At 72.1% G+C, this 113594-nt stretch carries 104 protein-coding genes and 1 riboswitch (1 of these 105 running past the window's edge); of the genes, 40 read left to right on the top strand and 64 right to left on the bottom strand.

Features of this window, described 5'->3' with window-relative positions; translation table 11 throughout:
* Window positions 1–227 precede the first annotated feature (227 nt).
* Window positions 228–1460 carry an aldehyde dehydrogenase family protein gene (locus M8542_RS38840; RefSeq protein ID WP_257925358.1) on the top strand — a complete coding sequence of 411 codons (1233 nt, stop codon included), beginning with the start codon at window positions 228–230 and terminating at the stop codon, window positions 1458–1460.
* A gap of 4 nt (window positions 1461–1464) precedes the next feature.
* Here the strand turns inward: M8542_RS38840 and M8542_RS38845 are convergent, their stop codons facing one another.
* A complete protein-coding gene (locus M8542_RS38845; protein ID WP_257925359.1) occupies window positions 1465–1716 on the bottom strand; it encodes a hypothetical protein in 252 nt (83 codons plus the stop codon).
* A 54-nt stretch (window positions 1717–1770) separates the two neighbouring features.
* Here M8542_RS38845 and M8542_RS38850 point away from each other — a divergent pair, with 54 nt between their 5' ends.
* Window positions 1771–2862, top strand: coding sequence for a dihydrofolate reductase family protein (locus M8542_RS38850; RefSeq protein WP_257925360.1), 1092 nt, complete (start codon window positions 1771–1773; stop codon window positions 2860–2862).
* A gap of 3 nt (window positions 2863–2865) precedes the next feature.
* On the opposite strand, the gene M8542_RS38855 is transcribed toward M8542_RS38850, so the two are convergent.
* The 4 genes from M8542_RS38855 to M8542_RS38870 all read right to left on the bottom strand — a co-directional run bounded on the left by M8542_RS38855 (window position 2866) and on the right by M8542_RS38870 (window position 7803).
* Complete coding sequence (locus M8542_RS38855; RefSeq protein ID WP_257925361.1) at window positions 2866–4074, bottom strand: chitinase; 1209 nt, start codon at window positions 4072–4074, stop codon at window positions 2866–2868.
* 146 nt (window positions 4075–4220) lie between these two features.
* Window positions 4221–5303 (bottom strand): sensor histidine kinase, encoded by a 1083-nt coding sequence (locus M8542_RS38860; RefSeq protein ID WP_257925362.1) that lies wholly within the window; start codon window positions 5301–5303, stop codon window positions 4221–4223.
* A complete protein-coding gene (locus M8542_RS38865; RefSeq protein ID WP_257925363.1) occupies window positions 5300–5956 on the bottom strand; it encodes a response regulator transcription factor in 657 nt (218 codons plus the stop codon). The genes M8542_RS38860 and M8542_RS38865 overlap by 4 nt, the downstream gene beginning before the upstream one ends.
* Window positions 5957–5991: 35 nt before the next feature.
* Window positions 5992–7803, bottom strand: coding sequence for an ArnT family glycosyltransferase (locus tag M8542_RS38870; RefSeq protein WP_257925364.1), 1812 nt, complete (start codon window positions 7801–7803; stop codon window positions 5992–5994).
* Here M8542_RS38870 and M8542_RS38875 point away from each other — a divergent pair.
* Window positions 7796–8617, top strand: a complete 822-nt coding sequence (locus M8542_RS38875; RefSeq protein WP_257925365.1) for a hypothetical protein — start codon at window positions 7796–7798, stop codon at window positions 8615–8617. The genes M8542_RS38870 and M8542_RS38875 overlap by 8 nt on opposite strands.
* On the opposite strand, the gene cobN is transcribed toward M8542_RS38875, so the two are convergent.
* The 5 genes from cobN to M8542_RS38900 all read right to left on the bottom strand — a co-directional run bounded on the left by cobN (window position 8614) and on the right by M8542_RS38900 (window position 17422).
* Window positions 8614–12177, bottom strand: coding sequence for a cobaltochelatase subunit CobN (gene cobN, locus M8542_RS38880; protein WP_257925366.1), 3564 nt, complete (start codon window positions 12175–12177; stop codon window positions 8614–8616). The two genes, M8542_RS38875 and cobN, sit on opposite strands and share 4 nt — an antisense overlap.
* Before the next feature lie 31 nt (window positions 12178–12208).
* Window positions 12209–12320: riboswitch (cobalamin riboswitch) on the bottom strand.
* A gap of 55 nt (window positions 12321–12375) precedes the next feature.
* Entirely contained in the window at window positions 12376–13383 is a 1008-nt protein-coding gene (locus tag M8542_RS38885; RefSeq protein WP_257925367.1) for an NlpC/P60 family protein, read from the bottom strand.
* A gap of 7 nt (window positions 13384–13390) precedes the next feature.
* The gene (locus M8542_RS38890; protein ID WP_257925368.1) at window positions 13391–13873 is read right to left on the bottom strand and encodes a poly-gamma-glutamate biosynthesis protein PgsC/CapC; all 483 of its coding nucleotides are present in this window, start codon (window positions 13871–13873) and stop codon (window positions 13391–13393) included.
* On the bottom strand, window positions 13873–15051 hold the full coding sequence (gene pgsB / locus M8542_RS38895) for a poly-gamma-glutamate synthase PgsB (protein WP_257925369.1): 1179 nt from the start codon (window positions 15049–15051) through the stop codon (window positions 13873–13875). Before pgsB ends, M8542_RS38890 begins: the two co-directional genes overlap by 1 nt.
* 1 nt (window position 15052) lies before the next feature.
* Window positions 15053–17422 (bottom strand): HAMP domain-containing protein, encoded by a 2370-nt coding sequence (locus tag M8542_RS38900; RefSeq protein WP_257925370.1) that lies wholly within the window; start codon window positions 17420–17422, stop codon window positions 15053–15055.
* Window positions 17423–17616: 194 nt separating this feature from the next.
* Here M8542_RS38900 and M8542_RS38905 point away from each other — a divergent pair, with 194 nt between their 5' ends.
* On the top strand, window positions 17617–18531 hold the full coding sequence (locus M8542_RS38905; RefSeq protein WP_257925371.1) for a hypothetical protein: 915 nt from the start codon (window positions 17617–17619) through the stop codon (window positions 18529–18531).
* Window positions 18532–18657: 126 nt separating this feature from the next.
* Here M8542_RS38905 and M8542_RS38910 read toward each other — a convergent pair whose 3' ends face one another.
* The 3 genes from M8542_RS38910 to M8542_RS38920 are packed head-to-tail and all read right to left on the bottom strand — an operon-like array spanning window position 18658 to window position 20674.
* Complete coding sequence (locus M8542_RS38910) at window positions 18658–18897, bottom strand: helix-turn-helix transcriptional regulator (RefSeq protein ID WP_257925372.1); 240 nt, start codon at window positions 18895–18897, stop codon at window positions 18658–18660.
* A 2-nt stretch (window positions 18898–18899) separates the two neighbouring features.
* Window positions 18900–19751: an ABC transporter permease gene (locus M8542_RS38915; protein ID WP_257925373.1), complete on the bottom strand. Its 852-nt coding sequence runs from the start codon at window positions 19749–19751 to the stop codon at window positions 18900–18902.
* Window positions 19748–20674 carry an ABC transporter ATP-binding protein gene (locus M8542_RS38920; RefSeq protein ID WP_257925374.1) on the bottom strand — a complete coding sequence of 309 codons (927 nt, stop codon included), beginning with the start codon at window positions 20672–20674 and terminating at the stop codon, window positions 19748–19750. Before M8542_RS38920 ends, M8542_RS38915 begins: the two co-directional genes overlap by 4 nt.
* Before the next feature lie 108 nt (window positions 20675–20782).
* Here M8542_RS38920 and M8542_RS38925 point away from each other — a divergent pair, with 108 nt between their 5' ends.
* The 5 genes from M8542_RS38925 to M8542_RS38945 are packed head-to-tail and all read left to right on the top strand — an operon-like array spanning window position 20783 to window position 24983.
* Window positions 20783–21097 carry a DUF6191 domain-containing protein gene (locus M8542_RS38925; protein ID WP_257925375.1) on the top strand — a complete coding sequence of 105 codons (315 nt, stop codon included), beginning with the start codon at window positions 20783–20785 and terminating at the stop codon, window positions 21095–21097.
* Window positions 21098–21101: 4 nt separating this feature from the next.
* Window positions 21102–22175, top strand: a complete 1074-nt coding sequence (locus tag M8542_RS38930; RefSeq protein ID WP_257925376.1) for a ferredoxin-like domain-containing protein — start codon at window positions 21102–21104, stop codon at window positions 22173–22175.
* Window positions 22172–22795, top strand: a complete 624-nt coding sequence (locus tag M8542_RS38935) for a precorrin-8X methylmutase (protein WP_257925377.1) — start codon at window positions 22172–22174, stop codon at window positions 22793–22795. Before M8542_RS38930 ends, M8542_RS38935 begins: the two co-directional genes overlap by 4 nt.
* A complete protein-coding gene (locus tag M8542_RS38940) occupies window positions 22792–24279 on the top strand; it encodes a precorrin-2 C(20)-methyltransferase (RefSeq protein ID WP_257925378.1) in 1488 nt (495 codons plus the stop codon). Before M8542_RS38935 ends, M8542_RS38940 begins: the two co-directional genes overlap by 4 nt.
* Window positions 24258–24983 carry a hypothetical protein gene (locus tag M8542_RS38945; RefSeq protein ID WP_257925379.1) on the top strand — a complete coding sequence of 242 codons (726 nt, stop codon included), beginning with the start codon at window positions 24258–24260 and terminating at the stop codon, window positions 24981–24983. Before M8542_RS38940 ends, M8542_RS38945 begins: the two co-directional genes overlap by 22 nt.
* Here the strand turns inward: M8542_RS38945 and M8542_RS38950 are convergent.
* The 6 genes from M8542_RS38950 to cbiE all read right to left on the bottom strand — a co-directional run bounded on the left by M8542_RS38950 (window position 24980) and on the right by cbiE (window position 32502).
* Window positions 24980–28075: an arabinosyltransferase domain-containing protein gene (locus tag M8542_RS38950; RefSeq protein ID WP_257925380.1), complete on the bottom strand. Its 3096-nt coding sequence runs from the start codon at window positions 28073–28075 to the stop codon at window positions 24980–24982. The two genes, M8542_RS38945 and M8542_RS38950, sit on opposite strands and share 4 nt — an antisense overlap.
* Window positions 28076–28093: 18 nt before the next feature.
* Window positions 28094–28753, bottom strand: a complete 660-nt coding sequence (bluB, locus tag M8542_RS38955; RefSeq protein ID WP_257925381.1) for a 5,6-dimethylbenzimidazole synthase — start codon at window positions 28751–28753, stop codon at window positions 28094–28096.
* Window positions 28750–29469: a cobalt-precorrin-6A reductase gene (locus M8542_RS38960; RefSeq protein WP_257925493.1), complete on the bottom strand. Its 720-nt coding sequence runs from the start codon at window positions 29467–29469 to the stop codon at window positions 28750–28752. The genes bluB and M8542_RS38960 overlap by 4 nt, the downstream gene beginning before the upstream one ends.
* Window positions 29470–29579: 110 nt before the next feature.
* Window positions 29580–30596 (bottom strand): Gfo/Idh/MocA family protein, encoded by a 1017-nt coding sequence (locus M8542_RS38965; RefSeq protein WP_257925382.1) that lies wholly within the window; start codon window positions 30594–30596, stop codon window positions 29580–29582.
* Window positions 30593–31354, bottom strand: a complete 762-nt coding sequence (gene cobM, locus M8542_RS38970) for a precorrin-4 C(11)-methyltransferase (RefSeq protein ID WP_257925383.1) — start codon at window positions 31352–31354, stop codon at window positions 30593–30595. Before cobM ends, M8542_RS38965 begins: the two co-directional genes overlap by 4 nt.
* Window positions 31351–32502 carry a precorrin-6y C5,15-methyltransferase (decarboxylating) subunit CbiE gene (gene cbiE / locus M8542_RS38975; RefSeq protein ID WP_257925384.1) on the bottom strand — a complete coding sequence of 384 codons (1152 nt, stop codon included), beginning with the start codon at window positions 32500–32502 and terminating at the stop codon, window positions 31351–31353. The genes cobM and cbiE overlap by 4 nt, the downstream gene beginning before the upstream one ends.
* Window positions 32503–32569: 67 nt before the next feature.
* On the opposite strand from cbiE, the gene M8542_RS38980 reads away from it, so the two are divergent.
* From M8542_RS38980 to M8542_RS39000, 5 genes are all read left to right on the top strand, one after another.
* A complete protein-coding gene (locus M8542_RS38980; protein ID WP_257925385.1) occupies window positions 32570–34522 on the top strand; it encodes a putative cobaltochelatase in 1953 nt (650 codons plus the stop codon).
* Entirely contained in the window at window positions 34522–35136 is a 615-nt protein-coding gene (gene cobO, locus M8542_RS38985; protein WP_257925386.1) for a cob(I)yrinic acid a,c-diamide adenosyltransferase, read from the top strand. The genes M8542_RS38980 and cobO overlap by 1 nt, the downstream gene beginning before the upstream one ends.
* Entirely contained in the window at window positions 35130–36461 is a 1332-nt protein-coding gene (locus M8542_RS38990; protein ID WP_257925387.1) for a cobyrinic acid a,c-diamide synthase CobB, read from the top strand. The genes cobO and M8542_RS38990 overlap by 7 nt, the downstream gene beginning before the upstream one ends.
* A complete protein-coding gene (gene cobC / locus M8542_RS38995; RefSeq protein ID WP_257925388.1) occupies window positions 36454–37470 on the top strand; it encodes an Rv2231c family histidinol phosphate aminotransferase CobC in 1017 nt (338 codons plus the stop codon). The genes M8542_RS38990 and cobC overlap by 8 nt, the downstream gene beginning before the upstream one ends.
* Window positions 37471–37554: 84 nt before the next feature.
* Entirely contained in the window at window positions 37555–37896 is a 342-nt protein-coding gene (locus M8542_RS39000; protein ID WP_257925389.1) for a VOC family protein, read from the top strand.
* Here the strand turns inward: M8542_RS39000 and M8542_RS50480 are convergent.
* From M8542_RS50480 to M8542_RS39020, 4 genes are all read right to left on the bottom strand, one after another.
* Window positions 37880–38578, bottom strand: a complete 699-nt coding sequence (locus tag M8542_RS50480; protein WP_257925390.1) for a helix-turn-helix transcriptional regulator — start codon at window positions 38576–38578, stop codon at window positions 37880–37882. The two genes, M8542_RS39000 and M8542_RS50480, sit on opposite strands and share 17 nt — an antisense overlap.
* Window positions 38579–38609: 31 nt before the next feature.
* Window positions 38610–39317: an adenosylcobinamide-GDP ribazoletransferase gene (locus M8542_RS39010; RefSeq protein WP_257925494.1), complete on the bottom strand. Its 708-nt coding sequence runs from the start codon at window positions 39315–39317 to the stop codon at window positions 38610–38612.
* 250 nt (window positions 39318–39567) lie between these two features.
* Window positions 39568–40581, bottom strand: a complete 1014-nt coding sequence (cobT, locus tag M8542_RS39015; protein ID WP_257925391.1) for a nicotinate-nucleotide--dimethylbenzimidazole phosphoribosyltransferase — start codon at window positions 40579–40581, stop codon at window positions 39568–39570.
* A gap of 13 nt (window positions 40582–40594) precedes the next feature.
* On the bottom strand, window positions 40595–41227 hold the full coding sequence (locus M8542_RS39020) for a bifunctional adenosylcobinamide kinase/adenosylcobinamide-phosphate guanylyltransferase (protein WP_257925392.1): 633 nt from the start codon (window positions 41225–41227) through the stop codon (window positions 40595–40597).
* 36 nt (window positions 41228–41263) lie between these two features.
* Between M8542_RS39020 and M8542_RS39025 the strand changes: the two genes are divergently transcribed.
* Both M8542_RS39025 and M8542_RS39030 read left to right on the top strand, forming a co-directional pair.
* On the top strand, window positions 41264–42187 hold the full coding sequence (locus M8542_RS39025; protein WP_257925393.1) for a cobalamin biosynthesis protein: 924 nt from the start codon (window positions 41264–41266) through the stop codon (window positions 42185–42187).
* The gene (locus tag M8542_RS39030; RefSeq protein WP_257925394.1) at window positions 42184–43665 is read left to right on the top strand and encodes a cobyric acid synthase; all 1482 of its coding nucleotides are present in this window, start codon (window positions 42184–42186) and stop codon (window positions 43663–43665) included. Before M8542_RS39025 ends, M8542_RS39030 begins: the two co-directional genes overlap by 4 nt.
* Here M8542_RS39030 and M8542_RS39035 read toward each other — a convergent pair.
* The 3 genes from M8542_RS39035 to M8542_RS39045 form a co-directional block, all read right to left on the bottom strand.
* Window positions 43662–44252, bottom strand: coding sequence for a DUF4190 domain-containing protein (locus tag M8542_RS39035; protein ID WP_257925395.1), 591 nt, complete (start codon window positions 44250–44252; stop codon window positions 43662–43664). The two genes, M8542_RS39030 and M8542_RS39035, sit on opposite strands and share 4 nt — an antisense overlap.
* A gap of 69 nt (window positions 44253–44321) precedes the next feature.
* A complete protein-coding gene (locus M8542_RS39040; RefSeq protein ID WP_257925396.1) occupies window positions 44322–45074 on the bottom strand; it encodes a CbtA family protein in 753 nt (250 codons plus the stop codon).
* A 19-nt stretch (window positions 45075–45093) separates the two neighbouring features.
* The gene (locus M8542_RS39045; RefSeq protein WP_257925397.1) at window positions 45094–45303 is read right to left on the bottom strand and encodes a CbtB domain-containing protein; all 210 of its coding nucleotides are present in this window, start codon (window positions 45301–45303) and stop codon (window positions 45094–45096) included.
* 195 nt (window positions 45304–45498) lie between these two features.
* Here M8542_RS39045 and M8542_RS39050 point away from each other — a divergent pair, with 195 nt between their 5' ends.
* Complete coding sequence (locus M8542_RS39050) at window positions 45499–46395, top strand: ROK family protein (protein ID WP_257925495.1); 897 nt, start codon at window positions 45499–45501, stop codon at window positions 46393–46395.
* A gap of 50 nt (window positions 46396–46445) precedes the next feature.
* Here the strand turns inward: M8542_RS39050 and M8542_RS39055 are convergent, their stop codons facing one another.
* Window positions 46446–47843, bottom strand: coding sequence for a Dyp-type peroxidase (locus tag M8542_RS39055; protein ID WP_257925398.1), 1398 nt, complete (start codon window positions 47841–47843; stop codon window positions 46446–46448).
* Window positions 47844–48041: 198 nt separating this feature from the next.
* Here M8542_RS39055 and M8542_RS39060 point away from each other — a divergent pair, with 198 nt between their 5' ends.
* Entirely contained in the window at window positions 48042–48476 is a 435-nt protein-coding gene (locus M8542_RS39060; RefSeq protein WP_257925399.1) for a VOC family protein, read from the top strand.
* A 64-nt stretch (window positions 48477–48540) separates the two neighbouring features.
* On the opposite strand, the gene M8542_RS39065 is transcribed toward M8542_RS39060, so the two are convergent.
* Window positions 48541–49992, bottom strand: a complete 1452-nt coding sequence (locus tag M8542_RS39065) for a glutamate synthase subunit beta (protein ID WP_257925400.1) — start codon at window positions 49990–49992, stop codon at window positions 48541–48543.
* Window positions 49985–54556 (bottom strand): glutamate synthase large subunit, encoded by a 4572-nt coding sequence (gene gltB, locus M8542_RS39070; protein ID WP_257925401.1) that lies wholly within the window; start codon window positions 54554–54556, stop codon window positions 49985–49987. The genes M8542_RS39065 and gltB overlap by 8 nt, the downstream gene beginning before the upstream one ends.
* A 533-nt stretch (window positions 54557–55089) precedes the next feature.
* Between gltB and M8542_RS39075 the strand changes: the two genes are divergently transcribed.
* Window positions 55090–55719, top strand: coding sequence for a YigZ family protein (locus M8542_RS39075; RefSeq protein WP_257925402.1), 630 nt, complete (start codon window positions 55090–55092; stop codon window positions 55717–55719).
* Between the two features lie 391 nt (window positions 55720–56110).
* The gene (locus M8542_RS39080) at window positions 56111–58816 is read left to right on the top strand and encodes a GH92 family glycosyl hydrolase (protein ID WP_257925403.1); all 2706 of its coding nucleotides are present in this window, start codon (window positions 56111–56113) and stop codon (window positions 58814–58816) included.
* On the opposite strand, the gene M8542_RS39085 is transcribed toward M8542_RS39080, so the two are convergent.
* The 3 genes from M8542_RS39085 to M8542_RS39095 all read right to left on the bottom strand — a co-directional run bounded on the left by M8542_RS39085 (window position 58807) and on the right by M8542_RS39095 (window position 60293).
* A complete protein-coding gene (locus M8542_RS39085) occupies window positions 58807–59397 on the bottom strand; it encodes a GNAT family N-acetyltransferase (protein WP_257925404.1) in 591 nt (196 codons plus the stop codon). The two genes, M8542_RS39080 and M8542_RS39085, sit on opposite strands and share 10 nt — an antisense overlap.
* Before the next feature lie 40 nt (window positions 59398–59437).
* Window positions 59438–59695 (bottom strand): hypothetical protein, encoded by a 258-nt coding sequence (locus M8542_RS39090; protein ID WP_257925405.1) that lies wholly within the window; start codon window positions 59693–59695, stop codon window positions 59438–59440.
* A gap of 139 nt (window positions 59696–59834) precedes the next feature.
* On the bottom strand, window positions 59835–60293 hold the full coding sequence (locus M8542_RS39095) for an Lrp/AsnC family transcriptional regulator (protein ID WP_257925406.1): 459 nt from the start codon (window positions 60291–60293) through the stop codon (window positions 59835–59837).
* Window positions 60294–60370: 77 nt separating this feature from the next.
* Here M8542_RS39095 and M8542_RS39100 point away from each other — a divergent pair, with 77 nt between their 5' ends.
* A complete protein-coding gene (locus tag M8542_RS39100) occupies window positions 60371–61432 on the top strand; it encodes a Glu/Leu/Phe/Val dehydrogenase dimerization domain-containing protein (protein ID WP_257925407.1) in 1062 nt (353 codons plus the stop codon).
* On the opposite strand, the gene M8542_RS39105 is transcribed toward M8542_RS39100, so the two are convergent.
* The 8 genes from M8542_RS39105 to M8542_RS39140 all read right to left on the bottom strand — a co-directional run bounded on the left by M8542_RS39105 (window position 61374) and on the right by M8542_RS39140 (window position 68923).
* Window positions 61374–62624, bottom strand: coding sequence for an ABC transporter substrate-binding protein (locus M8542_RS39105; RefSeq protein ID WP_257925408.1), 1251 nt, complete (start codon window positions 62622–62624; stop codon window positions 61374–61376). The two genes, M8542_RS39100 and M8542_RS39105, sit on opposite strands and share 59 nt — an antisense overlap.
* On the bottom strand, window positions 62621–63718 hold the full coding sequence (locus tag M8542_RS39110) for a branched-chain amino acid ABC transporter permease (RefSeq protein WP_372508715.1): 1098 nt from the start codon (window positions 63716–63718) through the stop codon (window positions 62621–62623). The genes M8542_RS39105 and M8542_RS39110 overlap by 4 nt, the downstream gene beginning before the upstream one ends.
* 43 nt (window positions 63719–63761) lie before the next feature.
* Window positions 63762–64640 (bottom strand): branched-chain amino acid ABC transporter permease, encoded by an 879-nt coding sequence (locus M8542_RS39115; RefSeq protein WP_257925410.1) that lies wholly within the window; start codon window positions 64638–64640, stop codon window positions 63762–63764.
* A complete protein-coding gene (locus tag M8542_RS39120; protein ID WP_257925411.1) occupies window positions 64637–65410 on the bottom strand; it encodes an ABC transporter ATP-binding protein in 774 nt (257 codons plus the stop codon). The genes M8542_RS39115 and M8542_RS39120 overlap by 4 nt, the downstream gene beginning before the upstream one ends.
* On the bottom strand, window positions 65407–66216 hold the full coding sequence (locus tag M8542_RS39125; protein WP_257925412.1) for an ABC transporter ATP-binding protein: 810 nt from the start codon (window positions 66214–66216) through the stop codon (window positions 65407–65409). Before M8542_RS39125 ends, M8542_RS39120 begins: the two co-directional genes overlap by 4 nt.
* A gap of 118 nt (window positions 66217–66334) precedes the next feature.
* Window positions 66335–67150 carry a PHP domain-containing protein gene (locus M8542_RS39130; protein ID WP_257925413.1) on the bottom strand — a complete coding sequence of 272 codons (816 nt, stop codon included), beginning with the start codon at window positions 67148–67150 and terminating at the stop codon, window positions 66335–66337.
* Window positions 67151–67163: 13 nt separating this feature from the next.
* Complete coding sequence (locus M8542_RS39135; RefSeq protein WP_257925414.1) at window positions 67164–67787, bottom strand: response regulator; 624 nt, start codon at window positions 67785–67787, stop codon at window positions 67164–67166.
* A complete protein-coding gene (locus M8542_RS39140; RefSeq protein WP_257925415.1) occupies window positions 67784–68923 on the bottom strand; it encodes a GAF domain-containing sensor histidine kinase in 1140 nt (379 codons plus the stop codon). The genes M8542_RS39135 and M8542_RS39140 overlap by 4 nt, the downstream gene beginning before the upstream one ends.
* An 84-nt stretch (window positions 68924–69007) precedes the next feature.
* Here M8542_RS39140 and M8542_RS39145 point away from each other — a divergent pair, with 84 nt between their 5' ends.
* Both M8542_RS39145 and M8542_RS39150 read left to right on the top strand, forming a co-directional pair.
* The gene (locus tag M8542_RS39145) at window positions 69008–71746 is read left to right on the top strand and encodes an FAD-binding and (Fe-S)-binding domain-containing protein (protein WP_257925416.1); all 2739 of its coding nucleotides are present in this window, start codon (window positions 69008–69010) and stop codon (window positions 71744–71746) included.
* Window positions 71747–71851: 105 nt separating this feature from the next.
* Window positions 71852–72319 (top strand): hypothetical protein, encoded by a 468-nt coding sequence (locus tag M8542_RS39150; protein ID WP_257925417.1) that lies wholly within the window; start codon window positions 71852–71854, stop codon window positions 72317–72319.
* Window positions 72320–72341: 22 nt separating this feature from the next.
* Here M8542_RS39150 and M8542_RS39155 read toward each other — a convergent pair whose 3' ends face one another.
* The 4 genes from M8542_RS39155 to M8542_RS39170 are packed head-to-tail and all read right to left on the bottom strand — an operon-like array spanning window position 72342 to window position 75175.
* Window positions 72342–73217: a phosphotransferase family protein gene (locus M8542_RS39155; protein ID WP_257925418.1), complete on the bottom strand. Its 876-nt coding sequence runs from the start codon at window positions 73215–73217 to the stop codon at window positions 72342–72344.
* 31 nt (window positions 73218–73248) lie between these two features.
* Window positions 73249–73446 (bottom strand): ferredoxin, encoded by a 198-nt coding sequence (locus M8542_RS39160; RefSeq protein ID WP_257925496.1) that lies wholly within the window; start codon window positions 73444–73446, stop codon window positions 73249–73251.
* A complete protein-coding gene (locus M8542_RS39165) occupies window positions 73446–74660 on the bottom strand; it encodes a cytochrome P450 (RefSeq protein ID WP_257925419.1) in 1215 nt (404 codons plus the stop codon). The genes M8542_RS39160 and M8542_RS39165 overlap by 1 nt, the downstream gene beginning before the upstream one ends.
* Window positions 74657–75175, bottom strand: a complete 519-nt coding sequence (locus M8542_RS39170) for a PadR family transcriptional regulator (protein ID WP_257925420.1) — start codon at window positions 75173–75175, stop codon at window positions 74657–74659. Before M8542_RS39170 ends, M8542_RS39165 begins: the two co-directional genes overlap by 4 nt.
* A gap of 103 nt (window positions 75176–75278) precedes the next feature.
* On the opposite strand from M8542_RS39170, the gene M8542_RS39175 reads away from it, so the two are divergent.
* Together M8542_RS39175 and M8542_RS39180 are read left to right on the top strand one after the other, a co-directional pair.
* Window positions 75279–76469, top strand: coding sequence for a cytochrome P450 (locus M8542_RS39175; protein WP_257925421.1), 1191 nt, complete (start codon window positions 75279–75281; stop codon window positions 76467–76469).
* Between the two features lie 2 nt (window positions 76470–76471).
* The gene (locus M8542_RS39180; RefSeq protein WP_257925422.1) at window positions 76472–76690 is read left to right on the top strand and encodes a ferredoxin; all 219 of its coding nucleotides are present in this window, start codon (window positions 76472–76474) and stop codon (window positions 76688–76690) included.
* Here the strand turns inward: M8542_RS39180 and mtnA are convergent.
* Window positions 76687–77652: an S-methyl-5-thioribose-1-phosphate isomerase gene (gene mtnA, locus M8542_RS39185; protein ID WP_257925423.1), complete on the bottom strand. Its 966-nt coding sequence runs from the start codon at window positions 77650–77652 to the stop codon at window positions 76687–76689. The genes M8542_RS39180 and mtnA overlap by 4 nt on opposite strands.
* Before the next feature lie 46 nt (window positions 77653–77698).
* Between mtnA and M8542_RS39190 the strand changes: the two genes are divergently transcribed.
* Window positions 77699–78097 (top strand): RidA family protein, encoded by a 399-nt coding sequence (locus M8542_RS39190; RefSeq protein ID WP_257925424.1) that lies wholly within the window; start codon window positions 77699–77701, stop codon window positions 78095–78097.
* Here M8542_RS39190 and M8542_RS39195 read toward each other — a convergent pair whose 3' ends face one another.
* Entirely contained in the window at window positions 78098–78892 is a 795-nt protein-coding gene (locus M8542_RS39195) for a PIG-L family deacetylase (protein WP_257925425.1), read from the bottom strand.
* 39 nt (window positions 78893–78931) lie between these two features.
* On the opposite strand from M8542_RS39195, the gene M8542_RS39200 reads away from it, so the two are divergent.
* Window positions 78932–79390, top strand: a complete 459-nt coding sequence (locus M8542_RS39200; RefSeq protein WP_257925426.1) for a DinB family protein — start codon at window positions 78932–78934, stop codon at window positions 79388–79390.
* Between the two features lie 170 nt (window positions 79391–79560).
* On the opposite strand, the gene M8542_RS39205 is transcribed toward M8542_RS39200, so the two are convergent.
* Both M8542_RS39205 and M8542_RS39210 read right to left on the bottom strand, forming a co-directional pair.
* Window positions 79561–80361: an Fpg/Nei family DNA glycosylase gene (locus tag M8542_RS39205; RefSeq protein ID WP_257925427.1), complete on the bottom strand. Its 801-nt coding sequence runs from the start codon at window positions 80359–80361 to the stop codon at window positions 79561–79563.
* Window positions 80362–80595: 234 nt separating this feature from the next.
* The gene (locus M8542_RS39210; RefSeq protein ID WP_257925428.1) at window positions 80596–81750 is read right to left on the bottom strand and encodes an MFS transporter; all 1155 of its coding nucleotides are present in this window, start codon (window positions 81748–81750) and stop codon (window positions 80596–80598) included.
* 47 nt (window positions 81751–81797) lie between these two features.
* Between M8542_RS39210 and pdxR the strand changes: the two genes are divergently transcribed.
* Window positions 81798–83207, top strand: coding sequence for a MocR-like pyridoxine biosynthesis transcription factor PdxR (pdxR, locus tag M8542_RS39215; protein ID WP_257925429.1), 1410 nt, complete (start codon window positions 81798–81800; stop codon window positions 83205–83207).
* On the opposite strand, the gene M8542_RS39220 is transcribed toward pdxR, so the two are convergent.
* From M8542_RS39220 to M8542_RS39230, 3 genes are read right to left on the bottom strand one after another with little or no spacing between them, the layout of a single operon-like run.
* Window positions 83193–83822, bottom strand: coding sequence for a VOC family protein (locus M8542_RS39220; protein WP_257925430.1), 630 nt, complete (start codon window positions 83820–83822; stop codon window positions 83193–83195). The genes pdxR and M8542_RS39220 overlap by 15 nt on opposite strands.
* Window positions 83823–83879: 57 nt before the next feature.
* Window positions 83880–84263, bottom strand: coding sequence for a hypothetical protein (locus M8542_RS39225; RefSeq protein ID WP_257925431.1), 384 nt, complete (start codon window positions 84261–84263; stop codon window positions 83880–83882).
* A complete protein-coding gene (locus M8542_RS39230; protein WP_257925432.1) occupies window positions 84260–84721 on the bottom strand; it encodes a DUF8821 family protein in 462 nt (153 codons plus the stop codon). The genes M8542_RS39225 and M8542_RS39230 overlap by 4 nt, the downstream gene beginning before the upstream one ends.
* A 67-nt stretch (window positions 84722–84788) precedes the next feature.
* Here M8542_RS39230 and M8542_RS39235 point away from each other — a divergent pair, with 67 nt between their 5' ends.
* Window positions 84789–85544, top strand: coding sequence for an MBL fold metallo-hydrolase (locus M8542_RS39235; protein ID WP_257925433.1), 756 nt, complete (start codon window positions 84789–84791; stop codon window positions 85542–85544).
* A gap of 97 nt (window positions 85545–85641) precedes the next feature.
* Here M8542_RS39235 and M8542_RS39240 read toward each other — a convergent pair whose 3' ends face one another.
* Together M8542_RS39240 and M8542_RS39245 are read right to left on the bottom strand one after the other, a co-directional pair.
* A complete protein-coding gene (locus M8542_RS39240; RefSeq protein ID WP_257925434.1) occupies window positions 85642–86322 on the bottom strand; it encodes a dienelactone hydrolase family protein in 681 nt (226 codons plus the stop codon).
* Entirely contained in the window at window positions 86319–87167 is an 849-nt protein-coding gene (locus tag M8542_RS39245) for an arginase family protein (RefSeq protein ID WP_257925435.1), read from the bottom strand. Before M8542_RS39245 ends, M8542_RS39240 begins: the two co-directional genes overlap by 4 nt.
* A gap of 65 nt (window positions 87168–87232) precedes the next feature.
* On the opposite strand from M8542_RS39245, the gene M8542_RS39250 reads away from it, so the two are divergent.
* Window positions 87233–88585: a TrpB-like pyridoxal phosphate-dependent enzyme gene (locus M8542_RS39250; protein WP_257925436.1), complete on the top strand. Its 1353-nt coding sequence runs from the start codon at window positions 87233–87235 to the stop codon at window positions 88583–88585.
* Between the two features lie 174 nt (window positions 88586–88759).
* Here M8542_RS39250 and M8542_RS39255 read toward each other — a convergent pair whose 3' ends face one another.
* Entirely contained in the window at window positions 88760–90034 is a 1275-nt protein-coding gene (locus M8542_RS39255; RefSeq protein WP_257925437.1) for a diguanylate cyclase, read from the bottom strand.
* A gap of 208 nt (window positions 90035–90242) precedes the next feature.
* On the opposite strand from M8542_RS39255, the gene M8542_RS39260 reads away from it, so the two are divergent.
* The gene (locus M8542_RS39260) at window positions 90243–90500 is read left to right on the top strand and encodes a hypothetical protein (protein WP_257925438.1); all 258 of its coding nucleotides are present in this window, start codon (window positions 90243–90245) and stop codon (window positions 90498–90500) included.
* Window positions 90501–90530: 30 nt separating this feature from the next.
* Here M8542_RS39260 and M8542_RS39265 read toward each other — a convergent pair whose 3' ends face one another.
* The 3 genes from M8542_RS39265 to araD all read right to left on the bottom strand — a co-directional run bounded on the left by M8542_RS39265 (window position 90531) and on the right by araD (window position 95368).
* The gene (locus M8542_RS39265) at window positions 90531–91730 is read right to left on the bottom strand and encodes an MFS transporter (RefSeq protein ID WP_257925439.1); all 1200 of its coding nucleotides are present in this window, start codon (window positions 91728–91730) and stop codon (window positions 90531–90533) included.
* 43 nt (window positions 91731–91773) lie between these two features.
* Window positions 91774–93552: a VanW family protein gene (locus tag M8542_RS39270; protein ID WP_257925440.1), complete on the bottom strand. Its 1779-nt coding sequence runs from the start codon at window positions 93550–93552 to the stop codon at window positions 91774–91776.
* 103 nt (window positions 93553–93655) lie between these two features.
* On the bottom strand, window positions 93656–95368 hold the full coding sequence (gene araD / locus M8542_RS39275; protein ID WP_257925441.1) for an L-arabinonate dehydratase: 1713 nt from the start codon (window positions 95366–95368) through the stop codon (window positions 93656–93658).
* Window positions 95369–95444: 76 nt separating this feature from the next.
* Between araD and M8542_RS39280 the strand changes: the two genes are divergently transcribed.
* From M8542_RS39280 to M8542_RS39290, 3 genes are read left to right on the top strand one after another with little or no spacing between them, the layout of a single operon-like run.
* Window positions 95445–96098: a GntR family transcriptional regulator gene (locus tag M8542_RS39280; protein ID WP_257925442.1), complete on the top strand. Its 654-nt coding sequence runs from the start codon at window positions 95445–95447 to the stop codon at window positions 96096–96098.
* Window positions 96095–96586 carry a metallophosphoesterase family protein gene (locus M8542_RS39285; RefSeq protein WP_257925443.1) on the top strand — a complete coding sequence of 164 codons (492 nt, stop codon included), beginning with the start codon at window positions 96095–96097 and terminating at the stop codon, window positions 96584–96586. Before M8542_RS39280 ends, M8542_RS39285 begins: the two co-directional genes overlap by 4 nt.
* A 9-nt stretch (window positions 96587–96595) precedes the next feature.
* Window positions 96596–97582 carry a PHP domain-containing protein gene (locus M8542_RS39290; protein ID WP_257925444.1) on the top strand — a complete coding sequence of 329 codons (987 nt, stop codon included), beginning with the start codon at window positions 96596–96598 and terminating at the stop codon, window positions 97580–97582.
* On the opposite strand, the gene M8542_RS39295 is transcribed toward M8542_RS39290, so the two are convergent.
* The 3 genes from M8542_RS39295 to M8542_RS39305 form a co-directional block, all read right to left on the bottom strand.
* Window positions 97572–98129: a L,D-transpeptidase family protein gene (locus tag M8542_RS39295; protein WP_257925445.1), complete on the bottom strand. Its 558-nt coding sequence runs from the start codon at window positions 98127–98129 to the stop codon at window positions 97572–97574. The two genes, M8542_RS39290 and M8542_RS39295, sit on opposite strands and share 11 nt — an antisense overlap.
* Window positions 98129–98983, bottom strand: a complete 855-nt coding sequence (locus tag M8542_RS39300; protein ID WP_257925446.1) for a chitosanase — start codon at window positions 98981–98983, stop codon at window positions 98129–98131. The genes M8542_RS39295 and M8542_RS39300 overlap by 1 nt, the downstream gene beginning before the upstream one ends.
* Window positions 98984–99217: 234 nt before the next feature.
* The gene (locus tag M8542_RS39305; protein ID WP_257925447.1) at window positions 99218–99808 is read right to left on the bottom strand and encodes a TetR/AcrR family transcriptional regulator; all 591 of its coding nucleotides are present in this window, start codon (window positions 99806–99808) and stop codon (window positions 99218–99220) included.
* A 67-nt stretch (window positions 99809–99875) separates the two neighbouring features.
* Here M8542_RS39305 and M8542_RS39310 point away from each other — a divergent pair, with 67 nt between their 5' ends.
* Both M8542_RS39310 and M8542_RS39315 read left to right on the top strand, forming a co-directional pair.
* Window positions 99876–101354: a flavin-containing monooxygenase gene (locus M8542_RS39310; RefSeq protein WP_257925448.1), complete on the top strand. Its 1479-nt coding sequence runs from the start codon at window positions 99876–99878 to the stop codon at window positions 101352–101354.
* Complete coding sequence (locus tag M8542_RS39315; protein WP_257925449.1) at window positions 101335–102168, top strand: SDR family oxidoreductase; 834 nt, start codon at window positions 101335–101337, stop codon at window positions 102166–102168. Before M8542_RS39310 ends, M8542_RS39315 begins: the two co-directional genes overlap by 20 nt.
* Here the strand turns inward: M8542_RS39315 and M8542_RS39320 are convergent.
* From M8542_RS39320 to M8542_RS39335, 4 genes are all read right to left on the bottom strand, one after another.
* Window positions 102141–103070 (bottom strand): hypothetical protein, encoded by a 930-nt coding sequence (locus M8542_RS39320; protein WP_257925450.1) that lies wholly within the window; start codon window positions 103068–103070, stop codon window positions 102141–102143. The genes M8542_RS39315 and M8542_RS39320 overlap by 28 nt on opposite strands.
* A gap of 75 nt (window positions 103071–103145) precedes the next feature.
* Window positions 103146–105245 (bottom strand): M4 family metallopeptidase, encoded by a 2100-nt coding sequence (locus tag M8542_RS39325; protein WP_257925451.1) that lies wholly within the window; start codon window positions 105243–105245, stop codon window positions 103146–103148.
* Between the two features lie 122 nt (window positions 105246–105367).
* Window positions 105368–106528, bottom strand: a complete 1161-nt coding sequence (locus M8542_RS39330) for a saccharopine dehydrogenase family protein (RefSeq protein WP_257925452.1) — start codon at window positions 106526–106528, stop codon at window positions 105368–105370.
* A gap of 305 nt (window positions 106529–106833) precedes the next feature.
* A complete protein-coding gene (locus tag M8542_RS39335; RefSeq protein ID WP_257925453.1) occupies window positions 106834–107475 on the bottom strand; it encodes a GOLPH3/VPS74 family protein in 642 nt (213 codons plus the stop codon).
* Between the two features lie 175 nt (window positions 107476–107650).
* Here M8542_RS39335 and M8542_RS39340 point away from each other — a divergent pair, with 175 nt between their 5' ends.
* The 4 genes from M8542_RS39340 to hrpA all read left to right on the top strand — a co-directional run.
* Window positions 107651–109114, top strand: coding sequence for an APC family permease (locus M8542_RS39340; protein ID WP_257925454.1), 1464 nt, complete (start codon window positions 107651–107653; stop codon window positions 109112–109114).
* Window positions 109111–109677, top strand: a complete 567-nt coding sequence (locus M8542_RS39345) for a GNAT family N-acetyltransferase (RefSeq protein ID WP_257925455.1) — start codon at window positions 109111–109113, stop codon at window positions 109675–109677. Before M8542_RS39340 ends, M8542_RS39345 begins: the two co-directional genes overlap by 4 nt.
* Window positions 109678–110007: 330 nt before the next feature.
* Complete coding sequence (locus tag M8542_RS39350) at window positions 110008–111171, top strand: lactate 2-monooxygenase (protein ID WP_257925456.1); 1164 nt, start codon at window positions 110008–110010, stop codon at window positions 111169–111171.
* Window positions 111172–111246: 75 nt separating this feature from the next.
* Window positions 111247–113594, top strand: the 5' portion of a protein-coding gene (gene hrpA, locus M8542_RS39355; protein WP_257925457.1) for an ATP-dependent RNA helicase HrpA. 1537 nt of this gene lie beyond the right edge of the window; only the first 2348 of its 3885 coding nucleotides appear in the window; its start codon is at window positions 111247–111249; the stop codon falls past the right edge of the window.

Genomic DNA, 113594 nt, shown 5'->3' on the forward strand with positions numbered 1-113594 from the left:
TGGAGCCTGGCGCGCGGGCGGCCGTGCCCGCGTGGCCGGGTTCAACGCGCCGGAGCGCCGGTGGCCGAACCCGCACCCCGGCACACGCCGGCCGCGAGGCTGCGGCCGGGCCGGAGCCCTGGGCGCCCGTGCGCAGCCCGGCGTGGCTGCTCCCGGAGCCCGTCGCCGGCGGGGTCGGGCCATGCGGCAAACTGGTCTCTCGCTGGTCGCGTGGAGGGAGACGGACGATGGACGAGGTCGCCAAGGCCGTGGAGGAGTGCGCACGGGCTGCGAAGCTGGCCGCGCCGTCGCTTGCCTCCGCCTCCGCGCAAGCCGTCGATGCCGCGCTCACCGGGATGGCGCAGCGGCTGCTCGCGCACCGCGACGAGATCCTCGAAGCCAACCAGGCCGACGTCGAGCGGGCGAAGGCCGACGGGATGAGCGCCGGGCTGCTCGATCGGCTCACCATCACCCCCGAGCGGCTCACCGGCATGGCCGAACAACTCCAGCTGCTCGCCGGCGCGCCGCACCAGGAACGCTCCGTCGACGTCTCCACGCTGGACGGTGGGCTGAAGCTCGTCGAGCGGCGGCGGCCCGTCGGGGTCATCGGGGCGAACTACGAGGCGCGGCCGAATGTCACCGTCGACGTCGCGTCGCAGCTGGTCAAGTCGCGGAACGGTGGGGTGCTGCGTACCGGCTCCGCCGCGCTCGGGTCGGCGCAGCGGCTGCGTGAGGTCGTCATCGCGCCCGCGCTGACCGAGGCCGGGATCGACGCCGACTGCGTGCAGCTCGTGCCGCGCGTCGAACGGGAGGCGGCGTCCGCGCTGGTTCGGCTGCCGCACCTCGTGCCGCTCGTGATCCTGCGTGGCAGTGGTGACAGCACCCGGGCGCTCGCCACCGAGGCGGCCGTCCACGGCGTGCGCACCCTCGCCCACGCCGACGGAGGTGGCGTCCTCTACGTCGACCGTGGGGCGGACGTCACGAAGGCGCGTGACCTCGTCCACGCCAGCCTCGACCGGCTGGGCGTCTGCAACCGGCTGAACCTGCTGCTCATCCACGAGGGCATCCACGACGACGTCTGGCCCGCCATCTCCGAGGCCCTCGAAGACCGGGGCGTCACGCCGTCGCTGGCGCCGCACGAGCACGCCATCGGCTACGAGTGGGCGCTGGACTCCGACCGCGAGGCGACCGTCACCGTCGCCAAGGTCGGGGCGCTGGCCGACGCCGTCGAGATCGCCAACGAACGGACCTCCGGCCTCGCCGCGGGCATCGCCACCGAGGACGCGGCGGCCGCCGACGCGTTCTTCGACGGCTACACCGGCACCGGGGTCTTCTGGAACGCCCCGACCCGGCTGCTCGACGGCTTCAAGCTGCTCGCCGTCCCGGAAACCGGGATCAACCTCGACAAGGTCCCCGGTCCGCGCGGGCCGGTGACCTACACCGACCTCTACGTCCGCCAGTACGCGGTGCTGCCCGCCTGAACCCTCAGATCCGCGGCGGCACGTTCGCGAGCCGCCGCAGCTGCTGCACCGTCTGCTCGGTGTTGGCCAAGAGCTCGGTGTGCTCCTCGGTTTCGCCGGCGTAGCGGAAGATCGCGGTCGGGCCGTCGCCGATCGCGATCGCCGCGACCAGGCGGCCTTCCGGGTCGCGGGTGAGCCCGGTCGACACCTGTACTTCCCGGCCGACGGTGTCGACCGTGGTGAGGGTCCGTTCGTGGTACCAGCCGCGCGTGCCCATGCCGGATAGACGCCGCGATCGCCGGGCGTGTTACGGCGCGGCATACTGGGCCGGGTGATCACCCGGCCCCACGTGCTGCTCTCCGCGGCGCAGTCGCTCGACGGCTTCCTCGACGACACCTCGCCCGAGCGGCTCGTACTGTCCACAGAGGACGATTTCGCCGTCGTCGACCGGCTGCGGGCCGAGGCCGACGCCATCTTCGTCGGCGCCGGGACCGTGCGGGCGGACAACCCGCGGCTGCTCGTCCGCTCGCCGGAGCTGCGGCGCCGCCGCCTCGAGCGGGGGAAGCCCGAACAGCCGGTCAAGGTCACCGTGACCACCCGTGGCCTCGATCCCGGCGCGCAGTTCTTCACCGTCGGGGACACCGAGAAGATCGTCTACGCGCCGCCGGGAGCGGCGGACGCGCTGGCGGACGTCGCCACCCTCGTCGACGCCGGGAACCCGCCCGACTTCGGGCGCGTCCTCGACGACCTCGGTGCCCGCGGCATCGAGAACCTGCTGGTCGAGGGCGGCGGCGGGATTCACACGCGGTTCCTCACCGAAGGCCTCGCCGACGAGCTGCGGCTGGCGATCGCGCCGTTCTTCGTCGGGCAGCCGGAGGCGCCGCGGTTCGTCGGGCCCGGGCTCTACCCGCGTGCGTTGCGCCTGGCCGGTGTCGAAGAGCTGCAGGGGATGGCGATCCTCCGGTACCGCGCGGCCGACGAGCCGACCGGGCGGGACGTCCGGCGGCTCAAGGAGGCCATCGCGCTGGCCGCCGAGTGCCCGCCGAGCCACACGTTCCGGGTGGGGGCCGTCGTCACCGGCGCCGACGGCGAGGTCATCGCCACCGGGCATTCCGGCGAAGGCGACCCCACGAACCACGCCGAGGAGGCCGCCCTCGCCAAGTGTGCCGGCGACCCGCGCCTCGCGGAGGCGACCATGTACAGCTCGTTGGAACCGTGCAGCCACCGGAGCTCGCACCCCCGCAGCTGCACGCGGCTGATCCTCGACGCCGGCATCCCACGGGTCGTGTTCGCCTGGCGCGAGCCGCCCGTGTTCGTCGACGCGCGGGGCACCGAGCTGCTGCGGGAGGCCGGGCGGCACGTCGTGGAGGTTCCCGCGCTGACCCCGGAGGTCCAGCGCGAGAACACCCACCTCACCTTCTGAACTTCAGCAGGCGCCGTTGTCGGCCCAGACGCCCCATTCGCCGGTGGTGCCGGGCTCTTCGCCCTGCGTCCACCACTTGGCCGTCCACTTGTGGCTGTTGTGCGAGACGACGTTGTCCTTGACGTAGACCTTCGTCCGGTCCCACTCCGCCGCGGTGCAGGAGCCGCCGCCCGGGGTGGTCGGGGTCGTCGTCGGCGGGGTCGGCGTCGTCTGCGGCGGGGTCGCGCCGGCGAAGCGGACGCTGAACTTCGTGAAGTCCCAGTCGTTCTGCGGGACGTTGCTGCAGACGCCGTTGTCCGTCGTGCCGACGCAGGCGCGGTCGCGGTTGACCGACCAGAACGTGAAGCGGCCGAGGCCGTGGCTGGTCGCGTAGTCGTAGACCGTCTGGAAGTCGGCCGTGTAGAACATCTCCGCCGCGTCCGACTTGCCGTTCATGCCGGAGAAGCCTTCGTGCGAGTACGCCGTCGCGCTGTCCCAGCCCAGGTGCGACATGAGCAGGCCGTGCAGCGCTTCCAGCGCCGACACCTGCGACGAGCCGCCGTTGAACCCGCCGTCGAACGGCATGATCGAGAAGTTGCTGGGCGTGAAGCCGATCGACTTCGCCTGGTCGATCAGCTGCGTGCCGAACCAGCCGGTGCCGGCCGCGGTGCCCGGCATCGTCACCGAGACGAACAGGCCCGGGTTGTTGGCCTGCAACGTCTTCGCCGCGCCGAGCTCGTTCGCGATGGCCGCGGTGTTCTCGTACTCGGGCTCTTCGAGGTCGAAGTCGATCGCCTTGAGCGAGTACTTCGTGATGACCTGCTGGTAGGCGGCGGCCGTGGCGGCCACGTTCCCGCAGGTCTGGCCGAGCTTCGTGCCGCCGTAACCGCCGACGGACACCGAGACGTCACCGCCGTTGGCGCGGATCCGGGAGATCACGTTCGCGACGGTGGTGTCCGAGGAGACCGCGTTCGTGCCGTCCCAGGTGGGGCTGCACCCGCCGCCGTTGGGCGCGAGGATGAACGCCAGCTGGAAGGCCTTGAGCCCGGTCGCGTTCATCACGGTGATCGGGTCCGGCGGGTTGTTGCTCACCGGCATCAGGTACGGCGCCGCGGCGTACCAGTTGTTGCTCAACGCAGCCGTGGCCGACGGCGCCCCGAGCACGAGGCTCACGGCGGTGGCGGCGAAAGTGGCGGCGGCGAGCCCGATGGCGGCCAGTCTGCTTCTGCGCATGAGCTGTCCTCCCGGTGGGGATCGAGGGTGGACAAACTATTGGACTAGACCATTGACTAAGTCAAGACGCGGAAGGTCGGAGACTGGCGAACGCCGGGCGAAAAGCGCCGTTATATCCGATATTCGTCCGGATCGAAGCGGGAAAGTCACCCTCGCGGCAGCGACACGACGACCACGAGCCCACCCTCCGGCCGGGCCGTCGCGCTCACCCGGCCGCCGTGCGCGTGCGCCACCGACCGCACGATCGACAACCCCAGCCCGGCCCCCTCGGCCGCCACGCGGGCCCGGCGGTGGAACGGGTCGAACAGGGCCGGGACCTCCGCCGGCGGGATCACCGGGCCGCTGTTGGCCACCGTCAGCTCCACCCGGCCCGGCAGCGACCGGGTCGTCACCCGCACCCAGCCGCCGGGGACGTTGTGCCGGGCGCCGTTCTCCAGCAGGTTGTGCGCCAGCCGTTCCAGCAGCAACGCGTCACCCAGGGCCGTCGCCTCGCCGAGGTCCTCCGCGACACCCGGGGGCACCACGTGCGCGACCACTGCCGCCAGGTCCACCGGACGGCGTTCGGTCAGCGCGTTCTCCGACCGCGCCAGCAGCAGCAACCCGCTGATCAGCTTCTCGTGCCGCGAGTTGATCGACAGCAGCTTGGCGCCCAGCTCGCGGACGTCGTCCGACGCCGTGCGGCGGTGCATCGCCACCTCGACCAGCGACCGGTTGAGCGTCAGCGGCGTGCGCAGCTCGTGCGAGGCGTTGGCGACGAACCGGCGTTGCGAGTCGAAGGACCGGTCGAGGCGCTCGACCATCACGTCGAACGCGTCGGCGAGGTTCTTCACCTCGTCGTCCGGGCCGCGCAGCGCGATCCGCTCGTGGCCGCCCGGGTCCGCGGCCGCGGCGATGCGGCGCGCGGTGTCGGTGACCTGCCGCAACGGCGCGAGCACGCGGCCGGCCACCAGCCAGCCGGCGCCCGCCGCGATCACGGCCACCACGGCCAGCGCGATGCCGCCCTGCGTGAGCAGCGACGTCGCCGCCGCCTCGCGGACCAGACGGGCCTGCTGGTCCAGGGACTCCGGCGACGGCAGCGGCGGCGCGCCCGGCGGCGCGGACCCCATGATCACCGTCACCCGCCGCCCGACCTGCTGCGTGAACAGCAGGTACGTGACGCCCAGCAGCACGACACCCGCCAGCAGGAACAGGCCGCCGTACAACACGGTCAACCGCAGCCGGAGGCTCATCGGAGCCGGTAACCCACCCCGGTGACCGTCTCCACCAGCGGCGGGTCACCGAGCTTGCGGCGCAGCTTGAGGATGGTCAGCCGGACCACGCCGGTGAACGGGTCCGCGTGCTCGTCCCACGCCTTCTCCAGCAGGTGTTCCGCGGACACCGCGGCGCCGTCCGCGCGCAGCAGCTCGGCGAGCACGGCGAACTCCTTTTTGGAGAGCGGGAGGTAGCGCCCGTCGCGGAAGACCTCGTGCCGCGCCGGGTCGAGCGTGACGCCGGAGCGGCCCAGGACCGGCGGCGCGGCCGGCCGGCAGCGCCGCCCCAGAGACTGGATGCGCGCGGCCAGCTCCGGGAACGCGAACGGCTTGGTCAGGTAGTCGTCGGCGCCGAGGGACAGCCCCGCGACGCGGTCGGTGACCTCGACGGCCGCGGTGAGCATGAGCACCCGCGTCGCCGCTCCGGAGGCGATCACGCGGCGGCAGACGTCGTCGCCGTGCACGACCGGCAGGTCCCGGTCGAGCACGACGACGTCGTAGTCGTGCACGGCGATCCGGTCGAGCGCCGCGCCGCCGTCGTGGGCGATGTCGACCGCGTGCGACTCGTCGCGCAGCCACTCGGCGATCGCGTCCGCGAGCATCGGCTCGTCCTCCACCACCAGCACCCGCATGCCCCGATGATCGCCGCGGCCGTGTTTCCTCGCCGTTAGCAGCGGTAGAGCGAGTACGGGCCGGATCCGCCGCCGTAGGCACCGGGGTCGACCACCGTGCAGTGCTGCTCGATCCAGCGCTGTCGCTCGCCCTGGACCGGGCTCCGCGGCGGCCCGGGCTGGGTGCCGGCGCTGCTCAGCACGAACCGCAGCTTGCCCTCGGCGAGCCAGCGGTCGAGCTGCGCGACCGACGGCGCGTTGTCGCGGCCGCCGAAGCCGCCCATGCCGATCACGGTCGCGTCGGAGTCGATGAGGAACGGCGCGACCGTGCCCGCTTCGGCGTTCACGGCGAGGGTGATCTCGGTGCCGTCGCGGCGGGCGTAGTCGAGGATGCGCCGCTGCTCGGCCGACAGCGTGGCGGTGCCGTCGCCACCCGACAGCATGAGCCGGGGCTTGGGGCCACCGGGTGACAACGGCGGCGGCGCGCCCGGCCCGGTGGCCGGCCCGGCGGCGGGCAGCGTCCCGGCGGAGGTGCTCTGCGCGGCGGCGTAGGACCAGACAGCGGGTGTGAGCAGCAGCGGGACGAGCGCGGCGACCAGCGTCCGCCGGTCCGGCACGGCGAGCAGGCCCGCGATCGCGACCACCGCGGTGCCGAGCACCGCCCAGCGCGTCCAGCCGTGGAACGTCGTGTCGCGCGAAGTGACGACGAAGGCCCAAGCCGCGGTCAGCGCGACGACCAGGGGGAGCAGGGTCCGCCGGTGTTCGCGCCACAGCAGCGCCAGACCCGCGGCCGAGATCGCGGCGACGGCGGGCGCCATCGCCGTTGTGTAGTACGGGTGCCAGATGCCGCCGGCGAAGCTGAAGACCACGGTGGTCACCAGCAGCCAGCCGCCCCAGAGCAGCCAGCCCGCGTCGCGCCACCGGCGGCCGATGACGGCCAAGACGACCAGGCAGAGCGGCAGCAGCCAGGAAATCTGGCCGCCGACCAGGTCGTTGAACATCCGGCCGGGCCCGGGATCGCCGCCGAAGGACGACGTGGTCTGCTGCCCGTTGCGCATGATCATCATGCCGCCGCCCTCGCCGTCGCCGGAGAGGCGGCCGAAGCCGTTGTAGCCGAAGACGAGGTCCCACGCGGAGCCGTCTTCGCTGCCGCCCACGTACGGCTTGGCGCCGGGCCACCAGTCGTGGAGCGCGATCCACCAGAACGAGGAGACGACGAGCACGAGGCCCGCGCCGAGGACGTCGAGCAGCCGGCGCTTGAGCGGGCCGGTCGTCCCGGCGAAGTAGGCGACGACGAGGGCGGGCACGATGATCCACGCCTGCAGCATCTTGGTCAGGAAGCCACAGCCGACGAAGAAGGCGCACCACCACAGCCATTTCCGGCCGTCTTCGAGCGCGCGGGTGAGTGCGTACGCGGCGGCGACCAGGAAGAGGACGAGCAGCGTGTCGGGGTTGTTGTCGCGGTTGATGATCACGGTGACGGGCGTGAGCGCCAGGATCGCCGCGGCGAGGAGGGCGACGTGCTCGCCGGCCCACCGGCGGACCGTGCGGTGCAACAGGAACACCGCCGCGACGCCCTCGATGACCTGGGGGAGCAGCAGCGCCCAGCCGTGGTAGCCGAAGACGAGCACCGAAAGCGCTTGCGGCCACAGGGCCATCGGCGGCTTGTCGACCGTGACGACGCCGTAGGGGTCGAAGGAGCCGAAGAGGAAGTCGGTGAGGCTGCCGGTCATCGACTTGACGGCGGCGGCGTAGTAGGTGTTCCCGACCTGGCCGTCGCCGATCTTCCAGGCGTAGAGGACGGCGGCGCCGAGGCAGACGAGGGGAAGCGCCCAGGGACGGGTTTTCGGAGGGGCGGCGGTGATCATGACCGCCACCCAACTCCGGCCCGCGTTTCCCGGGCGTTTCCGCGTTACAGTGGCCAAGGTGACCACGCCCGGCGATCTGCCCCGCACCCCGCTGTCCCGCTTGCTGGAAGAGATCTCGTGGGAAGGCAGGTCGGTCGTCAAGTACCGTGACGGCGGCCGCGGCAAGGAGAACGTGCTCACCGCGGAAGTGCTTACAGCGCTGGACTACCTGCCGCGCGGTAGCTACCTCGGCAATGTTCTCCGCCACGCGCACGGGGCCCCGGGGGCGGTCGCCCGGGCCGCCGAGGAAGCCGAGGACGCCAGCGTCGTCTTCTTACCCGACGAGTACGTGCTCAGCCGCACGGCCCGCGGTAAAGCCGACCTGGTCGTGCAGCCGGACGCGACGATCACCGGTCTGAGCAGCCTGGTCCTCGTCGAGGCGAAAGCCATCCGCGCCGGAACGTTCGGGCCGGAGCAACTGGCGCGCGAGTACTTCGCGGTCACCGCCGCCGCGGGCGAACGCATGCCGTTGTTGCTGCTCATCCTGGGCGCCGCACCTCCGGTCGCCATCCGAGGACGGAGCGGGCGGTTCGGAATCGCCGAGGCGGTGGCTACGAACCTGGAGGCCGTCTACGCCAAGGCAGCTCGGCACCCGTGGCCGCTTGCTGAGCTTCAGGCACGGGTGACGGAGTCCTGCGCATGGCTGACGTGGGCCGAAGTCGCCGACCTCGTCACCGCTGAACACGAGCGAGGCCGGCACTCCGGCACGTTCGCCGCCGGAACCGTTGATCGGCTCGTCGCGACGATCACGCGAGCCGTCCACTGGCACGGCTAGTCCGCCTCGAGGTCACCCTCCAGCGACAGGTACACCTCGCGCATCTTCTCGAGCAGCGAGGGGTCCGGCTCCTCCCACAGCCCCCGGTCCGCCGCCTCGTTCAGCCGCTCGACGATCCCCCGTAGCGCCCACGGATTGGCCTGTCGCAGGAACTCCTGGTTCACCTCGTCCAGCACGTACGACTCGGTCAGCTTCTCGTACATCCAGTCGCCGACCACGCCGGCCGTCGCGTCGAAGCCGAACAGGTAGTCCACTGTGGCCGCCAGCTCGAACGCGCCCTTGTAGCCGTGACGTCGCATCGCCGCCAGCCAACGCGGGTTGACCACCCGCGCCCGGAACACGCGGGCCGTCTCCTCGCCCAGCGTCCGCGTGCGGACCGCGTCCGGGGACGTGCTGTCGCCCACGTAGGACGCCGGCGCCGAGCCGGTCAGCGCGCGGACCGTCGCGATCATCCCGCCGTGGTACTGGAAGTAGTCGTCCGAGTCCGCGATGTCGTGCTCGCGCGTGTCCGTGTTCTTCGCCGCCACCACGATGCGCTTGTACGAACTCTCCATGTCCTCGCGCGCCGGCCGCCCGTCCAGGTCGCGGCCGTAGGCGAAGCCGCCCCAGACCGCGTACACCTCCGCCAGGTCCTTGTCGTCGCGCCAGTTCCCGCTGTCCATCAACGGCAGCAGGCCCGCGCCGTACGCGCCGGGCTTCGAGCCGAAGATCCGGGTCGTCGCGCGGCGGGAGTCGCCGTGGGACGCCAGATCGGCGGCCACGTGCGCGCGGACGAAGTTCTCCGACGACGGTTCGTCCAACCCGGCCACCAGCCGCACCGCGTCGTCCATGAGCGTGATCACGTGCGGGAATGCGTCGCGGAAGAAGCCGCTGATGCGGATCGTCACGTCGATGCGGGGGCGGCCCAGTTCGGCCAGCGGGATCGCCTCGATGCCCGTCACGCGCCGCGAAGCCTCGTCCCACACCGGCTGGACACCCAGCAGCGCCAGGACTTCCGCCGCGTCGTCGCCGGACGTGCGCATCGCCGACGTGCCCCACACCGACAGCCCGACCGAACGCGGCCAGTCGCCGGTGTCCTCGCGGTAGCGCTTGAGCAGCGAGTCCGCCAGCGCCTGCCCGGTCTCCCAGGCGAGCCGGCTCGGGATCGCCTTCGGGTCGACCGTGTAGAAGTTGCGCCCGGTCGGCAGCACGTTGACCAGCCCGCGCAACGGCGACCCGCTCGGCCCGGCCGGGATGTAGCCGCCGTCGAGGGCGTGCAGCACCGCGTCCAGCTCCGCCGACGTGCCCGCCAGCCGCGGGACGATCTCCGTGGCCGCGAACGAAAGCACCCGCGCCACCGCCTCGTCCGGCGCCACCGAAGCCACCGCGGTGGCGTCCCAGCCCCGCATCTCCATCGTCTGGACGAGCTCGCGCGCGGTCTTCTCGATCGCGTCCACTTCGGACATCGGCGCGTCTTCCTTGAGCCCCAGCGCCGAGCGCAGGCCGGGGACCGCGCCCTGCTTGCCGCCCCACATCTGGGTCGCGCGCAGCATCGCCAGCACCAGGTTGACGCGTGCCTCGCCGACCGGCGCCGCGCCCAGGATGTGCAGCCCGTCGCGGATCTGGGCGTCCTTGACCTCGCACAGCCAGCCGTCGATGTGCAGCAGGAAGTCGTCGAACTCCGCGTCGTGCGGGCGTTCGTCGACGCCGAGGTCGTGGTCCAGCTTCGCGGCCTGGATCAACGTCCAGATCTGGGCGCGGATCGCGGGCAGCTTCGCCGGGTCCATCGCGGCGATGTTCGCGTGCTCGTCGAGCAGCTGCTCCAGCCGCGCCATGTCACCGTAGGACTCCGCGCGGGCCATCGGCGGGATCAGGTGGTCGACGATCGTCGCGTGCGCGCGCCGCTTGGCCTGCGCGCCCTCGCCCGGGTCGTTGATGAGGAACGGGTAGACCAGCGGCAGGTTCCCGAGCACCGCGTCGGGCGCGCACGACGCCGAGAGCCCGGCCGTCTTGCCCGGCAGCCATTCCAGCGACCCGTGCTTGCCCAGGTGGACGACCGCGTGCGCGCCGAACTCCTCCTCCAGCCAGCGGTAGGCGGCCAGGTAGTGGTGGCTGGGCGGCAGGTCCGGGTTGTGGTAGATCGCGACCGGGTTCTCGCCGAACCCGCGTGGCGGCTGGATCATGATGATGACGTTGCCGCTCTGCAGTGACGCCAGCACGATGTCGCCGTTGTCGACGTACAGCTCGCCGGGCGCCGGGCCCCAGTGCTCCTCCACCCCCGAACGCAGCTCGGCGGGCAGCTCGGCGAACCACTCGCGATACCGGGCAGCGGGCACCCGGATCGGGTTGCCGGACAGCTGCTCCTCGGTCAGCCACTCCGGGTCCTGACCACCGGCGGCGATGAGCGCGTGGATCAGCGCGTCGCCGTCGGGCTGGTCGGTGCCGGTCGGGTCGACGCCCGGGAACGCGTCGGGCCCCAGGTCGTAACCCAGGCCGCGCATCCGCCGCAGCAGCTCGATTGCCGACGCGGGCGTGTCCAGCCCGACCGCGTTGCCGACGCGAGAGTGTTTCGTCGGGTATGCGGACAGCATCAGCGCGATGCGCCGCTCCGACGTGGGCGTGTGCCGCAGGCGGGCGTGCGCCAGCGCGATGCGAGCCACCCGGGACGCGCGCTCGGCGTCCGGGACGTACCGGGGCAGGCCGTCCTCGTCGAGCTCCTTGAACGAGAACGGCACCGTGATCAGCCGGCCGTCGAACTCCGGCACGGCCATCTGGTTGCCCGCGTCGAGCGGCGAGAGGCCGTCGTCGTTGGCCGCCCACGTCTCGCGGTCGCTGGTCAGGCACAGCGCCTGCAGGATCGGGACGTCGAGCGCGGCCATCTCGGCGACGTCCCAGGCCTCGTCGTCGCCGCCCGCGCCCACCTCGGACGGCCGCGTGCCGCCCGCCGCGAGCACGGTCACCAGCAGGGCGTCCACGGACGCCAGCTCGGCCATCATCGCCGGCTCGCGCGTCCGCAGCGAAGCGCAGTAGATCGGCAACGCGCGCCCGCCCGCGGCTTCGATCTGATCGGCGAGGGTGTGTACGAACTGCGTGTTCCCGGACAGGTGGTGCGCGCGGTAGTACAGGATCCCGATGACCGGGCCGTCACCCCGCGAAGGCCGCTCCAGGACGCCCCACGCGGGTTGTTCGGCGGGCGGCTCGAAGCCGTCACCGGTGAGCAGCAGCGTGTCGGAGAGGAACCGCTGCAGCTGGGTGAGGTTCGCCGGGCCGCCCTGCGCCAGGTAGGCGTGGGCCTCGGCGGCGATGCCGATCGGGACGGTCGAGAGCTTCATCAGCTCGGCGTCGGGCGTCTGCTCCCCGCCGAGGACGACGACGTGCGCGCCCGACGCGCGCAGCGTGTCCAGGCCCTCCTGCCAGGTCCGCGGCGTGCCGAGGATGCGGACGACCACGATGCGCACGCCTTCGAGCAGCCCGGGCAGCTCGGCGACGTCGAGCCGGGCGGGGTTGCCGAGCCGGTACTCACCTTCGGCCGAACGGGCGCTGAGCAGGTCGGTGTCCGAAGTGGACAGCAGCAGGATCACGAGGCTCCTCCTCGGGGTCCGCGCCCCGGGTCGACGGGCGCGCCGGCCGGAGTTCCTGGCTCCCGGAGATCACTCTCCGATGACAGTGGCGGGACCGCCCCGGACTCTCACCGGGTTCCTCCACCTGCCGACGCGTGGGTATCGGTCTCACTCTCCGGTGCGGCCGGGCGCGGCGTCAAGGTGACGTGTGCCCGCTTGTCAGAGCCGCTTGGCCGCGCGGAACGCCTTCGCGTAGGTCCCGGAGCCGTCGATCAGCGACACCCCGCCCGCGTCCCCGAAGGTCGGGCCGTTGGCGACCTTGCGGCTGGAGAGCACGCGGTGGTGGCCGTCGCTGTCGATGCCCAGGTAGATGCCGGTGTGCGAGACCTGCGTGCCGAGCTGCGGCTCCAGGTTGAAGAACAGCACGTCACCCGGCTGGAGGGTGCTGAAGTCGGTCGCCTGCTTCTTCTCGTCGTGGACGACCTCGGTGCCGGGGCCCAGCTCCGACAGCGCCCACGCGCGCCGCGGCAGGCCCGGGCCCTTCGTGTTGGTGCCGAGCAGCGGGTAGCCCGAGCGGTAGCCGTAGACCATCCGGACGAAGCCCGAGCAGTCGAGGGACCGGGCGCGCGCCGGCTCCGCCGCCTCGTGGACGCCGCCCGGGAAGTCCCAGCCGATGCCCAGGTAGTCGTAGAAATCCGACTTCTCGAGGCGGCCCTCCGCGCTGTCCGGGCCGAAGTTGGCGTCACCGCCGATGCGGAGCTTCTTCGCCATCTCGTCGGCCGCGCCGTCGGTGTACTGCAGGGCGATGGCCAGGACGTCCGGATCGGTGTTCCCGACCGCCTTCGGCAGCCAGTCGGTGAACCACTTCTCCTTCTCCGCGCCCGCCTGCCACGGCTGCGGCGCGAGCCGGATCCAGGCGGTCGAGGTGATGCTGACCTTGGTGAACCTCGGCTCGGTGAAGGTGCGGGTCTTCCCGGTCAGCATGACCGCGCGGGAGCCGTCGGTGAACGACGCCAGCTGGGCGCCCGCCGCGTCACGCACCACCGTCCGGGCCGGATTTTCCAGCCGTTCGTAGGTGTACCCGCCGGTGACCGCCGCGCCCGTCGGGGCCGCCGAGGCCGAGATGGCCGTGATCTCCTGCCGGTCCTGCGTCGCGACGTAGACCGCCGCCGTGCCGGACACGGCGATGACCGCGGCGAGGACGCCGATCCGGACCCCTTTGCGCATCGTCACCTCAGACCGTCGGGACCAGGCCGACCAGCACGCCGCTGATCAGCACCGCGTAGCTGGCCAGGCTCACCCCGCCGGTGGCGAGCATCGTGGCCACGGGCTTCTGCCGGACGAGCTGGTAGGCGACCAGCCCGGGCACCACGAACCCGAGGGTCTGGTGCACGAACAGCAGCGGGAAGTCGGCCTGCAGGACCAGCAGCAACGTCGTCTGCAGCACCACGCCGAGCAGCACGACCGCGGCGAAGAGCCGCTTGCCGTAGAGGATCACCATGCGCTGCAGCAGCTTGGTGCCGCCGAAGGTCAGCGCCGTCATCAGGACGATGATCGCCGCGCGGCGGTAGTCCTCGACCATGGTCAGCGCGATCCAGCCCGGCGTGATCATGCCGCCGGGGGAGAGGTTGGTCGTGAGGTAGCAGACCAGCGACAGCAGCAGGCCGATGGCGAGCCCGACGGTGGCGACCTCGGGGGCGAGGGACGTGGTGAGCATCAGGCGACCGGTTCCAGTTTGGCGAGTTCCTCGATGAGCAGTTCCCCTTGCCCGTGGATGTTGCCGATGGCGATGAGCGACGCCTGCCGCCCGACGCCGCCGACGATCCCGCGCAGCAGTTCCCGCGGCGAGCGCGAGCCGCCGAGGTCGACGACCCGGTCGTGCCACTCGCTGGGGATGGCGGCGCGGGCGCTGCGCGTCGGGTCGCCGATGAGCACCACGCGTTCCGGCGCGATCTTGGGGATGAGCGCGCCCATCTGGCCGTTGCGCTCGACGCGGTCCGGACGGCAGTTGATGATCACGTGCAGCGGGTCGGCGATCGCGCCCTGGCGGCGGAGCTGGTCGATGTTCAGCAACGTCGATTCGGGGTCGTTCGCGGCGAAGACGTTCGCGAAGCGCAGGAGCCGGCGCCCGGCGCGGTACCGGTGCACCTGCAGTACGCCCGGGTCCGGCGGCGCGGCCCACATGCCTTCGAGGGCGAGCTGCCGGTTGACGTTGAGCAGGTCCGCCACGGCCAGCGCGATCGCGACGTTCTCCTTGAACGTGATCCAGCTGAACCGGCGCATCTCCTCGTCGGTGACCGACTCCGGGTCGACGGCGATCAGCTCGCAGTCCCGCTTGTCGGCCTCCTCCTGGAGGATGGGCAGCCGGTCCTTCTCCGCGGTCAGGCAGATCCCGCCGACCGGCATCGACCGGGACAGCGAGCGGGCGACGTCGTCGAGCGTCGGGCCCATCTCGGCCAGGTGGTCTTCGCGGACGTTGCAGAGCACGCCGATCGTCGAGCGGATCAGCTTGCTCTGGTTGATCTCCTGCAGGTCGGGCATGACCGCCATGCACTCGATGACCAGCGCGTCCGGCCGGTACGCGGCGGCGCGGCGGACGATGCCGATCTGCTCGACGACGTTGGCGATGCCGAACTTGCGGTACACCGGCTCTTCGCTGCCGTCCGGGTGGATGAACCGGGCCGCGGTGCCGGTGGTCTTCGCCGTCGTCACGAGGCCGCCGCCGCGCAGGGCGCCCGCGCAGAGGCGGGTGATGGAGGACTTGCCGCGGATGCCGTTGACCAGCACGCGCGTCGGGATGCTGTGCAGGTGCTTGTAGTGCTGGCGCTGTTCGGCGATCCCGGCGGCCAGCATCGCCGCCGACGCTGTGAGCAGCACGACGTAGAGGAACGTCACGTCAGACCCCGGCCCCGTCCAGCCAGCTGAGGTAGTCGCTCTTGGCCTTCTCTTCGGGTGTCCGGGCCGGTATCCGCGGCGGTGTCTGCGGCCGCGGCCGGGCCGCGCGCGGCCGGGGTGGCGACTGCGGCTTCGGCTTCGGTTCGGGGGCCGGTTCCGGCTCGTCCACGATCTTCTGCAGCAGCTCGGTCTCGTCGGTCGCCGCGCCGGTGGGGCGCCGGACCTCGCCGAGGCGGTCGCGGCCGTCGGTCAGGGCCTGGCGGCAGATCTCGACGCAGGAGGCGATCGTGCCGATCTCGTCCTGCCGCTGCGGGTAGACGACGGCGCCGGTCTCACCGGCCGCGATCCGGCTCGCCTCTTCGCCGACCCGGCGCAGCGGCCGCACGACCACCAGCAGGTGCCAGGCGAACAGCATCAGCGCGACGACGGCGGTGAGCAGCGCGGCGACCCGCGCGCCCGAGCGGACGGTGTTGTCGGCGACCCCGAGCGACCCGATCGGCTGCTCGGCGACGACGACCCACTTCAGCGCGGCGGCGTTGCCCTTGTCGGCCACCCGCTGGGCCGCGACGAGCGCGCCCGGCGTCGTCTCGCGGGCGTCCTTGCCGGACTGCGCCGCGTCGACGTTCTTGATCAGCGCCGGATCGGTGAGCGCGCTGAACGCGAGGTAGCCCTCGGTGTCGGCGATGGTGCGCTTGCCCTCGTCGACGACCCGGACCCGGCCGCCCGCCGACCCGAGCAGCTCGGCCATCCGCGGCACGTCGTACTCGCCGACCAGGACGTTCTTCGAGTCCGGCAGCGGCGTGAAGGCGTAGACGATGGGCACCCGGCCGCTGGTGTTGTGCTGGCGCAGGCCTTCGCCTTCGGGCAGCTTCACCGGATCGCGCAGCGACTCGCGCCCGGCCAGCAGCCGGACCGCGCCGTCGGCGTCGGCGACGTAGACGCTGCGGAACCGGCTTTCGGTGTCGGCCAGCCGGTCGAGCATGCCGCGCAGCTGGTCGGGCTCCTTGCCCTTGCCGAGCCGGGCGACGGCCTGCAGGTCGGTCAGGCCCTCGGCGAGGCTGCGGCGCAGGGTGTCGGCCGAGCGCGTGACGCGGACGCCGTGCTCGCTGAGCATGGTCGGCGACACGTCGGCGTGCTGCCGCCCGAGCGTCGCGGCGACCGCGCCCGACCAGCCGAGCAGGGCCAGCGCGACCAGGACGATGACCAGCTGGGCGGAGACGAACGGGCGCACCTTCGGCGCGGGCTTGCGGCGACGCAGCTTCGAGCGGTACCGCTCCATCGCCGTCGTCACGCGATTGACCTCGCGGATCCGCGAGGGGCGGACCGGCTTGCCGAGCTCGCCGGCCGCGACGGCGAGCGCGTCGGTCCGCAGCCGCCGGATCGGCGCGACGACCGCGCGCCGCAGCAGCACGAAGCCGGCGACGGCCAGCGCGAGCAGCGCGGCGGCGGGGATCAGGCCGGGCCAGCGCGCCGGCACGGCCTCGACCGGGAAGCGGCTGAACGAGACCACGGACAGGCCCAGGCTGCCGCCGATGCTCGAAGGCGTGACCGGCGCGTAAGAAACCAAAGGAGCGCGCTCGGTGCTGACTCCCCGTGGGCCCTTCTCGCTCACGGCGTCGCCGGTCAAGACGCCGGACTGGCCGGCGGCGGCCGCGGTGGCGGCGCGGGCGAGCAGCTCCTGGGCCGGGCGGTCGGTCGCGGCGATGTCGGCGCCGTGGGTGTGCAGCAGCGCGCCGTCCGCGGTGACCAGCCGGACCTGCTGCTGGCTGTCCTTGTCGAGGTCGCCGGTGGTGCCGCGCAAGGCCGTCGAGACGACGAGCAGCTTGCCGGCGCGTGCCCCGGTGAGCGGGAGCGCGGTCAGCACGAGCGGGGTGTCCCCGGGCCGGGCGACCGGGCGGACGGTGAGGTTCGCGACGGCGACGCCGCGCAGGGTCTCCACCGGCACCGGTTCGCCGCGCGTGGCCAGGACCTTCTGCGCGGCCGGGTCGTAGACGACGACGCCGCGCCAGTCCTCGTACGTCTCGCCGAGGCGGGTGAGCAGCGCCGTGTCGTCGGCGGTGTCGAACACCCCGGAGCCGGCCGCGACCTGCAGGTCACCCGCGGCGGCCGTGGCCGACGTCGCGACGCTCTGCGCCAGGCCGGCGGTGGTGCGCTGCTGGCCGGCGGTCACCTCGTCCGGGACGCGGCCGGCCGCGTCGTTCGCGCGGATCAGCGACAGCGGCCCGGCGGTCGACAGGTAAAGCGCGGTGAAGGCGGCGATGAGCAGCAGCAGAACGAAGGTGGCGGCGGACGCGACGCCGGCGCCGCGGGGGAAGCCCGCCTCCGGAATCTGCGCGCGCAGCCGTGCCGCACGATCTTTTCGCTGGTTCAACCTGGTCCCCCCAGGCCCTTTCCGTCGCGCGATCCCGGAGGATCGCCGGCCAAGATCAGCCGATACTGGAACGCCCACCCGTTCGGGTCACGTGAAGGTATCAATGGAGCGTGAAGTGACGTTACAACTACCCCCATCGAGGGACAAACCGTGGTTAACGGTTGATGCAGAGCGGCATCAGTACACTCCGAGTGGTGATCAGCCGACCGCGGATGTTGCTGAGCGTGGCCGGTGTGGCCGTCGCGCTGGCCTTGGTGCTCACCCTGGTCCTGATCCTCGGTGACGACGGGTCACCGAACCCCGCACCGCCCGCCCCGGAGGCCGGTTTGGATTCCCTGGTAACCGACTTCACATCCGGCCTGTCCGCGGACCAGCCCTACCGTTCACCGAAAGCCGACGAACGTCGTACGGCGGCGGCCGGTTTCGCGGCGATTCTCGATCACCGGGGCACGGCGGACTTCGAAAAGCTCGGTTTTTCGGTGCGCGACGGCGTCGATCCGGCGACCGGGCGGGCGTACACGATCGCCGTCGACAAGCCGGGCAGCGAGCGGGCGTGGGGGATGTACGTGATCGACCGGACGGCGCCGCCGTCGCTGGTGGTCGAGGTCCCGCACCCGGCGTTCGACCTGCGGACCGAGCTGTTCGGCGTCGACCTGTTCCGGAAGGTGCCCGGTGCGGTGCTCCTGATCGCCGGGGCGCACCGGAAGGCCGACGACAGCAAGGCCGACGTCGCGCACGAGGAGGATTCGGTGTTCCACGTCGTGGCGTCCGGGCTGGCCGGTCGCGGACTGGCGCAGGTGCAGCTGCACGGCTTCCACGACCAGAACCTGCCCTCGACGGACATCGTGCTGTCCTCGGGCGCCACGCTCGCCGGCGACGCGGCCCGCCGCGCGGCGGAGCGGCTGACCGCCGACGGCTTCCAGGTGTGCCGGGCCTGGGAGGAGCGCTGCAAGGGCCTCGAAGGCACGACGAACGTCCAGGGCAAGATGGCCGCGACCGACGGCACGGTCTTCCTGCACGTCGAGATGAGCCGCACGGTCCGGGAATCCCCGCAACGCCGGGCGGACGTGGTCCGAGCCCTGACGGAAGCAGACCTCACCAAGCCGTGAGGGAAGGGTCGACTCGCGTGATCGGGGAGTCGACACGCGTGATTGAAGGGTCGACACGACGTGCGAGCCGTGTCGACCCGCCAATCACTTGAGTTGACTCCCCCATCACGCGAGTTGGCGTTCCGATCACGCGGAGCGTTCGGTGTCTCCGAGGCGGGGGAAGGGTTTCGTGGAGAACAAGACCTCCACCGAGACCTCGAAGAACTCCGCGATCCGGAGGGCCAGGTACAGCGACGGGCTGTACTCGCCGCGTTCGAGGTAGCCGATCGTCTGGTAGTGCACGCCCAGGGCCTCCGCCAGCTGGCGCCGGGAGATCGACCGCTCCGCGCGCAGCATCGCGATCCGGTTGTAGACGACCTCACTCATCACTACCCCACACGCTGCATGGCCTTCTCCCGGCGCTGCGCCACCGACGAACCCGCTTCCCGCCGCGCCATGCGGCGCAGCAGCACCGGGGCCAGCGCCAATCCGAGCACGGACCACGCGAGCAGTACCGCGAGGGTCGGCAACGGCCGCCACGACTGGCCGATTTCGACGACCACCGCGCTGTCCGGCAGCAACGCCGAGCGCATGCCGAGGCCCAGCCAGTACATCGGGAACACCTGCGCGATGCCCTGCACCCAGGACGGCAGCGCGGTGACCGGGTAAAAGATCCCCGAAATGGCGCCCAGGCCCATGATCGGCAGCGTGATCAGCGCGATGGACCGCGGGCTGTTGGTGAGCGACCCCAGCGCCGCCCCGAGCGGCAGCGTCGCCACCAGCCCGAGCGCCAGCACCCACAGCAGGTGCACGTACGACCAGGCGCCGTCCGGGGCCAGCGAGTCGAACAGGAACAGGCAGGGGACCAGCACCAGCAGGATGCCGGTGACCTGCGCCAGCGACAGCGCCGTCGTCTTCCCGACCAGGTAGCCGAGCATGCCGTTCGGGGTCGCCTTGGCACGCAGCAGCGTGCCGTCCTCGCGGTCGACGGCCAGGTAGCCGGCCGCGCTGTTCAGCCCGTTGAACACGATCCCGGCGCCGAGCACGCCGGGCACGGTGGCCGCGCCGAGCGAGAACGTGGTGCCGGGCAGGTGCGCGTTGCGCATGAAGAACAGCGTGCCGAGGAAGAGCGCGACGAAGACGAACTGGCCGACGACGTCGTCGCGGTTGGTCCACGTCTGCTTGAACTCGATCCAGCCGCGGGCCACCCCGGCCCGCAGCGCGGCGGTGGGGGCGTTCATCGCGCACCCGCTTCCTGGAGGCCGAGCTCCGTCTCGCCACCGGCTTCGGCGCGGTGGACCAGCGTCATGTAGGTGTCCTCCAGCGACGCGCGCCGGACCTCGAGGTCCGCGACGGCCTCGCCGTGCTGCTTGAACAGGTCGTACACGTACTTCGTCGCTTCGGTCGTCGAGTGGACGAACCGCTGGCCATCGAGCGTCCAGCGGACCTCGGCCTCGCCGGAGATCTGCCGGCTCAGCGCGTCGGCCGAGCCGTCGGCGATGATGCGGCCGCCGTTGAGGATGAGGATCCGGTCGGCCAGCTTCTCGGCCTCGTCGAGGTCGTGCGTGGTCAGCAGGATCGTGGTGGCCAGCTCGTCGGACAGCCGGTGCACGAGGTCGTGGAACTCGCGCCGCGCCTCCGGGTCGAAACCCGCGGTCGGCTCGTCGAGGAAGAGCAGCTCGGGCCGGCCGACGATGCCGATCGCGACGTCGAGCCGCCGCCGCTGGCCGCCCGAAAGGGTCTTGATCTTCTTGTGCGCGTGCTCGGTGAGCCCGACCGCGGCGATCAGCTCGTCGGCGTCCCACGGCCGCACGTGCGACGCCGTCGAATACGGCGCGTAGTACCGGCCGAGGTGCGCGAGCAGCTCGCGCACGCGCCACTTCCCGTGGTCGCGCCACGACTGGAGCACGACCCCCAGCCGCGCCCGCCAGTCTTCGCCGCCGCGCGCCGGGTCGACACCCAGCACGCTGACCTCGCCGGCCGACCGCATCCGGAAGCCCTCGAGGATCTCGATCGTCGTCGTCTTGCCCGCGCCGTTCGGCCCGAGCAGGCAGACGACCTCGCCCCGGTACGCCTCGAACTCGACGCCGTGCAGCACGTCGTTCGCGCCGTAGCGCATCCGCAGCCCGCGTGCGCGGACGACGGGTTCCGCTGGATCTCTCATCACGTCACCCCCATCTGACTGATGCGATCGAATGTAGCACACCTACTACATATGATCAGAGTTCTGCGGCTCCGGGAACTTGACCGGCGGTCACCCGGTTCGCCGGGCATGGGTACTTGGCTGGGGCTGGCTCTGCCGGGCGGCGTCCTGATCCTGCTGGTCGTGGCCGCGGTCGAACTGCGGCCGCGCAAGAGGGGCTCGCGGTTCAAGGCGCGGCTGTCCGCGACCTACCTCGACGAGACGACCGCGTTCCTCTACGGCACCAAGCGGCGTGAGCTGGAACACCGGGAAACGATGTCGATGCTCGTCGAGACCGACGCCGACGGCGCGCCACCCCTGCGTGACGTGGACCTCGAGGCCGGGACCGCCCGGATCCGGCCGCGCTCGGACCCGCCGGAGCCGGAAAACCGCCAGCTACAGTGACCCCATGCCGACCCCAGCGCGTGTGCGAGCCGACGCGTGCCCGGGGGTATTCGCACCCCACGACGCCGCCGACGGCCCGTTGGCCCGGGTGCGGCTGCCCGGCGGCGCGGTTTCCGCGGCGCAGCTGCGCGCGCTCGCCGAGTGCGCCGAGGCGTGCGGCGACGGCGACCTCCACCTCACTTCACGCGGCAACGTCCAGTTGCGTGGTGTCACCCGGCCCGGGCTCGCGGCCCGGCTCACCGACGCGGGCCTGCTGCCGTCGCCGTCGCACGAACGGGTCCGCAACGTCCTCGCGTCGCCGTTGAGCGGCCTGCGCGGCGGGCTCGCCGACGTCCGGGGCCTGGCCGCCGCGCTCGACGTCCGCCTGTGTGCCACGCCGGAGCTGGCTTCGCTGCCGGGCCGCTTCCTCTTCGCCTTCGACGACGGCCGCGGCGACGTCGCCGGGGAAGGCGCCGACGTCTGCTGGCGCGCGCTCGACGCCGACGAAGGGACGTTGCTGCTCGCCGGCGGCGACACCGGACGGCTGGTGGCCCGCGCCGACGCCGTCGCGACGCTGGCCGAGGTCGCGCTCGAGTTCCTGCGCGTGCGCGGATCGGCCTGGCGGGTCGCGGAACTCGACGACCCGGCCTGGCGTGGGGCACCGGTGCGGTGGCTCCCGGCGGAAATCCCGGCGGGGCTCATCGAGCGCGACAGCGGTCTCGCGGCGGCCGTCAAGCCGCGCTTCGGGCAGCTTTCGGCGGTTGAGGCCCGGGCACTGGCCGAGTACGGGCCCGCGCTGGTCACGCCCTGGAAATCCGTCGTGCTCCCGGACGTGCCCGCCGACGTCTTCGCACGGTTGGGGTTCGGTGGGGCCGAACTGGGGACCAGCGCCTGCATCGGCCGGCCCGGCTGTGCGAAGTCGCGCGCCGACGTGCGTGCCGACGCCGTGTTCCGGCCCGGGCTGCGCGCGCACTTTTCGGGCTGTGAACGGCGGTGCGGGAAGCCGTCACAGTCCCATGTGGACGTTGTCGCCGAAGCGGGGGGCTACCGCATCGACGGCCGGTGGGTGCCGCTCGACGAGATGGAAGGGAACCTGTGATCGACTACCTGCGGGACGGTGCCGAGATCTACCGGCACTCGTTCGCCACGATCCGCGAAGAGGCGGACCTGGCGATCCTCCCCGACGACGTGGCGGGCCTGGCGGTCCGGATGATCCACGCCTGCGGCATGGTCGATCTGGTCGACGACCTGCGCTACACGCTCGACGTCGTCGAATCCGGCCGGGCCGCGCTGGAGAACGGCGCGCCGATCCTGTGCGACGCGCGGATGATCGCCAGCGGCGTCACCCGGCGCCGCCTGCCCGCGGACAACGAAGTGCTCTGCACGCTGGCGGACCCCTCGGTGCCTTCGCTGGCCGAACGCATGGGGACCACGCGCTCGGCCGCGGCCCTGGAGCTGTGGCGCGACAAGCTGCCCGGCTCGGTCGTGGCGATCGGCAACGCGCCGACCGCGCTGTTCCGCCTGCTGGAGCTGCTCGACGAAGGCGTCGGCGCGCCCGCGGCGATCATCGGCGTCCCGGTCGGGTTCGTCGGCGCGATCGAGTCCAAAGTGGAGCTCGCGAAGCGGGCGCCCGCGCCGTACCTGGTCGTGCACGGACGGCGCGGCGGCAGCGCCATGGCCGTCGCGGCGATCAACGCCCTCGCGAGCGCCGAAGAATGACCGGCACGCTGTACGGCGTCGGGCTCGGCCCCGGCGACCCGGAACTGATGACGGTCAAGGCCGCGCGGCTGATCTCCGAAGCGTCGGTGATCGCTTACCACTGCGCGCGGCACGGGCGCAGCATCGCGCGCTCGGTCGCCGAGCCCTACCTGCGCGAGGGACAGATCGAGGAGAAGCTCGTCTACCCGGTCACGACCGAGACGACCGACCACCCCGGCGGCTACGAGGGCGCGATCGCCGATTTCTACGAGCTGAGCGCGAAACGGCTCGCCGAGCACCTCGACGCGGGCCGCGACGTCGTCCTGCTCTGCGAGGGCGACCCGTTCTTCTACGGCTCCTACATGTACATGCACGAACGGCTTTCCGGGCGGTTCCCGGCCGTGGTCGTGCCGGGCGTGACGTCGGTGAGCGCGGCGTCGTCGGTGCTCGGCCGGCCGCTGGTGCAGCGCGACGAGGTGCTGACGGTACTCCCGGGCACGCTGCCCGCGCCGGAGCTGGCCCGGCGCCTGGCCGACACCGACTCCGCGGCGGTCCTGAAGCTCGGCCGGACGTTCGGTTCGGTGCGGGAAGCGTTCGCCGAAGCCGGGAAGCTCGAAGACGCCTTGTACGTCGAGCGGGCGACCTGGGGTGAGCAGCGGGTCTCACCACTGGCGGACGTGGACCCTTCGACGGTGCCGTACTTCTCGCTCGCTCTGCTGCCTTCGCCGGCTTACGCGTCCCGGATTTCGCCCGCCCCGCCTTCGGTTCCGGTCACCGTCACCGGTGAGGTCGTGGTGGTCGGGCTCGGTCCGGCGGGTCCGGAGTGGCTGACCCCGGAGGCTTCGGCGGAGCTTTCCGAGGCCGAGCACATCGTGGGATACGGTCCGTACGTCGCGCGGGTGCCGCAGAAGGCGGGCCAGCAGCGGCACGCGTCGGGCAACCGGGTGGAGGCCGAGCGGGCGGTCGAAGCCTTGTCCCTGGCCGCTTCCGGCGCGCGGGTCGCGGTGGTTTCCTCGGGGGATCCGGGGGTGTTCGCGATGGCGTCGGCGGTGCTGGAGCAGGTCGCGGCCGGGCACGGCGCCGGGGTCCGGGTGCGGATCGTGCCGGGCGTGACGGCGGCGCAGGCGGCGGCTTCCCGGGTCGGGGCCCCGCTCGGGCACGACTACTGCGTGCTCTCGCTGTCGGACCGGCTGAAGCCGTGGGAGATCATCGAGAAGCGCCTGAACGCGGCGGCCGAGGCGGATCTGGTGCTGGCGCTGTACAACCCGGCTTCGCGGACTCGCACGACCCAGCTCGCTTCGGCGCGCGACGTGCTGCTGCGGCACCGGACGCCGGAGACGCCGGTGGTGGTGGCCCGCGACGTGGGCGGCCCGGAGGAGGACATCCGCGTCACGACGCTGGGCGACCTCGATCCGTCCACAGTGGACATGCGGTGCCTGCTGATCGTGGGCTCGTCGCGGACCCGGGTGGCGAACGGGGTGGTGTGGACCCCGCGCAGCTACTGACGGCCGAGACGGCCTTGCACCGCCGGGCGGCGCTGGCCGGCACGGCGGCGTCGGCCGCGGGGGTGCCCGGCCGCTTCCGGGCGTGGGAGCACGCGGGACTGCTGGCGGTGCTGGCCACCGATCCCGCGCTCGCATACCTGTCGACGGTCACCGGGGTGACGCCGGAGACGCTGCCCGAAGTAGCCGGTCTGCTGCGTTCGCCCGGCTGGGCCGGCGTCGGCCCGACGGTGGTGGCTCCGGCCGGGCTGCCGGTGCCGGGCCTGGCGCCGGCGGGCGAGCGGTTCCTGGCCGTCCGGCGGCTCGAACCCGCGCCGGCGCCGCCGCCGGACGAGGCCGACGCGGAGGTCTTCCTGCGCGTACTGCTGGCCGGGTTCGAGGTCGGCGGGCCGGTGGCCGCGTACATGACCGCGGAACACCGGCTCCCGATCGTGCGCCGGTTCCTGCTGTCGGAAGGCGGGACGCCGATCGCGGCCGCGGGCCTCACGATCGACCGCGGCGTCGCGATCCTCGGCGCGGCGTCGACGCTCGCCGGGTTCCGTGGCCGGGGAGCGCAGCCGACGCTGCTGCGCCGTCGTCTCGAAGCGGCTGCGGCGGAGGGCGCGACGCTGGCGGTGGCGACGGCCCGCCCCGGCTCACCGAGCGTGGCGAACCTGGAGCGGGCCGGCTTCCACCTCCACCGCCGGATGGCGTGGACGAAGCCTTAGCGCGTCGGGTCCTTGCCGTTCGGCTGGCTCGGACCCGGGCCCGGTGACCACCACCCCGGCACGGTCTTCTCCCCGTGCACGACGGTCGGCGCGATGCCCTCGGTGAACGGCTCGATCTGCAGCAGCTGTCCCCACGACTGGCTCGGCTGGCCGATCAGGTAGCTCGGCACCTCCGGCTCCTCGGCCAGCTCTTCCAGCCACCCGATCGGCCCGCCGTTGGTCGACGACGCCCATTCCGCCTCGTCCGCCAGGCCACCCGCGGTGATGCGGTAGGCCGGGACCTGCGAGATCCCGTCGTGCGACGTCACCGGCTGGACGCACGGGTACACGAACGACGCCGGCCAGTCCACGTACACCGGCTTCGAGCCGATGCGGTCCGTCAACGTCGTGAACGTCGGGACGCGCGGGGCCGACGCCGCGATCCAGCCGTCCTCCGTCAGGTCGTTGTCCACGATGTTGATGCGGACCGCGTTCGTCTCCGGGGGGAGGTCGCGCAGGTTGATGCGGGTGTCGTTCCAGCCGCCCGTGCCCGAGCCCGGCGGGAGCATGAACTGGCTGCGCACCACCTTCACGCCCTCGGGGGTGTTCATGCCGTAGTCGAGGCTGACCGACGTCGGGCGGCGGGCGGCACCCGCGGTCGCCACCACGATCTGGCCGTCCGCCGGCTTCTCCGTCAGCGCGTACCAGTCACTGCGCAGGCGGCCCGCGCGGGTCTCGGAGTCCAGGTAGCTCGACCACATCGGGACGCTCTCCGGCGTGAACCCGTGCGGCGGCTCGGCCAGGGGATCCTTGTCGTCGACCGGACGGGTGTGGAAGCCCGTCTGGACGCGGCCGTTGTCCTGGTCCGGGTTGGGCAGCGGGGAGTTCTCCGGCTCCTTGGGCTTCTCCGCGACCGTCCGCTGCTCGGTCTGCGGGTGCAGGATGCTCGTCGCCGCGTCGCGCTCGACCATCACGTGGTCGGACAGGTTGCAGCTCTTGCCGAACAGGTGCCCGACGTTCGCCGCGCCCAGGCTGTAGCTGCCGGACTGGTTGTGGATCGCCCACGCCATCGTGACGAACTCGCCCGCCGCCACCAGGCCGCAGACCACCACCAGCGACAGCGAACCCAGCCGCAGCGCGCGCAGCCGGCCCTCCTGCACCGGCGGGGGCGCGCCCGGCCGGTGCGCGCGGACGTTCTCGACGAACGCGTAGACCCCGGCGATCGCCGCCGCCACCAGCAGGATCGTGGACAGGCCGATGCCACCGATCGACGGCGCCACGTTCGTCCACTGGACGCCGAGGCGGGAGACGAACCAGTAGGTGTTCGGCCCGGTCGCGGCCAGCGCGGCGACGACCAGCAGCCCGGCGAGGAAGGCCGCGCGGTTGCGTTTGGACCGCAGCACCGTCGAGCCGGTCGCGAGCGCGGTCAGCGCCGCCATCGACGCGCCGACCGCGGCGAACGCGCCGAAGTGGTGCGTCCACTTCGTCGGCGTCAGGGCCAGCAGCAGGAAGAACAACGCCGTCGTGCCGATCAGGCGGCGCGCGGGGCCAAGCGCCGCCCCCTGGATGCGGCCGCGGCGCAGCAGCATCACCAGGCAGGTGGCCGTGCAGAGGCCGACCAGCAGCACCGGGAACCGGCGCGGCGCCGAGCCGTCCGGCAGGTTTTCGAACAGCAGCTGGTAACGCGCGAGCTCCTGGAACCACGACAGGTTCGGGCCGACCTGGGTGCGGATCCGGGTGGCTTCCTGCACGGTCGCGAACGTCTGGTCGGCGAACACCGCCACCAGCACCAGCAGCCCGGCCGCGGCGACCGGCGCGAGCACCGGCAGCCAGCCGCTTTCGCCGGCACGCTGGCGGATCAGCTTGAACAGCGGCCGCGCGGCGACGAGGAACGGCGCCACCGCGATCAGCCCGGTCGGCGTCGCGGCCAGAGTGAACCCGGCCGCGGTCAGGCCCAGGCACAGCGGCAGCAGCCGCCGCGTCACCAGCGTGCGCTCGACCGCGCAGATCGCCAGCAGCGACCCGAGCGCGGCGACCGGCTCCGGCCGGACGCCGTTGTTGTAGGGCATCCACCAGATCAGGAACACCGTCGCGGCGGCCCAGCTGGCCGGGCGGCTGGTGCGGATCTGGGTGCCCAGCCGGGGCATCACCTCGCGGCTGATCAGCAGCCAGCTGAGCACGCCGAGCAGGAACGACGGCAGCCGGATCCACGGCGGCACCGTGCTGACGTGCGTCATCAGCTCGAAGACGTGGTAGAACCAGCCAAACGGCGCCTCCGCGACGCCGAACCAGCGGTGGTAGTTCGTCAGGAACCCGGTCTGCTCGGTGACCCGGGCCATCGTGAGGATGTAGCCGTCGTCCGAGGTCACCGGGCCGATGAAGACCCACGCGCCGAGCGCGAGGATCACCGTGACGTCCCGCAGCGTCAGCCGCCACCAGCCGACCGGCGCCCAGCGCGGGGCCCGTCTCGCGAAGCCGGAGTCCCGCCGCCAGACCGCGATCATGCAGCCGATCAGCGACAGGATGGCGACCACGCCGACGACGATCTTCAGCGCGGTCGGCGACGTCTGGTAGCGCGTGTCCGGCACGACCGAGACGTGCAGGCCGGCGATCGGGTCCTTGCTCGAGTTGATCGAGGAGTAGATGCCGACCACGCGGGGGCGCACGTCGCCGCCGGTGTGGAAGATCGGCGTCCCGGCCACGGCGAGGGTCATCTGCGTCGCGTCGACGTCCAGCTCGACGTCGCACTTTTCGGCGGGTAGCGGCTGCTGCGCGATCTGCTGGCCCTGGCTGGAGGCGAAGAGCACGCCGTTGTCGACGCGCAACTGGAGACCGACACCCTTGCCGGCGTTCGGGTCGGTGCGGCCGTCCGGCACGGTGGCGAAGAGCAGGCCGGGACCGTTCGTGCGGGCGTCGACCGAGCGGATGGCCGCGCACGGCAGCTCGGCGCGCAGGTCCTGGGCCCAGTACCCGGTCAAGGGCGCGTTGACGGAGCGGGTGTCGCTGCCCGTCGGCCAGACGACCTCCGCCGTGTCCTGCACCACCGGCAGGAAGGGGAAAGCCAGCGCGCACAAGGCCGAGAGCAGCCCCAGTGCTACGGCAATCAGACGCATCGGCGCAACGCTAACGGGTCAGCGGTCGGCCGGTGACGCAGGCCCCGGGTCACGCGGGGTGAACCTCCCGTGGTGTAAAGCCGCGGTCAGGGGACGGCGGCTACGCCAGCCGTGCCGCTCCAGGTCGGGTACGGTTTCCAGCCGGCTCACCGGCCCGGCGCACAGCCACGCGACCGGCCGGATCCCGGCCGGGATGTCCAGCAGCTCGGCCAGGAACGGCTCGCGGTAGAAGCTGACCCAGCCGACGCCGAGGCCCTCCGCGGTCGCGGCGAGCCACAGGTTCTGGATCGCCAGGCAGACCGAGTACAGCCCGGCGTCGGCGATGGCGTGCCGGCCCAGCACGTCGGGGGCGCCGCGCGCGGGGTCGTAGGTGACGACGATGCCGAGGCTCGCCTCGAGGATCCCCTCGATCTTGATGTTCGCGAAGGTGCTCGCGCGGTCCTCGGTGAGCTCCCGCGCGAAGACCTCGCGCTCCTCGTGGACGTGCTTCGCGAACTTCTCGCGCGTCGCGTGGTCGTCGACCAGCACGAAGTCCCACGGTTGCGTGAGCCCGACGCTGGGCGCGGCGTGCGCGGCTTCGAGGATCCGCGTCAGCGTCGCCTCGGGGATCGGCTCGCCGGTGAACTCGCCGCGGACGTCGCGGCGCTTGCGGAGGACTTCGTAGAACTCTTCGATCATCGGTTCAGGACCCATTCGACGGCTTCGGTCACGGTCTCGGCGGTCTCCGTGTCCGGCCGCGGCGGCCGCCGGACCAGGAGGACGGGTTTGCCCAGCTCGCGTGCCGCGGTCAGTTTCGCGCTGGTCAGCGTGCCGCCGGAGTCCTTGGTGACCAGGATGTCGACGCGTTCGAGCAGTTCGCGTTCGGCGGCGGTCTCGTACGGCCCGCGGGCGAGGATCAGCTCGTGGTGGCGGGGCAGCGGGGGCTCGGGCGGGTCGACGCAGCGGATGAGGAACCAGAGGTCGTCGAGGTGCGCGAAGGCGGGCAGGCCCTGGCGGCCGCTGGTGAGGAAGACGCGCTCGCCAAGGCCGGGCAGCTGCCGGGCGGCGTCGGCGAGGTCGTCGGCCCAGTGCCAGACGTCTCCCTTGACCGGCTCCCAGCCGGGTCGCGCCAGCCGCAGCAGCGGGATGCCGGTGTGTTCGGCGGCTTTCGCCGCGTTCGCGCCGATGCGTTCGGCGAAGGGGTGCGTCGCGTCGACGACGGCGCGTACGTCGTTCTCGCGCAACCACGCCGCGAGGCCGTCTACGCCGCCGAAGCCGCCTACGCGCACTTCGCCGACGGGGAGCCGGGGGCGTGCGACGCGTCCAGCCAGCGAAGACACAACGCGGACTTCGCGCGCTACGAGCGCTTCGGCGAGCTTCCGCGCTTCGCCGGTCCCGCCGAGAACGAGGATCACCCCGCCCGCCGCTCGCCCCAAGCGCCCCAATGTGGCCTTCGGTGCGTCAGACGCACCGAAGGCCACATTGGGTGCGTCAGACGCAACCAAGGCCACATTGGGGCGCTTGGTCATGACGGGTGTCCGTAGCCGACCGCTTCGCGCCAGCGGTCCAGCGTGCGCATGTTGGCCAGCGTCTCGGCCCAGGTCAGCTCCGGCGCCTGCCGGTCCCCGACGTGCGTGGCGACGTGGTCCGCTTCGCGTGCGAAGACACCCTGGGTCGCTTCGACCTCGATGACCTCCGGCTCGCCCTCGGCCGGGGTCAGGATGATCTCGGAGACGCCCGGCGCGCGCAGCGGGTGGATCCACGCCGGCCGCGGGACGTACAGCTGCCCGCGGGAGCCGAACACGCGGATGCCGTCCTCGCGGGTCAGCCGGATGCCGCAGGAGATCGTCGCCAGGATGTCGCCCGGCAGGCGCAGCAGGCAGGTCGCGTACTCGTCGACGCCGGACGCGCTCAGGCGCGCCATCCCGCTCACTTCGGCCGGCTCGACGACGTCCTGGCCGGTCGCGGCCTGCGCGACCAGGCGCGCGAGCGACGTGCAGTAGCAGCCGACGTCGAGGATCCCGCCGCCGCCGAGCGCGGGGTCGCTCAGCCGCGCGGTCTCCTCCGGGTTGCTGTCGAAGGAGAACGTCGTGTCCACCGCGCGGACCTCGCCGATCGCCCCGCTCGCGATCAGCTCCACCAGCCGGCGCGTCTGCGGGTGCAGCCGGTACATGAACGCCTCCATCAGGAAGACGTCGTTCCGGCGCGCGGCCTCGATCACTTCCCCGGCGTCGGCCGCGGTGAGCGTCAGCGGCTTCTCGCACAGCACGTGCTTGCCCGCTTCGGCGGCGGCGATCGCCCATTCCTTGTGCAGCGCGTGCGGCGTCGCGACGTACACGGCGTCGACGTCCGGGTCGGCGAGGAGGTCTTCGTAGCTGCCGTAGGCCTTCGGGATGTCGAAGCGCGCCGCGAAGTCGCGGGCCCGGTCGGCCTTCCGGGCGCCGACGGCGGCCAGCGTCCCGTGCCTGCTCTCCTCGACGCCGGCGGCGAAGTGGGCGGCGATCGTTCCGGCGGCCAGCAGGCCCCAGCGCAGTTCGGTCACAACGACTCCGGTTGGTTCGCCCGGTCACGGGCACTCGAGTAGAGGAAGCTGTCCGGGAAGCCGGCGGCGGCGAGCACCCGGCCGACGAAGATGGTGGCCGCCCGGGTCATCCCGGCTTCGCGGACCAGGGCGGGAAGTTCACCCAGCACGCCGCGCACGATGGTCTCCCCAGGCTGCGAAGCGAGCGCCACGACGGCGACCGGGCAGTCGGCGCCGTAGTGCGGCGTGAGTTCCTCGGTCACCCGCTCGACGTGGTTGATCGCCAGGTGCAGGGCGAGGGTCGCCCGCGTGGCGGCGAACGCGGCGAGGGTCTCGCCGGGCGGCATCTTCGTGGAGCGCGCCTGGACGCGGGTGATCACCAGGCTCTGCCCGATTTCGGGCACGGTGAGTTCGCGCTGCAGAACGGCGGCCGACGCGGCGAAGGCGGGCACACCGGGAACGACCTCGTAAGCCACGCCGGCCGCGTCGAGCCGCCGGGCCTGCTCGGCGACGGCGCTGTAGAGCGAGGGATCGCCGGAGCACAACCGCACGACCTCGTGCCCGGCTTGGTGGGCCGCGACCAGCTTCGCGACGATCTGTTCGAGGCTGAGGTTCGCGGTGTCGACCAGTTCCGTGCCGGGCGCGCAATGGGCGAGGAGATCCGGCGGGGTCATGCTGCCGGGGTAAAGGCAGACGCCGCAGCGGGCGAGCAGGTCGCGGCCGCGCACGGTGATGAGGTCCGCTGCGCCCGGGCCGGCGCCGACGAAGTGGACGGTCATCGGCTGCTCCACTGCGTCACGGTCCGCGCCGGCGTCCAGCCGGTGAACCCGCCGAGCGGCGCCGCGCGTTCGACGCCGATGCGCACCAGCTCGCCGCCGTGCTCGGCGTACGTGTCGGCCAAGATCGCTTCGGCCTCCAGCGTCACGCCGTGCGCGACGATCCGGGCGCCCGTCGCCAGGCACAGCTCCAGCAGGCCGGGGGTGCTCAGCCCACCGCCGACGAAGATCGCGTCGGGCCGGGGGAGCGTGCCCAGGACGTCGGGGGCCGTGCCCGTCACCACCTCCAGCTCGGGGACGCCCAGGTCGAGCGCGTTGCGGCCGATCCGCTCGGCGCGTTCGGGGTCCTGCTCGATGGCGATGGCCCGGTTGAGCTCGTGCAGCCGCGACCACTCGATCCCGACACTGCCCGCGCCCGCGCCGATGTCCCACAGCAGCTCGCCGGGGCTCGGCGCGAGCCGCGCCAGCGCCGAAACGCGCAGGTCGCGCTTGGTGAGCTGGCCGTCGTGGGAGTAGACGTCGTCCGGGACGCCGATCAGTGGCAACGCCGGCCCGGCGCACTCGAGCGCGAACACCGTCAGCGAGCCGGGTTCGCCCGACCAGCCGTCGGAGATGCGCTCCTCGGGCCCACCCAGGTTCTCCAGCGCGAACAGCTCGCTCTCGCCGTAGCCGCGCACGGTCAGCAGTGACCGCAACGACGCCGCGTCGGCGCCCAGGACCAGCACCCGCCGCCCCGGCGCCAGCACCCGGGCGACCCGGGCCGACGACCGGCCGACGAGCGTGACCACTTCGGTCTCCTCGGCGGACCAGCCCAGCCGCGCCCGGGCCAGTGTCACCGACGAGAGCGCGGGCAGCGCCTCGACCTCGTATCCGTGTGCCACGAGCGTAGTGCCGACCCCCGACAAAAACGGGTCACCGCTGGCCAGGACGCAGACGCGCTGCCCTTCGTGCTCGGCCAGCAGCGCGTCGAGCCCGGGCAGCAACGGCGACGGCCACGGCACCGCCACGACCTCGTCCGGCAGGTAGGCCAGCTGCCGTGGCGCCCCGATCACGACGTCGGCGCCGAGCACCAGAGCTTGGGCTTGTTCGGACAGTCCGGACCACCCGTCAGCCCCGATCCCCACCACCGTCAACCGTGATTTTTCGCGCACGATTTCCCACCCTAAGCGAGGCGGGCGCTGTGCGATGATCGGCCGGTCGCCGAGCTCAGGAGTGCTGTTGAAGCCGTACCCGTTCACCGCCGTCGTCGGGATGCCGGATCTGCGCCTGGCGCTGGTCCTCTCCTCGATCTCGCCCGCCGTCGGCGGGGTGCTGGTGCGCGGCGAGAAGGGCACCGCGAAGTCGACCATGGTCCGCGCGCTCGCGGGCCTGCTGCCGGGCGTCGACGTCGTCGACGGCTGCCGGTTCTCCTGCGATCCCGCGGCGCCCGACCCGGTCTGCCCGGACGGCCCGCACGACTCCGCGCCGAGCCACCGGCGTCCCGCCCGCCTGGTGGAACTGCCGGTCGGCGCGGCCGAGGACCGGGTGGTCGGCTCGCTGAACCTGGAACGCGCGCTGGGTGAGGGCGTCACGGACTACCAGCCGGGCCTGCTGGCCGCCGCGCACCGCGGGCTGCTCTACGTCGACGAGGTCAACCTGCTGCACGACCACCTCGTCGACACCCTGCTCGACGCCGCCGCGATGGGCCGCGCGACCGTCGAGCGCGAGGGCGTCTCGGTGTCGCACGCGGCGCGGTTCGTGCTGATCGGCACCATGAACCCCGAAGAGGGCGAGCTGCGGCCGCAGCTGCTGGACCGGTTCGGGCTGACCGTCGAGGTCGCCTCCAGCCGCGACCCGGAGCTGCGCGTCGAGGTCGTCCGGCGCCGGCTGGCCTACGAGGCCGACCCGGACGGTTTCGCCGCCCAGTACGCCGGCGAAGACGCTCAGCTGGCCTCGGACATCGAAGCCGCGCAACGGCTTCTGCCCGCGGTCAAGCTTCCCGACGACGCCTTGCGCCAGATCGCCGAGATCTGCGCGTCCTTCGAGGTCGACGGCATGCGCGCGGACATCGTCACCGCGCGCACCGCGGTCGCGCACGCCGCTTGGGCCGGCCGCGACGAGGTGACCACCGACGACGTCCGCGTCGCCGCGCGGCTCGCGCTGCCGCACCGGCGCCGGCGGAACCCGTTCGACGCGCCGGGCATTTCGGAAGAGCAGCTGGAGCAGGCGCTTCAGGACGCCCAGCAGCCGGAGCCGGGCCCCGAAGACGACGGTCCCGGCTCGGGCTCGACGCCGGACGAAGCGCCCCAGGAAGTCCCGCAGGGGGACGCGCCGCAGGGTGAGCCGCAGCCGAAGCAAAGCGGCGGGCAGCAGAAGACCGTCGGCTCCGGCGAGACGTTCAAGGCCCGCGTGTTCCGCGTCAAGGGCATGGGTGAAGGCGAGCGTGGCCGTCGTTCCCGCGCGATCACCGACAGCGGGCGGACCATCGGCGTCCAGCCCCCGAGCGTCCGCGACGGGCGCCCGCACCTGGTCGCGACGGTGAAAGCCGCGGCCCCGCACCAGAAAGCCCGCGGCCGGGACGGCGCCGGGCTGAAGCTGCGTGCCGACGACCTGCGGTTCGCGCTGCGCGAAGGCCGCGAAGGCAACCTCGTGCTGTTCTGCGTCGACGCGTCCGGCTCGATGGGGGCGAAGGCGCGGATGCGCGAGGTCAAGTCCGCGGTGCTGTCCCTGCTGCTCGACGCCTACCAGCGGCGGGACAAGGTCGGGCTGGTGACCTTCCGGGGCAACGCCGCGGAACTCGCGCTGCCGCCGACGATCAGCGTCGACGCGGCCGCCTCCCGCCTCGAAGGCCTGCCGACCGGCGGCCGGACACCCCTGGCGGAGGGCCTGCTGGAGGCCGCGCGCGTGCTGCGCGTCGAAGAGATCCGTGACCCGCGACGGCGTCCGCTGCTGGTCGTCGTCACCGACGGGCGCGCCACCAGCGGCCCGGACGCCGTCGCGCGCGCCCAGGCCGCGGCCGGGCTGCTGGCCGGCGTCACCGCCGTCGTCATGGACTGCGAGAGCGGCAAGATGCGCCTCGGCCTGGCCGCCGACCTCGCCGCCCACCTGGGTGCGGAGCACGTCCCGCTGGGTGAGGTGGCCGCCGAGTCGCTGGCCGGCGCGGTGCGCGCCCGGACCGGGAAGGCCGCCTGATGCCCCAGGGAAAGCCTTCGGTCGTGCCGGCGGACGGCCTGACCACGCGCCAGCGCCGCAACCGGCCGCTGCTCGCCGTGCACACCGGCGAGATGAAGGGCAAGTCGACGGCCGCCTTCGGGATGGCGTTGCGGGCCTGGAACCAGGGCTGGTCGATCGGCGTGTTCCAGTTCGTCAAGTCGGCGAAGTGGCGCGTCGGCGAGGAAGCCGCGTTCAAGGCGCTGGGCAAGCTGCACGACGACACCGGCGAGGGCGGGCCCGTCGAGTGGCACAAGATGGGTGAGGGCTGGAGCTGGGCGCGCAAGGCCGGCACCGACGAGGACCACGCCGCGAACGCGCGGGAGGGCTGGGCGGAGATCAAGCGCCGGCTCGCCGCCGAAACGCACGGCTTCTACGTCCTCGACGAGTTCTCCTACCTGCTCAAGTGGGGCTGGCTCGAAGTCGACGACGTCGTGTCCACTTTGGTCTCGCGGCCCGGCCACCAGCACGTCGTCATCACCGGCCGCTACGCGCCGCCGGAGCTGATCGAGGCCGCGGACCTGGTCGCCGAGATGACCAAGGTCAAGCACCCGATGGACGCCGGCCAGAAGGGCCAGCGGGGGATCGAGTGGTAGCGCGGCTGGTCGTCGCCGCGCCCGGCTCCGGGCACGGCAAGACCACCGTCGCCGCCGGGCTGATGGCGGCGCTGCGCGCGGCCGGGCACCGCGTGTCCGGGCACAAGGTCGGCCCCGACTTCATCGACCCGAGCTACCACGCACTGGCCACCGGCCGGCCCGCCCGCAACCTGGACCCGTTCCTGCAGGGCGAAGACCAGCTGATCCCCTTGCTGCGCCACGGTTCCGCCGGGGCGGACATCGCCGTCATCGAAGGCGTGATGGGCCTGTTCGACGGCGCGCTCGGGACCGAGGGCTACGCCTCGACCGCGCACGTCGCCCGGTTGCTGGACGCGCCGGTCGTGCTGGTGGTCGACGCGTCGGCGGCGTCCCGCAGCGTCGCGGCGACCGTCCTCGGGTTCGCCTCCTACGACACGCGGGTGCGGCTGGCCGGGGTCATCCTCAACAAGCTGGGCTCGCAGCGGCACCTCGACGAGATCGCGTCCGCGCTGGAGGCCACCGGCGTCCCGCTGCTGGGTGCGTTGTACCGCAACGAAGAGATCCACGCGCCGAGCCGGCACCTGGGGCTCGTCCCGGCCGCGGAACGGGCGTCGGAGGCGCAGCGCGTGCTGCCCGCGCTCGCTTCGTGGGTGCGCGACGGCGTCGACCTTTCGGCGATCGTTTCCCTCGCCACCGGGGCTTCGCGGCTGTCCGCACCGGCCTGGTCACCGTCCGGTGTGGACGGTCGCCGGGTCACCGTCGCCGCCGCGGGCGGTCCCGCGTTCACCTTCCGCTACACCGAGAACATCGAGCTGCTGGCCGCCTGCGGGGTCGACGTGGTCGACGTCGACCCGTTGCGGGACCAGGCGTTGCCCGACGGGTGCGCCGGGCTGTACTTCGGCGGCGGGTTCCCCGAGGTGCACGCGGCGGAGCTGTCGGCGAACACGGCGTTGCGGGCCGAGGTGGCTTCGGCGATTGCCCGGGGCATGCCGGTCAGCGCGGAGTGCGCGGGGCTGCTGTACCTGTGCCAGTCCCTGGACGGTGAGCCGATGGTCGGCGCGGTGCCCGCGGACGCCAAGATGACCGCCCGCGGCAAGCTCGGCTACCGGCGCGCGGTCGCCGTCGAGGACAACGTGCTGGCCACGGCCGGGCAGCGCGTCACCGGGCACGAGTTCCACCGCACCGAGGTCACGCCGTCGCACGGCACGTCGGCGGCCTGGGGCTGGGACCGGCAGCTGGACGGCTTCGCGTCGGCGACGCTGCACGCGTCCTACCTGCACGTCCACTGGGCCGGGTACCCCGAGCTGGCTCAGCGGTTCGCGGCGCGGGTGCGCGCGCATGGGTGACTACGACCTGCACCACCACGGCGACCGCGAGGTCGGGCCGGGGCTGGTCGACCTGGCCGTGAACGTCCGGCTGCCGCGGCCGCCGTCGTGGCTGCGGGACGAGCTGGCGTCCGCTTTGGACACTCTGGCTGCCTATCCGTCCACTGTGGACGCTGCGGCCGCCGTTGCCGCGCGGCACGGGCGCCCGTCATCGGAGGTCCTGGTCACCGCGGGTGCGGCGGAGGCGTTCACACTGCTGGCGTCGGCGCTGCGGCCCCGGCACGCGGTGGTCGTGCACCCGCAGTTCACCGAACCGGAAGCCGCGCTGCGGGCCGCCGGGCACGCCGTCTCGCGGGTGCTGCTGTCCGAAGAGGACGGTTTCGTGCTGGACCCGGCGCTCGTCCCGGCCGACGCCGACCTGGTGTTCGTCGGCAACCCGACCAATCCGACATCGGTGCTGCACCCGGCTTCGACGTTGCTTGCGCTGGCCCGGCCCGGGCGGCTGCTCGTGGTCGATGAGGCGTTCCTGGACGCGGTGCCCGGCGAGGTGGAGAGCCTGGCCTTCGGGGTGCCGGGCGTCGTCGTGCTGCGGAGCCTGACGAAGACGTGGGGCCTGGCCGGGCTGCGCGCGGGCTACGTGCTCGCGTCGGCCGACGTCATCGAACGGCTTCGCGCGGTCCAGGTGCCGTGGTCGGTGTCCACTTTGGCCGGGGTGGCGACGGTGGCGTGCTGCCGCCCGGCCGCCCTGGAGGAAGCGGAGAAGCTGGCGATCGCGGCCGAGTCGGACCGCGAGTACCTGGTGTCCGGCCTGCGCGACGCCGGCGTGCCGGTCCTGGGTGACCCGCGCGGCCCGTTCGTGCTGGTCCGCGTCGACGGCGGCGCGGCGCTGCGGGCTCGGCTGCGTGAAGCGGGTTACGCGGTGCGTCGCGGGGACACGTTCCCCGGTCTCGGGCCGGACCACCTGCGCTTGGCGGTCCGGGACCGCGCGACCACGGACGCGTTCCTGGCCGCGCTCGGGAAACTTTTGTAAACACCGACAGAGGGCTGTCGCTGCCACCGCCGAAAGTGGTCTTCGCCGCCGGGACCCACCCGGCGTGGCAGCGAAAGGAACGACATGCCTGGATTCAACGACGTCGCCTGGTTCGAGATCGGCGCCGAGGACCCGGCGGCGGCCGAACGGTTCTACGGCGACGTCTTCGGCTGGAAGGTCGCCCAGGACGATTCGCCGTACCGGATCATCGACACCGGCGGCTCGCGCGGCGGGCTGTTCACGACGACGGAGAACTACGCGATCTTCACCGTGCTGGTCGAAGACGTCGACGCCACGTGCCGGACCGTCGAAGCGGCGGGCGGCCGGATCCTGCGCGGCCCGGTCGTGAACCCCGGCGGCGTGAAGTTCGCGCACCTGCTCGACCCGGCGGGCAACCACTTCAACGTGTTCACCCCGTCAAGCTGAGCTGTTCCACGACGCCGTACGGGATGTCGAGGTCCTCGCGCCGCAGCGAGCGGGGCGGGGGCACCTCGGCCGTCACGGACACCGACGTGATCCGGTCGGTGCGGAAGACGCGGATCTCCTCGCGCAGCCGGCACCAGGCCACGAGGTACCAGTGCTCCGGCTTGCCGACGTAGCCCAGCGGCTCGATTTCGCGCTGGGTCACGGCGCCTTCGCGGTCGCCGTACCCGATGCGCAGGACGCGCCGGGCCACGAGCGCGTCGGCGAGTTCGCGGGGCATCGACGGCGGCGCGTCCTCGCCGAACAGGTGGACGCGGGCGGCGAGGTCACGGGCCGCGGCGGCGTCGTCCTGCTGCATGGCGGCGACGAGCTTGCGCAGGGCGGTGTGCGCGGTGGCCCGGAAGGGCGTGCCCTCGAGCTGCCGCAGCGCGAGCGCCATCGCGACGGCTTCACCGGGAGTGAGGTTGACCGGCGGCAGGGTGCGGGCTTTGTCGAGGCAGTAGCCGCCGGTGCGCCCGGCCTCGGCGTAGATCGGCGTGCCCGACTGCTGCAGGGCGCTGATGTCCCGCTCGACGGTGCGGACGCTGACCTCGAAACGGCCCGCGAGCCAGCGGGCACTGCGCGGCCGCGGCGCGACGGCGCGGAGTTCTTCGACGAGCGCGTAGAGACGGTCGGTCCGGTTCACGGGCTCACTGTAGGAGCGGGGTACGACACTTTCAGACGAGCGCGAGCAGCGCGGCGGCGACACCGACTTCGACCCCGGCGCCGAGGACGTCCCCGGTGACGCCGCCGAGGCGTTTGGTGCACCTTCGCAGCAGGACTCCGGCGGCTGCGTAGGCGAGGGCGACGGCCAGCGGCCCGCGCCACCACGGCAGGTCCGGGACGAGCGCGGCGAGCGCGGCGGCGCCAACGCCCACGGCGAGGGCGGCGGCGCGGGGCACCGAGCCGGCGACGGTCGCGCCGAGGCCGTCCGGCCGGGCGGAGGGGACGCCGCGGGCACAGGCCATGGAGAGGGTGCATCGCCCGGCGAGGACGGCGACCCCGGCGGCGACGGGGTCCCGGATCGCGCCGACCTGGACGAGCAGGACGAGGACGAGCGTGGCGACCCCGGTGGGCCCGGAGTCTCCGCGGCGCATGACGTCGAGGGCTTTGGCGCGGTCGTAGGAGGCACCGAGGCCGTCGGCGGTGTCGGCGAGCCCGTCGAGGTGCAGTCCGCGGCTCCCGAGCGCGACGGCCCCGACGGCGAGCGCGGCGGCGGCGAGGGTCGGGAGGTGGAGGGCATGCCCGGCGGCGACTATCGCACCCGCCGCGGCGGCGAGGGGGAGGGCGGCGAGCGGGGCGAGCAGCATGGCGCCCCCGGCCACGCGCCGGTCGATGACGCGTGGTGCGGGGACGGGGATGGTGGTCAGGGTGCCGACGGCCATCCGCGCGGAGTCGACCCAGCGGCTCACGAGCGCCCCAATGTGGCCTTCGGTGCGTCTGACGCACCGAAGGCCGCCTTGGGTGCGTCAGACGCAACCAAGGCCACATTGGGGCGCTCGGGGCGCTCGCTCACGTCAGTGCCGGGCCGCCGTGTAGTGAATGGCTCATTCATGTCGTCGCCGCGAGCCCCGCCGGCGGTGGCGCCTGCCGGACCGAAGCCAGGCAGGATCGGGTGGCACCGCGACTCGGCACTCACGTCAGGTCCGCCAGCAGGCCCATCCCCGCCAGGATCGCCTGCGCCGCCCGCAGCGTCGGGACCGCCTGGACCGCTCCGCTCCCTTCCCCGAGCCGCAGCCCGAGGTCCAGGATCGGCTCCAGCCCCAGCGCCTTGAGCGCGAACGCCTGCGAAGGCTCCGTCGAGCGGTGGCCGGCCAGCCACCACTGCTCCGCCCCCGGGGCGATGTCGCGCGCGACCAGCGCCGCCGCTCCCGAAAACACGCCGTCCAGCAGCACCGGGATGCCCAGCACCGATGCCTGGACCAGGAAGCCCGTCGCCGCCGCCACGCACGCGCTGCCCAGGGCCGTCAGGCGCTCGAACGGGTCCTCCGTGCGGCCCGCCGTCCGGGTCAGCGCCGCCTCGATCGCCGCCGTCTTGCGGGTCAGGCCCGCCTCGTCGACGCCCGTTCCCGTGCCGACCGCCTCCGCCGCCGGCAGGCCCAGCGACGCCGCCACCAGTGCCGCGCACATCGCCGTGTTGCCGATGCCCATGTCGCCCGGGATCAGCACGTCGGCGGCACGCTCCTCCAGCGCGATCGCGCGGCCCGCCTCGAACGCCGCCCGTGCCTCGCCGGGCGCCAGTGCGTCCTCGACGTCGATCGAGCCCGAGCCGCGGCGGATCTTGTGCGCCGTGACCGCGGGCGGGATGTCCGCGCCGTCCCAGTCGACGCCCAGGTCCGCCACGCGCACCTTGGCGCCCACCTGCGCGGCCAGCACGTTCACGCCGCTCTTGCCGGCCAGGAACACGCGCACCATCGCCGCGGTCACCTCGCGCGGGTACGCCGAGAGCGCCGACACGCCGTGGTCGCCCGCGAAGACGACCACCCGCACGTCCTCCAGGGGGCGTGGCGGGACGCTCCCGTGCGCCGCGGACAGCCAAGCGGCGATCTCTTCGAGCCTGCCCAGCGCGCCGAGCGGCTTGACCAGGCCGTCGAGCCGCTCCAGCGCGGTGGCGCGGGCGGTGGGGTCGGGCACGGGTACGTCGAACACGGGCGCCTCCGGGCTACAGGTCGAGCGTCCGGCCCGCGACGACCAGCACGACCCGGTCGGCGTCGGCGGACACCCGGTTGTTGAGTGCGCCCAGCACATCACGGAACAGCCGTCCGGACGACGTTGCGGGCACCACACCGCTGCCGACTTCGTTGCTGACCGCGACCACCGGCACCCGCGCGGCGGCCCAGGCGGCGAGGAACTCCTCGAGCCGGTCGTCGAGCCGGTGCTCCCAGCCGCGCTTGCCCTGCCACGCGCCGACCTCGTCGAGCACCCGCGACAGCCAGGTGCCGAGGCAGTCGATCAGCAGCGGCTCGGTCGCCTTGCGCAGGGTGCCGGCCAGGTCCGTGGTCTCGACGGTCTTCCAGTGCGCCGGCCGCCGCGCCTGGTGGGCGGCGACGCGCGCGGCCCACTCGGGGTCGTCGTCGCCGGGGGGCAGGCCGGGTGCGACGTAGACGAGGTGCGGGTGACGGGCGACGAGCCGCTCGGCGTGCCGTGACTTCCCCGAGCGGACGCCACCGAGGACCAGCACCTTGCCGTCGTTGCGGCGCATGGCGCGCGCGAGGGTCTCGAGGAAGCCGGCGAGCCGGTGGGTCAGCCCCGCCGACGTTTTCTTCCCAGCGGAGGCGGCATTGGGCACAGTCATACCCGGCATTGTGGTGCACGCGCTACCGTGCGCCACGTGCCACTCCGTCTAGGGACAACCGCTGCCGGACTCGTTACCGGATATGCCGCCGACACTCTGTTCGGTGACCCTCGTCGGGGGCATCCGGTCGCGGTCTTCGGCACGGCGGCCGCGCGCCTCGAACGTCGGATGTGGGCGGACTCGAAGCCGCGCGGAGTCGCGTACGCGGGGTTGTGCACCTTCAGCGCTGTCGGCCTCGGCGTCGCACTTCAGGCGGCGACGCGGCGTCGCCCCTTCGCACGCTTCGCGCTCACGGCCGCGTCCACGTGGGCCGTGCTCGGCGGCCGCGGCCTCGCCCGCGAAGGCGCCGAAATGGCGAAGCTGCTCGAAGCGGGCGACGTCCCCTCGGCGCGTACGCGGCTCTCGCACCTCTGCGCGCGCGACGCGACGACGCTCGACTCGGCCGAGCTGACCCGCGCGGCGACCGAATCGATCGCCGAGAACACGTCGGACGCCGTCGTCGCGCCGCTGTTCTGGGGCGCGGTCGCGGGGCTGCCCGGCCTGCTCGGCTACCGCGCCTTGAACACCCTCGACGCGATGGTCGGCTACCGGTCGCCGCGGTACCGGAACTTCGGCTGGGCCGCCGCCCGCGCCGACGACCTGGCCAACCTGGTGCCGTCGCGGCTCGGAGCCGTGCTCACGGCGGCGTGTGCCGGCGGGGGCGCGCGGAGCGCGTGGCGGATCTGGCGCCGGGACGGCTCGCGGCACCCCAGCCCGAACGCGGGCCAGGTCGAGGCCGCCTTCGCCGGGGCGCTGGACATCCGCCTCGGCGGCACGAACAGCTACGGCGGCGAGGTGGAAAGCCGCGCCCGGCTCGGGGAAGGCCGGGACCCGGAGCCGGTGGACCTGCGACGCGCGGTGCGGCTGTCGCGGCTGGTGGGGCTGGCGGCGGTCGTCGCCGCGGCGGCGGTGGCCCGATGAGCGGCCTGCTCGTCGCCGGGACGACGTCCGACGCCGGCAAGAGCCTCGTCACGGCCGGGCTCTGCCGGTGGCTCGCGCGCCGCGGGGTGCGGGTCGCGCCGTTCAAGGCGCAGAACATGTCCAACAACTCCATGGTCTGCGCCGACGGCGCCGAGATCGGGCGCGCGCAGTGGCTGCAGGCGCGTGCCGCCCGGGCCGAACCCGAAGCCGCGATGAATCCCGTGCTGCTCAAGCCCGGCAGCGATCGGCGCAGTCACGTCGTCGCGCTCGGGAAGCCCTTCGGCACCCTCGAAGCCGGCGAGTACGCCACCGGCCGCGCCGGGCTCGCCGAGATCGCCTTCGCCGCCTACGAAGACCTCAGCTCACGCTTCGACGTCGTCGTGTGCGAAGGCGCCGGCAGTCCCGCCGAGATCAACCTGCGCGGCGGCGACTACGTCAACATGGGGCTCGCGCGGCGGTTCGGGCTGCCGGTGCTCGTCGTCGGCGACATCGACCGCGGCGGGGTGCTCGCCGCCATGTTCGGCACCCTCGCGCTGCTCTCCGCCGAAGACCAGGCGCTCGTCGCGGGCTGGGTGGTCAACAAGTTCCGCGGCGACGTCGGCCTGCTGCGCCCGGGCCTCGACAGCCTCGAGAAGGTGACCGGCCGGCCGGTGCTGGGTGTGCTGCCGTGGCTGGACCGCGTCTGGATCGACTCCGAGGACGCCCTCGCCGCGGCGGGCTGGCGCCGTGAGACCCACGGCGGCGGGCTGCACGTGGCCGTGGTCCGGTTCCCGCGCGCGTCCAACGCCACCGACGTCGACGCCCTCGCCGCCGAACCCGGCGTCACCGTGACGCTCACCGCCGACCCCGACACCGTCGCGGCGGCCGACGTCGTCGTGCTGCCCGGCTCGCGGGCGACCGTCGACGACCTGGCTTGGCTGCGTGACCGCGGCCTCGATCGCGCCGTCGAAGGCCGCGCTGAGGCAGGTCGCCCGGTGCTCGGCATCTGCGGCGGCTACCAGATGCTCGCCGAGTCCATTGTGGACGACGTCGAGTCCGGCGCCGGGACGGTCCGCGGGCTCGGCCTGCTGCCGGCCCGGGTGACGTTCGCCGCCGAGAAGGTGCTCGACCGCCCGGCCGGCGAGTGGCGGGGAAACCCGGTGGCGGCCTACGAGATCCACCACGGCTCGGTGACGGCCGAGGCGTCGCTGGAGTCCTTCTTGGACGGTGTCCGCGCCGGTGCGGTCTGGGGCACGATGTGGCACGGCGCGTTCGAGAACGACGCGTTCCGCCGCGCCTGGCTCACCGAGGTGGCGGCGCAGGCCGGGACGTCGTGGGTCCCGGCCCAGGACGCCCCGGGGTTCGGTGAGCTGCGCGAGCGGATGCTGGAGAAGCTGGCCGACGCCGTCGACGAGCACCTCGACGGGGCTGTCCTGAGCGCCCTGCTGGAGCGGGGCGCGCCGAAGGACCTGCCGTTCGTCCCGCCGGGCGCGCCTTAGTGCGGCAACGGCCCGAACAGCGGTCCGGAACGTGACTGCAGCCCGCACACGGCGAGCTGCTTCCCGGCTATCCAGGAAGCTTCGGTCGGCGGGTAGCCGACGATCTCCAGGTCCGGCGGGAGCTCACCGGTGAACCGGCTCGCCAGCCGGTCCTCGCAGCCACGCTGAGCGTCGGCCCGGGCCACTCGTTCACCGGGGTAGGCGACCTTGGTCATCGTGTAGGCGTCCAGCACGACGCCGTCGTGCTCGCCCTCGCACGGCACCCGCGCGGCGTCGGCGCCGGGGCGCGCCGTGTTGTAGCAGTTGTCCACCTCGAGCACGGCGATCGGCGCGTTCGACGCGCTCAGCACGCTGCCGGTGAACAGCAGGAAGGGCAAGGACGACAGCACGGCGATCCAGGCGGCCGCGGCCACGATCCCGCCGATGGCCAGGCCGCGGCCGGCCTGGCCGATCTCGCGGGTGCGGACCAGCGCGATGGTGCCGAAGACCAGCCCCAGCGCCGCGGTGATCCCGAGGAAGCCCAGCAGGCCGGTGATCAGCGCCGGCATGGCGAGGCTGTCGCGCTTGACGTCGTCAGGTTCGGTCACGGTTGCCCCCTCGGATCCCCAGGAGGGAATCCTAAAGGGGGCGAACCGGACGATGGGCTAACGATTCGGTCAGGCCGACACGGCCGCGGCCTTCTTCGTCAACGACTTCTCCGCCAAGGCCCCGAAGGCCAGCCCCAGCGCCAGCCACAGCGTCACCTGGGTGCCGATCGAAGCGGTGCGGAAGCTCCAGAGCGTCGAGGCCGGGAACTCCGCCGGGACCTCGTCTACCACCGGCATCAGCCAGGCCACCACCCCGACCACCACGAGGTAGCCCGCCGCCGCGAGGAGGAAGCCGTTCCAGGCACCGAAGCGGTCGGCCAGCTTGCGGCCGAACACCGTCGCCAGGATGCCCGCGAGCAGGGACACCGCGACGAACCCGAAGTACAGCTCGGTGCGCGAGCCGATCGTGCCCGGCTGGCCCACCGCCGGCGGGTTGGCCGGGTACTTCAGGAACGGGATCAGGAACACCACGGCGAACGCGCCGCCGGTGAGCAGCAACGCCGTCACCCGGGGACGCAACGCGCCGAGGCGGCCTTGGGCGAACGCGAAGGCCAGCGAGAGCAGGCCGCCGATCGCGACCGCGTACACCAGGACCCCGGTGAGCAGCCCGAGCGTGCTCTGGATGTCCCGGGGGACCAGCTCCTCTTCGTGCTCTTCGGCGGGCGCGGCGCCGGCGTCGTGCGAATGCGAGTGGCCGCCGGACTCCTCGAGGCCGATGGCGGTGTTCACCGACGGCTCACCGAAGGCGTAGGCGAACCCGAACGCGAGCACGCCGGCGATCAGGCCCGCGAGCATGCCGCGGACCAGCAAGGTCTTCATCATGGGAGTGCGTGCCTGCCGATCAGTGGCAGGGGAAGGCCAGCAGGTGCCGGCCGTCGTGCACGAACTCGTGGACGTACATATTCGCGAACACCGCCGTCGCGCCCTGCTCGGCGCTCACGAAGTACAGCGCGATCAGGGCCAGGAGCACCACGAACACCGCCCACGGCACGATCTCACGGATCGGGATGCGGATCGGGAGCGGAACGGCGGGAGCTGCCGTGTGGGTCATGGGGTGGCCTCCTCGGGCTTTCGCGGCCTCATCGGGGACTGCACGAAGGGATCCGGGTCTGGCTTCCCCCTGGCGGGGGTCACAGTGGCGCGACCGCGCGGACTTGCACCGCGTTCCGGAATCTCCTCGTCTGGCCGGTTGAGCGTAGGTCCGCCGTTCGGGGCCCGTCAATGTGACAATGCCGCGGTGACTCGAATGGTGGCCGCCCTCGACGTGGGCGGGACGACGATCAAGGCGGCGTTGCTCGACGAGCAGCTGCAGCCCCAGGCGACGCTGCGCGCGGAGACGGCACGCAGCGCGGACGGCACGGCGCTGGCCGCGCAGGTCGCGGACATCACAGCCGCGCTGGCCGAGCAGGCCGGCACCGGGCTGCCCTCGGCCGTCGGGGTGGTGGTGCCGGGGATCGTGGACGAACAGACCCGCGTCTGCCACTTCTCGGCCAACCTCGACTGGCGCGAAGTCCCCTTCGGTGAGCTCCTGGAGGCGCGGCTCGGACTGCCGGTGGCGTTCGGGCACGACGTCACCGCGGGCGGCATCGCCGAGTTCCGGGTCGGCGCCGGCCAGGGCGCGACGAACGCCGCGTTCATCCCGGTCGGCACCGGGATCGCGGCCGCGCTGCTGCTCGACGGCCGGATCCACCGCGCGCACGGCCAGGCCGGCGAGGTCGGGCACATCGACGTCGGCCACCCTGGCAAGTGCGGCTGCGGTGCGACCGGCTGCCTGGAGGCGATCTCGTCGGCGGCCGCGATCGCCCGCCGCTACACCGAGCGCACCGGCCGCGCGGCCGACGGCGCCCGCGAGGTGGTCGAGCTGGCCCGCCACGGCGACGAGGTCGCGGTCGCGGTGGTCCAGGACGCCCTCGACGGCCTCGGCCACGGCATCCGCACGCTGCTGACGCTGCTGGGCCCGGAAGTGATCGTGCTCGGCGGCGGGTTGTTCACCGCGGCCGACTACGTGCTCGAGCCGGTGCGGGAGTGGCTCGAGGCGCACCTGACGTTCCAGCGGATGCCGGAGCTGCGGATCGCGAAGCTGGGCGACGAGGCCGGCCGGCTCGGCGCCGGGTTGCTCGCGCTGGACCTGCTCGAAGCCTGACCGACGGCCGGGAACGACCCCCCAGATCGTTCCCGGCCGCCTCCCCCCGGCTAGAGGGCCCGCAGGAACGCCAGCGACGGCACGAAGAAGTACTCGCCGCCGCGCAGCGTCACCGCCTGGGGCACCGGGTCCGCCGTGCGCCGGGCCGAGCCGCCCCAGTCGACCGCGTAGTCCGACGCGGCGCGCTCGCCTTGGCCGATCACCGGGTCCAGGCCCGGCGTGACGTCCTCGACGATCGGGAAGCCCGGGTTGTCCGCCCAGACCGCCTGGGTGAACTCGAACTGGTTGTCCAGCACCGAGTTGAACGCCATGAACAACAGCCCCACCCCACCGCTCGGGCGTGCCGCGGGCGGGAGGTCGGCGTTCGGGTCGTCCGGGCGCTCGCCGTAGGTGACGCCGCGGCGGGCCATCAGGTGCAGGCGTTCGGCCGGCGGCTCCTCGGCGCCGCCGGAGCCCCGCGGGTTCGTCTTGCGGATGTGTGCCTGGAACGGGCACTTCAGCGCCGCGCGGTCGCTTTCGTAGGTGAAGTTGTTCGACACCGGGCTTTCCGCGCCGTCCTCGCGCTGGGTCGTCAGCGGGGTGCCGTCCTCGAACCGGCCGACGATCATCGCCCCGGCCCGTTCCCGGTCCTCGCCGGTCAGGCCGAGCGTGTCGGCCAGATCCGCTTCGGCCTGCTTGAACCGCCGGACGTTCTGTTCGAGCTTGCGGAAAACGAGGTAGCTCCCGAAATGGACGGCCGGATCCGGCGCCGCGGTGTCCGGCACCAATACCTGCGACAGCGGGGCCGCCGGGTTCCACACGTTGATGCCGTCGGTGTTGTTCTTTTCCGCGTCGACGTCTTCGGTGAGGAACAACGGCTGGCTGCGGCCGTCGACGTACCCGAAGTGCTCGATGCCCTCGCCGCGCGCGTTGACCCTCCCGAGGCCGGTTTCCTCGGCCAGCACCGTGACCGAGTCCGGCAGCAGGCCGAGAACTTCGTTGCGCCGCGCGGTCATCGCCTTGTCGGTGGCGTCGCCGATGAGCACGACCGCGTGGATTTCGCCGCGGTAGCCCGGATCGAACGTCGAACGCGGCGGATCGGCCAGCTTCTGTCGCGTGGCCGGCGCCGCCATCCCGCGCAGGAAAGCCTCGTCCTGAGGGAAGTTCTCGACCCCGAGGGCGCGGTAGCCGGCCGCGGTGAGCCCGGCGCCGACGTACGGCGTGCCCGCGCCGACGCCGGTCTTGAACGCGCCGACCTCGTCGAGGTGCGTCCGCGCGGACTTCATCTTCCCGGTGAGCGCGACCAGGAAGGCACGCGCCTGCGCGGCGTCCCCGAAAGCGAGGAACAACGCGGAAAGGTGGTCGCGAACGTGCGCCTTAAGAATGTTCGGCTGCAGTTCGCCCAGCATGGTTTCGGCGTCGCCGGTCGCGGTGGTCCAGGACAGCGTGGTGGACAGATCGACACTCATCTTCGGGTCCCCTCCCGTGTAAAAAAACCCGCCTCGCGGCGGTGCACGGCCGCACCGAAGCCCCCTTCGCCGGCCGTGCCCCCTTGGAGCCAGATTGCCGGGACCCGGGCCGCGCGTGCCACCGAATCCGGGGATTCACACGAAAGATTAAGTTGAACGGGAAATCGTCCGGCGGGACCCGTCCACTAGGCTGGGCCGATGGGGTCGGTCAGGCAGGTACAGATCACGTTCGACTGCGCGGAGCCCGAGCGCGTCGCCCGCTTCTGGTGCGAGGTGCTGGGGTACGTCGTGCCGCCGCCGCCCGAGGGCTTCGCGAGCTGGGGTGACTACGAGCGCACGCTGCCGCCGGAGCGCCGGGGCGCGTCGTTCGTCGCGCAGGATCCGGACGGGGCAGGGCCGCGGCTGTACTTCCAGCGCGTGCCCGAGGGCAAGGTCGTCAAGAACCGGGTGCACCTCGACGTGCGGGCCGGCACCGGGCTCGTCGGCGCGGAACGCCTCGCCGCGCTCGAAGCGGAGCAGGACAGGCTGATCGCGCTCGGCGCGACCCACTTCCAGACGCAGTACGCCGACGAAGAGAACGAATCCTGCATCACGATGCTCGACGTCGAAGGCAACGAGTTCTGCCTGGACTGAACACCGGGTTTGGATCAGCGCCGGCGGAGGTGACGACAGTGGCACCTCCGCCGACGCCGGGCACTCACGCGATCGGCCGGTCCGTCGGCGCGATCGGGGCGGGCAGGACGTCCCGCCCGGTCAGGTAGGCGTCCACACCGGCCGCGGCGCTGCGGCCCTCGGCGATCGCCCAGACGATCAGGGACTGGCCGCGGCCCATGTCACCGGCCACGAACACGTTGTCGAGGCTCGTCTTGAACGCCTTGTCGCGGGCCACGTTGCCACGCTGGTCCAGCTCGACACCCAGGTCCTCGATCAGGCCCTTCTTCTGCGGCCCGAGGAAGCCCATGGCCAGCAGCACGAGCTGCGCCGGCAGCTCGCGTTCGGTGCCCTCGACGGGGACGAACTTGCCACCCTCGTTGCGCACCTCGACCAGCTTCAGCGCTCGCACCCGGCCGTCGGAGTCGGCCAGGAACTCCTGCGTGTTCACCGCGTACAGCCGCTCGCCGCCCTCTTCGTGCGCCGAGGACACCCGGTAGATCATCGGGTAGGTCGGCCACGGGTGGGCGTCCGAACGCGCCTCCGGCGGCTTCGGCATGATCTCCAGCTGCGTCACCGAACGCGCTCCCTGGCGGTGGGACGTCCCGACGCAGTCCGCGCCGGTGTCACCGCCACCGATCACGACGACGTCCAGCCCGGCGGCGGAGTAGGGCGACTCGGAAAGCTCGCCCGCAGCGACCCGGTTGGCCGGCGGCAGGAACTCCATGGCCTGGTGGATGCCGGCCAGCTCCCGGCCGTCGATCGGCAGGTCGCGCCAGTCGGTCGCGCCGCCCGCGAGCACGACCGCGTCGTACGACGACTGCAGCTCGGCCGCCGAGATGTCCACCCCGACGTTCACCGAGGTCCGGAACTCCGTGCCCTCGGCTTCCATCTGCGCCAGGCGCCGGTCGAGGCGGGACTTCTCCATCTTGAACTCGGGGATGCCGTAGCGCAGCAGCCCGCCGATCTTGTCGGCCCGCTCGAGGACCACGACGCTGTGGCCCGCGCGCGTGAGCTGCTGCGCCGCGGCGAGTCCCGACGGGCCGGAGCCCACGACCGCGACCTTCTTGCCCGTCTTCGCAGTAGGCGGCTGCGGCGTGATCCAGCCCTCTTCGAAAGCGCGGTCGACGATGGAGATCTCGACCCGCTTGATCGTCACCGGGTCGTCGTTGATGCCGAGCACGCACGCGGTTTCGCACGGCGCCGGGCACAGCGTGCCGGTGAACTCCGGGAAGTTGTTCGTGGCGTGCAGCCGTTCGATGGCCTGCTGCCAGTCTTCCCGCCACACCAGCGTGTTCCACTCGGGGATGAGGTTCCCGAGCGGACAGCCCTGGTGACAGAACGGGATGCCGCAGTCCATGCAGCGGCCGGCCTGCTTCTCCAGCTTCGTCGACGCGAAGTCCTCGTAGACCTCGCGCCAGTCCATCAGCCGCAGGTCGACCGGACGCCGCTTCGGCTCTTCGCGGGTGGTGGTCAGAAAGCCCTTGGGGTCAGCCATGTGCGGCCTCCATGATCGCCTCGTTCACGTCACGCCCGTCGCGCTCGGCCTGAACCTGCGCTGCGAGCACGCGCTTGTAGTCCTTCGGCATGACCTTCCCGAAGCGGTCGACACCCGCGTCCCAGTCGGCCAGCAGCTCCCGCGCGACCGCGGATTCCGTTTCGTCGTAGTGCTTTTCCAGCGTTTCGCGCAGGAAGTCGGCGTCCTCGGAGTCAAGCGGGTCGAGGTCGACCATCTCCGGGTTGACGCGGTGCGCGGGCAGGTCCAGCACGTAGGCGACGCCGCCGGACATGCCGGCCGCGAAGTTGCGCCCGACCGGGCCGAGCACGACCATCCGGCCACCGGTCATGTACTCGCCGCCGTGGTCGCCGACGCCTTCGACGACGGCCAGCGCGCCGGAGTTGCGCACGCAGAACCGTTCGCCGACCTTGCCGCGGATGAAGATCTCGCCGCTGGTCGCACCGTAGGCGATCACGTTGCCGGCGATGATGTGGTCTTCGGCGACGTACTTCGCTTCCTTCGGCGGCCGCACGATCAGCCGGCCGCCGGAAAGGCCCTTGCCGACGTAGTCGTTGCCGTCACCGATCAGCCGCAGCGTGATGCCCTTCGGCACGAACGCGCCGAACGACTGGCCCGCGGTCCCGGTGAAGGTGACGTCGATGGTGTCGTCGGGCAGGCCTTCGCCGCCCCACCGCTTGGTGAGCTCGGAGCCGAGCATGGTGCCGACGGTCCGGTTCACGTTGCGGACGGGGAGTTCCAGCCGCACCTTGTCACCCGAGTTGAGGGCGCCTTCGGCCAGCTGGATCAGCGTGTTGTCCAGCGCCTTTTCGAGGCCGTGGTCCTGCAGCGTCTGCTGCAGGCGCAGGCCCGCCGGGGCCATGTCGGGCACGTGGAAGATCGGCGACAGGTCGAGCCCGGCCGCCTTCCAGTGCTCGATCGCCTTGCGCTTGTCGAGGAACTCGGCGTGCCCGACCGCCTCGGCGATCGACCGGAACCCGAGCTCCGCCAGGTACTCGCGCACTTCCTGGGCGATGAACTCGAAGAAGTTGACGACGTACTCGGCCTTGCCGCTGAACTTCTCGCGCAGCTTCGGGTTCTGCGTCGCGACACCCACCGGACACGTGTCGAGGTGGCAGACACGCATCATGATGCAGCCCGACACCACCAGCGGCGCGGTCGCGAAGCCGAACTCCTCGGCGCCGAGCAGCGCCGCGACGATGACGTCCCGGCCGGTCTTGAGCTGGCCGTCGGTCTGCACGACGATCCGGTCACGCAGCCGGTTGGCCAGCAGCGTCTGCTGCGTCTCGGCCAGGCCCAGCTCCCACGGGCCACCGGCGTGCTTGATGGACGACAGTGGCGACGCGCCGGTCCCGCCGTCGTGACCCGAGATGAGCACGACGTCGGCGTGCGCCTTCGAAACGCCGGCCGCGACCGTGCCGACACCGACCTCGGACACGAGCTTCACGTGGATGCGCGCGTTCGGGTTGGCGTTCTTGAGGTCGTGGATCAGCTGCGCCAGGTCCTCGATCGAGTAGATGTCGTGGTGCGGCGGCGGGGAAATGAGGCCGACGCCCGGCGTCGAGAACCGTGTCTTCGCGATCCACGGGTACACCTTCGCGCCGGGCAGCTGCCCGCCTTCGCCGGGCTTCGCGCCCTGCGCCATCTTGATCTGGATGTCGTCGGCGTTGACCAGGTACTCGCTCGTGACGCCGAAGCGACCCGAAGCGACCTGCTTGACCGCGGAGCGGCGCTCCGGGTCGTAGAGGCGCTCCGCGTCTTCGCCGCCCTCACCGGTGTTCGACTTGCCGCCGAGGCGGTTCATCGCGATGGCGAGGGTCTGGTGCATCTCCATCGAGATCGAGCCGTAGGAGATGGCGCCGGTGGCGAACCGCTTGACGATCTCCGAAACCGGCTCGACCTCGTCGATCGGCACCGGCGCGCGCTTGCCGTACTTGAAGTCGAACAGCCCGCGCAGCGTCAGCAGCTTCTCGGCCTGGTCGTCGACGGACTTCGTGTACTCCTTGAAGATGTCGTACTTCCCGGACCGCGTGGAGTGCTGGAGCTTGAACACGGTCTGCGGGTTGAACAGGTGCGGCTCGCCTTCGCGGCGCCACTGGTAGTCCGCGCCGGTCTCCAGCTCGCGGTGCGTCGCGCGGACGCCGTCGGCCGGGAAGGCGTAGGTGTGCCGCTTCGCGACCTCGTCGGCCAGCGTCTCGAAGCCGACGCCGCCGAGACGGGACGTCGTGCCGGTGAAGCAGGTGTCGATGACCTCGTCGCCGAGCCCGATCGCCTCGAAGATCTGCGCGCCGGTGTAGGACGCGACGGTCGAGACACCCATCTTCGACATCGTCTTGCGGACGCCCTTGCCGAGCGCCTTGATCAGGTTGTACGTCGCTTCCTTCGGCGTGACACCCGGGATCAGGCCCTGGTGGGCCATCTCCTCGACGGTCGCCATCGCCAGGTACGGATTCACCGCCGCGACGCCGTAGCCGATCAGCAGCGCGATGTGGTGCACCTCGCGCGCGTCGCCGGCCTCGACGATGAGACCGACCTGCGTGCGCGTCTTCTCGCGGACGAGGTGGTGGTGCACCGCGCCGGTCAGCAGCAGCGACGGGATCGGCGCGTGGTCCTCGTCGACCCCGCGGTCGGACAGCACGATCAGCCGCGCGCCGTCCTCGATCGCCTCGGACACCTCGGCGCGGATCTCGTCGAGCCGCTGCAGCAGCGCTTCGCCGCCGCCGTGGACGTTGTAGCGGCCCAGGACGGTGACAGCCTGGAACTCCGGCAGGTCGCCGTCGTCGTTGACGTGCACCAGCTTGGCCAGCTGGTCGTTGTCGAGCACCGGGAAGGGCAGCACGATCCGGCGGCAGCTCGCGGCGTCACCGACCAGGAGGTTCGGCTCGGCGCCGATCTGCGTGCCGAGCGCAGTGACGAGCTCCTCGCGGATGGCGTCCAGCGGCGGGTTCGTCACCTGGGCGAACAGCTGGATGAAGTAGTCGAAGATCAGCCGCGGGCGGCTGGAGAGCGTCGCGATGGGGGAGTCGTTGCCCATCGAGCCGATCGGCTCCGCGCCGGTGCGGGCCATCGGCTCGAGGATGGCCTCGAGCTCCTCCTCGGTGTAGCCGAACGCCTGCTGGCGGCGAACGAGCGCGGCGTGCAGCGGCACTTCGCGGTCGCGCTCCGGCAGGTCTTCGAGGTTGAGCAGCCCGGCCTCGACCCACTCGTCGTACGGGTGCTCGGTGGCCAGCTCGGTCTTGATCTCCTCGTCCTCGATGATCCGGCCTTCGGCGGTGTCCACGAGGAACATGCGGCCGGGCTCGAGGCGTCCCTTGCGGACGATCGTCGCCGGGTCGATGTCGAGCACGCCGACCTCCGACGCCAGCACGACGAGGCCGTCGTCGGTCACCCAGTAGCGGCCGGGGCGCAGGCCGTTGCGGTCGAGGACCGCCCCGATCTGGCTGCCGTCGGTGAAGGCGACGAGCGCCGGGCCGTCCCACGGCTCCATCAGCGTCGAGTGGAACTCGTAGAACGCGCGTCGCGCCGGGTCCATCTCCTGGTGGTTCTCCCAGGCCTCCGGGATCATCATCAGCACGGAGTGGGGGAGCGAGCGGCCGCCGAGGTGGAGCAGCTCCAGGACCTCGTCGAAGCTCGCCGAGTCGCTGGCGCCGCGGGTGATCACCGGGTAGATCCGCTTGAGGTCGCCGGGGACCAGGTCGGTCTCCAGCAGCGCCTCGCGGGCGTCCATCCAGTTGCGGTTGCCGCGCAGGGTGTTGATCTCGCCGTTGTGCGCGACGTACCGGTACGGGTGCGCCAGCGGCCACGACGGGAAGGTGTTGGTGGAGAAGCGGGAGTGCACCAGCCCGACGGCGCTGGTGACGCGCTCGTCGGTGAGGTCGGCGAAGAACCGCTCGACCTGGGGCTCGGTGAGCATTCCTTTGTAGACGATGGTGCGCGAGGACAGCGAAGGGAAGTACACGTCGTCGTCGACGAGCTCGTGCTCCGCGCGCTTGCGGACGCAGAAGGCGCTGCGCTCGATGTGCAGCGGGTCCGCGTGCTCCGGCTTCGGGCGGCGCGCGGCGAGGAACAGCTGCGTGAAGTGCGGCATGGTCTCGGCCGCGGTCGGCCCGCAGTGCTCGGTGTGCACCGGCAGCTCGCGCCAGCCGAGGACGCGCATGTCCTCTTCGGCGGCGATGCGCTCGATGGTCGTCATGGCCCGGCCGCGGCGTTTTTCGTCCTGCGGCAGGAAAGCGGTGCCGACGGCGTAGCTGCCCGGCTCGGGCAGCTCGAAGTCGACGACGTCGCGGTAGAACTCGTCGGGGACCTGGATCAGCAGCCCGGCGCCGTCGCCGGTGTCCGGTTCGGCGCCCCGAGCCCCGCGATGTTCCAGGTTGCGCAACGCGACCAGGGCCTTGGCGACGATCGCATGATCGCGTCGTCCGGTCAGGTCGGCGACGAAGGCGACACCGCAGGCGTCGTGTTCGTAGTCGCTCCGGTAGAGGCCCTCGGCCTCGGCGCTGCTGAGCTGCTCCCCCGCGGGGGGCAGGGAACTGGCACGGTGGGTCACGGCTGGCCGCCTCCCAAGGCGTTGGCGCGACCGGTACTCACTCCATCGAGTGGTTCGAGCTGAACCGGTTAACGAAGTGGTCCGGTACCGCGATGGTCAGTCGAGAACAGTTGCTGTTGTTCGCGTTGGTTTCGTGCAAGATGCCGCGCGCTATCAGCCGGGCTGCGAGCCCGGACGCGGGTCATCTGGGAGGCCGCACAACGCTGGGCAGCCGAACATGTCGGTCCTGCGAGCGCGCACAGACAGACCACTGTGGTGGGGGTCAGCCGGAGCGCGCGGTGTTACTCCCGGGTTCGCCGGGTCTTATGACGATAGTGTGAATTCGCTGTAATCGACATACGTCGTTGTCCCCGGGTGGGAAATGCCACGCTTACGTTGACGTGTCCCAGGGTAGTCCCATATGCCGGGCTATCCCTCCCGTATCACGGTCTATGGTGGCTCTGACCTGCGGAAACGTCCGTCCGAAGTGGTCTGGGTCAGGTGGTGCGGCACCGGGCCGGGGTGGCAAGCTGGCTGCATGGCGGACTCGTCCGATGACTGATCGTTATCTCTCCGTGGCTCGTTCGGGAGTCCGTGAGCTCGAGATCAAGCGCTCGAGGTTCCTCTGCGCGCTCGCTCCGGTGACGTCGGAGGAGGCCGCGCGCGAGTTCATCGCGGCCCGCCGGCGGGCCGAACCGGGGGCACGGCACCACTGTCACGCGTTCATCCTGGGGCCGGAGGGGCGAACCCAGCGTTCGAGCGACGACGGCGAGCCGGCCGGCACGGCGGGCATCCCGATGCTGGAGGTCCTGCGCCGCCGTTCGCTCACCGACACCGTCGCGGTGGTGACGCGCTACTTCGGCGGAGTGCTGCTGGGGGCGGGCGGGCTGATCCGCGCGTACGGTCAGTCCGTTTCGGACGCGCTGGAAGTGGTTGGTGTACTAGAACACCGGCGTCTCACCTTGGTCGAGGTGACGGTGGCCTACGACCGCGCGGGCCGGCTCGAGAACGACCTGCGCGCGTCGCCGTACTTGCTCCACGAGACCCGCTTCGACGCCTCGGCCCACTTTTCGATCGGCCTGGCCCCGGGCGAAGCCCCGGCCTTCGAGAGCTGGCTCGCGGACCTGACGGGCGGCGAAGCCACGACAACCGAACTCGGCGAAACCTGGATCACGACCGGCTGAGTCGTGTCGACCCTCCAATCACGTGAGTCGACCTTCCAATCACGAGTGATGGCTTCTCCATCACGTCCGGTGCTTCGCGGCGTGTGCGCGAGGGGTCGACACGAGTGATCGGAGGGTCGACACGCGTGATTCGGGGGACGACACGGCTGCGGGTGGGTGGACCATGGCCGGTGCGTGGTCCGGTCGCGAACCGCTTGGCGCACAACGGACTTTTGGTGCTTCCGTGGCGGAGTCCGGCCGTGGCACCATGTCGTGCCACCGAGTTCCGGTGCCACCTCGATCGCCACAACGTCGTCGACGCGGCTCGCGCCTAATTGACAACGTTGTCAGAAACGCTTGTCCGACAACGTTGTCGCCCGGTGGGAAGCGTGCGACAAGGAGGGAAGGTTCCATGTCCGGACCACTCGCCAGACGGGTGCGCGGTGCCGCGCTCGCCGTCATCCTCGCGGCGGCGGGGCTCGCCACCACAACGCCCGCCCACGCGGCGACGTTGGCCCTTACGCAGTACGTGAATCCCTTCATCGGCACCGACAACAGCAACTCGCCGAACCCGGTGCCCGGTGGTGCCGGTGGCAGCACCTACCCGGGCGCCTCCGTGCCGTTCGGCATGACGCAGTTCAGCCCGGACACCCCGACCGGTTCGCCCTCCGGCTACCGCTACAGCGACACCAGCATCGAGGAGTTCAGCCTCACCCACTTCAACGGCGCGGGCTGCCCCAACAACGAAGACCTCGGCCTGTTGCCGATCACCGGCGCCATCGGCACTTCACCGGGCACCGGCTGGACCACCTATGCCGGCCGCTACACCAAAGCCAACGAGTCCGCCGCGCCCGGCTACTACAAGAACAAGCTCGACAACTACAACACCACCGTCGAGCTGTCGGCCACCAAGCGGTCCGGCGCGCTGAAGCTGACCTACCCGAACACGACGTCCGCGCGGCTGCTCGTCAACACCGGGCGCAGCGCCACCGGCAACCGCAACGGGTCCATCAGCATCAGCGGCAGCCAGCTCACCGGCGCGGTGACCGGCGGCGGCTTCTGCGGCTCGTCGAAGACCTACCAGATCTTCTACGTCATCCAGTTCGACCGCGCGCCCAGCGGGTTCGGCACCTGGCTCGGCGGCACGGTGAGCGCCGGGTCGGCGAGCACCAGCGGCACGAACTCCGGCGGCTACGTCACCTTCGACACCTCGAGCAACACGACGGTGCAGGCGAAGGTCGGCATCTCGTTCGTCAGCCTGGCCAACGCGCAGGCGAACCTCGCCGCCGAGCAACCCGGCTTCGACTTCGCCGGGACGCGCGCCGCGGCCGACACGAGCTGGAACACCATCCTCAACCGCGTGCAGGTGGACAGCGGCACCGCCGCCGACCTGCAGAAGTTCTACACCGCGCTGTACCACGTGTTCCAGAACCCGAACATCGCCAGCGACACCAACGGCCAGTACCGCGGGTTCGACCAGGCGATCCACACCGCGTCGCACACCGTCTACCAGAACTACTCCGGCTGGGACATCTACCGCTCGTGGGCCGCGCTGATCGGGCTCGTCGCCCCGAACGAAGCCAGTGACATCGCCAAGTCCATGGTGCTCGACGGCCAGCAGGGCGGGCTGCTGCCCAAGTGGTCGCACAACAACAACGAACACTTCGTGATGACCGGTGATCCGGGCCCGATCGTCGTCGGCAGCATGTACGCCTTCGGGGTCCGCGGCTTCGACACCGCCGCGGCGCTGACGCTGATGGACAAGAGCTCCAACGGCGGCACCGCGCAGGGGCAGGCGATCCGCGGCCGCCAGTCCGGGTACGTCAGCCGGCACTACATCACCGAAGACCCGTCGGACTCGCTCGAGTACTCGGCTTCGGACTTCGCGGTGGCGCAGTTCGCGAAGGCCGTCGGCGACACCACGAAGTACACCACCTACATGCAGCGCGCCCAGTGGTGGCAGAACGTCTTCGGCCCCGACTCGGGCTACGTCCAGCCGCGCGGCAGCACGGGCACGTGGGCGTGGCCGGTCGTGCCGTCGAGCAACAGCGGCTACACCGAGGGCAACCCGTCGCAGTACACCTGGATGGTGCCCTACGACTACCAGGGCGTGATCAACCTGATGGGCGGCCGCCAGACCGCCGTGCAGCGGCTGGACCACCACTTCACCCAGCTCAACGGCGGCCTCACCCAGCCGTACTTCTACATCGGCAACGAGCCCGAGCACGGCGTGCCGTGGGCGTACAACTACGCCGCTCACCCGGAAGGCACCAGTTCGGCGGTGCGGCGCGTGATGAACGAGTCGTTCACCACCGGCGCGGGCGGCCTGCCCGGCAACGACGACCTCGGCGCGACGTCGGCCTGGTACGTCTTCGCCGCGCTGGGCATGTACCCGGCGACGCCGGGCTCGGACGTCCTGGCCCTGCACGGCCCGCTGTTCTCCGGGGTCTCGATCATCCGGCCGAGCGGGACGATCCGGATCACCGGCGCCGGCGCGGGCCAGGGCGCGCAGTACGTGCAGAGCCTGAGCGTCAACGGGACCGCGACGTCGAAGTCGTGGATCCGCTACGGCGACATCGCGGGTGCGTCGACGCTCGGCTACACGATGGGCTCGTCGCCGAGCGCCTGGGGCACGAACGCCGCCGACGTGCCGCCGTCCTACACCGACGGCGCGACGCAGCCGCCGGCCGCGCCGGACCTCGGCACGAACCTGGCGCAGGGCAAGGCGGCCAACGGTTCGGCGTCGTGCAACTCGGCCGAGAGCGCGGCCAAGGCCGTCGACGGCAGCCTGGCGAACAACAGCAAGTTCTGCAGCACCGCGGCGACGAAGTTCCTCCAGGTCGACCTCGGGTCGGCGCAGGACGTGTCGAAGTTCGTGGTCAAGCACGCCGGCCTCGGCGGCGAGACCACGGGCTGGAACACCGGCGCGTTCACGATCCAGACGTCGACCGACGGCTCGAGCTGGACGACGGTCGCGTCGGTGTCCGGTTCGCGGGCCAGCCGCACGTACCACTCGATCTCGGCCCGCTCGGCCCGGTACGTGAAGCTGAACCTCACCACCCCGGCCAACGACGGCAACGGCGCGGCCCGGATCTACGAGTTCGAGATCTACCGCTGAGCCGAGTGGTCTGCCGCGGCCGCGGCAGACCACTCTTCACGGGTGATCGCGTACTCGACTTCGCCCTGTTCCGCGCCCGGTGCGCGCTCGTGCTCCGGGAACTCCTCGAAGTACGTGCGGACGAACGTCATCCCCAGTTTCTCCATCACCCGGCGCGAAGCCTGGTTCACCGTCATCGTGAACGCCCGGACGCGCCGGACCCCCAGCTCGGTGAAGCCCATCGCGAGCAACGCCGCCGAGCCCTCGGTGCCGTAACCCTTGCCCCACGCGGCCTGGTGCAGCCGGTACCCCAGCTCCGGTTCGTCGGCGGGATCCTCCGGCCGGGGCCGGAAGTGGAACCACCCCAGGAAATCGCCGCTGCTCTTCTCGATCGCCGCCCAGAACCCGTAACCGGGGAAACGCTCGTAGTAACCGAGGAACGCGGGGAGATCGAGTTCGACGATCTCCGTGCGGTCCGCCGGCCGGCCCCCATTGAGGTACTTCATCACGGCCGGGTCGTCGTAGAGCGCGAAGAGCGCATCGGCGTCGTTCTCGGTGAACCGGCGGAAGATCAAGCGCTCGGTTTCGAGGAATACGTGCATCGGGTGATGCTGCCAGGGACCCCAGTGTGGAGCAATGGAATTACGCGGCGAGCGCGAAGACCTCTTCCAGCGCCTGTGAACCGGCCTCGGTGAGCAGGGCGGGCACCCGCTCGCCGCACTTGCCGGACCGGGCCGGCGCGATCATGCCGAGCCGGGCGAGCCGGTGCACGGTCGACTGGTCGCAGCAGCTCAGGCCGTCGATGAACAGGTCGGGCTCGCAGCTGCAGCTGATTTCGGCGTGGCCCCCGGCCACGGCTCTCAACGTGGCCCGCTCACGGTGGTTCAGTTCCGTTGTCATGGCGGCGCCTCCTTCCCGTTGTGACCCATGACACCACTCACCACCGACATTTTTCGCCTCTTGGCGTGCGAACCCGGGTATTTAGGGGGTGCACTTAGGGGTGGTGTGCCGCGTCTTTCCGGGTGATCCCCGGATACCCCTACGCCAGCGGTTCAAGCGTGGTCTTGCGCACGTGCCGGAAAACGATCGACGTCCGGAAGCCGACGATCTCCCGGCGCAACGCCAGCCGGTCGGCCAGGAATGCGTGCAGTGCGTCGATGTCCGGGGTGGTCACTTCGAGCAGGAAATCGTCACTGCCCGCGGTCACGTACACCGAAAGCACCTCCGGGAGCTGGGCGATCGACCGCTGGAAGCTGTCGATGACGGCCCGGCTCAGCGGCCGCACCTGCGCCGTGACCAAGGCCCGGACCCCGCGGTTGAGGCTCGCGAGGTCGATGTCGGCGTGGTAGCCGCGGATGACACCGCGTTCGCGCAGCAGCCGGATGCGTTCGAGGCACGTCGAGGGCGCGATGCCGACCTTCCGGGCGATGTCCCGGTTGGTCTGCCGGGCGTCCTCCTGCAGCAGCCGCACGATCGCCGAATCAAGTTCGTCGAGCACGGTGACTCCCTCCGCGGTGCCGAATTTAGTTCGGCGACGAGTCGACAAGGCCGTCGTTAAGTCTAGCTTCAGCAGACATGACCGCACATGAGCAGCTCATTCTCCGCCGTGGCCGTCGATCCGGCGTCACGACGATGGTCGCGATCCACTCGACCGCCCTCGGCCCGGCCGCCGGCGGCTGCCGCTTCAAGCCCTACGCCACGACGAACGACGCGATCGACGACGTCCTGCGCCTGTCGGCGGCCATGACGGCGAAGTGCGCGGTCGCCGGGCTCGCCTTCGGTGGCGGCAAGAGCGTCATCGCGCCGGAACCCGGCCGGGTGCTTTCCCCCGAGGAGCGCCGCGACGTCCTGCTCGACCACGCCGACCTCATCGCCGAGTTCGGCGGCGCCTACCTGGCCGGCCCGGACGTCGGCACCGGCCCGGCCGACATGCTGGTGTTCCGGGAGGTGTCGGCGTTCGCGTTGTGCACCCCCGAGGCCGCGGGCGGCACCGGCTCCTCCAGCGGCCCGACCGCCGTGGGCGTGCTCGCCGCGCTCCGGGCCGCGCTCGGCTCCGCGGAGGTGACCGGGCGCCGGGTGGTGATCAGCGGCTACGGCTCGGTGGGCGCGCACCTCGCGGCGAGCCTGCACGCGGCGGGCGCCGACGTCGTCGTCTCCGACATCGACCCGGCCAAGCGCGCCGATGCCGAGGCGGGCGGCCTGAGCTGGGTCGAGCCGGAGAAAGCCCTCACCCTCGCCGCCGACGTGCTGATCCCGGCCGCGGTCGGCGGGGTGCTCAGCCCGGAGACGGTGGCCCGGCTCGACGTCCCGCTCGTCGTCGGCCCGGCCAACAACCAGCTCACCGCCGACACCGTCGCCGACGACCTCGCCGCCCGCGGCGTCCTGTGGGTCCCGGACTACGTGGCGAGCGCGGGCGGCATCCTCTACACGCTCTCGCGCGAGGCGGAGGGCCTGGACCACGAAGCCGCGCTGGCCCGCGTCGAGACCATCGAAGGCACCGTCCGCGAGCTGCTGAGCGCCGCGAAGGCCAACGCGACCACCCCGCTGCACGAGGCGGCCGCGCTGGCCGGGCGCCGGCTCACTTCTGGTGCGGCGCCACGTACTCCTTCGCCTCGGGCGCTTCGAACAACGGCTTGACGTACCGGACGCCGCCCTCGGCGGAGGCGTCCGGGGTCGCGGCGTAGACCTGGCGCGTCGCCGGCGTCCCCGGCTTGGAGAAGTCGAGCGCCGCGACCAGGTCGTCCGTGCTCGCCGACGTCGTCTGCTTGAGCGCCGCCGCGATGCCGTCGCGGGTGAGGTCCTTGTTGTCGCACGCCTTCTTAAGCACCGCGCCCCACACCTCGCCGACCGCGTAGCCGTAGGGCACCCCGCCGTTCGGCGTCTCCTTGTAGGCGGCCTTGAACTTCGCCGCGACGTCCTTGGCCTTCGGCAGGTCGGCCGAGAACGGCACGCTGCTGGCGACGATCGTCAGCTTGTCCAGCGCGCCCGCGGCGGGGCTCTTCAGCAGCACCGGGTCGAACGTCGGGTTGTTGCCCAGCACCGGCACGTTCAGCCCGAGCGCCTTGTTCGCCGCGACGGCCGACCCGGTCTGCGCGGGCGTGGTGGTCAGCGCGATCACCTTCACCCCGGCGCCCTTGAGGCCGGTGACGACGTTGGTGAGGTCGCTGTCGGTCGAGGTGATCTTGACTTCCTTGACCGTCAGGTTGTGCTTCTTCGCGTAGAACTGCGAGCCGCGCAGGCCGTTCTTGCCGTACTCGCCGTCGATGTAGACGTGCCCGATCGTGTCGCCGTCCTTGAGCTGTCCCTGCTCCTGCAGGTACGCCAGCCCGTCGATCATCTCGACGTCGTAGGTGGTGCCGACGATCATCACGTACGGGTTGTCGAGCAGCTCCGACGACCACGACGCGGGGGCGGCGACGGCCTTGTCCGTGGCCAGGTTCTGCTTGAGCGCGGCCACCACCGGCGAGCCGAGCAGCTGCACGAACCCGAGCACCTTCGGCTCGATCTGCGGGTACAGCGTCTTCGCCGTGTCGGCCTTGTAGCCGTGGTCGACCTCTTCGAGCTTCACCTGCCGGCCGCAGACCCCGCCGGCGGCGTTGAAGTCCTTGGCCCACAGCTCGTTGCCCTGGGTGACCCCGAGGCCGAGGTTCTTGAAGACGCCGGACTTGTCGGTCATCACCCCGAGCGTCACCTCGGTCGCGGTCACCCCCTTGCCGGTCTTGACGCCGGAGCTGTCGGGGCCTGACGAACCCGCGTCGTTCGCTTTCGTGCTGCACGCCGAAAGCGCCAGGAGGGCCGTCAGCGCTGCCACCAGGTGTGTGCGTTTCATCGTTTCTCCAGGGTTTTCCGGGTGAGCCGGCGACCGATCGCGGCGAGCCCGCCGGGCTCGAACAGCACGACGAGGATGATCGCAGCGCCGTAGACGAACGAGCTGACCAGCACCGGGGTCAGCGCGCCGTCGCCGGTGCCGGAGAACCAGCCGAGGTCGGCCGAGTACAGCGCGAGCACCTGCGGCAGCCCGTTGACGATCAGCGCGCCGACCAGCGCGCCGGGGACCGAGCCGAGCCCGCCGATGATGACCATCGCGAGGTAGGCGATGGACACGTTGATGCCGTAGGTGCCGAACTCGCTCTCGTCCGGCTTGAGGATGTCGAACCACAGCACGGTCATCGCGCCGGCGAGCCCGCCGTAGGCCGACGAGACGGCGAACGCGCCCGCCTTGGCCCGCAGCACGCTGACACCCAGCACCGCGGCCGCGGCCTCGTTGTCGCGCACCGCCCGCCACGACCGGCCGACGCGGCCGCGCACCGCGCCGCGCGCGATCACGAACGCGAGCACGGTGAGCAGCAGGAACAGGTACCAGGTGCGTTCGGCCTGTTGGATCGGCACGCCGAGGATCGACAGCTGCGGCCCGTCGTTGGTGAAGGGGAAGCCGAACAGCGAGAACGGCGCGGGCGCGCGTCCGGTCGACGTCCCGCCGGTCAGCTCCTCGGCCGACTGTCCGAAGTAGAGCCCGAGGAACACCAGTGCCAGCGACGCGACGCCGAGGTAGATCCCGCGCAGCCGGCCGGCCACCGGCGCGAAGGCCAGGCCCAGCAACGCCGAAACGACGACCGCGCCGAGCAGGGACAGTCCGGGGTCGAGGCCGAACCCGACCACACGATCGTCGCCGGTCGGCCCGGACAGCACGGTGTAGGCGGTGCCGCCGGCCAGAAGGAAGAAGGCGTGGGCCAGGGAAAGCTGTCCGGCCTGCCCGACCACCAGTGTCAGCCCGATCGCGCCGACCCCGCCGATCATCATGTACTGCCCGGCCTTCAGCCAGGCCGCGTCGAGGTAGAGCGGCAGCGCGAGCAGGACGACCAGCAGCGCGAGCCAGGCGAGCCTGCGCACCAGTTTCCCCAGGTCGCGGCGCTTCGGCGGCACGGGTTCGGCGGCCGGTGGGCTGTCCACTTCGGACACGGCACTGTCAGACACGGGTTCGCTCCCTCGTGCCGAACAGCCCGGAGGGCCGCACCACCAGGACCACCAGCATCACCAGGAAGACCGCGCTCTTGGAGAAGTCGAACGAGACGTACTGCGCGGAGAGCGCTTCCACGATGCCGACGACCAGGCCGCCGACCACCGCGCCCGCCGTCGAGTCGAGGCCGCCGAGGATCGCCGCGGGGAAGGCGGCGAGCGCGATCGAGTGCGTCCCGCGGGACAGCCCGGCGCCGGAGAAGTCCTGCGTCGCGATGAACAGCACCGCGACCCCGGCCAGCAGCCCGGCGACGAGCCACGCGGTCGCGGTGACGCGCGAGCTGCGGATGCCCATCAGCGCGGCGGCTTCGCGGTTCTCAGCCTGTGCGCGCATCGCGACGCCCCAGTTCGAGTACTTGAAGGCCAGCCAGAACGCCGCGATCAGCACCGCCGCGACGCCGAGCGCGACCAGGTGCGTGCGGAACAGCGTGATGCCGCCGAGCTGGAACGGCTTGGCGTCCCAGGCGTCGCCGAGGAAGGGCAGCGTGACGCCGAGGCGGCGCACGATCTCCTCGGTGACGATCACGTCGACGCCGATGGTCAGCAACGCCAGGCTGTTCGCGTCGGCGTGCCGGGAGCGCGACAGCAGCAACCGCTCCACCAGCAGGCCGAGCAGGCCGGCGGAGACGACGCCGACCAGCGACGCGCCGGCCCAGCCGAGCGCGTCCCGCGTCACGACGACGAGGTAGCCGCCGAAGAGCACCAGCGAGCCGTGCGCGAAGTTCACCACTTCGGTGGCCTTGAAGATGATGACGAACCCCAGCGCGAGCAGCGCGAACACCGCGCCCTTGCCGAGGCCGTTCACCGTGAGCTGCAGGAAGGTGTTCACGCCGCCTCCGTGCCGAGGTAGGCCTTGATGACGTCCGGGTCGGACTGGACCTGCGCCGGGGTGCCGTCGGCGATGCGGCGGCCGAAGTCGAGCACCGTGACCCGGTCGGCGATGCCCATCACCAGGCCCATGTCGTGCTCGACGAGCAGGATCGAGATGCCCAGCTCGGCGCGGATCCCGCTGATCGTGCCGGCCAGCTCCGCGGTTTCGGCCGCGTTCATCCCGGCCGCGGGCTCGTCGAGCAGGAGCAGCACCGGTTCGACGGCGAGCGCGCGGGCGAGGTCGACGCGCTTGACGACGCCGTAGGGCAGCGCGCCGACCGGGGTGTCGGTGACCGCGTCGAGCCCGAGGAACGCGCAGATCTCGCGGGCGCGGGCGGCGTGCCGCCGTTCGGCGCGGACCGTCCACGGCAGCCGGAGCCCGACCTCGAGGAACCCGCCGCGGGTCAGCGCGTGCCGGCCCAGCAGGACGTTGTCCAGCACGGTCGACCCCGGGGAGAGCGCGGCGTTCTGGAATGACCGGCCGACGCCGAGGCCGGCGAGCTTGTGCGGCGCGAGCCCGGTGAGCTCGGTGTCGCCGAGCCGCACGCGGCCTTCGTCGGCCCGGTAGAGACCGCTGATCACGTTGAAGCAGCTGGACTTCCCGGCGCCGTTCGGCCCGATCAACGCGTGCAGCGAGCCGGGTGCGACGGTGAAACTCACGTCGTCGAGCGCGCGGATCCCGCCGAAGCGCAGGGAAACGCTTTCCACCCGCAGCTCCGGCGGCGTCATCCGGCCCACCTCGACAGGGTCCGGCCGGCCAGGCGCGCGCGTGCGGTTTCCGCTTCGGCGTCGGCGGTTTCCTGCGATTCGGCGTGTCCGCCGAGGTAGAGCCGCTGGACGTCCTGGCTGGCGGCCAGCTCGGCCGCGGTCCCGGCCAGCGCGACCCGGCCGGCCTCCAGCACCACCGCGTGCTGGGCGACGCCCAGCGCCATCACGGCGTTCTGCTCCACCAGCACCACGGCCGTGCCCTGCTCGTGGATTTCGCGGATGGTCCGGGCGATCTGCTCGACGACCTTCGGCGCGAGCCCGAGTGAGGGCTCGTCGAGCAGCAGCAGCTTCGGCGCGGACATCAGCGCCCGCCCGATGGCCAGCATCTGCTGCTCGCCGCCGGACAGCAGCCCGGCGCGTTGCTTCGCGCGTTCGGTGAGCACGGGGAACAGCGCGTCGACGCGCTCGTGTGCTTCGGTCCGCTCGGCCGCGGTCCGGGCGCCGATGCCGCCGGCGCGCAGGTTCTCCTCGACCGTCATCCGGGCGAAGATCTGCCGGCCTTCGGGCACCCCGACGACGCCGAGCCGGACGATCCGGGCGGGGTCGAGCTTGCCGAGCGCGTGGCCGGCGTAGCGGATTTCGCCGGCTTCGATCGCGCCGCGGTGCATGCGCAGCGTGCCGGAAACGGCCCTGAGCAGGGTGGACTTCCCGGCGCCGTTGCTGCCGAGCACCGCCAGCACGCCGTCGGCGGAGACGTCGAGGTCGACCCCGTGCAGTGCGGCCGTCGAGCGGCCGTACCGCACCCGGAGACCACGCACGGTCAGCACGAACTCACTCCAGGACGCACGACGTCTCCTCCACTCGTGTGACGTGAGTCACGGTCGGTGGCGGTCATCCTGCGGTCGGCGGAGGTGATCCGATACCCCCACCTGGAGACCCCGCTGGCTACGAAACGGACACGGCGGCCTCCCGCAGGGCCGCGAACACCTCGGGTGAGGTCGTGCACTCACCGAGCCGGACCGGCTTGCGGTCGCCGTGGAAGTCGCTCGACCCGGTGGCGAGCAGACCCAGGTCCGCGGCCACCTCACCCAGCCGGGCCCGGACTTCCGGCGGCTGCTCCGGGTGTGCCACCTCGATCCCGGCGAGCCCGGCCTCGGCGAGGGTCGCCAGCTGCGCGTCGGAGACCGAAGCCCGCCGCTTGACCGAGCGCGGGTGCGCCAGTACCGCGGCACCCCCGGCCGCGCGGACCAGCCCGATCGCGTCCACAGTGGACAACACGTGCTTCGGCACGTCCGCCCGGCCGCCGTCGGCGATCCAGTCCGGCGTGAACGCCTCGGTGATGCCCACCGCGGCCAGCGCCGCCGCGATGTGCGGACGCCCGAGGGCCGCACCACCGGCGATCTCCCGCACCTGCGGGAGGGTGATCGGGGCGCCCAGCTCCTGGCACCGCGCGACCATCCGCACCGCACGGCGTTCGCGGTCGGTGCGGATCAGCTCGAGTTCGCCGGCCAGCGGCGCGTGACCGGGATCGACGAACAGGCCGAGCAGGTGCACCTCGAACTCGTCGAGGCGGCAAGAGATCTCGACGCCCGGGACGAGTTCGAGGTCCGCCGCGGCGGAGGCCGCGGCCAAGCCCGCGAAGGTGTCGTGGTCGGTCAGCGCGAGCACCGTCAGCCCGGCCTCGGCGGCGAGCCGGGGGAGCAGCTCCGGCGGTGTCGTCCCGTCGGAGGCCGTGCTGTGCGCGTGCAGGTCGATCGTCACCCGGCCGAGGATCTCACAGCAGCCCGGCCTCGCTGGCCTTGCCGATCGCCTCGACGCGGTTGCGGGCGCCCAGCTTGTGCAGCGCCGACTGCAGGTACGTCTTCACCGTGTTGCGCGCGAGCCCGGTCGACTCCGCGATCTCCGGGTTGGTCTGGCCCTGCGCGGCCAGCCGCAGCACCTCGTACTCGCGCCGGGTCAGGCCGCTGCGGGCCAGCGCGTCCGACCGCTGCCCGGCGTCGGGCAGGATCCGCGGGTCCACGACGCGCTCGCCGCGCAGCACCCGCCGCAGCGCCGCGACCAGGTCGGTGCCCGCGACGTCCTTGAGCAGGCAGCCCTGCGCCCCCGAATCGAGGGCCGCCAGCACGCCCTGGTGGTCGCCGTGGGCGGTGAACACCACGATCCGCGCGGCCGGGTGCACCCGCCGCAGCTCGGCGATCACCTCCGGCGCGAGCATGTCCGGCAGCCGCAGGTCCAGCAGGATGAGGTCGGGCCGCAGCTCCGCCACGCGCTGGATCGCGGCCCGGCCCGACTCGGCCGAGCCGGCGATCCGCAGGCACGGGTCGGACCGCAGGAGCAGACTGACGCCGTCGCGGACCACGGGGTGGTCGTCGACGACGAGCACGGTCGCGCGCGTCACGGCCGCACCAGCGGCACCCACGCGCGCAGGGTGCAGCCGTCGTCGTCATCACGGACCAGGCTGACCCGGCCGCCGAGCCGGGCGGCGCGCCCGGACAGCGTCCGCAGGCCCATGCCCGTGCCGGGCACGGCACTCGCGCCGGTGCCGTCGTCCGCGACGACCACCTGGACGCCGTCTTCGCTGGGCAGCAGGCTGACGATCACCGACGTCGCGCGGGCGTGCTTCTCGACGTTGAGCAGGCCTTCGCGGACCGCGGCCACGAGCAGCGCGGTGCGTTCGGCGTCCAGCGGCGGCACCGCCGCGAGCTGCACGAACCGCGCCGGGACCCCGCAGCGCGCCTGGAAGGAGCGGCAGTGCTCGGCCAGCTCCACCGGCAGCGCCCGCTCCGGGCTGGACTCCGACAACGCCAGCAGCGACTCCCGCAGCGCCCCGGCCGCGGCCGAGACGTCGCCTTCCAGCCGGTGCAGCCGCGCCGCCAGGGCGGGGTTGCCGTGCACGTCCGCGTGCAGGTCGCGCACCTGGACGCCGATGGAGAACAGCAGCGCGCCGACGGAGTCGTGCAGGGCGCTCTGCATCCGCAGGCGCTCGCCGGCCACCGCGGCCGTCCGGTCGGTCTCGGCGACCTTGGCCAGGTGCAGTGCGGTCCCGGCTTCGAGCGCGACCTCCTCCAGCCGCCGGACGGCGTCGTCGCCGAAGTCGGCGGGCTCCCGCATGGCCGCGTACGCGATGGCGACGGTCTCGCCGCGCGCGACGACCGGGACGGCGAGCATCGCGGCCAGGCCCTCGCCGCGCACCTGGGCGTCGAACTGGTGGGTGATCGCCGGCGAGCTGACGTAGTCGCTCACCCGCACCGGGCGGCCCAGCGCCAGGACCCGGCCGCCGATGCCCTGGCCGACCGGCACTTCGAGGTCCTGCAGCGAGTCCGTGCGGGTGCCGGACATCCAGCGGATCACGGCCAGCTCGGGCCGGTCCAGCTCGGCGACGAAGCCGGCCTTCGCGCCGACGGTCTCCCGGATCAGGCGCGCGGTCCCGTGCAGCGCGGCGACGCGGTCGAGCGTGCCGAGCAGCTTTTCGCGCTCGCGCAGCAGCTCGCCCAGCACCGCGCTGTCTTCGGCGACGTGCTCCTTTGCCGTCACGCGCCCACGATCGCACACGCGGTGTGGTTTCGGACATACCCGGCTGGAGAGGTACGGACGCGCGAAGTCGACTTGAATGGGGGTGTGGAGATCCTCACCGACGCCGCCACGCTCGCGCTGTACACGACCGACGCGTCCAACTACCGGCACGTTCCCCACGGGGTGGTGCTGCCGGAGACCGTCGACGACATCGTCGCCGCGGTGGCCGCGGCCCGCGACCGTGACCTGCCGGTGATCGCCCGCGGGGGTGGCACGAGCGTCGCCGGGAACGCGTGCGGGCCCGGCCTGGTGATCGACACCTCCCGGCACGTCGGCGGCGTGCTCTCGCTCGACCCGGGCAAGCGGCTCGCGCGGGTGCTGCCCGGCACGGTGCTCGACGACCTGCAGGCGGTGGCGGCGCCGCACGGGCTGCGGTTCGGCCCGGACCCGTCGACGCACAGCCGCTGCACGCTCGGCGGGATGATCGGCAACAACGCATGCGGCTCGCACTCGGTGGCGTGGGGCCGCACGGCCGACGTCGTCCGCTCGCTCGAGGTCCTGCGCTACGACGGCACGCGGCTGCGGGTCGGGCCGGACGAGCCTACCGAGGGCCGGCTCTTCGACGAGCTGCGTGCGCTGGTGTCGGACAACCTGGCGTTGCTGCGCAAGGAACTCTCGACGTGGCCGCGGCGCGTGTCCGGCTACGGGCTGGAACACCTGTTGCCGGAGAACGGGTTCGACGTCGCCAAGGCGCTGGTCGGCTCGGAGGGCACCTGCGTCACGGTGCTCGAAGCCGAGGTCGAGCTGGCCGAGCTGCCTGCTCGTCGCGTGCTCGCGGTGCTGGGCTTTCCTTCGGACATCGCCGCGGCCGACGCGGTGCCGGCGATCCTGCCGTGGTCGCCGCTGACCGTCGAGGGGGTGGACGCCGAGCTGGTCGCGATGCTGCCCGGCCGGGTGGGGGAACTGCCGCCGGGCGAGGCGTGGCTGTTCGTCGAGCTGGCCGGCGACGATCCCGTCGAGCGGGCTCGCGCGCTGGCCGCGTCCCTGGAGCTGACCGGTTCGGTGGTGCTGGACGACCCGGCGGCGCAACGGCGGCTGTGGCGGATCCGCGAGGAGGGCGCCGGCCTGGCGACCCGGCTCGCGGGCGGCGCCGAAGCCTGGCCCGGCTGGGAGGACGCGGCCGTGCCGCCCGAGCGGCTGGGCGCGTACCTGCGCGAGTTCAAGGACCTCATGCGGGCGCACGGGCGCAAGAGCGTCGTCTACGGCCACTACGGCGAAGGCTGCCTGCACATGCGGCTGGACTTCGACCTGCTGTCGACCTCCGGGGTGGCGGAGTTCCGGCAGTTCCTGGAGGAGGCGGCGGACCTCGTCGCGTCCCACGGCGGCTCGCTGTCCGGTGAGCACGGCGACGGGCAGGCGCGCTCGGAGCTGCTGTCCCGGATGTACAGCCCGGAGATGATGGCGGTCTTCGCCCGGTTCAAGGGGATCTTCGACCCGGCCGGCCGGATGAACCCCGGCATCCTGGTGGCGCCGCGGGCGATCGACGCGGACCTGCGCGTGCGAGCCACGTCGAAGTCCTTCGAGGACAGTGTCTTCCTCGGCTACCCCGAGGACCGCGGGAGCTTCGGGCAGGCGATGCGGCGCTGCGTCGGCGTGGGGAAGTGCCGCAACACCAGCGGAGGCGGGGTGATGTGCCCGAGCTACCGCGCCACCCGCGAGGAGCAGCACTCGACGCGCGGACGCGCGCACCTGCTGGCCGAGATGATCAACGGCGAGGTGATCACCGACGGCTGGCGGTCGGCCGAAGTGCACGACGCGCTCGACTTGTGCCTGTCCTGCAAGGGCTGCCTGTCGGACTGCCCGGTCGACGTCGACATAGCCACGTACAAGGCGGAGTTCCTGCACCAGCACTACCGGCGGCGGCTGCGTCCGGCGTCGCACTACTCGATGGGCTGGCTGCCGCTGTGGTTGCGCGTCAGCGCGCGGATGCCGCGGCTGGCCAACGCCGTCGGGCGCTCTCCTTTGGCACGTGTGCTGAAACGGCTGGGCGGGATCGCCTCCGAACGCGCACTGCCTTCGTTCGCCGCTGCCCCGTTCACCTCGTCGCGGGCGGATCTCCGGCGCCGGGCGTCGGGGGAGCGCCGGGTCGTCCTGTGGCCGGATTCGTTCAACAACTACCTGACGCCGTCGGTGCTCGACGCCGCGTACGAGGTCCTGACCGCGGCGGGCTACGACGTCGTGCTGCCGGACCGCGGCGTCTGCTGTGGACTGACCTGGGTGTCGACGGGCCAGCTCGGCGTCGCGCGGCGCGTCCTCGACCGGACCCTTGCCGTGCTGGCGCCGTACCTGGAAGACGGCTACGAGGTGGCCGGGCTGGAACCCAGCTGCACGGCCCTGTTCCGCGGCGACTTGCCGGCGCTGATGTCGGGCGACGCGCGCGCGGAACTGCTGGCGTCCCGGACGTCCACGTTCGCGGAACTGCTGGCGCGGGCGCCGATCCCGTTCGCCGACCTCGACGTCGACGCGATCACGCAGGTGCACTGCCACCAGCACGCGGTCCTGGGGTTCGACGCCGACGAGTCCGCCCTCGCGGCGGCGGGCGTCCGCGCCACGACGCTGGACTCGGGATGTTGTGGCCTGGCGGGCAACTTCGGCTTCGAGCGCGGCCACTACGACGTCTCGAAGGCGGTGGCGGAAGACCGGATGCTGCCGGCGATCCGCGCGGCCGCCCCGGAGACGGTCGTGGTGTCCGACGGGTTCAGCTGCCGGACGCAGATCGCCCAGGAGTCGGGCCGGGAAGCGGTGCACCTGGCGGAACTGCTGCGTCGCGCGTTGCCCCGGTGACCGGTGTGCGCCGTCCGGGTGGTTCTCCCGGAGCGGGCTAACGAACCGAAACTGACCGGCGAGTCGCCGCATGGGAGGAAAGTTCACCAGGAGGGGAGACTTCTCATGCGTACTCGACTGGCCGCGGCCGCGGTGGCCGCCGCGGCGGCGCTGACCACGACGGCGCTGGCGGCGCCGGCCGCGAACGCGTCGGCGGACACCGCCGCGGACTGCGAACGCGGGGCCAACGGTTTCGTGGACATCCCGGACTGGATCAGCGGCACGCCAAGGGATTCCGCCGTGCCCGGCGGGCTGATCGTCGTCGAACTGCAGACCGGCTACATCAGCGGCGTGCTGCGTGGCTGGGCGAAGGTCCAGGGGCCCACCGACTACGGCGACCTGGTCTGGCTGGACTGGACTCGCGACGGCGGGCACAGCTGGATCCAGTGCGGGCCGTTCGCGGTGGGCAGCCCCGGCGGCACCAAGACCAGCGCGGCGCAGCGCACCAACCCGTCGCCGACCTGGCAGTTCCGGGCGTGCGGCATGGTCCACGGCATTTCGTCGTCGACCCGGTGCACCGACCCGTGGTGGTGACCTGAGAAGCCGGTGGGGTGCTTCAGCGAGCGCCCCACCAGGCCTCGGCCAGCGCGTCGAGCGTCGGCTCCGGGGGTGCCGGCATGATTTCGAAGTACCACGGGAAGTTGCTGTAAACGTGCAGCAATGCGTACGCCAGGCACCGGCGGGGGTCGACGGAGTGCCCGTAGCCGTCGAGGAAGCGGCGCAGCAGGTCGCCGTCGCCGCTGGTGACGAAGAGGCCGACCGCCACGAAGTCGTACTCCGCCGCGCCGAGCATCGCCGGTTCCCAGTCGAAGAGGCCGGTGATGTGGCCGTTCTCGAGCATCACGTGGGCACGCATGAACTCGGTGTGCAGCGGCACGACCGGCGGCCGTCCGAGGTCGACGGCGTCGAGGAATCCCGGGATCTGCGCCACCCACGCTTCGTCGAGCCCGGTCAGCAGGTGGTGTTCGACGACCTGCTCGCGTTGCGACGTGACGAATTCTGCCCAGTCCGCGGGTGCCAGGACGGCCAGCCGCGGGTCGTCGACGGCGTGCAGGGAAGCCAGCAGCTCGCCCAGCTCCGGTATCAGCCGTCGCTTGTCCTCAAGGGACAGTGACGGCCACAGCTCCTTCAGCGTCCGGCCCGGCAGCCGCGACATCAGCAGGTAACCCCAGCCGTCGCGCTCGCCCGTGTCTTCGAGGCGCGGCACCGGCAGCGTGCCGGACAGCACCTCGAGTGCGGTGCGTTCGGTGGCGAGCTCTTCGCGGCACTGCGGCGGGTACAGCTTGAGGACGAGGTCCTCGCCCACCGCGTACACCGGCAGTGAGCCGTCGGTGAACGGCACGACGTCTTCGCGGCCGAGCAGCGCGCTCACCGCGGGAAGCAGATCCCCGCGGGTGAGCGCGCCGGTGGTCGTGGGCGGAAAGATCCCCATGATCACCACGGTAGGCCCGCTGTCGAGCGGGTTACGCCCCGGCGAGCCGGATCGCGGCCGCCGGGCAGGTCAGCTCCGCCTGCCGGACCGCGTCCGCCTCGGCCGCCGGTGGTTCCTCCGCGAGGAGGACGACCGTGCCGTCGTCCTCGTTCTGGTCGAACGTCCCGGGCGCGAGCAGCACGCACTGCCCGGACGCCACGCAGCTGCCGGCGTCGACGCTGACCCGCATCACCAGGTCACCGGGACCGAGTCGACGCCGCCGGCCACGCGGTTGACGCGGACCGGGATCTCGTCGATCCCGACCGCCAGCCGCAGGCCGGGGAAGCGGGTGAACAGCTTCGGGAACACCGTCCGCAGCTCGGTGCGGGCGAGGTTGGCGCCGATGCAGACGTGCGCGCCGGTGCCGAAGGCCAGGTGGACGTTCGGCGTGCGGTCCGGGTCGAACTCGTCGGGGTCGGCGAACACCGCGGCGTCGCGGTTGGCCGCGTCGCTGGAGATGAGCACCGCGTCGCCGCGCATGATGCGCGTCCCGCCGATCTCGACGTCTTCGTGGGCGTAGCGCAGCAGGCCGGTGCCGCTGGTGGCGGTCAGCCGCAGGATCTCCTCGACCGTCGCCGCCACCTGGCCCTCGGGGTCAGCGGCGAAGCGGTCGCGCCGGGCGGTGTCGGTGAGCAGGAACAGCGTGCCCATGGCGATCCGCGTGGACGTCGTCTCGTGGCCGGCGAACAGCAGGCCGGCGCCCATCCGGGCGAGGTCGTCGTCGGTGAACGTCGGGTCGTCGGCCTGGACCGCGACCATGTCGGAGATGACGTCGGGCTGCGGGTCCTTCCGCTTGGCCTCGGCGAGCTCCGTCATGTACGCCTTGAACTCCGTCATGGCGGCCTGCGCGTCCGCGCCGCCGTCCATCATCGCGATCCGCTCGGAGAGGCCGCGGAACCGCTCGCGGTCGGCGTAGGGCACGCCGAGCAGCTCGCAGATCACCAGCACCGGCAACGGGAACGCGAGGAAGTCGGTCAGGTCGACCGGCTCGCCGGGGTTCGCGTCGTGGGCGGCCTGCAGGTCGTCGAGGCAGCGGTCGGTCAGCTCGGCGATGTGGTCGCCCAGCGCGCGCATGCGGGGCGCGCTGAACGCGGGCGCGAGCATGCGGCGCATCCGCTTGTGCTCGCGCTCCTCGCTGTCGAAGTCGCCGCTCGGGCCGTCCTGCACCGCGGCGTAGGAGATCCGCGACGCCTGTTCGGGCGCGGGGTGCGACCGGCCGAACCGCCTGTCGCGGAAGACTTCCTTGGCTTCCTCGTAGGAGGTCACCAGCCACGCCGGGTCGCCGGCCGGGGTGAGCACCCGGCTCAGCGGCGAGCACTGCCGGAGCGTTTCGTAGTCGGGCGCGATGGCGAGCGCGTTCGCGCGGGCGAAGGGGAGACGCGGTGTCTCTTCGGTGGTGGTCATGCGTCGCTCCTCGGTTCGGGTCCGTGGGTGTTCAGTGCGGCCAGCCACTGGCGTTCGGCGCCGAAACTGCGGCAGACGTGCTGCATCACCGCCCGGCTCCACGGGTCGGCCTGCTCGGCGACGAGCCGGGTCAGCCGGTCGTGTTCGGCCGCGAGGGCCCGGTCGCGGACGTCGAGCACGCGGGCCCGTTCGTCCTCGCGCAGCCACGCGAAGTTGCCGACTCTGGACAGGAACTCCGGCTCGTTGAGCGCCAGGTCGTCGGGGAAGTCCGCGAGCAGGTCGTGCAGCAGCTCGCGGCCGACGTCGGTGATCGTGTAGACGTGCCGCGGCGGTTTGGCCTCCTGTTCCTCCGCGCTGCGGCTCACCGCGCCCGCGTCGACGAAGCGCCGAAGCGTCGGGTACAGCGAGTTGTTCGACAGGGTGCGGCCCGTCGACGCCTCCACGGCCTTGCGGAGCTCATAGCCGTGCAGCGGCTCGCGGGCGAGCCTCGACAGCAAGAGGATTTCGATCCACACCTAGGTCACCGTAACCTAGGTTCCGGTGACTCGGCAATGGCGTACGGTGACATCCGGACGGAAACTTTCCGTTATGACAGTCCCGACGCACGGGGGTTCTCACATGACTGCCACCCACACCGAGCCGCTCTCATACCCCTTCAACGAAGAGGCGGGCCTCGACCTCAACGAGGCCTACGCGGCCGCGCGCGAGGCCGAGGGCATGGTCCGGGTGAAGATGACCTACGGCGAGCCGGCCTGGCTGGCGACGCGGTACGCCGACGCCCGGCTGGTGCTCGGCGACCGCCGGTTCTCGCGGGCGATGGAGAAGGAGAAGGACGCGCCGCGCCGCGCGCCGATGCAGCGGGACGGCGGCATCCTGCAGATGGACCCGCCGGACCACACGCGGCTGCGGACGCTGGTGGCCAAGGCGTTCACCATGCGGCGCGTCGAGCTGCTGCGCCCGCGGGTCGCCTCGCTGGCGACCGGGCTGATCGCGGAGATGAAGGCGGCCGGCCCGCCCGCGGACCTCGTCGACCTGTACGCACTGCCGATCCCGGTCGCGGTGATCTGCGAGCTGCTCGGCGTCCCGGTCGCGGACCGGCCGAAGTTCCGCGTCTGGAGCGACGCGGCGCTTTCCACCAGCGGCTTGACACCCGAGGAGTTCGAGCGCAACCGCGAAGAGCTGCGCGACTACATGCGCGGGCTGATCGCCGAACACCGCACGGCGCCCCAGGACGACCTGATGACGGCGTTGATCGAGGCCCGCGACACGCGCGACCGGCTGACCGAGCTTGAACTGGTCGACCTGTGCGTCGGCATCCTGGTCGCCGGGCACGAGACGACCGCGAGCCAGATCCCCAACTTCGTCTACGCGCTGCTGGACCAGCCCCGGCAGTGGGCGCGCCTGGTCGCCGACCCGGACCTGATCCCGGCCGCGGTCGAGGAGCTGCTGCGATTCGTGCCCCTGGGCGCGGGCGCCGGCTTCGCGCGGTACGCGACCGAAGACGTCGAGGTCGGCGGCGTGGTCGTGCGGGCGGGCGAGCCGGTGCTGGTGGCGGTGGGCGCGGCGAACCGCGACCGGCTGCAGTTCGACGACGCCGACCAGCTGCGCTTCGACCGCGAGGACAACCACCACCTCGGCTTCGGCCACGGCGTCCACCACTGCCTGGGCGCGCCGCTGGCCCGGCTGGAGCTGCAGGAGGCGCTGCGCGCGTTGGTCACCGAGCTGCCCGGGCTGCACCCGGCCGGCGATATCGTGTGGAAGACGCAGATGCTCGTCCGCGGACCGCGGTCGATGCCGATCGGATGGTGACCATGAGCTGGCACGTGGAAGTCGACGAACACACCTGCATCGGGTCGGGGATGTGCGCGGCCCTGATGCCGGAGGTGTTCGCGCTGGAGGGCGCGGTGGCCCACACCGTGGTATCGGACGTCGAAGACGGCGACGAGACGGTGCTGGACGCGGCGGACTCGTGCCCGGCGATGGCGATCACGGTGACCGACGGCGGTCGCGAGATCGGCCCGCGTCCCTAGGGTGCGAAGCGGCCGTGTTCGGTGACCACGGCGGTGATCAGGTCGTGGGGCGTCACGTCGAACGCGGGGTTGAAGACCCGCGCGTCCGGCGGCGTGAGCGGCACACCGGCGTGTTCGGTGAGTTCGCGGGCATCGCGTTCTTCGATGGCGATGCCCGCGCCGCTCGCCAGGGTCATGTCCACTGTGGACGAAGGCGCGACGACGACGAACGGCACCCCGTGGTGCTTCGCGGCGATGGCGAGGCCGTAGGTGCCGATCTTGTTGGCGACATCTCCGTTCGCGGCGATGCGATCGGCGCCGACGAGCACGCAGTCGACCATCCCGCGCGCCATCGCCGCGGCGGCGGCGCCATCGGGCTGCACCCGGTACGGGACGTTCGCCTGGGCGAGCTCCCAGGCGGTCAGCCGGGCGCCCTGCAGGAGCGGCCGGGTCTCGTCGACGAGGACTTCCTTGACGAGCCCCCGTTCGTGCAGGTGCCAGACGACGCCGAGGGCGCTGCCCCAGCCGACGGTGGCGAGCTGCCCGGCATTGCAGTGGCTGAGCAGCCGCAGCGGCCGGCCGGGGCACAGTTCCCGCACGATTCCGGCGGCGTGCCCGGACGCGGTCTTGTTGAGTTCTTCGTCTTCGGTGAGGAGAGCCAGGGCTTCGGCGAGGACGGCGTCGGGGCCTTGGTCGAGCTTCCGCAGCGCGCGTTCGACGCCCCACTCGAGGTTCACGGCGGTCGGCCGGGCGTGGGCGATCAGCTCGGCGTCCGCGCGGACGTCACCACCGAGCCGCGCGGCCAGGGCGACCCCGAGCGCGCCGGCGGCGCCGAGAGCGGGCGCGCCGCGGACGGCGAGCCGCTTGACGGCGTCGACGAGCTCGCCGACCGTGCGCAGCTCGAGCAGGCGGAAGTCGGCGGGGAGCGCGGTCTGGTCGATGATGACGATGGCGTCTTCGCCCCAGTCGATGGTCCTGCGCACGTGCCCTCCCGCGAAATCCGGTTGCCGCTCCTCGGATGATGCGACGGTGACCATTCAACGACACAACCCGCCCGGACTGCACACACCGCCGGGGTACCACCACGTGACGGTGGCCGAGGGCCGCCGCACCGTGTACCTGGCCGGCCAGTGCCCGCTCGCCGCGGACGGCTCGGTGGTCGCAGGCGACGTGCTCGCCCAGACCGACCAGGTCATCGCGAACACCGCGGCCGCGCTCGAGTTCGCGGGCGCCACGCCGGCCGACGTGGTGCGCACGGTGGTCTACGTCGCGACCGACGACCGCCCGACCCTCGCGGCGGTCTGGGACCGGCTCACGGGGTCGGCGATCGGCCCCGCGTTCACCTCGGCGAGCACGCTGCTCGGCGTCGCGCGGCTGGGGTTCCCGGGGCAGCTGGTGGAGCTGGACGCGACCGCCGCGCTGGCGTGATCAGAGGCCGGCCATCAGATCGGTCTCGGTGATCCCCGGCCCCTGCCCGGCCCGGATGTACCACTCGGTGCCGAAGGCGAACGCGAAAGCGTCGTCCGGCATGGCGAGCATGAACATGTCCTCGGTGATCTGGCTCGGGTGCGCCCGCATCGCCTCGCGCTTGACCGCGACGTACTTCGAGACGTCGACCGCCGCCGTGATCTCGGCCTCCGGCTTCCCGAACTCGACGTTTTCCGGCGGGGTCGGGGCGGCCTCCGGTGGCATCAGCCCTTGTTCCACCGCCGCTTCGAAGCCGCGTTGCATGAACTCCCGGTTGAACGTCGCCTGGAAGACCCGGGCGGTGCCGGCCAGCTCGGCGGCGCGGACGCCCACGCGGTGCACCTGGATGTGGTCCGGGTGGCCGTAGTCGCCGTTGTCGTCGTAGACCGTCAGGACGTCGGCCGACTCCTCGCGCAGGATCGCGGCCAGTTCTTCGGCGGCCTTCTCGACGTCGGCCCGCCAGAAGCACGCCGGGTCCTCGTTCGTCGGCTCGCCCATCATGCCCGAGTCGCGGTAGCCGAGGAACTCGACGCGTTCGACGCCGAGGATCGCGGCGGCGGCGTGCGACTCCTGCACGCGCCGCTCCCACAGCTGTTCGCCCTCGGCGAGAAAACCCTCGGGGACTTCGCCGACCTCGCCCTTGGTGGCGACGACGAGCACGACGCGGTGCCCATCCGCGACGGCCTTGGCCATGACCCCGGCGGTGCGCAGGCATTCGTCGTCCGGGTGGGCGTGGAAGGTGACCAGTGTTGCCATGTCCGCGACGCTACCGGGTGGGTACGACAAAATCCGCTCGTGACCGGAGAGAAGAGCACGCTGCAGTTGTTCCTGCGAGCGCAGCGCGAGAGCGTCCTGGCCATCCTCGACGGCCTCGGCGAGGAGGCGCTGACGACGGCGGTCCTGCCGTCGGGCTGGACCCCGCTGGGCCTGGTGGAGCACCTCGGGGACGCGGAGCGGCACTGGTTCCAGGAGATCGTCACGGGGGAGGTTGTCCGTCCGGCCGGCCTCGAGCCGCGGACTCCGGAGGTCGTCTTCGCGTACTACGCCGAGCAGTGCCGCCGGTCGGACGAGATCTTCGCGGTGACGGAGTTGTCCGCGCGGCCGCGGGAACGGCACCCGGGTGTGCTGGGGGAGGAGATCACCGATGTGCGTGGGGTGGTGCTGCACATGATCGAGGAGACGGCCCGGCACGCGGGGCATCTGGACGTGGTCCGGGAGCTGCTCGACGGCCGCACCGGCCTCGGTCCGCGCTGAGGCTGGTCTTTCGGGCCTCGGCTCGAGCGCCCCAATGTGGCCTTCGGTGCGTGGGATGCACCGAAGGCCGCCTTGGGTGCGTGGGATGCACCGAAGGCCGCCTTGGGTGCGTGGGATGCACCGAAGGCCGCCTTGGGTGCGCGAGACGCACCGAAGGTGGCCTTGGGGCGCTAGCCGGCCTGCTCTTTCGCGCACCACCACGTCGAGCGTCCGCCGACCGTGCCGTGGACCATCTCCGCGCCGCAGCGCGGGCAGTGGTCGCCTTCCCGGCGGTGGCCGATGATCTCGCCCGTGTGCACGCCGCCGTGGCGGATCGCCGCGCGCAACGCCTTGCGCAGTGCCTTGTGGAGGTTCGCCAGGTCGTCCGGGCCGAGCTCGTCGACCGGCCGGGCCGGGCCGATCGCCGCCTGCCAGAGGGTTTCGTCGGCCAGCAGGTTGCCGATCCCGGCCAGCACCGACTGGTCCAGCAGCCGCGCCTTCACCGGCGCCCGCCCCCGGCCGACGCGTTCGAGGAAGTCCCGGCGCGACACCTCCCCGGCGTCCGGGCCGAGCGCGTCGAGATCGGGGTCGAGCCGCACCCGGCTGAGGCGGCGGGTGTCGAACAACCGCAGCTGTTCGCCGTCGGCGAAGGTGAGCCCGAAGCGGAACCACTCCGGCTTCTCCGCGCGGCCGCGGAACCGGGCCGGCCCGGGCGGGCCGCTCTCGCCCGCGAACCGCAGTTGGCCGGCCATCCCGAGGTGCAGGCCGAGGTTCGGGCCGGGCCGGCCGTCGGCGCCTTCGGTTTCGCACCACAGCGTCTTGCCCCGCCGGTGCGCCTCGGTCAGCCGCCCACCCTGCAACGCGGCGGCGAGATCCCCGGGCGCATGCGGCCGGCAGACCCAGTCGTCGTGGTCGTCGACGTCGCGGATCTTCCGGCCGAGCGCCCCCACGAGGACCTGACGGGCGAGTTCGACTTCGGGCAGCTCCGGCACGCAACCCAGTCTGCCGACTCCGGCGCACCGGCGCCGGTGCGCCGGTCAGGCGGATCGGGGCAGCGGCGGGAGGGCAATGGGGGCGGTGTGGCGGGTCGAGCCGTCGACTCCGCCCCGCGCGCCGGTTCGGGCGAGGTCGGTCAAGCCGCTGACCAGCCGGCCCGGGGCGCGCTCGCGCCGGTCCGGGCGATGGCGCGGCATCGCCGACCAGCCCGCCGACTCCGCCCATCCCGTTCAGGGACGACAGTCCCGGCGCACCACCGCCAACGCCGGCAGCAGCACCACCGCCGCAACCGCGAAGGTCGCCGCATAGCCGACCGAGCCGATGAGCAGGCCCGCCCCGAGCGCACCAGCCGCCATGCCCAAGTCGTAAGCCGCGTTCCAGATCGCGCTCACTGCGCTTTCGCCCCCCGCCGGGACTCGGGCGTACATCAGGACCAGCGTCGCGTTCTGCAGTGCGCCGAACCCCGCGCCCAGCACCACCGCGCCGCCCAGCACCGCCGCCGGCGTCGCCGTGTACGCGATCGCCGCCATCCCGATGGCCGACAGCACCACGCCCGGCACCAGCAGCCGGCCGGGGCCGTGGCGGTCGCCCACCCGGCCGGCGAACCAGCGAGCCACCGTCGCCGCTGCCTGCTGGGCGAGCAACGCGCCCGCCGCGATCCACGCCGGCTGGTCCGACGTCGCGAGCGGCAGGAACGTCACCACCACGCCGACCGCCGCGGCCGCCACCGCGAAGACCGTCGCGGGCCGGGTCAGCACGGCGTTGCGCAGGCCGGCCACGACGCCGTGGCCGCCGTCCTCCCGCCGGGTCGCCGCGTGGCGCGGCAGGCCGGGCACCGACAGCAGCGCCAGGAGCGTGGCCACCGTCGTCGCGACGAACACCGGCGTGAACCCCCAGTGCGCCGCCGCCCACACGCCGGCCGGCAACGCGAGCAGGCTCGGGATCCCGCCGACGATCCCGACGAGCGCCAAGCCCTCGCCCCGCCGGTCCGCGGGGATCAGCAAGGCGGTGACGGCCCCGCCGGCCACGATCGCGATGGCGAACCCGATCCCGCGCACCACGCTGACCGCGACGATCACGCGGACGTCCGAGCTGAAGGCCAGCACCGCGGTCGGCGCGCCGAGCAGGACCAGCCCGACGGCCAGCGCCCACCGGTACCCGACCCGGGCGATCAGCCTCGGCGTCACCAGCTCGGCGGCCACGGTGGCCAGCAGGAGCGCGACCGTCGCGAGCCCCGCGCCGCTGTCGGAGCCGGTCTGCTTCGCGAACAGCGGCACCACCGACAGCGGGAGGTAGAAGCCGATCGACGAGCCGACGATCGACACGAAACGCAGGAGCAGGGCGCGGGAGACGAGTCGCGGCTTCAGCTGCAGGTCAGTGGTCATGCCAAGAACGCTAGAAGCGAACCGGGTCACCGGTAAGGTCCAGTTCCATGGCTGTGGAGTGGGCCGGTTCGGGACCGGAGCTGCTGTTCACGATCGACCGCGACAGCGGCGCCGGCCTTCGCGCCCAGCTGGAAGACCAGCTGCGGGACGCCATCCGCGGCGGCCGCCTGGCGGGCGGGGAGCGGCTGCCGTCCTCGCGCGAGCTCGCCCGCGGCCTCGGCCTTTCGCGCGGGCTCGTCCAGGACTGCTACGCCCAGCTGCAGGCCGAGGGCTACCTCAGCAGCCGCCCGGGCTCGGCGACGCGGGTGGCCGCGGTGGCCCACCCGGCGGCGCCACCGGAGACGGCGACGGCGAGCCGGCGGCGCCACGCCGTCGCCGACTTCCGCCACGGCGTCCCCGACCTGCGCCTCGCCCCGCGCGAGGACTGGGCGTGGGCCGTGCGGGAGGTCTGCCGCACCGCGCCGAACACCGCGTTCGACTACGGCGACCCGATCGGCGACCGGCGGCTGCGGGAGGTGCTCGCGGCGTACCTGCGCCGGGTGCGGGCGGTCGCGGCGAGCGCCGACCAGGTCGTCGTCTGCGCCGGCATGGCCCAGGCCCTCGGGCTCGTGCTGCGCGTCCTCGCCGCCGATGGCGTCGAAGCACTCGCTTTCGAGGACCCTGGTGCCGTCCGCTCGACGACGGAACAGGCCGAGGCAGCCGGCTTGGCGGCAGTGCCCGTGCCGGTCGACGAAGACGGCCTCGACGTCGCCGCGCTCGAACGCAGCGGGGCGCGCGCGGTGCTCGTGACGCCGGCCCACCAGTGGCCCACCGGTGTGGTGCTCGCCGGGCACCGCCGCCGCGAGCTGCTCGACTGGGCGCGCCGGCACGACGGCGTCGTCATCGAAGACGACTACGACGCCGAATTCCGCTACGACCGCGACCCGGTCGGCTCTCTGCAGGGCCTCGACCCCGGCCACGTCGTGTCCCTCGGCACGGTCAGCAAGTCGCTCGCACCGGCGTTGCGCCTGGGCTGGCTGGTCACGCCCCCGCGCCTGAGGGCCGCACTGGCGCGGGAAAAGCTGGTGACCGACCGCGGCAGCCCGGGTCTGGACCAGCTGGCGCTCGCGCTGCTCATCGAGTCCGGGCGCTACGACCGCCACCTGCGCCGTGCCCGCACCGAGTACGCGGCCCGGCGCGAGACGCTCGTGTCCGCGCTGGCCGCGCACGCGCCCGGGGTCCGCGTCACCGGGCTCGCCGCGGGCTTCCACGCGATCCTGCACCTGCCGCCGGGCGCCGACGAGGAGCGGGTGATCGCCGCGGCCGCCGAGCGGGGTGTCGGGCTCTACGGCCTCGGCGTCATGCACCGGACGCCGTCGCCGGAACCCCGGCTGGTGCTGGGGTTCGGCGACACCCCGCGCCCGGCGATCGTCGCGGGGGTCGCCGCCGTCGCCGATCTCTTTTCAGGCGTCGACTGAGTGGTTCGTCGTGACTTCCCAGGCGAACCCGTCCAGGTCGGTGAACGGCTCGGCGGCGTGGTTGACGGCGATCCGGTGCGAACCGGTGCCCTCGTGCGGGACGCCGGCCTGCTTGGCGAGCGCCTTGCGGCGGTAGAGCGCCAGCTTGATCGCGCTGGAGCCGCCTTCGAACTCGACGTACATGCGGCCGAAGCTCTTGGCGACGGTGAGCCCGTGCTCGACGTAGAACTTCTTGCCGGCGATGATGTCGTCGAGGCCGAGCAGCAGCACGACGGCGTCGAACTCGCGGGTGGCGGGGCCGGTGTTCTTCTTCGCCGAGGTGGCGATGGTCCAGATCGCGCCGTCGGGCGCCTGGACGGCGCCGCCGTAGCCCCACATGGACTTCGCGGCGGGCTTGAGCGAGGTGGCCCCGGCGGCGAGGGCGGTGCCGATGAGGGAGTCGACGTCGTTGGGCTGGGCGACGGTGAGGGAGAGGGTGTAGCCGCGGAAGCCCTCCGACGCGTCCTTCGCGACGCGGAACCGGAGCTGGGTGGTGAGGCCGAAGGCGTCGGCGTAGAAGCGCTCGGCGGCGGCGACGTCGGAAACTTCGAGGGTGATGGAGTCGATGTTCGTCATGCCGGTAACGCTAGGTCCGCGGCGGTGACCTGCGCTTCTCGATTCCTGATCGGTCTGTCAGAGCGCCCAGCGGCCCCGTTTCGGCCCGGTGAACCAGGCCGCGGCCCGCGCCGGGTCGCCGGCGGCGGCCTCGATGCCGTCGGGCCCGCGGAACTCGACCCCGGCGGTCTCCGCGCGCAGTCCGTCGTCCCAGTTGAGGTCCCCGGGACTCCAGCCGCCGCGCATGCCGCGGTCGTCGAAGTCCAGCCGGAGCACAGCGGTGATCCGGTCGTCTTCGACGAGGTCCAGGGACACCATCAGCCACGGCGTCCCGTCGTCGTCGGCGTGCAGCCAGTAGTCGAGGCCGGGCAGCAGCGCGTCCAGCGCGGCCATGAAGTCGCGCTCGCGGTCGGTGGGCGGGCGGTCGCTCGACCCGCCCCAGTCGATCCCTGCCGCGGTCAATGCTCGTTCTTGATGACGAAGTACGAGCCGCGGATCGTGCCGGCCAGCTTGGACTTCTGGCGGGCGAACTTGAACGCCCCCAGCTCCGCGGGCACGTCCATCCCGTCCGACAGCTTGAAGCCGACCGCTCGCTTGCCGCCGTCGTCGAGGGTGTACATCACGTTGATCGACAGGCCGTTTTCGTAGAACACGTAAGCCATCCGGATGTTCTCGACCTGGAACTCCGTCGCCTCCAAGGGGCGTGACTCGATGACGAGGTCGCGCTCGTCCTTGAGAATGCCACTCACCCAGCCGATCGTCTCGGCGGCGTCGGCCGCCGGCTCGACGGTGAAGACGTGGTCGTACTTGTTCTTGAAGTACCGGGCCTCGTTCGCCCGCAGGCCGGCGAGCGCGTCGGCGACCGGGGACGACTCCAGGCCGGCGGTCGACACGGTGGTGAAGTCCACGGCGTGGGGCATGACGGGCTCCTTCGGCTCGAACTCGGCGTACCGGCCATCGTAGAGCGTTCCAGGCTACTGTGGACGGATGCTGAAGCAGGTGGCGGACGGTGTCTGGGTCCGGCAGAGCGACTGGGTCCACAGCAACGCCGTCGTCGTGCGGGGGGACGACGGGCTCGTCCTGGTCGATCCCGGCATCTCCGGCGCCGATCTCGAGGAGCTCGCCGACGACGTCGAGCGGCTGGGCCTGCCCGTCGTCGCCGGGTTTGCCACGCACTTGCACTGGGACCACTTGCTCTGGCACTCCCGGTTCGGCGACGTGCCGCGCTACGCCACCACCGCCTGCGCGCAAGCCGCCGGTGCGGTGCGGGAACGCGCGCAGGCGATGGCCGCGGAAAGCGCGGCCGGCATCCCGCTCGACCTGATCGGGCTCGTCACCCCGCTGCCCGCCGACGGGGGACCGCTGCCGGGCGAGCTCGTCGAGCACGACGCGCACGCCGTCGGGCACGCCGCTGTTCTGCTCGCCGACCGCGGGGTGCTGCTGGCCGGCGACATGCTCTCCGACGTCCTGATCCCGATGCTCGACCCCCGCCGCCCCGGCCAGCCCGACGCCTACGCGGCCGCGCTCGACCGGCTGGGTGCGGCCACCGAGCACGTCGACGTCCTGGTTCCCGGCCACGGCTCGGTTGCCCGGGGACCCGAGGTGGCGGCCCGGCTCGCCGCCGATCGCGCGTACCTCGACGCGCTGCGCCGCGGGGCCGAACCGGCCGACGCGCGGCTCGAGCAGGACTGGCTTTCCGGTCCGCACCAAGCCAACTTGGCGGCGGTAGGCCGGTCAGGCTGACGGCGGCAGGGTCCGCCGCAGGAACGCCGTGGTCAGGTCCCGGGGCCGGGTCGCGGCTTCCGGCCCGCACCAGGCGAACCTGGCGGCGGTCGGTCGGTCAGGCTGACAGTGGCAGCGTCTGCCGCAGGAACGCCGTGGTCAGGTCCCAGGCCCGCGCCGCCGCCTCCGGGTGGTGGAACATCGGTGCGACGTGGTTGTGGAACGCGTGCCCCGCGTCCTCCTGGACGTGGATCTCCGCCCCCGGGTGCGCCGCCACGCCCGCCTCCACGAGCGCCACGTCCGAGCGCGGGATGTACGGGTCCTGCCCGCCGAAGTGGAACTGGATCGGGCAGGTGATCTTCGCCAGGTCCGCGATCTGCCCCGGCACCGTCGAGCCGTAGAACGACACCGCCGTGTCCGGGGCGCCCTCGGCCGCCGCCGAGAACGCCAGCGAACCGCCCAGGCAGAAGCCGAGCACCCCGACCCCGCCGGCGTTCGAGGGCTGCTCGCGCAGGTGGGCCACCGTGTCGAGGACGTCGGACAGGCCCAGCGCCGGGTCGAACTCCGCCGACACCGCCATCGAAGCCGCCACGCCCGCTTCGTCGTGGGTCGACGACCAGCCCGGCGCCGTGCGCCAGAACAGCTCCGGGACCGCGACGACGTAACCGCGCCCGGCCAGGTCCGCGGCGACCGATCGCAGGTAGTCGTCCAGGCCGAAGATCTCCTGGATCACCACCAGGCCCGGGCCGCGCCCCGACTGGGGCAGCCACACCGGCAGGTCCGTCAGCACGCTCGTCATCGCAGGGCCCTTTCCAGGACGTCGGCGACCAGGGCGGCTTGGCGGCCGTCCGGGTCGAGGTCGGGGTCGAACACCGTCAGCTCGAAGCCCGCCGCGCCCGGCCGGGACAGCAGCTCCCGCAGCACCGCGACCAAAGTGGACGGATCCAGCCCGCCGGTGTCCGGACTGTCCACTGCGGACACATACGCCGGGTCGAGGACGTCGATGTCCACGTGGACCCAGAAGCCGTCCAGGTCCGGCAGTGAGGGCACCGGCTCGGCGGCCAGCAGCTCCGCGGAGGTGACGGCAGTGATCCCCGCGGCGCGCAGCCGGTCGGCCGAACGCATGCCCAGCGCCAGCACGTCGCTGTCCCGGACGTACGGCCGCAGCCCGTCGATGTCGGCGAGGTCGTCGGCGCCGCGGCCGGTCATGATCGCCAGGTCCTCGCCCGCCGCCGCCTGGACGGGGTCGGCGCCGCCCGGGTGGCGGAAGTCGTCGTGGCCGTCCAGGTACGCGATGCCGAAGCGGCCTTCGCGGCGCAGCGCCAGCATCGGGCCCAGCGAGATCGAGCAGTCGCCGCCGAGCACCACCGGGAACCCACCCGACGAACGGACCGAAGCGATCCGTGTCGCCAGCGCGCGTGTGTGCGCCGCGATGGCCGCCGAGTTGCGGACGCCGTCGCCCGGCGACCAGGTGCCGACGTACCGGCCCGGCGTCACGACACCGCCGTCGGACGCGCCGAGGCGGTCGAGGATGCCGAGGTCGCGCAGCACGCCGGGCGTCTTGTAGCAGCCCGGGGCGGCGCCCTCGGCCGGCGGGCGGAGGCCCAGGTTGGACGGCGCGTCGATCAGGACGTAGTTCCCCACCCGGTCACCGTACTGGCTCCGCGGCCGGAGGCGTCCTAAGTTGAGGTGCCGACCTAGGAGGCTCGATGGCTGAGAAGACCAAGTACATCCTGGACGAAGACGAGCTGCCGACCCAGTGGTACAACGTCATCCCCGACCTGCCGGAGCCGCCGCCCCCGCCCCTGCACCCCGGCACCCGCGAGCCCGTCGGCCCGGACGACCTGGCCCCGCTCTTCCCACAGGCGCTCATCGCCCAAGAGGTGACGACTGATCGTTATGTCGACATCCCGGAGGAGGTGCGGGAGGTCTACCGGCTCTGGCGGCCGTCACCGCTGTTCCGGGCGCGGCGGCTGGAGAAGGCGCTCGGCACGCCGGCGCGGATCTACTACAAGTACGAAGGCGTCAGCCCGGTCGGCTCGCACAAGCCGAACACCGCGGTGCCGCAGGCGTTCTACAACGCGCAGGAGGGCGTCAGCCGGCTGACCACCGAGACCGGCGCGGGCCAGTGGGGGAGCGCGCTCGCGTTCGCCTGCGCCCAGTACGGGCTGGAGTGCGAGGTCTGGCAGGTGCGGGCGTCCTACGACCAGAAGCCCTACCGCAAGCTGATGATGGAGACGTTCGGCGCGACGGTCCACCCGAGCCCGTCCGAGCTGACGGAGTCCGGCCGGGCGATCCTCAAGGACCACCCGGATTCGACCGGCAGCCTCGGGATCGCGATCAGCGAAGCCGTCGAGCAGGCGGCGCAGGACCCGGACGCGCGGTACGCGCTGGGCAGCGTGCTCAACCACGTGCTGCTGCACCAGACGGTCATCGGTGAGGAAGCGCTCAAGCAGTTCGAGCTGGCCGGCGACACCCCGGACGTCCTGGTCGGCTGCACCGGCGGCGGCTCGAACTTCGGCGGGCTCGCGTTCCCGTTCCTGCGGGAGAAGCTGGCCGGCCGGATGAACCCGGTGATCCGCGCGGTCGAGCCGGCCGCGTGCCCGTCGCTGACGCGCGGGAAGTACGCCTACGACTTCGGTGACACCGCCGGGCTCACGCCGTTGCTGAAGATGCACACGCTGGGCCACGAGTTCATCCCGGACCCGATCCACGCGGGCGGCCTGCGCTACCACGGGATGTCGCCGCTGATCTCGCACATCTACGAGCTGGGCCTGATCGAGGCGATCGCGATCGGGCAGCAGGAGTGCTTCGCGGCGGGCGTCCGGTTCGCGCGGTCGGAGGGCATCATCCCGGCACCCGAGCCGACGCACGCGCTGGCCGCGTGCATCCAGGAAGCGTTGCGGTGCAAGGAGACGGGTGAGGAGAAGGTGATCCTCACGGCGCTGTGCGGCCACGCGCACCTGGACCTGCCGGCATACGGCGCGTACTTGGCGGGCGACATGGTGGACAACGAACTGTCCGCGGCCACCCTCGAAAACTCCCTCGCCACGCTTCCGTAACCGCTCGCCTCAAGCGCCCCAATGTGGCGTTGGGTGCGTTGGATGCACCGAACGCCACATTGGGTGCGTTGGATGCACCGAACGCCACATTGGGTGCGTTGGATGCACCGAACGCCACATTGGGTGCGCTAGACGCACCCAACGCCACATTGGGGCGCATGGGGGGCGGGGTGGTCAGAGGGTGTCGGGGATTTCGGGGCGGAGGAGCTCGTCGTGGGGGCGGGAAAGGACCACCCGGTCGCGGCCCGCCGCCTTGGCCGCGAACACCGCGTCGTCCGCGGCCTGTAGCAGGATCGTGTACTCCGTGGCCGTCTCCGGGTAGACCGCCGCGCCGATCGAGGCCGTCAGGCCGCCGATCACCTCCGCCTTGCCCGGGCGGATCACCGGCACCCGGACCTCGACGCGGGCGATCGCCGCGCGGATGCGGTCCGCGATCGACGCGATCTCCGCGCTCGTCGCGCCCGGGAGCAGGACCACGAACTCGTCGCCGCCGAAGCGGCCGACGTAGTCGCCGCCGCGGACCGAGCCCTGGATCGCCGCCGCGATCGCGCGCAGGACCTCGTCGCCCGCCAAGTGGCCGTTGCCGTCGTCGATGGCCTTGAAGTGGTCGATGTCGATCATCAGGATGCCCGCGGTCGAGGACAGCTCCGCCGCGCGCGCCAGCTCGTTGCGCGCCAGCTGGACCCAGAACTCCGGCGCCAGCAACGCCGTCTTCGAGTCCGTGCGCGCCGCGGCCTGGAACTGCGGCAGCAGCAACCCGATGTGCAGCGCCACCGGCGTCACCATGAGCACCGGCAGCAGCCACGGCCGGACCGTCATCACCAGCGCGATCCCGCACCCGACGCCGACCGCGGCCAGCACGATCAGCACGTCGGACGGGTTGCCGAACGCCTGCCGCGCCGGCTTGCCCGGGTTCGACATCACGATCGCGAGGATCACCAGCACGTAGTTGAGTCCGAAGTAGACGAGCCCGGACAGCAGCAGCGCGGTCATCCCGCCGAAGCCGTCGAGGTAGGGCACGTACGGCGCGACGTGCCCGGTGCCCGCCCACAGCACCGCGCCCGCCGCCGTGCAGGCGAGGACGACCGTGGCCCCGGAGAACACTTTCCGGTGAACCACACCGCGTCGCTTGTAGACGCGCACCCACGAGTGCGCGTAGCTGACCGCGATCACCAAGGTGGCCAACGGCGGTGGTAGCAGCAGGAGCCCCGCGAAGATCCAGATCGACTGCAGGTGCATGTGCGGCCGGCCGTCGGCGGCCAGCTCGCGGATGCGCTCGATGCGTTGTGCCGCTTCGAGGTGCACGATCTCGCCGGCCAGGATGAGGCCGCACCAGAGCAGCGACTGGGTCGTGAGGGGCACGAGCGCGGCCGTTGCGAGGACCGCGGTCAGCGCCAGCACGTCGACGATGAGGACATAGCCGAACACCGGAGTGGCCAGCTTCCACATCGCCCACGTACGGATACCCGATCGTGGACGTTCTGAGCTGGGCTTTCGCCCAGAGGACCCGGACAATCCCACGAAACGCCCCTCTTCTCAGGACGGAACTCTTCGCGGAAATCGTCACTGTAATCGAATGAACGCGGTGTGTCACTAGGCCGGTCAGGCTACCGTCCGGTCACGCACCGTGCAAGATCCCTCACGAACAGGAGAAATCATGTCGCACTTCCTGCCCAACGCGAACATCGTCCCGTCCCGCCGGCGCGCGCAGCGGCCGACCGACTGGACCCGGCAGCTCCCCACCGACTGGACCCGCGCGATCCCGACCGACTGGACCCCGCGGCAGCTGCCGACCGACTGGACCGCCCGCGAACTGCCCACCGACTGGACCGTGCGCGAGCTGCCGACCGATTGGACCCGGCCCGGCGTCTCGTCACCGCTGCCGCAGTGCCCGACCGATTGGACGCGGCCCTGACCAGTGCCCGGTGACCGGCTTTCCCGCCGGTCACCGGGATTCCGGCTGCGCGCGCCGCCACCACCCCGCCGCGCCGAACGCCGCGACGACGCCGATCGCCCCGGCCGCCGCGACGACGCCGTGCGGGGCCGCGTGCTCGGCCGCGACCCCGGCCAGCACCACGCCGAGGCCCTGCGACACCCGCAACGCCGTCAACGCGAAGCCGAACGCCTGCGCGCGCTGGGTTTCCGGCGTCAGCTGCACGAAAGTCGTGTTGGCGATGAGGTTGTACGAACTGGCCACCCCGGACAGCGTCAGCAAGGCCAGCGTCGCTTCGAGGTCCGGCCGCAGCGCGCACCCCAGCAGCGCCGCGCACGCCAGCACGGCCAGCGGCCCGAGCAGGCGGGCCCGCCGGGGAGGCGGGATCCGGGACAGTGCCGCCATCCCGAGCACGTTCCCCAGCGCGTACGCCCCGAGCAGCAGCCCGACCACCACCGCGCCGCCGCCCAGCTCCGCCGCGTACGGCGCGGCGATCGCCTCACCCGCGATGTAGGTCCCCGACACGCACCCGAGCGCGACCAGCGCGAGCCGGCGCCGGTCGCCGACGACCACCGTCCAGCCCGCGCGCACGTGCCGCCACCACCGCACTCCCGAAGACTCCCGTGGCGGCCGGGACCGCACGCCGGTGACCAGGAACAGTGCCGACACCGCGAAACTCACCGCGTCCGCGAGCAACGCGCCGCCGGCGCCGACGGCCGCCACCAGCAGCCCGCCGAGCGCGAACCCGGCGACCTGGCCCGCCTGCACGAGCATCATCAGCAGGCCCATCCCGGGCACGAACGTCTCCCCGGGCAACACTTGCGGCAGCAGCGCGGCCCGCGCGGAGTTCCACACCGGGTTGAACAGCTGGACGCCGACCAGCAGCGCCGCCACCGCCGGCAACGGCAAGCCGGGCACGGCCATCACGGCGACCGCCACCGCACGCACGACGTCGCACACGACCATCACCGCGCGCGGTGGGTGCCGGTCGGCCAGCCCGGACAGCAGCGGGCCGCCGAAGAGGTCCGGCAGGAACGTCAGCGCGTACGTCAGCGCGGCCCAGCCCGGCGAGTTCGTGCGGTCGTAGACCAGGATCGACAACGCGACCCGCGCCAGCTGGTCACCGGTGACCGAGACGAGCTGCGCCGAGAACAGCGCTCGGAACTCGGTCACCGCGAGGACCGCTCGGAAGCCTGCGGCACGCACCGTCATGAACACCCACGGTACCTCCGTGGCTGCTCAGCGTGAACAGCCGTTAGGAGGGGTCGCAGGTGATTTTCGGTTGCGGGTTGTAACGGACGTTGCGGGTCGAGCGGCTGACCTCGCGGCCGGACGCGACGTCCTTGAGCACCCGGGTGTCGCTCGTGGTGAAGCCCGGCGCGCCGTTGGAGGCGTGGCAGTTCTCCGCCGGCCCCGGCTTGGTCGGCGGGTCGGTCGGGTTCGAGCGCCCGCCCTGGATCGACTCGACGGTGTAGCGCTTGGTGCCCCATAGCTTCACGGTGATCGACGACGGCGACCAGATCGTCTGGATCGCGATGCCGGTCGTCGAGTCGTTCGTGAACTTGATGTCGATGACGCTGGCGCCGTTGGGGTTCTGGAACACTGTCGCCTCGCGCGCGGCGGGGTAGCGGCTGATGTAGTAGCTGTGCTCCTTGTGCCCCGCGTCCTTCATGCCCCCGAAGTACGCCGCGTTGTACAGCGTGGTCGCGAACTGCGAGATGCCACCGCCGACTTCGCGCGCCGGGGCGCCGTTCTCGATGACGCCGGCCTCGACGTACCCCTGCGGCTTGCCGCGCGGGCCGGTGAACCCGTTGAGGCTGAAGGTTTCCCCCGGCTTGACGATGGCGCCGTTGACCTTCTGCGCGACGACGCGGATGTTCGTGCCCGAGTCGGCCGCGAAACCGCCGGTGGTGAACTCGCCGACGACCTCCTTGACGCCCAGCTGGTTCGCCTGCTCGGTCGTCACCTTCGCGGGCGCGTCCTTGTAGATCGCCGGCACCTCGCGGCCGTCGGTCTTCTTGAGCACCTCGGGCAGCGGCTTGAGGCTCGGGTCCCAGTCGATCGTCCGGCCGTCGGTGGACGGGTCGACCGTCGGCTTGCCGCCCTCGAAGACGATGGTCGCCTCCTTGCCCTCCTTCTCGGTGGACTTCAGCTGCGGCCCGGCGGCTTCGGCGATCTTGGCGTTGTCGATCTTCGGCGTCAGGCCGCCGCCCTCGGCGGGCTCGAAGCTCAGCGCCGCGGCGATCGCCTCCGGCTTGACGGTGGCGTTCTTGCCCTCGCCCTTGACCACCAGCGGGCCGGAGACAGCGGGACGCGCGAACTGCTCCAGCGCGGCCTGGACGCCTTCGGCGGTGGTGCGGACCGGCGTGCCGGCCACCGGCAGCGCCAGGGTCTCGCCGCTCGCCCACTTCTCGACGACGGCGGTCTTCGCGGCCGCGACGTCGAGCTTCTGCCCGGGCTTCGGCGGCACGGCGACCGGGTTCGCGCCCTCGAACTTCACGGTGCCCTCGGCCGGGTCGCGGTCGACCTGGCCGCGCAGCCCCTCGAGCGCGGCGGCGAGCTTGGCGTCGTCGGCGTGGCTGACGACGCCGACCTCGCGGCTGGAGAACAGCGACGCCAGGCGCGTGAACGGGTTCAGCGGCTGCTCGCCAGCCTGGTCGAGGGTCTGCGCCCAGTCGAGCTTCAGCCCGGCGAGCGTCGGCGACAGGGTGCCCTGGACGTCGCCGGCGGTGACGGCCATCGGGCGCGTGAGCCGCGGCTCGATCTTGCCGCGCAGCTCCTGCTCGGCGGCGTCGCGGCCCATCCCGCCGACGTCGACGCCCGCGACGGTCACCCCGCGCGGCACGCTGCCCTGGCTGACGAGCAGGTCGACGCCGTAGATCACGACGAGCAGGCCCAGCACCCCGCCCGCGATCCAGCCGGCCTTGCGCAGGTCGCGCTTCTTCGGGGGGTCCGGGTCCGGCTCGGGCCGGACGACCGGCAGGACGTCCGTCTGCTCACCGTGTGACTCGGGCCAGCGCGGTTCGTACGGCAACTCTCCACCCCTTCAACGCGGCGCAGGGTCGCGCCGGTGACGGGATCAGCGTACGTGGCACCCGGACAAGCCGTACGACTCGCCCTAACGGGGGATGAACCGGTCACCGCGCGTCGGGCTCCGGATTGTGCCCAGCCCGCGCCAGGAAGTCGAAGTCGCAGCCTTCGTCCGCCTGCGTGATGTGGTCGCTGTAGAGCGCACCGTAACCCCGTTCGAAGCGGGGCGCCGGTTCGGTCCACTCCGCACGCCGCCGCGCCAGCTCCGCATCGGACACCTCCAGCCGCAGGACCCGCGAAGGAACGTCCAGGGTGATCAGGTCGCCGTCGCGGACCAAGGCCAGCGGCCCGCCGACGTGCGACTCCGGCGCGACGTGCAGCACGCACGCGCCGTAGCTCGTGCCGCTCATCCGCGCGTCGGAGATCCGGACCATGTCCCGCACGCCCTGTTCGAGCAGGTGGGCCGGGATCGGCAGCATCCCGTACTCCGGCATGCCGGGACCGCCGAGCGGGCCCGAACCACGCAGCACCAGCACGGAATCGGCCGTGATGGCCGGGTTTTCGACGCGCTTCTTGAGGTCGGCGTAGTTCTCGAACACGACGGCCGGCCCGGTGTGGGTCAGCAGGTGCGGCTCGGCGGCGATGTGCTTGACCACCGCGCCCGACGGGGCCAGGTTGCCGTGCAGCACGGCGACCCCGCCCTCGGCGGCCACCGGGTTGTCGCGGGTGCGGATGACGTCGTCGTCGTGCACCCGCGCGGCCGCGAGGTCCTCGCCGAGCGTGCGGCCGGTGACCGTGACGCGCTCGGGGTGCAGCAGGTCGGTCAGCCGCGACAACAGCCCGGGCAGCCCGCCCGCGTAGTAGAAGTCCTCCATCAGCCAGGCGCCGCCCGGCCGGATGTTCGCCAGCACCGGCACCCGCCGCGCGATCGCGTCGAAGTCGGCCAGCGACACGTCGATTCCGCTGCGCCCGGCCATCGCGATCAGGTGGATCACCGCGTTGGTCGACCCGCCCAGCGCGAGCACGGTGGTGATCGCGTCGGAATAGGCCCGTTCGTCCAGGATCTGCGTGATGGTCAGGTCTTCCCAGACCATGTCGACGATCCGCGCGCCGCTGGCCGCGGCCATCCGGTGGTGCGCCGAATCGACGGCCGGGATCGACGCCGCGCCCGGCAGCGTCACGCCGAGCACCTCGGCGGCCGACGTCATCGTGGACGCCGTCCCCATCGTCATGCAGTGCCCCGGCGACCGCGCGAGCCCGCGCTCCAGTTCGGACAGTTCGGCGTCGCCGATCAGCCCGGCACGCTTGTCGTCCCAGTACTTCCACATGTCGGTGCCGCTGCCCAGGACCTCGTCGCGCCAGTGCCCGCGCAGCATCGGCCCGGCCGGGACGAAGATGGCGGGCAGTCCCGCGCTCGCCGCGCCCATCAGCAGCGCCGGGGTGGTCTTGTCGCAGCCGCCCATCAGCACGGCGCCGTCGATCGGGTAGGACCGCAGGATCTCCTCGGTCTCCATCGCGAGCAGGTTGCGGTAGAGCATGGGCGTGGGTTTCTGGTAGGTCTCCGACAGCGTCGCGACGGGGAACTCCAGCGGGAAGCCGCCGGCCTGCCAGACACCGCGCTTGACCTGCTCCGCGCGTTCGCGCAGGTGCATGTGGCACGGGTTGATGTCCGACCAGGTGTTGAGGATGCCGATGACCGGTTTGCCGAGGTGCTCCTCCGGGTTGTAGCCCAGTTGCCGGCTGCGGGCGCGGTGGCTGAAGTCGCGTAGTTCGCCGCCGCCGAACCACCGGTGGCTGCGGAGCTCCTCGGGTGCTTTCATGCGATCCAGTATGGCATCTGATATATGATCTCGGGGGCCTGGTTGAATGGGCTTCGACACGAGCGAGGAGCACAGCATGACCGGGACGTTCAGCCTGCCCGCCTCCCGGACCGAAGTGGTCCTGGAGGAGATCCGCCGCGGCATCCTGACCCGCGAGCTGGTGCCCGGTCAGCCCCTCGTCGAAGCGGAGCTCGCCGCGCGGCTCGGCGTGTCCAAGACGCCGGTGCGCGAGGCGCTCAAGGTGCTGTCCAACTCGGGCCTGGTGACGTTCAGCCCGTACAAGGGCGCCTCGGTGGTCACGGTCGACGCCGAGCTCGCGAAGTCCGTTTACGACGTGCGGACGGTGCTGGAGCCCGAAGCCGTCCGGCGCACCGTCGAGCGGCGCGACCCCGAGCTGCTGGAAGACGCGGCCGAGGCGCTGAAGGAGGCGTCGGCGGCCATCGCCGACAAGGACCAGGCCGCGCTGAGCCTGCTCAACCGCCGGTTCCACCGCGCCCTCTACTCGGGCTGCGGCAACCCGCTGCTGGTGAGCATCCTCGACGACCTCAAGGACCGCGCCGCGCTGATCAGCGTCGTCGGCTGGGAAGCCAACCCCAGCTGGAAGAAGGAGTGGACCGAGCACAAGGCGGTGCTCGCGGCGGCCAAGAAGGGCGACGCCGAAGGGGCCGCGGCCCTGCTGAAGGACCACATCGGCGGCTTCCTCGAGCGGGTCCTCAAGGCCATCGGATGAGGCTGCTGCTCATCTCGGACACCCACGCCCGCCCGCTGCCGGAGCAGGTGTGGGCCGAGGTGGCCGCGGCCGACGTCGTCGTGCACGCCGGTGACTGGGTCAAGCTCGGCCTGCTCGACGAGCTGACGGCCCGCAGCAAGCGGCTGATCGGCGTGTACGGCAACAACGACGGCGCCGACCTGCGGGCGCGGCTCCCGGAGATCGCGCGGGCCGACCTCGACGGCGTCCGGCTGGCCGTGATCCACGAAACGGGCTCGAAGCAGGGTCGCGAGCAGCGCTGCGACGCGCAGTTCCCGGACACCGACGTGCTGGTCTTCGGGCACAGCCACATCCCGTGGGACACGACGACGCCGAACGGGTTGCGGCTGCTCAACCCGGGTTCGCCGACCGATCGCCGCCGTCAGCCGCACTGCACGTACCAGACGGCCCGCGTCGAGAACGGCGCGCTGACCGACGTCGAGCTGCATCAACTGCCCCCGAGGGGGTAGACAGGTCCCATGGATCCGGCATGGGCCTTGCGGGAGATCGCGTTCCAGCTCGAACGCGCGGGGGAGCCGACCTATCGCGTGCGCGCGTTCCGGAACGCGGCCGCGACCGTCGACAAGACCGCCCCCGAGCAGCTGGCGCAGCTGGCCGAGAGCGGCACGCTGACGTCGCTGCCCGGCATCGGGAAGGCCACCGCCGGCGTCATCGAGGATGCGCTGGCCGGCCGGGACCCGGCGTACCGCTCGAAGATCGTCGAGAAGAAGCTGCCGGACGGCGAGCCGCTGCGCTCGGCTTTGAAGGGCGACTGCCACACCCATTCGGACTGGTCGGACGGCGGCAGTTCGATCGGCGAGATGGCCGTCGCGGGCCGGGACATCGGCCACGAGTGGATGGTGCTGACCGACCACTCGCCGCGGCTGACCGTCGCGAACGGGCTTTCCCCGGACCGGCTGCGCACGCAGATGCAGATCGTCGCCAAGGCCAACGAGCTGATGGCCCCCTTCCGGCTGCTGCACGGCATCGAGGTCGACATCCTCGACGACGGTTCGCTCGACCAGGAAGAGGAGCTGCTGGGGCAGCTGGACTTCGTCGTCGCGAGCGTGCATTCGAAGCTGCGGATGCCGGCTCGCGACATGACGCGGCGGATGCTGGCGGCGGTGCGGAACCCGCACACGCGGGTGCTGGGGCACTGCACCGGGCGGCTGGTCGTCGGGCGTGGGCGGCCCCAGTCGGAGTTCGACGCCGAGGCCGTGTTCACCGCGTGCCGCGAGAACGGCGTCGCGGTGGAGATCAACTCGCGCCCGGAGCGGCTCGACCCGCCGATGAAGCTGCTGCGGCTGGCCGCGGAGCTCGGCTGCGAGTTCGCCATCGACAGCGACGCGCACGCGCCCGGCCAGCTCGACTGGCAGCCCTACGGCTGCGAGCGCGCGATCGAGGCGGGGATCGGGCCGGAGCGGATCATCAACACCCGCACGGCCGACGAGCTGCTCAGCCGCTGATCTCGATGACCGGGTGCTGCGCCGGGTCGAGCCAGCGCAGGACGGCGTCGAGGTCGGGCGCGGGGATCGCGACGCAGCCCGCGGTCGGTTTCCCATTGGTGACGTGCAGGAAGAACGCCGACCCGGCGCCCGGCACCACCGGTGTGCGGTTGTAGTCGATGACCACGGCCTGGTCGTAGACACCGCCCGCCTGCCCGAGGTTCTCCCCGGCGGCCTCGTCGAACGGGTACGTGCCGGGAGCGCACGAGAAGTGCGTGTTGTAGTACGGGGATTTCACGTCCGAAACCCACCAGTCCGCGGTGGTGACCCGCCGGTACGGCAGTTTCGTGGTGGCCGGCCGGTGGCCGAAGCCCTCGGTCAGCGGCCAGGTCCCGGCCGGGGTGCGGGAAACGGTTTCCCCCGCCTCGCCGACGCCGTCCCGCCCGAGCCACGCGGCGATCGGGCCGTGGACGCGAAACCGGCCGGTCCGGGTGTGTTCCCAGGTCGTGAGGACGGCTGTGGCCGCCGTCGCGGCGTTCGCGACGACGGCCACCACCTGACGGGTCATCAGTTGATGGTGTAGGAGTCCCCGTACACCTTCCACTTCAGCGGGGTGTGCAGGTCGTAGTTGCCCTCGCTGAGGAACTTCGCCTGCTCGGTGTCGACGCGCGAGGTGTCGGCGTGCGCCTCTTCCTGCTTCATGATCACCTTGCGGGCGGCGAAGAACGCCTTGAGGTACGTCGCCTCGTCGCCGCCCTGGGCCGGGGTCTTCGCCTTCTTCATCGCGGCCTTGCGGATGCCGCCGAAGCTGTCGGAGCTGTCGCCGGGGCCGTGCATCACGATGGCGTCGTAGTAGGCGAACTGGCCGAGGTTGCTGAGGCCGTCCGACTTGCCCTGGCTCACCGCGGGGTTGAAGTAGACGCGGTCGCGCTCGCTGTTCTGCGCGTTCTGGAACGCGGTGGTGGCCGCGGCCTGCTTCCACGCGCTCTCGAACGCCGAGCCGAGGCCGGAGTGCGAGTCGGTGCCGTTCACCTTGCGCAGCGCGGGAAGGTACTTGGCCAGGGGGTTGTTCGGGACGGAGTTCGTGTACGCCTCGACGAGCTCGAGCATGTCGCCGGTGCCGGAGCAGAACCCGATGATGCCGGCGGTGTAGCCGCGGCCGTCGCCGATGTCTTCGATGTACTTGTACTGCGCTTTCCAGTCCAGCGACGAGTTTTCCGCGCTGGAGACCAGCTTCATCGCGATCTCCTTCTTCGCCGGGGCCGACAGGTCGCCGACGGCGAGGGCGGTCGCGCTGTGCGCGGTGTTCGCGGCCAGCGGCGCGGGTGCCGCCGAGGAGAGCGCGGGGGTGGTGATCACGAGGGCGGCGGCGGAGGCCGCGCCGAGCGCGCCGATGAAGACCGGCCGCAACTTCTTGCTCATGGGTGGAGACCCTTTCCGCGGGGTGCGCCGTGGGGGATCACGGCGGGTACGGGTGATGCGGGTGGAGCTGCGGCGTAGCGACACGGTAGCGAAGAGTCAGCGCGCTCCACAAGAGGCGGAACTCGTTCATGTTCGTGAACGGTCCGGACCACCCCCGGCGAGGTCCTCAAAGGACCCGGGCGCGGCAAATAGGTAACCCCGGCAAGGGAAAGAAGACTATTTCGGGTGCGCGGGTCAGCGGACTCCGGCGAAGATGCGGATGACGTCCGGCAGCACGTTCACCGGGATCGTCGGGTCGATGGCGCGCTGGACGCCGAGGCCGATGCCGAGGCTGAGCAAGGCCGTCGCGGCGTCGTCGGCCGACATGGGCAGCGTGAGCCCGAACCGGTCGACGTACCCGGTCAGCAGCCCGGCGATGGTGTCGCGGATGGCCTTGTCCCGCACCGCCAGCTCGGCGCGCACGTGCGGGTTGCGCCGGGCGTTCGTGGCGAACTCGACCTCCAGGGCGGTCCACGCTTCGTCGCCGATGCTGCGCTCGGCCCAGGTCTGGAACGCCGCCAGCAGCCCGTCGATCCCGTCCGCGCCGACCAGCGCCTCCGCGACCAGCGTGACCTGCTCGTCGTGGATCCGGTCGAGCACCGCGAGGCAGAGCTCGTCCTTGTTGCGGAAGTTCGAGTACACCGCGCCCTTCGAGTAGCCGGCCTCGTCGGCGACCTTCTCCAGCGACGTCATCGAGTAGCCGTCACGCAGGAAGAGCTGCTTGGCGGTCTCGATCAGCTGCTCGCGGGTGCGCGCCTGGCTTTCCGCGCGGGTGAGTCGGGCCATGGCCGCCACTCTAGTCGGGTCCGGAATCGGGGTACCAATGGTATTGAGATACTGATAGTCTCCGAAAATGGAACAACGCGACTTCGCGGTCCTCGTCATCGGCGCCGGGGCGTCCGGGCTGGGTGCGGCCATCCGGCTGGGCCAGGCCGGCGTCGACGACCTCGCCGTGCTGGAGAAGGCCGACACGCTGGGCGGGACCTGGCGGGACAACACGTACCCGGGCTGCGCGTGCGACGTCCCGTCGGCGCTGTACTCCTACTCTTTCGCGCCGAATCCCGAGTGGACGCGGGCGTTCGCCGGGCAGGCCGAAATCCGCGCCTACCTGCGGGACACCGCCGAGCGGTTCGGCGTCACCGGCAAGATCCGCTACGGCGTGGAGGTGACCCGGGCGCAGTGGAACGACCGCGACGGGCGGTGGGAGCTGGAGACGTCACAGGGCCCGTACACCGCGCGGGTCCTGGTCGCCGGCACCGGTCCGTGGCACGAGCCGAAGATCCCGGACCTGCCGGGCCTCGGCGGGTTCCCGGGCGAGGTCTTCCACTCCGCGCGCTGGAACCACGGCTACGACCTGGCCGGCAAGCGGGTCGCGGTGATCGGCACCGGCGCGTCGGCGGTCCAGTTCGTCCCGGAGATCGTGCCGCGGGTGGGGCGGCTGCACCTGTTCCAGCGCACCGCGCAGTGGGTGCTGCCGAAGCCGGACCACTACGTCCCGGGGGTCGAGCGGTTCCTGCTGCGGCGGTTCCCCGCGGCGCAGCGGGCGTTGCGCAGTGCGGAGTACGGCGCGATGGAGACGCTCGGCTTCGGGTTCCGGCACCCGTGGCTGCTGCGGCAGGTGCAGAAGATCGGGCTCGCCCACCTGCGGCTGACCGTGCGGGATCCGGTGCTGCGCCGGGCGTTGACGCCGGACTACACCCTCGGCTGCAAGCGCCTGCTCATGTCCAACACCTACTACCGGTCGCTGACGCGGTCCCATGTGGGCGTTCACCCGACGGCGGTGCGCGCGATCTCCGGCAGCCGGATCTCCGGCGCGGACGGCTCCTCGGCGGAGGTCGACGCGATCATCTTCGGCACCGGGTTCCACATCCTCGACATGCCGGTGTCGGCCCGGGTGTTCGACGCCGCGGGCCGCAGCCTCGACGACCACTGGAAGGGCAGCCCCCAGGCGTACGCGGGGACGACGGTGGCCGGGTTCCCGAACCTGTACCTGCTGCTGGGCCCGAGTCTCGGCACCGGGCACTCGTCGGCGTTCATGATCCTCGAAGCCCAGCTGCGCCACACGGTGGCGGCGGTGACCCGGACCCTGCGTGCGGACGGGACGGTGCTGTCGGTCCGCCCGGAGGCGCAGGCGGCGTTCAACGCGGCGGTCCAGGCGGCGTTGCCGGGCACGGTGTACCAGTCGGGCGGCTGTTCGAGCTACTACACGGATGTCAACGGCCGCAACAGTTTCAGCTGGCCGTTCTCGACCGGGCGGCTGCGGTCGCAGGTCGGGGCGTTCGACGAAGGCGACTACGAGATCGGGAGGGTCCATGCGGTATCCGGCGATTGAGGTGCGCGGCGCGGTGGTCGCGATCACCGGCGGGGCGCGGGGGATCGGCCGCGCGACGGCGGCGGAGTTCGCCGCACGCGGGGCGACCGCGTGCGTCGGTGACCTCGACGCGGCCGAGGGCGTGCCCTCGTTCCCGCTGGACGTCACGAACCGCGAGTCGTTCGACGCCTTCACCGCGGCGGTGACCGAACGGTTCGGGCGGATCGACGTCCTGGTGAACAACGCGGGTGTGATGCCGCTGGGCGACTTCCTCGAGGAGCCCGACGCGACCGGCCGGACCACCCTCGACGTCAACGTCCAGGGGCTGGTCCACGGGCTGCGGTCGGTGCTGCCGGGGATGATCGCCCGCGGGCGCGGGCACGTCGTCAACGTCGCGTCCATGGCCGGGAAGATCCCGCTGCCCGGCATGGCCGTGTACAACGCGAGCAAGTTCGCCGCCGTCGGGCTGACCGCGGCGGTCCGGCGCGAGTACGCCGCGACTGGCGTGAGCGTCAGCGCGGTGCTGCCAGGCGCGGTGCGCACCGAGCTGGCGTCCGGTGTGCGGCTGGGCGGGGCACTGCCCACAGTGGACCCCGAGGACGTCGCGAAGGCGATCGCCGGCACGCTGAAGTCCCGCCGGGCCGAGACGGCGGTGCCGCGCTGGCTCGCCGGCTGGGACCTGCTCGACGCGCTCACCCCGGAGCCGCTGATGGCCTGGGCCCGCGGCCTGATCGGCGACGACCGGGCCCTGACCGAACTGGACCCGGAAGCCCGCGCCGCCTACGTGCACCGGGTGGCGAACCAGGTTCAGTCCCACTCCCAGCACATCCCGTAGACGCCCGGCTGGGCGTCCAGCACCGCGACGTGGCTCGTCCCGCGCGGGCCGATCGGCAGCTCCGGGCGGTCGGTCGCCGCCTCGCCGTCGTAGCGGTAGCAGCGCACCGGCACCGCCGCCGGGTCGAAGCACGCCTGCAGCACGATCTGCCGGGCCGGCGCCCGCACGCCGAACTGGAGGTAGCTCGTTTCCGGCGGGGAGCCGTCGTAGCCGAACTCGAAGTCGAACACGTACGTCTCGCCGGCCCGCAGCGGGTAGTCGAAGCGCAGTTCGAGGGCCACCAGCTCCGAATCGGCGTCGCGGCGGACGCGGCCCGGGCGGCAGCAGTGCGCCGAGCGCAGCACCGGCCGGTGGTCGCCGCCGGACTGCGGCCGGAAGAACGACACCCAGCGGTCGACGCCGTCCTCGCGGCTGGTCACCACCAGCTCCGTGCGCACCGAGCGTTCGGTGCGGTCCGGCCCGAACGCCGCCCGCTGGTGGACCGACGCCAGCGCGAGCCGGGCGTTGCCGTCGAGGTCGATGCCGTCGCACGAGGCCAGCTCCGTCGGCTCGGAGCCGAGCGCGCTGGCCAGGCTGACCCCGCCCGGCCACAGCGGCGCCCGGCGCTCGCGCGGCCGCGCCACCAGGCTCGTCAGCGCGTCCGCGGGCAGGCCGAGGCAGCTTTCCGCGACGCCCACCGCGTGCAGCGACCGGTGCCCTTCGGGGTGGCGCCGCCCCCGGCGCCAGTAGCTCAGCGTCGCCAGGCTGACCTGGGCGCCGCGGGTCGCCATCCGCCGCTGCAGGGCCTCCAGGCTCAGGCCGCGGCGCCGGATCGCCAGGTCGAAGGCGACCTCGAACGGTCCATCGCGGACCGCGTCGGCGACCCCGGTGTCGCCGGTGTCGTTCTCGGAGAACGCTTCCATTCGGGTAAGCATGAATACCGGACGCACCGGACGCAACGAGGCCTGCCACCAAAGTAGGTGGCAGGCCTCGTGGGGTCAGCTCACGGTGACCCCGGTGTCGTCCACGGCGAACGACGTCTGCAGGGACTGGTCCTCCGTCCCGGCGAACTTCAGCGTGATCGTCTGGCCCGCGTACGAAGACAGGTCGAGCGTCTTCTGCGCGTACGCGGTGTTCCGGTCGAGGTTCGTGTACGTCGCCAGCGTCGTCGAACCGGCCGACACGACGAGCTTGTCGTAGGCGACGTTCTCGGTTTCGGCCGTCCAGACGCGCAGCCAGAAGGTCAGGCTCGCCCGGCAGTTCGCGGGGATCGTGACCGACTGCGTGATCGTGTCCGTGTGGGCCGAACCCCAGCCGCCGAGCCAGGAGTCGTAGCTGCCCGAGCGCGCCGGCGCCTGGCTGCCCCACTGGCCGATCGTCGTGTTCGGGTCGGACCAGGACGCCTTGCCGGACTCGAAGCCCGGGTTCTGCACCAGCTGCCCGTTGCACCCGCCCGGGGGCGGCGTGGTCGTCGTCGGCGGCGTGGTGGTGGTCGGCGGGGTGGTGGTGGTCGGCGGCGTGGAAGTGCACGTCGGGTCGCCGGACTGCGCCGGGACGCTCACCGCGTTCCAAGCCGCCTTCACCGCGTCGAACTCGGCGCAGCTGTTCGGGTAGAGGTTCTTCGCGGCCTGCAGCGTCCACGTGCGGTAACGCAGGTAGTTGCTGCCGGAGGTCTTCAGCTGCACCGCGCCGTGCATGATGTTGATCGCCTTGCGGATGCCGAGGCCGGCCACCGTGCTGTTGTTGCACGTCGAGCTCGTCGGCTGCCCGTTGGTCGGGTTGCTGCCCTCGGCCAGCAGGTAGAACCAGTGGTCGCCGGGGCCGGCGGCCTTGTGCACCTCGGCGTTCGGCGTCGAGCTGGAGTAGCAGCTCGGGTCGCCCACCTTCGACGGGTCGTACATGTAGCGGATCGCGCCGGTGCCGACCAGGTTGACCTCTTCGCCGATCGCGTAGTCCGGCGGGTCGTACTGCGACGGCTCGTTCGCGTAGAACTCCGTCGCCGTGCCGAAGGTGTCGGCGATGAACTCCTGCGTGCCGCCGCCGGAGAAGCCGCCGGAGCCGGAGTAGTCGTCGACGCCGTGGCCCATTTCGTGGCCGAGGATGTCGAGCGAGCCGACCCACTCGCCGCTCGGGTTGTGGCCCAGGTTCACGTATGCGGGCCGCGAGTTGTAGTAGTAGGCGTTCTCGTCGTCGAGGCCGACGCGGATCTTCCACGCGCCGCCGTTGCCGGTGAAGCCGTTGCGGCCCACCCACTCCGAGAGCATCTTCTTCTCGGTCTGCGCGACGAACAGCGCGTCGGCGCAGCCGGTCTCGATGTTCGTGCCGGTGCCGTTGCCCCAGCTGTCGTCGGGTCCGGTGAGGACGGAGTCGCTGCTGTAGTTGCGGCAGTCGAGGTTCGGGGTGTTCGGGTCGGCCATCGAGTACGTGCTGCCGGACTTCGTCGTGTTCAGCTGGAGTGGCGACGGCCCGTTCCACTTGCCGGTGCCGGTGCCCGCGGCGACGTGCTGCACGGTCCGCAGCACGCGCCCGTCCACGGCGTCGACGTAGACGCTCAGGCTGCTCGGCTCGCCGTGTTCGTCGGTGCCCTCGACGTTGCTTTCGTATGCGAGGCGTCCGCTGCCGTCGGCGACCACGACGAGCTTCCCGCCGGGCAGGCTCTTCGGCCCGCGGACCTGCTTGCGCGCCACGGCTTCCGCCTGCGCGGCGGTGAGCTTCGCGCCGTGGACGTCGAGGTCGCCGAGGGCCTGCTGCTGCGCGACGGACGTGGTCTTCACGGTGCCGGCGGCGTCGGTGGCGATGACCAGGTCGCCGCCGATCACCGGCAGGCCGTCGTAGGTGCGGTCGTAGACGACGTAGGACAGCCCGGCCGCCGAACGCACGTCACGCTGGACGAACTTGTCGTGCGTCCCGGCGTGGACGGCGGCGGGCCGGGCGTTGACCAGGTTCGCCGCCGCGGCGGTGGCGTTGGCCTGGGCCTGCGCGGCGGAGGGCGGCGGTGTGGGGACGGGCTGCGCGGGCGCGGCGACGGCGATGCCGACCACGACCATGCCCGCCGCCGTCGCCCCGCCGAGCGCGGCGAACCGTTGGGGCACTCTCATGACGCTCCTTGGGAAACGCGAGGGGGAGGGAGAACCCGATCGACGCTAACCGCGGCCCAGGAGCGGCAGAAGATTCATCACAGCACCGGAATTTCACGCTCGGCGCTGTGAAAGCGTGAAAGTCAGAGGGTCGCGAACCGCAGGCCCGCCTTGGTGAGGCGGTCGATCAGCGCGTCGCCCATCGCGGTCGCCGTGGTCACCTGGCCCGCGGTTTCCGGGAGGTCGTCGGTGGCGAGGCACAACGCCGATTCCGCGAGCATCTTCGCCGTCTCGTCGTAGCCCGGGTCGCCGCCGGAGACCTCGGTGACGACGCGCTCGCCGCCACCCTCGCCGACGAACCGCACCGAAAACCACGACCGCGCCCGGCGTTCCGGGCTCGGGCCGTCGCCCGGCGCCAGCAGCCGCGACAGCCCGCGTCGCGCCGGCGGGACCTGCGCCGCGGCGAGCAGGGCGCCGGCGCCGAGCACGCCGCCCGCGAGCACCGGAAGGTGTTTCACGGCCGCGAAGTGCCGGTAGGTGAAGTCGGGCCCGTACCGTTCGGACGCGGCCGCCGAGCGGCGCACGACGTCGGGATCGATGGTCGGCAGCGGCACGGCCCACCAGCCCGCGTCGGCGACCCGGTGCGGCCGCCCGAGCGGCGCGCGCGAAAAGCGTCCGGCGGGCCGCGGTTCGGCCGCCGCACGCTCCTTGGCCACGCGTGCCCCGGCCGGCAGCCGGGACATGATGGTCAGCGCGCTGAGGAACGTGCCACCGGAGGGCATCCCGCCGGCCCGGACGTAGCCGTCCACTTTCAGCGGAACGCCTTCGGGCAGCTGCTTGACGGTGAAGTAGGCGCCGAGGTCGTGCGGGATCGAGTCGAACCCGCAGGCGTGCACGAGCCGCGCGCCGGTCTCGCGGGCGCGCCGGTCGTGGGCGAGGTACATCCGGTCGACGAACTCGGGCTCCCCGGTGAGGTCGACGTAGTCGGTACCGGCGTCGGCGCAGGCGGCCACGAGCGGCTCACCATGGGTGAGGTAGGGGCCGACGGTGGTGATGACGACCTTCGTGGCCTCGGCGACGGCTTTGAGGGACTGCTCATCGCCGGAGTCGGCGACGAGCAGGTCGAGCGTGCCGAACCGGTCATCGATCGCCGCGAGCCGGGCCCGCACGCCCTCGAGCTTCGCCCGGTTGCGCCCGGCAAGCGCCCACCGCAGGTCGGCGGGCGCGTGGCGGGCCAGGTACTCGGCGGTCAGGCCACCGGTGAACCCGGTGGCCCCGAACAGGACCACGTCGTGCGCACGCATGTCTCCTCCAGAGGACGTCGACGGCGAACGCGCTCAGGTTACCCGCGAGTCACATCGGTCCGCCGATCCAGTTGGGGTGGTCGCTGGGTGGTGCCGGTTCGGGTCCGGGCGGCCGCCACTGCGGTTCCGCCGCCCGCCTTTGTGCCGCTCGCCGGCCACCGCCGCGCTTCCTGCTTGGGCCGGTCGCCGCGCCGCGATCTGCTTCCGGCGGCCGGCGCAGCCGACGGCTGCATCGCCGGGGTGGTTCCGGTCGCCGGTGCGGGCCGCCGCGCTTCCCGCTCGCCGCCGGCCGGCCGCCCTCGCTCTTACTTCCGGTCGCCCGTGTAAACGACCGCCGCCGCCACCGCGGCCACTCCGCTGATCACGTCCGCGATCCGCCGCGGCAGCGCCTCGTGCGTGTCCTCCATCCACGCCCGGACCTGAGCCCGCCCCAGCTCGGGCTCGCACAGGTCATCCACCCCCGCCGTCCACGCCAGCAGGGCCAGGCACGCCGCGTGCGGGTCGGGGCGGTCCACCCCGAACACCGCCGACCGGGCCTTGCTGCGTGCCGCCGTCGACACGAGGAGGTCCGCCGGTGGGTAGCGGTGGCGGCGTCGCAACAGGAGCCGATCCGGTTCGCGCCGGACGAGGCCGAGCGCGACGAGATTGGCGGCCGCGACCGACGGCAGTTCCGTGCGCAGGTGGTCCACCCAGTCGCGCACGCTGTGGCCGCCCTTTTCCGAAACAATTTCGGAAAACACGTGATCGGCGGTCGGAATTCCCGGCGGTCGTCCCGCGATCGGGTGAACCTTGCGGTCGTCGACCGTGATCCGGTCGGTGAACAGCAAGTCGCACAACGCCGCCCCCGCCAGGCCGATCCCCAGCGAGGTGCGGCTGAGTGACGGACGTCCGGTGAACTCGTCGTGCCCGAGGAAGAAGAACGAATCGACCAAGGTGAGCCGGCGCATGACGGAAATGGGCCCCCTGGGCGGTCGCGGTGAGGATGCCGAAGATAGCGGTACGGCGTCTCCGCGCTTTCGGTGCCATCACGTTTTACCCCGAACGGACGTACCGCCGGCGGGGGCGGACCCCCTACTCTGGGTCGCCGCCGCCAAGATCACCTATGGCGCGGGGGGAAGGTTCATGGGTACCCACTCACCGGGGCACGGCCTCGGCCGGAAGCGGCTCGGCGCCGCGCAGATCGTCTTTTTCGTCGTCGCCGCGGCCGGTCCGCTGTACGCGATCGCCGGCGGGGTCTCGGCGACCTACGCGGTGACCGGCAGCGTCGGCGTGCCGTTGTCGTTCGTCCTGCTGGCCCCGGTGCTTGCGTTGTTCGCCGTCGGGTACGCCGCGATGAGCCGCTACATCACGAACGCCGGCGCGTTCTACCCCTATGTGGCGCACGGGATCGGGCGCTCGGCCGGCACCGCGGTCTCGTACGTGACGGTGCTCGCCTACAGCTCCATCCAGCTCGGGGTGTTCGGCCTCTTCGGCCTTTCGGTCTCCACCTGGCTCGGTGACGTCTTCGGGCTGACCGTGCCGTGGTGGCTGGTGGCGTTGCTGATGGTGCTCGTCGTCGGCGCGGGCGGCGTGCTGCGGATCGACCTCAACGCGAAGGTGCTCGGCGTCGCGCTCGGGCTCGAGGTCGCGGTGCTCGTGGTGCTGAACGTCGGGATGTTCAGCCACCCGGCCGGTGGCGTGGTTTCCTTGACCCCGCTGTCGCCGTCGAGCCTGTTCACCGCGGGCGTCGGCGCGGTTTTCGCTTTCTCCATCGCGGTTTTCACCGGCTTCGAAGGCGCCGCGACCTACGGCGAGGAGTGCCGCGACCCGCGTCGCACGGTCGGCCGCGCGACGTACATCGCGATCGGCCTGACCGCGGTGCTGTACATCGCTTCCTCGCTCGGCATGGCGGTCGCGACCGGTCCGGACCACATCGTCGAGCGCGCCGCGGCCGAGGGTCCCGGCCTGCTGTTCGGGCTCGGCGGCCAGTACGTCGGCACGGCGTTCGCCGACACGGCGTACGTGCTCTTCCTGACCAGCCAGTGCGCCGCGCTGCTGAGCTTCCACAACGCGGTCGCCCGCTACTTCTTCGCGCTGGGCCGGGAAGGCCTGCTGCCCGAGGGCTTCAGCCGGACGAGCCAGCGCACCGGCGCGCCGATCGGCGGCTCGCTGGTCCAGACCACGATCAGCTTCGTCGTGGTTTCGGTGTTCGCGCTGACCGGACGGGACCCGTTCACCGACCTGTTCACGTGGACCGGCGTCACCGCCTCGACGGGCGTCACGATCATCATGATCGCGGTCTCGCTGTCGGTGATCGGCTTCTTCCGCCGCCGTCCCGGCCGGGAGACCTGGTGGCGGCGCGCGGGCGCCCCGGCGCTCGCGGCGGTGACGCTCACCGCGGTGCTGGTGCTGATCATCGTCAACTTCGACGTCCTGCTGGGGCCGGCGGGCTCGATCCCGTTGCTGCGCTGGGGCCTGCCGGGGCTGCTGGTGCTGGCGGGGCTGGTCGGCTTCCTGCGCGCGGAGGCGCTGCGCACGAGGCGCCCGGAGGTGTACGCGGGCATCGGCGGCCCGCTGCGCGAGGACGAGCTGGTGGACTCACCGTGAGCGACGTCCGGGCGGCCGCGCCCGCGGAGCGGGACGCCGTGCTCGCGATCCTGGTCGCGGCGTTCCAGGACGACCCGGTGAGCCGCTGGGTGTTCCCGGACGCGGAACGCCGCCGCGCGATCTCGCACCCGGCGTTCTTCGGCGCGCTCTTGGACGCGGGTTTCGCGGCGGGGCACGTCGACCTGACGGAGGACCACACGGCGGCGGTGATCTGGCTCCCGCCATCAGGCGACGACGACGGCCCGATCGACGGGCTCCTCGAGACCGAACTCGCGCGGCTCGGAGAGTTGCTGGAGCTGATGGTCGCCCGCGAGCCGGCCGGACCGCTGTGGCACGCGCAGTTCATCGGCGTGCTGCCGGAGCATCAGGGCGGGGGCATCGGCGAGCGCCTGATGCGCCACGGCCTCGACCGCGCCGACGCCGAGGGGGTGCCGGCGTACCTGGAGGCGAGTTCCCCGGACAGCACCCGGCTCTACCGCCGCCTGGGGTTCCGCGACCACGGGCCGGCGTTCAATGCGCCTGGAGGGCCGCCGATGCAGCCGATGTGGCGCGCGCCGAGCTGACTGGCGAGCGGTGGTCGGCGGCCTCGGCCCGGTGCGCGATGTGGCCGGTGTGGCGCGTGCCGAGCTGACCCGGTTCCGCTCGGGCGCGCCGAGCTGCCGGTGTGGTGGGGTCTTGCGTGAGCCGGCAGGCCGGCCCCATGCGCGTGGCGGCGACCGTTGCAGCCGATGTGGCGCCCACCGAGCCGAGCCGGTCCGGCCCGCCGGAGTAGCGAGCCCGCGCGAGCCGATCACCACGAGCCGCCCACCCACTCGGCGCCGGCCGATCCGGCGTCCCCGACCCAGCGTCGTTACCGGCGAGTACTCTGCCCCCTCGAAGGCGAGGAGGAAGCCGTGACCGAACGCTTCGGCAGCTACCAGAACGAGCTCTACCTGCAGGGACTCGGTGGTCAGCTGCCGCCGTGCTCGACCGATGCCACCAAGCTCGAAGCCTCCGCCCGGGAGGTCATGGCGCCCGGGCCCTTCTCCTACGTCGCCGGGGCCGCCGGGTCCGGCGCCACCGCGCGGGCCAACCGGGAGGCCTTCGACCGGTGGCGGGTCGTGCCGCGGATGCTCACCGGCGCCACCGACCGCGATCTCGCCACCACCGTGCTCGGCACGCGCCTGCCCGCGCCGGTGGCCGTCGCGCCCGTCGGGGTCCAGTCGATCGTCCACCCCGACGCCGAGTCCGCCACCGCGCGGGCCGCCGCGTCGGTCGGGCTGCCCTTCATCCTCTCCACGGCTTCCTCCACCGGCATCGAGGACGTCGCCGCGGCCAACGGGGACGGGCCGCGCTGGTTCCAGCTCTACTGGCCCGGCGACGCGGACGTCTGCGCGAGCCTGCTCGCCCGGGCGAAGAAAGCCGGCTACACCGCCCTGGTCGTCACCCTCGACACCTGGACGCTCGCCTGGCGACCGTCCGATCTGGACCAGTCCTACCTGCCCTTCCTCACCGGCGAAGGCCTCGCCGTCCCGTTCACCGACCCGGTGTTCCTGTCCCGGCTGGAGAAGACGCCGGAGGAGGACCGGGGCACCGCGATCCTGACCTGGCTCGGCATGATCACCGGGACCGACCGGACCTGGGACCAGCTGCCGTTCCTGCGCGAGCACTGGGACGGCCCGATCGTGCTCAAGGGCATCCAGCACGTCGCCGACGCGCGCCGCGCGGCCGAGGCCGGCATGGACGGCATCGTCGTCTCCAACCACGGCGGCCGCCAGGTCGACGGCGCGATCGGCGCGCTCGAGGCGCTGCCCGGCATCGTCGCCGCGGTCGGTGACCGGCTGGAGGTGCTCTTCGACTCCGGCGTCCGCACCGGCGCCGACGTGCTCAAGGCGATCGCGCTGGGCGCGCGGGCGGTGCTGGTCGGCCGTCCGTGGGTGTACGGCCTGGCGCACGCGGGCGAGGACGGCGTCCGGCACGTGCTGCGGAGCCTGCTCGCCGACTTCGACCTGACCATGGGCCTGTCCGGCCACCGCACCCTCGCCGACCTGGGCCCGGACTCGCTCCAGCGCGCCTGAGCGCGGTGGGCCTGCTCACGCACCGGGGATATTCGGAGGCCGGGTAGGACACGCACGGCTATCCTCGGACCAAGCATGTCCACGCCATCCCCCTTCCACGCGCTGCGTGCGCGCCTGCCCGAGCTGATGCCGCGCGACGAGCACCGGCTGCGGCGGCGGCTCGACGGCGCCCGCAAGGCCCGCGACCAAGAGGCCGCCCTCGCGCGGATCGCCGCCGACGTCGACACGGCCGAGCTGCGGATCCAGTCGCGCCGCGAGAGCGTGCCCGAGATCGAGTACCCCGAAGAGCTGCCGGTCAGCAAGCTCAAGGACGAGATCGGCGCGGCGATCGACAAGCACCAGGTCGTGATCGTCGCGGGGGAGACCGGCTCGGGCAAGACCACCCAGCTGCCGAAGATCTGCCTCGAGCTCGGCCGGGGCATCCGCGGCCAGATCGGGCACACCCAGCCGCGCCGGCTGGCCGCGCGCACGGTCGCGGACCGGATCGCCAGCGAACTCAAGACCGAGCTCGGCGACACCGTCGGCTACAAGGTCCGGTTCACCGACCAGTCCGGGCAGGACACGCTGGTCAAGCTGATGACCGACGGCATCCTGCTGGCCGAGATCCAGACCGACCGCTCGCTGCGCCAGTACGACACCCTGATCATCGACGAGGCCCACGAGCGCAGCCTCAACATCGACTTCATCCTCGGCTACCTCAAGCAGCTGCTGCCGCGCCGCCCCGACCTGAAGGTCATCATCACCTCGGCGACCATCGACCCGGAGCGGTTCTCGAAGCACTTCGACGACGCGCCTATCGTCGAGGTCTCGGGCCGGACCTACCCGGTCGAGACGCGCTACCGGCCCCTGGTCGATCCGGACGACTCCGAAGGCGACGACGAGCGCGACCAGACCCAGGGCATCCTCGAGGCCGTCGAGGAGCTGTGCGCCGAGGGGCCGGGCGACATCCTCGTGTTCCTCTCCGGCGAACGCGAGATCCGCGACACCGCGGACGTCCTCAACCGGGCGAACCTGCGCAACACCGAGGTGCTGCCGCTGTACGCGCGGCTGTCCGCGGCCGAGCAGCAGCGCATCTTCCAGTCCCACACCGGCCGCCGCGTGGTGCTCGCGACCAACGTCGCCGAGACGTCGCTGACCGTGCCGGGCATCAAGTACGTCGTTGACCCGGGCACCGCGCGGATCTCGCGCTACAGCCACCGCACCAAGGTGCAGCGCCTCCCGATCGAGCCGGTGTCGCAGGCGTCGGCGAACCAGCGCAAGGGCCGCTGCGGCCGCACGTCCGACGGCATCTGCGTCCGGCTCTACTCCGAAGACGACTTCGAGAGCCGGCCCGAGTTCACCGACCCCGAGATCCTGCGGACGAACCTCGCGTCGGTCATCCTGCAGATGACGTCGCTGGGCCTCGGCGACATCGCGGCGTTCCCCTTCGTCGAGCCGCCGGACCGCCGCCAGGTCACCGACGGCATCGGCCTGCTGCAGGAGCTGGGCGCGTTCTCCAGCACCAGCTCCGACCGCACCCTCACCGACACCGGCCGCAAGCTCGCGCAGCTGCCCGTCGACCCGCGGATGGGCCGGATGGTGCTGGAAGCGGCGAAGAACGGCTGCGTCCGCGAGGTCATGATCATCGCCGCGGCTCTGTCCATCCAGGACCCGCGCGAGCGGCCCGCCGAGAAACAACAGGCGGCAGACCAGCAACACGCGCGGTTCGCCGACCCGACGTCGGACTTCCTGGCCTACCTCAACCTCTGGGAGTACGTCGCCGAGCAGCAGAAAGCGTTGTCCGGCAACCAGTTCCGCCGGATGTGCCGCACCGAGTACCTGAACTACCTGCGCCTGCGCGAGTGGCAGGACATCTTCAGCCAGCTGCGCCAGCTGGCCAAGCCGCTCGGCATCTCGCTCAACACGAACGCGTCGCCGGTCGACCCGCAGCGCGTGCACACCTCGCTGATCGCCGGGCTGCTCTCGCACATCGGGCTCAAGGACCCGGCGAAGGGCGACTACCTGGGCGCGCGTGGCGCCCGGTTCGGCGTCTTCCCCGGGTCGGCGCTGTTCAAGAAGCAGCCGCGCTGGGTGATGTCGGCCGAGCTGGTCGAGACGTCGCGGCTGTGGGCGCGGGTCAACGCCCGCATCGAGCCCGAGTGGGTCGAGCCGCTGGCGGGGCACGTCGTCAAGCGCAACTACTCCGAACCGCACTGGGAACGCAAGCAGGGCGCGGTGATGGCGACCGAGAAGATGACGCTCTACGGCGTCCCGCTGATCGCCGACCGCCGCGTCAACTACGGGCGGATCGACCCGGAGATGTCGCGCGCGTTGTTCATCCGGCACGCGCTCGTCGAGGGTGACTGGCAGACGCGCCACCACTTCTTCGCCGAGAACCGGGCGCTGCTGGAAGAGGTCGAGGACCTCGAGAACCGGGCGCGGCG

Origin of the sequence: Amycolatopsis iheyensis (assembly GCF_024703995.1) — a bacterium.
GTDB lineage: Bacteria > Actinomycetota > Actinomycetes > Mycobacteriales > Pseudonocardiaceae > Amycolatopsis > Amycolatopsis iheyensis.

Excerpts from the sequence above, each read along its gene's own strand:
- M8542_RS39330 (WP_257925452.1), bottom strand. The coding sequence starts at position 106,528 with ATGCGTGCGCACGACGTGGTCCTGTTCGGGGCCACCGGGTTCACCGGT.
- M8542_RS39315 (WP_257925449.1), top strand. The coding sequence starts at position 101,335 with ATGCGGTATCCGGCGATTGAGGTGCGCGGCGCGGTGGTCGCGATCACC.
- M8542_RS38915 (WP_257925373.1), bottom strand. The coding sequence starts at position 19,751 with ATGAACGCCCCCACCGCCGCGCTGCGGGCCGGGGTGGCCCGCGGCTGG.
- M8542_RS39255 (WP_257925437.1), bottom strand. The coding sequence starts at position 90,034 with ATGTGGAAGCTGGCCACTCCGGTGTTCGGCTATGTCCTCATCGTCGAC.
- M8542_RS39335 (WP_257925453.1), bottom strand. The coding sequence starts at position 107,475 with ATGCGCCGGCTCACCTTGGTCGATTCGTTCTTCTTCCTCGGGCACGAC.
- M8542_RS38920 (WP_257925374.1), bottom strand. The coding sequence starts at position 20,674 with ATGAGAGATCCAGCGGAACCCGTCGTCCGCGCACGCGGGCTGCGGATG.
- M8542_RS39250 (WP_257925436.1), top strand. The coding sequence starts at position 87,233 with ATGGCTGAGAAGACCAAGTACATCCTGGACGAAGACGAGCTGCCGACC.
- M8542_RS39230 (WP_257925432.1), bottom strand. The coding sequence starts at position 84,721 with ATGCCCCACGCCGTGGACTTCACCACCGTGTCGACCGCCGGCCTGGAG.
- M8542_RS38860 (WP_257925362.1), bottom strand. The coding sequence starts at position 5,303 with ATGAGCCTCCGGCTGCGGTTGACCGTGTTGTACGGCGGCCTGTTCCTG.
- cobO (WP_257925386.1), top strand. The coding sequence starts at position 34,522 with ATGCCCCAGGGAAAGCCTTCGGTCGTGCCGGCGGACGGCCTGACCACG.
- M8542_RS39165 (WP_257925419.1), bottom strand. The coding sequence starts at position 74,660 with ATGACCACCACCGAAGAGACACCGCGTCTCCCCTTCGCCCGCGCGAAC.
- M8542_RS38930 (WP_257925376.1), top strand. The coding sequence starts at position 21,102 with ATGCCGACCCCAGCGCGTGTGCGAGCCGACGCGTGCCCGGGGGTATTC.
- M8542_RS38950 (WP_257925380.1), bottom strand. The coding sequence starts at position 28,075 with ATGCGTCTGATTGCCGTAGCACTGGGGCTGCTCTCGGCCTTGTGCGCG.
- M8542_RS39175 (WP_257925421.1), top strand. The coding sequence starts at position 75,279 with ATGACTGCCACCCACACCGAGCCGCTCTCATACCCCTTCAACGAAGAG.
- M8542_RS39295 (WP_257925445.1), bottom strand. The coding sequence starts at position 98,129 with ATGACCCGTCAGGTGGTGGCCGTCGTCGCGAACGCCGCGACGGCGGCC.
- M8542_RS39300 (WP_257925446.1), bottom strand. The coding sequence starts at position 98,983 with ATGAGCAAGAAGTTGCGGCCGGTCTTCATCGGCGCGCTCGGCGCGGCC.
- pdxR (WP_257925429.1), top strand. The coding sequence starts at position 81,798 with ATGGCTGTGGAGTGGGCCGGTTCGGGACCGGAGCTGCTGTTCACGATC.
- M8542_RS38855 (WP_257925361.1), bottom strand. The coding sequence starts at position 4,074 with ATGCGCAGAAGCAGACTGGCCGCCATCGGGCTCGCCGCCGCCACTTTC.
- M8542_RS39235 (WP_257925433.1), top strand. The coding sequence starts at position 84,789 with ATGCTGAAGCAGGTGGCGGACGGTGTCTGGGTCCGGCAGAGCGACTGG.
- M8542_RS39325 (WP_257925451.1), bottom strand. The coding sequence starts at position 105,245 with ATGAGAGTGCCCCAACGGTTCGCCGCGCTCGGCGGGGCGACGGCGGCG.
- M8542_RS39055 (WP_257925398.1), bottom strand. The coding sequence starts at position 47,843 with ATGAGTGTCGATCTGTCCACCACGCTGTCCTGGACCACCGCGACCGGC.
- M8542_RS39000 (WP_257925389.1), top strand. The coding sequence starts at position 37,555 with ATGCCTGGATTCAACGACGTCGCCTGGTTCGAGATCGGCGCCGAGGAC.
- M8542_RS39010 (WP_257925494.1), bottom strand. The coding sequence starts at position 39,317 with ATGGCCGTCGGCACCCTGACCACCATCCCCGTCCCCGCACCACGCGTC.
- M8542_RS38910 (WP_257925372.1), bottom strand. The coding sequence starts at position 18,897 with ATGAGTGAGGTCGTCTACAACCGGATCGCGATGCTGCGCGCGGAGCGG.
- M8542_RS39120 (WP_257925411.1), bottom strand. The coding sequence starts at position 65,410 with ATGACGCCGCCGGAGCTGCGGGTGGAAAGCGTTTCCCTGCGCTTCGGC.
- M8542_RS39040 (WP_257925396.1), bottom strand. The coding sequence starts at position 45,074 with ATGATGAAGACCTTGCTGGTCCGCGGCATGCTCGCGGGCCTGATCGCC.
- M8542_RS38925 (WP_257925375.1), top strand. The coding sequence starts at position 20,783 with ATGGGTACTTGGCTGGGGCTGGCTCTGCCGGGCGGCGTCCTGATCCTG.
- cobC (WP_257925388.1), top strand. The coding sequence starts at position 36,454 with ATGGGTGACTACGACCTGCACCACCACGGCGACCGCGAGGTCGGGCCG.
- M8542_RS38840 (WP_257925358.1), top strand. The coding sequence starts at position 228 with ATGGACGAGGTCGCCAAGGCCGTGGAGGAGTGCGCACGGGCTGCGAAG.
- M8542_RS39065 (WP_257925400.1), bottom strand. The coding sequence starts at position 49,992 with ATGGCTGACCCCAAGGGCTTTCTGACCACCACCCGCGAAGAGCCGAAG.
- M8542_RS38890 (WP_257925368.1), bottom strand. The coding sequence starts at position 13,873 with ATGCTCACCACGTCCCTCGCCCCCGAGGTCGCCACCGTCGGGCTCGCC.
- M8542_RS39290 (WP_257925444.1), top strand. The coding sequence starts at position 96,596 with ATGGATCCGGCATGGGCCTTGCGGGAGATCGCGTTCCAGCTCGAACGC.
- M8542_RS39320 (WP_257925450.1), bottom strand. The coding sequence starts at position 103,070 with ATGGAAGCGTTCTCCGAGAACGACACCGGCGACACCGGGGTCGCCGAC.
- M8542_RS38940 (WP_257925378.1), top strand. The coding sequence starts at position 22,792 with ATGACCGGCACGCTGTACGGCGTCGGGCTCGGCCCCGGCGACCCGGAA.
- M8542_RS39285 (WP_257925443.1), top strand. The coding sequence starts at position 96,095 with ATGAGGCTGCTGCTCATCTCGGACACCCACGCCCGCCCGCTGCCGGAG.
- M8542_RS39280 (WP_257925442.1), top strand. The coding sequence starts at position 95,445 with ATGACCGGGACGTTCAGCCTGCCCGCCTCCCGGACCGAAGTGGTCCTG.
- M8542_RS39160 (WP_257925496.1), bottom strand. The coding sequence starts at position 73,446 with ATGCGGGTCAGCGTCGACGCCGGCAGCTGCGTGGCGTCCGGGCAGTGC.
- M8542_RS39060 (WP_257925399.1), top strand. The coding sequence starts at position 48,042 with ATGGGGTCGGTCAGGCAGGTACAGATCACGTTCGACTGCGCGGAGCCC.
- bluB (WP_257925381.1), bottom strand. The coding sequence starts at position 28,753 with ATGATCGAAGAGTTCTACGAAGTCCTCCGCAAGCGCCGCGACGTCCGC.
- M8542_RS39030 (WP_257925394.1), top strand. The coding sequence starts at position 42,184 with ATGAGCGGCCTGCTCGTCGCCGGGACGACGTCCGACGCCGGCAAGAGC.
- M8542_RS39220 (WP_257925430.1), bottom strand. The coding sequence starts at position 83,822 with ATGACGAACATCGACTCCATCACCCTCGAAGTTTCCGACGTCGCCGCC.
- M8542_RS39260 (WP_257925438.1), top strand. The coding sequence starts at position 90,243 with ATGTCGCACTTCCTGCCCAACGCGAACATCGTCCCGTCCCGCCGGCGC.
- M8542_RS39150 (WP_257925417.1), top strand. The coding sequence starts at position 71,852 with ATGCGTACTCGACTGGCCGCGGCCGCGGTGGCCGCCGCGGCGGCGCTG.
- M8542_RS38845 (WP_257925359.1), bottom strand. The coding sequence starts at position 1,716 with ATGGGCACGCGCGGCTGGTACCACGAACGGACCCTCACCACGGTCGAC.
- M8542_RS39340 (WP_257925454.1), top strand. The coding sequence starts at position 107,651 with ATGGGTACCCACTCACCGGGGCACGGCCTCGGCCGGAAGCGGCTCGGC.
- M8542_RS39265 (WP_257925439.1), bottom strand. The coding sequence starts at position 91,730 with ATGACGGTGCGTGCCGCAGGCTTCCGAGCGGTCCTCGCGGTGACCGAG.
- M8542_RS39080 (WP_257925403.1), top strand. The coding sequence starts at position 56,111 with ATGTCCGGACCACTCGCCAGACGGGTGCGCGGTGCCGCGCTCGCCGTC.
- M8542_RS39195 (WP_257925425.1), bottom strand. The coding sequence starts at position 78,892 with ATGGCAACACTGGTCACCTTCCACGCCCACCCGGACGACGAATGCCTG.
- cobM (WP_257925383.1), bottom strand. The coding sequence starts at position 31,354 with ATGACCGTCCACTTCGTCGGCGCCGGCCCGGGCGCAGCGGACCTCATC.
- M8542_RS38870 (WP_257925364.1), bottom strand. The coding sequence starts at position 7,803 with ATGATCACCGCCGCCCCTCCGAAAACCCGTCCCTGGGCGCTTCCCCTC.
- M8542_RS39090 (WP_257925405.1), bottom strand. The coding sequence starts at position 59,695 with ATGACAACGGAACTGAACCACCGTGAGCGGGCCACGTTGAGAGCCGTG.
- M8542_RS39310 (WP_257925448.1), top strand. The coding sequence starts at position 99,876 with ATGGAACAACGCGACTTCGCGGTCCTCGTCATCGGCGCCGGGGCGTCC.
- M8542_RS38865 (WP_257925363.1), bottom strand. The coding sequence starts at position 5,956 with ATGCGGGTGCTGGTGGTGGAGGACGAGCCGATGCTCGCGGACGCGATC.
- M8542_RS39180 (WP_257925422.1), top strand. The coding sequence starts at position 76,472 with ATGAGCTGGCACGTGGAAGTCGACGAACACACCTGCATCGGGTCGGGG.
- M8542_RS38885 (WP_257925367.1), bottom strand. The coding sequence starts at position 13,383 with ATGCGCAAAGGGGTCCGGATCGGCGTCCTCGCCGCGGTCATCGCCGTG.
- araD (WP_257925441.1), bottom strand. The coding sequence starts at position 95,368 with ATGAAAGCACCCGAGGAGCTCCGCAGCCACCGGTGGTTCGGCGGCGGC.
- M8542_RS39155 (WP_257925418.1), bottom strand. The coding sequence starts at position 73,217 with ATGGGGATCTTTCCGCCCACGACCACCGGCGCGCTCACCCGCGGGGAT.
- M8542_RS39045 (WP_257925397.1), bottom strand. The coding sequence starts at position 45,303 with ATGACCCACACGGCAGCTCCCGCCGTTCCGCTCCCGATCCGCATCCCG.
- M8542_RS39050 (WP_257925495.1), top strand. The coding sequence starts at position 45,499 with ATGGTGGCCGCCCTCGACGTGGGCGGGACGACGATCAAGGCGGCGTTG.
- M8542_RS39075 (WP_257925402.1), top strand. The coding sequence starts at position 55,090 with ATGACTGATCGTTATCTCTCCGTGGCTCGTTCGGGAGTCCGTGAGCTC.
- M8542_RS39105 (WP_257925408.1), bottom strand. The coding sequence starts at position 62,624 with ATGAAACGCACACACCTGGTGGCAGCGCTGACGGCCCTCCTGGCGCTT.
- M8542_RS39240 (WP_257925434.1), bottom strand. The coding sequence starts at position 86,322 with ATGACGAGCGTGCTGACGGACCTGCCGGTGTGGCTGCCCCAGTCGGGG.
- M8542_RS39305 (WP_257925447.1), bottom strand. The coding sequence starts at position 99,808 with ATGGCCCGACTCACCCGCGCGGAAAGCCAGGCGCGCACCCGCGAGCAG.
- M8542_RS39210 (WP_257925428.1), bottom strand. The coding sequence starts at position 81,750 with ATGACCACTGACCTGCAGCTGAAGCCGCGACTCGTCTCCCGCGCCCTG.
- M8542_RS39100 (WP_257925407.1), top strand. The coding sequence starts at position 60,371 with ATGACCGCACATGAGCAGCTCATTCTCCGCCGTGGCCGTCGATCCGGC.
- M8542_RS39085 (WP_257925404.1), bottom strand. The coding sequence starts at position 59,397 with ATGCACGTATTCCTCGAAACCGAGCGCTTGATCTTCCGCCGGTTCACC.
- M8542_RS39020 (WP_257925392.1), bottom strand. The coding sequence starts at position 41,227 with ATGACTGTGCCCAATGCCGCCTCCGCTGGGAAGAAAACGTCGGCGGGG.